Genomic DNA, 112093 nt, shown 5'->3' on the forward strand with positions numbered 1-112093 from the left:
CGAGCCCTTCGACCGCTCGGAGACCAAGCGGCTGCTGCAGCAGAGCAGCAAACTGCCGATCTACTGGCAGTTCGTCGGCTTCGGCAACCCCCGCGGCCTGCGCTTCCTGCGCCCTCGACACCCTCAAGGACCGCGCCCTGGACAACGCCGGGTTCTTCGCCGCGGGCAAGGACCCGCGCGAGCGCGGCGACGCCGACCTCTACGACTGCCTGATGGCCGGCTTCCCGGCCTGGCTGCGGGCCGCCCGCGCGGCAGGCGTCGTCCGCTGACGCCCGGTTGGGGCGTGATGTTCCACGTGGAACATCACCCGGACCATCCGCCCCCTCCGCAACCCGCACCGGATACGGCGGGCATAAACCCAACGGCAGCCATGTTGTTACCTGGTTCAGCAGGGGTCGGCACAGCTTCATCGGCCATACTGCTTGCCGTGGAGCAGCGCATAGGTTCGATCACCCCGTCCGTGCCCGCCGCCGGCGTCGACCCGGCGTACATCCCGGGCCTCACGCCCCCGCCCGCCGCGGCGGCGGACGAGGCCGCCCCGGAGGCCGCGGAGACCGCGCCGGAGCAGGAAGCGGCGCCGGAGCACCAGGAGGAGTCGGCCGAGCAGCCGACCGGGAGCGCCGTGGCGGCCGCGGAGGACGCAGCCACCGCGGACGACGCCGACGCCGAGAAGACCGGGAGCGGCGACGCCACCGACACCGCCGAGGAGGAGGAGCCGGAGCCTGACTTCGTGTGCTCGGACCGCCGCGCGTCCATCACCGTCGACAGCGAGGGCGTCCGCTTCCGCCTCGACGAGGAGGAGGCGGACTTCCGCTGGGACGAACTCGGCGCCGTCGAGATCGACACCCCGCGCTTCGGCCGCCGCTTCACCGTCACCGTCTACACCACCGAGCGCCGCTGGTACGAGGCCCAGGTCGACGCCCCCTCCCGCGGCACCCTGAAGCAGTGGGCCGCCGACCTGGACGCCGTCCTGGACCGGCACTTCGAGGACGAGTCCCCGAAGGACGAGGACGCCGAGGCCGCCGAGGGGTCCGAGGACACGGCGGCCGACGAGTCGGCGGAGACGGAATCCGCGCCGGACGCTGAGGCGACGGCCGAGGCGGAGAGCGCGCCGGAGGACGCGGCCCCGGAGCCGGTCGAGACCGCGGACGGCACCGCTGCCGAGGCGTCGGACAGCGCCGAGGAGAAGGCCGACGGGAAGGCCGAGGACGAGGCGGACGCTCCCGCGGCGGCCACGGCGGGCGCGGCCAAGGACGTCAAGAAGTCCCCGGCGAAGCCGGCCCGTTCGCGGGCGTCCCGCAAGGCGTGACCACCGGAAAGGGCCCGGCTCCCCGTGAGGGGGGCCGGGCCCTTTGACGTGAGCTGACGTGAGCTGACGTGAACAGCCGTGAGCTGGTGTGAGCAGCCGTACGCCCCCGCACCCGGCCCTACGCCGAGGCGCGGCGCCGTCCGTTCCGCCGGCCGGGGTCAGCTCCAGCCGTAGAGCTCCTTGAGGCGGTTCACCACCAGGTTGAAGCGGCCGCGGTCCAGCGCGCACGCCTCGCGGCGCATGCCCTGCTCGTGCAGGCGCATCACGCGGTCGAGGGCGACCCAGGAGTCGCGGCCCTCGCGGTCCCACGGGCCGGCGCCGATGGCGACCCACTCGCGGTCGTGGTCGTGCCGCTTGCTGGACAGCTGGACGGCGAGCAGCGTGCCGCGCGGCTCGCGGGCGACGACGAGGACCGGCCGGTCCTTGCCCCGCCCGTCGTTCTCCTCGAAGGGCACCCAGGTCCACACGATCTCGCCCGGGTCCGGGTCGCCGTCGTGGGCGGGCGCGTACTCGGTGCGCACCCGGCCCACCTCGCGCGGATCGGCCTCGGTGGTGGCGTGGGGGCCGCTCGCCCCGGGGAAGTCGGCGTGGTTCTCAGCGAAGGTCGTCACGCCCGTACCGTATGGCACCGGGCGCGACGGCCGGGGGCGGGGCACGGCCCGGCCCACCCCGCCCGGACCGTCACACCCCGGTGGCATACGGTACGGATCGCCGGGCCCCGGCAGGCACGTTCAACCGCGGCGCCGGCCGCCGGCGCCGGCCCCTGCTACCAGCGGTGGTGCACCTGGGCGCGGATGCGGCGGTCGTACAGGTCGCGCACCCCGTCGAGCACGGCCGGCGGCAGCGCGGGCAGGGCGGCCGCCTCGGCGTTGGCGCGGGCCTGGGCGACGGAGCGGGCGCCCGGGATCACCGAGGTGACGCCGGGCTGCTGGATGATCCAGCGCAGCGCGGTCTGCGCCGGGGTGGCGCCCTCGGGGGCGAGCGCGGCGAACTCGGCGGCGGCCTCCAGGCCGGTCTCGAAGTCCACCCCGGAGAAGGTCTCGCCCTGGTCGAACGCCTCACCGTGCCGGTTGTAGCTGCGGTGGTCGTCGGCCGGGAAGACGGTCTCGCGGGTGTACTTGCCGGTGAGCAGGCCGGAGGCGAGCGGCACGCGGGCGATGATGCCGACGCCGGCCTCGGCGGCGGCGGGCAGCACCTCCTCCAGCGGCTTGAGCCGGAAGGGGTTGAGGATGATCTGCACGCTGGCCACGCCCGGGCGGGCGATGGCGGTCAGCGCCTCCGCGCAGGTCTCGACGCTCACCGCGTAGGCGGCGACGCGCTGCTCGGCGACGAGAGTGTCCAGCGCGTCGTAGACCGCGTCGCTGGAGTAGACGGCCGTCGGCGGGCAGTGCAGCTGCACCAGGTCGAGGGTGTCGACACCGAGGTTGGCGCGCGAGCGGTCGTTCCAGGCGCGGAAGTTGTCCAGCACGTAGTTCTCGGGGACCTGGTCCATGCGGCGGCCCATCTTGGTGGCCACGAAGATGTCCGCGTCCGGCCGGGACTTCAGGTAGCGGCCGATCAGCTGCTCGCTGCGGCCGTCGCCGTAGACGTCGGCGGTGTCGAAGAAGGTGACCCCCGCCGCCACGGAGGCGTCCAGCACCGCGACGGCGTCCTCCTCCCGGACCTCGCCCCAGTCGGCGCCCAGCTGCCAGGTGCCCAGACCCACCACCGAGACGTCCCGCCCGGTGCGACCCAATACGCGCTTCTCCATGCCCCCGACCCTACGTCCCCGCCCGAGCGCTACGGCGCCGGGGGCCGCACCTGCGGCAGATGCGCGATGCGGTCGATCACCGCGACAAGTGCGACGCGCTGGCCTGCGGATATCTCACCGGCGAGATCGGACTCACGGATGTGCGCGTACCGCAGCAGGGAGTAGGTGTCGAGCGCGGTGAGCGGCCGCACGGCCCGCACGAGGGACGCGACGGGGAGCGCGGCGGCGTCCTCGTCGCCCGAGACGGCCCGGCGCAGCACCCGCTTCAGGCCGGTGGTGCCCTCGGCCGCGACTTCGCTGAGGACCAGGGCGCGGCGATGGACCGCGTCGGAGCCGTGGAGCGTCATGGCTCGCCTCGCCTTCCGCGTCTTTCGCACCTTTTGAGTGCTTCACTCCTGAGCGTACGCCCCTCCACCGGCGGCGCCGGGTTTCCGATCCGCGAAGCGGGCAACCCGCACGGACAGGGACCCCCTGTTGCGGAGGTGACGGACGTGGCGCATGCAAACGGGTCGGCCCGGTCGGTGGGCACCCTGGTCAAGGAGGGCACGGAGCAGCTCTCCGAGCTGGTCCGGCAGGAGATGAAGCTCGCGCAGGCGGAGCTGGCGCAGAAGGGGAAGAAGGCCGGTGTCGGCGGCGGGCTCTTCGGGGCCGCCGGGCTGCTCGCGTTCTTCGCCCTGGCGTCCATGATCACGGCGGCCATCGTGGCCGTGGCGATACCGCTGCCGCTGTGGGCGGCCGCGCTCATCATCGCCGGCGGGCTGCTGCTGGTCGCGGGCATCGCGGCGCTGCTCGGGCGGCGCCAGATGAAGCGGGCGGTGCCGCCGGTGCCCGGCGAGGCGGTGGACAGCGTGCACCAGGACCTGGTGATCCTGAAGGAGAGGGCCAAGCGATGAGCCGTACGGACCCGCAGCTCGCCGAGCTGGAGCAGCAGATCGCGCGGACGCGCGAGGCGCTGGGGCAGACCGTGGAGGAGCTGGCCGCGAAGGTGGACGTGCCCGCGCGGGCCAAGGCGAAGGCGCGGGAGACGGCGGCGCGCCTGCGCGAGGCCCAGGACCACACGCGCAGCCGTGTCACGCAGGCCGCGGCCGAGACGCGCTCGCGCGCGGAGGAGGCGGCCGCGCAGACGCGTACCCGTGCGACCCAGGCGGCCTCCCGTCTGCGCCCCGGGGGCGCCTCCGAGCCGACGCCGACCGTCCCGCTCTCCGTCGAGTCCGGCTCCCACCGGGCCCGCCTCGGACCCGCGGCCTCCTCCTCTTCCCGCCGGGTCCCCCCACCCGCGGTGGCGGGCGCCACCGCCGCGCTGATCGTCGCCGCGGCGATAGTGGCAGCGCGCCGGGCCCGCCGGGCCTGACCTACGGGGCGGCTCCCCGCCGCGGGGGTTCCCGTCTCGTCGCCGCCTGCCGCGGCGATCGGGCTACGGGGCGGCATCCCACCGCGGGGGTTCCCGTACGCCGCCGGGTGCCGCCCGGTGGCCGGTTGCGGGCGCAGTTCCTCCCCCAGAGCTTCGCCTGGGGGTACCCCCAGCGCCCCTTTCGGGTTCCCGTCTGCCCCACGGGGGTCCGATGCCGTCCTGAGGCCGGTGGCCTCTTCCCGCGCAGTTCCCCGCGCCCCTGAAAACCTCGCCCTTCGTGCGAAGGGCAAGCACCTCAGGGGCGCGGGGAACTGCGCGACCAGCCACTGACCGGCCTGAGGCCGGGAAGGGGAGAAGCTCCAGCGGCGGGTTGCCGTTCGTGGGGGCGCTGGGGGTACCCCTGGCGAAGAGCTCTGGGGGAGGAACTGCGCGGCCAGCCCAATCGCCGCGGCAGGCGGCGACGAGAGGGGAGCCCAACGGCGCATAGCCGCCCCGTAAAGCTCAAGGCGGCCCCGTAAGGCTCAAGGCTAGGGCTCAAGGTGAGGTGCGGGCGGAGGGGAGGACGATGCGGAAGGTGGAGCCGCGGTGGGGGGCCGTGTCGAGTTCGACCGTGCCGTGGTGGGCGGCGACGAGCGCCGAGGCGATGGAGAGACCGAGCCCCGCGCCACCCCCCTTGCCGCGGAAGCGCGACGCGTCGACCCGGTAGAACCGTTCGAAGACCCGCGCGGCTTGGTCGGGCGCGAGGCCGGGCCCCTGGTCGGCGACCTCGAGGACGCCGTGGCCCGCGCGCGTGCCGACACCGATCCGCACCGGACTGCCCGGCGGGGTGTGGGCGACCGCGTTGCCCACGAGGTTCGCCACCACCTGCCGCAGCCGCGCCTCGTCGCCGAGAACGGGCGCCGGGCCCGGCGCGGTGCCGGGGCCGCTGAGCCCGGTGAGGGTGACCGTGCGCGCGGGGTCGAGCGCGGTGGTGTCGTGCAGCGCGTCCACCGCGAGCGTGCGCAGGTCCATCGGGGCGAGCTGCAGCGGCCGCTGCTCGTCCATCCGCACCAGCGTCAGCAGGTCCTCCACCAGCCCGCCGAGCCGTACGGCCTCGCTCTCGATCCGCGCCATCGTCCGCTTCACGTCGGCCTCGTCGGGAAGCGCCCCCATCCGGTACAGCTCGGCGAAGCCGCGGATGCCCGCCAGCGGCGTACGCAGCTCGTGCCCGGCGTCGGCGACGAACCGCCGCATCCGCTCCTCGGAGGCCGCCCGCGCGGCGAACGCCGACTCGATCTGCGCGAGCATCCCGTTGAGCGCGGCCGACAGCCGCCCGACCTCGGTGTGCGGCGAGGCGTCGGGCATCCGGTGCGACAGCCGCTGCCCCGCGGATATCTCGGCCGCCGTGGCCTCGATCCGCCGCAGCGGCCGCAGCCCGGCCCGTACGGCGAACCACCCGGCCAGGCCGAGCAGGGCGGCGACCACCGCGCCGATGATCCAGAAGGCCCGGCTCAGCCGGCTGGTCGTGGTGGAGACGTCGTCGAGCGAGGTGGCGACCACGACGCCGGCCGGCAGGTCCGCCGCCGGGGTGCCGTCGCGGGTGACGGCGGCGCCCGGCTGGGGCGTGACGGGCACGATCAGCACCCGCCAGCGGCCCCCGCCGTGGTCGCTGCCGACGTCGAAGGGCTTGTCCATCCGGGCCCGCAGCTCGGCGGCGTCCATCCGCGGCCACAGCGGCCGCGGGTCGTCGGCGGCCACCGGCAGCCGGAACTGCTCGGCGAGGCGGCCGTCCGCGCCGGCGAAGGCCACGACGAACTGGCTCGGCAGCCACGGCCGGGCGCCGCCGGAGCGGTCGCCGCCGGGCGTCCCCGGTCCGGGTGGCAGGTAGCGCTGCGCGGGCACCCCGTCCGTGCCGAGCCGCCGCGCCAACGGGTCGCCGTACCGCTGCAGTTGCTGGTCCGCACGCTGCACCAGCTGCCCCCGTACGGACCCGAGCACCACCGTGTCACTGACCGCGAGCCCCAGCAGCACCAGTACGAGGCAGAGCAGCACCAGCCGCGTCCGCAAGGGCACCGCCGCCCACCGCACCCGGCGCAACCGCCGCCCCAACCCTTCGCCCCGCCCCCCGGCACCCGGCGCCGGATACGAAGGCGCCGCCGGCACCGCCGGCCCCACCTCGGCCCCGGTAGCTCCCGGGGCTCCCGAGCCCAAGGGCCCGCCCCCTCCCGGACCCGCCGACCCGTGCACCGCGCCCCCCACCGCCCGCGGAACACCCTCAGCCGACGCCCCCACCCCGCCCACGGGACCTTGCCCCACCGCCCCAGGTGCCGCGCCATCCACCCACCGCGAAGGCGCCGCGTCCACTGGCCCGGACCCTCCCTGCCCGACCGCCGGCCCTTCCACCGGCTCAGGCACCGCGCCCTCCACCCGCCGCGGAAGCTCCCCGGCCACTCCTCCCGACCCACCCACCGACTCGCCCGCCGCGCTCCCCACCCCTCACTCCCCGGCCACCGGCGCGGACGCTTGTCCTTGCCCGTCCGCCGAGCCGTGCACCGCGCCCTCCACCCGCCGCCGGAACTCCTCGGACCCGTCCGCTCCCGCGGCCACCGACCCGGTCCGCCTGTCCGCCGTCTCGTGCGGACGGCTCCGCTCGCTCTCCAGGGAAGGCTCGCCCGCAGCCGCCGGGACAGGCGGCATGCCGGCCGCAGGCAAACCCGGGGCCCCGTGCTCAGCGCGGCGCGCGCCGCTCGTTCCGACAGCCCCGCCGGCAGGCGTCGTCATCGGTCAGGCCTGGGCGGGGAGCGGGGGGCGGCGGAGGACGTAGCCGACTCCGCGGACCGTGTGGATGAGCTTCGCCGTGCCGTCCGCGCCCGAGTCGACCTTGCGGCGGACGTAGGAGATGTAGGACTCCACGATGCTGAGGTCGCCGCCGAAGTCGTACGCCCACACGTGGTCGAGGATCTGCAGCTTGGAGACGACCCGGTCGGCGTTGGCCATCAGGTAGGCGAGCAGCTTGAACTCGGTGGGGGACAGGGAGACCGGGCGGCCGGCGCGCAGCACCTGGTGGCCGACGGGGTCGAGTTCGAGGTCGCCGGCGACGAGCCGCCCGTCGCCGGTGGGGCCGCCGGTGCGGCGCAGGATCGCCCGGATCCGGGCGATCAGCTCCTCCAGGCTGAACGGCTTGGTGACGTAGTCGTCGCCGCCCGCGGTCAGCCCGCTGATCTTGTCCTCCACGCCGTCCTTGGCGGTGAGGAAGAGCACCGGCAGCCGGTCGGGGGCGCCCGGCAGCGGCCGCGGTCCCGACTCCTCGCGCAGCCGCTGCACCACGGCGAAGCCGGTCATGTCCGGCAGCATCACGTCGAGCACGACCAGGTCGGGCCGCTCGCGGGCGACGGCGGCGAGCGCGTCGGCGCCGGTGGCGGCCGAGGCCACCTTGAAGCCGACGAACCGCAGGGAGGCCGAGAGCAGCTCCCTGATGTTCGGTTCGTCATCGACGACCAGCAGGCTGGCCTCGGGTGCGTCCATGGACTCCTCCCGGCCCGGGTCGGATGCGGTGGGCCGCCCGCGCGGGGCGGGTGGCGGCACCGTACGTCGTGATGCTGTGAACCAGGTGTCAGCCGCCCGTGCCCGAACCGCCGCCGGCGCCACCGGCACCCCCGCCACCGCCGAAGCCGCGGAACCCGCCGAAGCCGCCGGTGCCGCTGCCCTCGGTGACGGTGGTGGCCGCCACGCTCCCGTCCGAGCCGGCGCTGCCGAGCACGGTGACGCTCTGCCCGGCCTTCAGGTCGGAGACCTTGCCGCTCTTGGACTCGGTCACCTTGGTGCCGGCGCCGGTGGTGACCTTGACGATGTTGCCCTGGGCGTCGGCGACGTAGATCGTCTTTCCGTCCACGAGCTTGACGGTGCCGATGGTCACGCCGGGGATCTGCCCGCCGCCGGTACCGGTGCCCGAACCCGCGCCCGCGGTGCCACCGGCGCCGCCGCCGAAGCCGAAGCCCCGGCCGCCGCCCGCGCGGCCCGCCGCGGCCGTGCCGCCCCCGGCCGCGGCCGCGAAGCCGCCGCGCCCGCCGGAGGACGTGCCGTTCAGGTGGTGCTTCTCCACCAGCGCCCCGCCGGAGAAGGCGGCCGCGGCCACCACGCAGGCGGAGAGCACCAGCGTCAGCCAGGGCAGCTTGCGCCGCGGCGGCGCCGCCAGCTCCGCGCTGATGTCCCGCGCGTCGGGCGGCTCGGCGAGCACGTCCTCGGGCCGCTCGGCGGGCGGGCCGCCGGGGCCGGTCATCAGCTCGGCCCCCTCCGGTACGGCCGCCTCGTGCCCGGCCGGCTCCAGGATCTCGATCCCGCCCACCGGCGGGGCCGCGGGGGCAGGCAGCCGGTTCTCGGCGTCTGCCTTGACAAGCTCGGTGCGGCGTCGCGCCATCTCGGCTTTCTCCCTCGTCCGTTGCGATGTCTCGTGCGGTGCCGCCGGGCGGCGCCGCGTCGGTGGCCTCACTCGTGCCGCAGGGCCTCGATGGGCCGCAGGCCCGCCGCGCGGTTGGCCGGGTAGCCACCGAAGAACAGGCCGATGGCGACCGCGATGGCGAAGGCGCCCCACACCGAGGCCGGGATGACCACGGGTTTGATGCCGACGATCGTGAACCGCGACCCGATCAGCCCGGCCACCACCCCGAGCCCGCCGCCGAGCAGCGACAGCAGGGTGGACTCGGCGAGGAACTGGCCGAGGATGACGCCCCGGGGCGCGCCGATCGCCTTGCGGATGCCGATCTCGCGGGTCCGCTCGGTCACGGTGACCAGCATGATGTTGGTGATGCCGATGCCGCCGACGAGCAGCGAGATCGCGGCCACCGCGCCGAGCAGCACCGTGAACGTCTTGTTGGTGTCGGACTGGGTGCTCAGCAGCGACTGCTGGCTGGAGACCCGGAAGTCCAGCGCGCTCGGGTCCTTGATGCCGTGCGTGCCCATCAGCACGGTGGTGATCTCGTTCTGCGCGCGGGTGGTGGCGCCGGCGGACTTCGCCTCGACCAGGATCTGGCTGACCGGGCCGAAGCCGGTGAAGGCGTTCTGCACTGTCGGCAGGGGCGCGATCACGGTGTCGTCCGGGTCCTGGAACCCGGTGCCGCCTTTGGTGGCCAGCTCGCCGACGACCGTGAACGGCGTGCCGCCGATGACGAGCTTCTTGCCGACCGGCGAGGCGGTGCCGAACAGGTCGGTGGCGGTGGTGGAGCCGATCACCGCCACCTTGCGGGAGTTGAGCACGTCGTCGGCGCTGAAGTAGTCGCCCTTGTCCACCTTGGAGTTGGACGTCTTGAAGTACGCCGGGTAGGTGCCGACGACCTGGCCGACGGTGTGCGAGGTGCCGTTGTAGACGGCGGTCTGCGAGGTGGTGACCTCGGGGGCGACCGTGGAGATGTCGGGGGCGCTCGCCGGGTCGGCCAGCGCGCGGGCGTCGTCCACCGTGAGGGGCTTGGTGTCGGAGCCGGAGGAGGCGCCGAAGCCGCCGCCGGAGCTGATCGTCAGCGCGTTCGTGCCGAGCTTCTCGATGGAGTCCTTGACCGACTGCGAGGAGCCGTTGCCGACCGCGAGCAGGATGATCACGGCGGCCACGCCGATCAGGACGCCCAGCATCGTCAGGCCCGAGCGCACCTTGTTGGCGGCCAGGCCGCCCACGGCGAAGCGCAGGATCTCGACGGGGTTCACCGCAGCGCACCCCCCGCGGTGCCCGACAGGGCGGTGGGCGCGTGGCCGGCGAAGGCCGCCGGGTCGCGCAGGGCGGGCGGCGGGCCGTCGGCGGCGGCCTGCCGGACGTCGGCGACGATCCGGCCGTCCACCAGCCGCAGCACCCGCTTGGCGTGCCGGGCCACCTCGTCCTCATGGGTGATGAGCACGACGGTCCGCCCGGAGGCGTTGAGCCGGTCGATGACGGCGAGCACGTCCTCGGTGCTGCGGCTGTCGAGGTTGCCGGTCGGCTCGTCGGCGAGCAGCATCGCGGGCGCGGTGACCAGGGCGCGGGCGACGGCGACGCGCTGCTGCTGGCCGCCGGACAGCTCGTTGGGCCGGTGGTCCACCCGGTCGGCCAGACCCACCAGGGCGAGCGCGGCCAGCGCCCGGCGGCGCCGCTCGGCGGCCTTCACCCCGGCGTAGGCCAAGGGGAGTTCGACCTGCGCCAGGGCGGGGGTGCGCGGCACCAGGTTGAAGGACTGGAAGACGAAGCCGATCTTGCGGTTGCGGACCAGGGAGAGCTGGTGCTCGTCCAGGCCGCCGACGTCGATGCCGTCCAGCAGGTAGCGGCCGGAGGTCGGCACGTCCAGGCAGCCGAGGATGTTCATCAGCGTGGACTTGCCGGATCCGGAACTGCCCATCACCGCGACGTAGTCGCCCTGCTCGACGACGAGGTCCACGCCCGCGGGCTCGCCGCCGGCCGGGTCGGGCGGGCCGCCCAGCGCGCGGACGACCGCGTCGCCGGTGCCGTAGGTCTTGCGCAGCGCGCGCACCTCGATGACCGGGGCCGGACCCCAGGGGCCCGCCTCCTCCGGCGCCTCGGGCGCGGGCGCGGTGCGGGCGCGCAGCCGGTGCAGCCCGGTGCCGGCCCGGCCCAGGCGGCTGCTCAGGGCCTGCCTCATCCGCGGCCACCCCCGCCGGCGAAGCCGCCGGTGCGGAAGCCACCGCCGCCGCCCGCGCCGCCGAACCGGTTGGCGCCGCCGCCGAGGCCGCCGGGGAAGGCGCCGCTGGGGAAGCCGCCGTTGCCCGCGGAGGCAACCTGCGGGATCTGCACCTGCTGGCCTGCCTTGAGCCCGCTGGTGATCTGGTCGGTGGTGTCGCCCTCGACGCCGACGGTGACCGCCGTGCGGGTGGTGGAACCGTCGGGGTTGACGACGAGCACGGTGCGGTTGCTGCCGGTGCCGGAGACCGCGGCGGTCGGCACCGTCAGCGCGTTGCTCGCCTGCCCGGTGGTGACCTGGATGCTCGCGGACAGCCCTGTCCGCAGGTCGGAGGTGTCGCCGGTGATGCTGAGCACGGCCGGGTACTGCACCGCACTGGAGCCCGAACTGCCGCCGCTGGAGCCGCTGCTGACGGGCAGTGAGCTGATGGAGAGCACCTTGGCCTGCAGCACCGTGCCGGACTCGGCGTTGAGCGTGACCGTGGCGGACTGGCCGGGCTTGATCTTCAGCGAGTCCGCCTCGGAGAAGTCGGCCTTGACCTGCATGCCCGAGGGGTTGGTGAGCACCACGAAGCCGGTCGGCGTGCTGCCGCCGGAGGCCGACGAGCTCGTGGACGAGGACGACGACGAACCGCCGCCCGAGGCGCCCGAGCCGGAGCCGCCGCCGCTGCCGGAGGTGCCCGCGACGGTGTCGCCCTTCTCGCCGGCCACCGAGGCGACCGTGCCGGCCACCGGGGCCTTGAGCACGCAGCCGTCGACCGCGCGCTGCGCGGAGTCCACGGAGTTCTGCGCCTCGGTCACCTGCTCCTGGGCGGAGGCGAGTTGGGCCGGGTCGACGGTCGGGGTGGCCGTCACGACCGGGGTGCCCGAGCCGCCGCGGCCGCTGGTGTCGGTGCTGCCGGTCGAGGCCGGGGTCTCGCCCTCCTCGACCTTCGTCAGGTTCGCGTCGGCCGCGGTGAGCGAGGCCTGCGCCTGGGCGAGCGTCTCCTTCGCCGCGGTCGGGTCGACCTTCGCGAGCACCTCGCCCTTGGTCACCTTGTCGCCCGGCTTGACGTCGACCTCGGTGAGGGTGCCGCCGGTGGTGAAGTCCACGCCCGCGTCGCTCGGGGAGGAGAGCGTCCCGGAGCCGGAGACCGTCGCGAGCACGGTGCCGGTGGTGACCGTGGCGGTACGGGCCGATCCCGCGCCCGACGCGTTGCTGCCGTCGTCGTGCACCGCCGCGTAGGCGCCGCCGGCGCCCGCGAGGACCACCACGCCGAGCACCGAGTTGATCAGGACGGCCCTGCGCCGCCGTGGGAGCACCTTCATGCCGCGCATCCTGGCCTCGTACGCCTTTGAACCCCTGGGAGAACCCTGGGAGTTCACTGGGAGCGGCGCCGCCCGTGCCGGGGCCCCGCCGCCCGGCAAAACGGTTCTTCCGTGGAGGAAGCGGGCCGCGTGTGCCGCGGTACGGGGCCGCTGCGTGGGGAGGCTCCCCGGGAACTCACAGCCGGGTCCCCGGCAGCGCCCACCTGCGGGGGGTTCACTTCGACGGTCGCCCGCTCGTCCCCGTGTCCCGCGCGTGCGCGCGGGCGACGCCCTTCACGAACCTTCCCGTACCCGGCGCGGCAATCCCGAGGAGACCCACGGACATGACCTGGACCACCAGCCGGCCGTCCGCGGGGCGCACCGCGGTCCGCGCGGGGGCGTTCGTCGCCGCGCTCGCCTCGGGCGCCTTCGCCCTGACCGCCTGCTCCTCGGGCTCGTCCTCCTCCGCGGACGCCAAGCCCTCCGGTACGGCGACGGGTTCGGCCGCGGCGACGGGGTCGGCAGCCGGCGGCGGGGCCCAGGCGATGGACGCCTACCGGCAGTGCCTCGCGCAGCACGGCCTCAACCTGCCGACCTTCCAGCGGCCCTCGGGCGGTGCGCGGCCCTCCGGTCGTCCCTCCGGGGGCGCCGGGCGCGGTTTCGGCGGCGGCGGTTTCCCGGGGTTCGGCGGGGCCTCGCCGGACCCGGCGACCCAGAAGGCGCTGCAGGCGTGCGCGTCGAAGCGGCCGCAGTTCGGCGGGCGGGGCGGCGGTCCCGGCGGGGGCGCCAACAGCAGCGCCTTCCAGGCGTTCACCAGCTGCCTGAAGGACCACGGCGTCACTCTCCCGACGGCGTCCCCCGGTGCGTCCAACGCCCCCGGCGCGGGCCGCGGCTTCGGCGCTTTCCGCGGCCTCAACACGGCGGACCCGAAGACGGCGAAGGCGTACGACACGTGCAAGGCGCTTCTTCCGCAGCGGCCCACCACTACCCCGAGCTGACCACGCCCCTCCTCCCGGGGCGGCCCCGGGCCCCCGCGGCCCAGCCGCCCCGTCGGGCTTCGCCACCGCCCCCGCACCCCTGAAAACCTCGCCGTACGCGCGAAGGGCGAGCCCTATAGGGGCGCGGGGAACGGCGCGCGCAATGGGTACGGTGTCGCGCTTCGCCACCGGCCGAAAGGGGCAGCCCGGTCCGCCCCGGGCCACCCGCCGGTGGAGGGCTGGTCGCGCAGTTCCGCCCCCAGAGCTTCACCCGGGAGGTAACCCCAACCCCCCTCGAAAACTCGCCCTTGGGCTACCAGGCGAAGGCTTCGGGGGCGGGGCCCGGGCCCGGGAAGATCGCGTCGAGGGCGGCGAGGAACTCGGCCGACAGCTCGAGCGAGGTGGCGCGCAGCGCCGAGGTGAGGTGGGCGGGGGTGCGGGGGCCGACGATGGGGGCTGTGACGCCAGGCCGGGTGAGGAGCCAGGCGAGAGCGACCTCGCCGGGCTCGAACCCGTGCTCGGCGCACAGCTCCTCGTACGCCTGCACGCGGGTGCGTACGGCCGGGTCGGCGAGGCCCCGCTGGGAGCGGCCCGCGGAGGTCCGCGCCCCACCTCCCTCGCGCTCCTTGCGCAGCGCGCCGCCCAGCAGCCCCTGGTGCAGCGGCGACCAGGGGATGACGCCGAGCCCGTACGCCTGCGCGGCCGGCAGGACGTCCAGCTCGGCCCGGCGCTCGAAGAGGTTGTACAGGCACTGCTCGCTGACCAGCCCGAGCGAACCCCGCCGCGCCGCCGCCTCGTTCGCCTGCACGAGGTGCCAGCCGGCGAAGTTGCTGGACGCCGCGTAGAGGATCTTCCCCTGGGCGACCAGTACGTCGATCGCCTGCCAGATCTCCTCCCACGGCGTGGCGCGGTCCACGTGGTGGAACTGGTAGACGTCGATGTGGTCGGTCCGCAGCCGCCGCAGGCTCGCCTCCACCTCGCGCCGGATGTTCAGCGCCGAGAGGTGGTCGTGGTTCGGCCAGGACTGCTCCTGCCAGGGCGTGCCGTCGTTGGTCATGTTGCCGTAGAGCTTCGTCGCGAGCACGACCTTGTCCCGGCGCCCGCCGCCCTTGGCGAACCACTCCCCGACGATCTCCTCGGTGAGCCCCTTGTGGGTGTCCCGCCCGTAGATGTTGGCCGTGTCGAAGAAGTTGACCCCGGCCTCCAGCGCGGTGTCCATCAGCGCGTGGCTCTCCTCGGCGGGCACGTAGGAGCCGAAGTTCATCGTCCCCAGCACCACGCGTGCGATCCTGACCCCGGTCCGCCCCAGCTCCGTGTACTTCATCGCTCCAGCCAACACCTTGGAGCGCGCTCCAGGGCAACCCCTGCCGCACTCCGGGCCCCACGGCGGGCGACCGCGCGGGGCCCGGAGCGGGGAGGAACTAGGGGAGGGTCAGGATCTCGTAGGAGTCGCCGTAGGTCTTCCAGTGCAGCGGCGGGTCGAGCTGCAGGTTCCCGGCGTTGAGGAAGACCCGCTGCTCGGTGTCCACCCGGCTGGTGTCGTCGTGGGCGTCCTCGGTCTTCATCGCGGCCTTGCGGGCGTCGAGGAAGGCGTTGAGGTACGTCGTCTCGTTGCCGCCCTGCGCGGGCGTCTTCGCCTTCTTCATCGCCGTCTTGCGGATGCCGCCGAAGCTGACCGGGTCGTCGCCGGGGCCGTGCATGACGATGGCGTCGTAGTAGATGAACTGGCCGAGGGTGCCCAGGCCGTCGGACTTGGCCTGGTTCACGGCCGGGTTGAAGTACACGTCGTCGCGCTCGTCGTTCTGCGCCTGCTGGAAGACGGTGTCCTTGGCGGCCGTCTTCCACGCGCTGACGAACGCCGAGCCGAGGCCGGCGTGCGAGTCGGAGCCGTTGTCCTGCTCCAGGGCGGGGAGGTACTTCGCCAGCGGGTTGCCCGGCTCCATGTCGGTGTAGTGCTGGACGAGTTCGAGCATGTCGCCGGTGCCGGAGCAGAAGCCGATGATGCCGGCGGTGTAGCCGCGGCCGTCGCCGATGTCCTCGATGTACTTGTACTGGGCCTTCCAGTCCAGGGAGGAGTTCTCGGCGGAGGAGACCAGCTCCATCGCGATCTCCTTCTTGTGCGGGTCGTCCAGCCCGGCCGGGGTGGACGCGCCCGCGGCGGCGTTCACCGCGAGGGAGGCTCCGCCGGCGAGGACGGCTGCCGCCAGGCCGAGGGCGAGACGGCGGGGGTGACGGGGGTGACGGGAGTGGTGGGGGGATGCGTGCACGTGCGTCTCCGTTTCCGCCTGTCGCTGCCCGCGAGGGGGTGCGAGCGACGGGCCAACGTCGGTTGCCGCATGGGCAGTCGGTTCAGTTAGGAAAGGTTCCTAACCAACGCGAGCATTGAAGCATCTCGCGTGCCGCGCGCCAAGGGGGTCGCACGGTGCGCTTCGGGCTCGACGCCCGCCCCGTCACGCTTCGCCCCCGCCCCGACGGGGCGCTCCCCGCCGCCTCCGGACCTCCTCCCGTCCCCGGGTTACTCGCGCAGTTCCCCGCGCCCCCAAGAACGGCAACCCGCCGTAGGGGTTTCCGCCCTTCCCGGCCCCAGGCCGGAGGATGGCTGGTCGCGCAGTTCCCCGCGCCCCTGAAAAACCTCGCCCTGCGCGCGAAGGGCGAGCACCTCAGGGGCGCGGGGAACGGCGCGGGAAGAGGCCACCGGCCTCTGGACGGCGTACGACCCCCGTGGGGCAGACGGGAACCCGAAAGGGGCGCGGGGAACGGCGCGACCAGCCACAGTGGCGCGGCACCCGGCGGCGTACGGGAACCCCCGCGGCGAGAAGCCGCCCCGTAAGCCCCCCGCGGCACACTGGACGTATGTGCCGAAGCATCAAGACTCTCCGTCCGCCGATGACGCCCGAGGTCCACGACGAGGACATCCGCGCGGCCGCCCTGCAGTACGTCCGCAAGGTCTCCGGCTTCCGCGCCCCGGCCGCCCACAACCGCGAGGCGTTCGACCGCGCGGTCGACGCGGTGACGGCCGCCACCGCGGACCTCCTCTCCACCCTTGAGGTCCGCGGCGGGGCCCCCGCGAAGTCCGCCTGACACCGGTCGGTCCCCGCCGGGCCCGCGCCCGCGGGCGAGCCGCCCCCGGCGGGGCGACAGCAGGCGGCGCTATCCGCGCCTGCGCTCCGGGAACCCTGCGCCGAAACGCCCCCACCCAGATGCCCGCCGAGCCCGGCGGCATGCCGAAGCGGCCCGCCGGGCTCAGCGGCCCTGCCGCGCCCGCGGGCGTACCGGTACCGCGCCGTACCGGGGGCGGACGCCGCCGCGTCCGCGGCCCTCCGGGGGGTGCCGGGCCCTAGCCTGGGGGCATGGCTGAGATGAGCGAGGAAGAGTGGCGGGCGTTTGCCGGGCGTGGGACGCGGACGGGGAAGGTGGCCGTCGTGCGCAAGGACGGGCGGCCGCATGTGACGCCGGTCTGGTTCCTGATCGACGACAGCGATCCCGAGGGCGCCCATGTGGTCTTCATGACCGGGGCGACCTCGCTGAAGGGACGGGCGTTGCGGCGGGACCCGCACTTCGCGCTGTGCGTCGATGACGAGGAGCCCCCGTTCTCCTTCGTCCTGCTGGAGTGCACCGCCGAGCTGAGCGAGGACCCGGTGGCGCTGCTGGACTGGGGCACCCGGATCGGCGCCCGCTACATGGGGGCCGAGCGCGGTGCGGAGTTCGGCGCCCGCAACGCGGTGCCCGGCGAGTACCTGGTGCGGGCCCGCGTGGACCGCGTCACGGCCCAGGCGAATCTTGCCGACTGACGCTCACCCGTAGGAGAGCTTGGCGCAGGGGTTCGTGTCGGCGCTGCGGGCCTGCGCGGTCAGCGACTTCGGCAGGGACTCGGGCGGGGCGGCGGCGCTCTTGGCGAAGTCGTCGCCCACCACCAGGTTGATGCCCTGGATCGCGAACTCCTCGAGTTGCGCGCCCGGGAAGAGCCTGGCGAGTGTCCGCGCCTGCGCCTCCTCGGCCGGGCCGTACTCGATCAGGGTCGTCGTGTGGTCCTGGGAGCGGGCGGTCGCGGTGCCGGTCACGGTGAAGTGCGAGGCGGTGAGCCGGGCGGCCGCCTTGCCGGCCAGGCCGTCGGTGGTGGTGCCGTTGAAGACGGCGACGGGAATGCCGGTGCCGTCCACGCTGGGCAGCGGCCGGGGCTTCCCGCCCTGGCCGGAGCCGCCCTTGCCAGAGGCGTTGCCGCCCTCCAGCGTGCGGTTGGCGGCGAGTTCGGCGAACAGCTCGTCGACGTCCGGGTGGACCAGGTCTATCCGCGAGCCGGCGTACTTCCAGGGCGCGGTGACGAACTGGATGTTCTTCAGGTCCACGTTCTTCAGCGACAGCCCGAAGGACACCAGCTTGGCCGCGCTGCCGAGCCCGGGGTCCACCGTGAGCGCCTTGGTGGCCGCGTCGGCGAGCGGCAGCAGCGTCCCCGGGTTCATGCCCTCGCCCTTGACCTTGGCGATCAGCGCGGACAGGAACGCCTGCTGGCGCATCATGCGGCCGACGTCCGAGCCGTCGCCGATGCCGTGCCGCATCCGCACGTAGTCCAGCGCCTGCTGCCCGGACAGGTTCTGCATGCCCTTGCGGAGCAGCAGCTTGCCGCGGGAGCGCAGTTCGGGGTTCATGTCCCAGGAGTAGATGTCGCTCGGCACGCACACCTCGACGCCGTGGACGGCCGAGGTCATGGCCGCGAAGCCCTCGAAGTCGACCACGATCGTGTGGTCCACCCGCATCCCGGTCAGCCGCTCCACGGTGTTCTGCGTGCAGGCCGGGTTGCCCTGGGCGGTGTCGCCCATGGAGAAGGCCGAGTTGAAGATCGCGGAGGGTTGGTTCGGCGACCAGGTGCCGTTCGGCAGCAGGCACGGCGGTATGTCCACCAGGGAGTCGCGCGGGATGGAGACGCCGACGGCGTGCCGGTGGTCGGGGTAGACGTGCAGCAGGATCGTGGTGTCCGAGCGGCCGATGCTGCCCGAGGTGCCCTTGCCGCCGAGCGCGGCATTTTCACCCGATCGAGTGTCGGAGCCGATCAACAGCACGTTGACGGCCCGGTGTCCCTCGGCGTCGGCCTGCGCGGCGTCCGGGCGGTCCTTGCTGAGCCCGGCGGAGTCGAACGTGGAGATGTTGGCGTTCAGCTTCAGGTAGACCGCGCCGGCGCCGCCGACGACGAGCAGGACGAAGGCCCCCGCGAGCGCGAGGACCCAGCGCTTGCGGCCGGGCCTGCGCTTCCGCCCACGAACGCCCATGCGCACATCTCCAGGTCCGTTCCGGGTCCCCCCGGGTCCACTTCGGGTCGGCGGCTGCCGCGTCGCAGCCCCGGCCCGCCGGCTCCCGCGGCCCGGCCGGCGTCCGCACGTCACAGAACACGCATTCCACCGGGAATCGGGCCGAGGTACGGCAAGCCACTGTACGGCGTCGCCATGTGCCCGGCGGCGAACCCGGCGCGGGCTCCCACCCGGGACACTCCGGGCAATTCGGGCCGCCGCCCCCTCACGGACGAGCCCACCGAGCGGCGCCGCGGAACCGTCACTGGGGCAACTCCTGTCCGCGGCCGGCGGCCCGCCGGAGAACCGTCGCCAACGGCCGCCGCGGCAACGTGCCGTGCGCCGCCGAACCGCCGCAGAACCCCAACTGCCGCGCGGAACAGCCGCCCGCGTCCCTACGGCGTGCCGGTGTCGCCCGCCGCTCCCGCCACCGCGTCGTCCAGGGTGGGTACGGGGCTGAAGAGGGGCTCCAGGCCGGTCAGCCGCAGCAGCCGGCGGGTCTGGGGGCGGTCGCAGACCATGGCGAGCCGCCCGCCCCGCTCGGCCACCCGGCGCCGGGTGCGCACCAGCAGCGACAGGCCGAAGCAGTCGATGAACTCCACCGGGCCGAGGTCGAGCACCACCCGCGGCGGCCGCGGCCACAGCGCGGCCGCCAGCAGGTGCGGGGTGACCTCGGCCTCGCTCGCCAGGTCGATCTCGCCGCTCAACTCCACGACGGTGACGTCCCGGAGCCGGTACGTGCGGGCCCAGCGGGTCGGCGCCGGGACCGCGTCACCCGGCCGTACCGCCTGCTCGGGCCGCTGCTCCCCCTGCTGCACCCCGCGTTCCCCTCGTCGACGGGCACCTGCGCGACCTGCAGCAAACGTAGCCGGGCGGCGCTGCCGCACGGGAGGGTGCCCGGGGTACTGTCCGCCGATATTCACCCCCAAGGGTGACAGCGCACCGGGGGTGAAGATCGCTAAGCTGTGCTCACAGCTCCCGCTGGTAGGCCCGCAGCCAGTCGAGGGACTGTGCGGGCGTGAGCGCGACCCGGTCCAGCGCGTCCATCGCCTTGGTGTACTCCACGACCTCGTCGTGCTTGTCCACGTAGAGCGCCCCGGTCAGCTGCTCCAGGTAGACCAGGTCGGGCAGGTCCGACTCGGGGAAGCTCAGCAGCGTGAAGGCACCGCCGCCGGCTCCGTGCCCGCCGGTGGCGAAGGGCAGGATGCGCACATCGACGTTGGGCGCCTCCGCCGTTTCGAGGATGTGCTGGATCTGGCCCCGCATGACCTGGCTGCCGCCGAACGCCCGGTGCAGAGCCCCCTCGTCCATCACCGAGACGAAATGGGGTGCCCGCTCGGAGACGAGGAGCTTCTGCCGCTCCAGGCGTAGGCCGACTCGTCTTTCCACCCAGGGGTCGGCCGCCTGCGGATGGCCGAGGCGGATCACCGCCCTGATGTAGTCCTCGGTCTGCAGCAGGCCGTGCACGAACTGCACCTCGAAGGTGCGGATGAGGGCGGCCGACTCCTCCAGGCCCACATAGGTCTGGAACCAGGTCGGCATCACCTCGCCGTACCCGTGCCACCAGCCGGCCGCGTTGGCCTCGCGGACGAGCCCGAGCATGGCGAGCCGCTCGGCGTCCTCGGTCACGCCGTAGAGCGTCAGCAGGTCCGCCACGTCCCGTTCCTTGAAGCTGACCCGGCCCAGCTCCATCCGGCTGATCTTCGACTCGGAGGCCCGGATCGAATACCCCGCGGTCTCACGGGTGATGCCCTGGGACTCCCGCAGCCGCCGCAGCTGCGCCCCGAGCAGCATTCGTCGCACGATGGACCCGCCTCCCGGCTGCCCTGCGCTCATGAGTCACGCTCCGCCCTTGGTTCATCAGCAGTCTGCCACTAATGGGCTGCGGGCAGTACCCATTCCGTCACTCTCCATCGTCACGTGCATAAATTCCTTGCAGATGCACGTGCAGACGCTCTTGCACACGGGGGTCCCGATCCATGAGCATGGTGCCCGTGCAGATACCTCCTCGGGGGCTCGTATGAGGACAGAGGCAGTGCTGGAACCGTTATGGCAGGGCGTCCTCGCGCCTGAGCGCCTTGCCGCCGCCAACGGGGCCACCTGCGAGCTGTCCGCCGCCCCCGAGTCGGTCCGCGAGGCACGCCGCTTCACCCGCGCCACGCTGCAGCGCTGGGACCTGCCGATGCTGCGCGAGTCGATGGAACTGGTCGCCTCGGAACTCGTCACCAACGCGCTGCGGTACGCGGTGCCGCTGGGCACCCCCGGCGTGCCGGTGCGGCTCAGCGTCGTGCGCTGGACCTCGCGCGTGGTGTGCGCCGTACGCGACCCCAGCGGGGTGGCGCCGGTCGCCAAGGACCCCGACTACGTGGCCGAGACCGGCCGCGGGCTGCACCTGGTGGAGTCCTTCAGTGAGAGCTGGGGCTGGCACCCGCTCGGCGCCGCCGGAAAGGTGGTCTGGGCGCTGTTCATGGCGCCCGGCACAGGGTACTGACAGCCCGCAGGGGCCCGGCCGCGTGTCCGGCCGTGCCCCGCCCCGTTGTCGCCGTTCCTCTGTGTTTCCCCGTTGTCGGCTGTCGTCGGCCACCGCCAGCCGTGGCCGATCACCGCCGATTACTGCCGTTCACTGTTCGTTTCCCCGCCGTCCACGGGGGTCCCCGTCGCGCCGTTCTTCGGTGCCGCCTCGAGTTCCCCGCTCCGGCTACAGCGCCGGCTCCTGCACAAGGTGGTCGAACTCCCCGGCCTTCACTCCGATGATCATCGATTCGATCTCGGCTCTGGTGTAAATCAGCGCCGGACCCTCCGGGAAGCGGGAATTGCGGACCGCCACCTCGCCGTCGGGCAGTGCGGCAAACTCCATGCACGTGCCATTGGCATTACTGTGACGGCTCTTCTGCCAGACCACTCCCGTAAGGTCCTGCGCGGCCATTCCGTTCTCCGTCCGGCGCATCGCTCGCTCCTACTTAAGTGCCTTGTCCGGTACCTGCGATGATAACTCGTACCGATGTCCCGTGCATCTGCACGTGCATGTGCACGTGCAGTCACCGGGAGTGATGTCCCCCGCCCCACTTCGCCGCTGTTGCCCAGGATGCGGAGCCGGAAAATCCGGTCCGTTAGCACCCGGCCGGTCCGATACGATATTCACGATCCGTCGACGAATTCCTCACTCCTCGCAACGAATTGGGAGCAGCCTGCAATGGCTCGTCACCTCATCACCTCTGCCTTGCCCTATATCAACGGGATCAAGCATCTGGGCAACATGGTGGGGTCCATGCTCCCGGCGGACGTCTACGCCCGGTACCTGCGCCAGCGGGGCCACGAGGTGCTCTACATCTGCGCCACCGACGAGCACGGCACCCCCGCCGAGCTGGCCGCCAAGGAGGCCGGGCTGCCGGTGGACGTCTTCTGCGCCCAGGCGCACGACGCCCAGAAGGCCGTCTACGACGGCTTCGCCCTCGCCTTCGACCACTTCGGCCGCAGCTCCTCGGCGCAGAACCGGGACATCACCCAGCACTTCGCCCGCAAGCTGCACGAGAACGGCTTCATCGAGGAGCGGGCGATCCGCCAGGTCTACTCGCTCGCCGACGAGCGCTTCCTGCCCGACCGCTACATCGTCGGCACCTGCCCGCACTGCGGCTACGACAAGGCCCGCGGCGACCAGTGCGAGAACTGCACCCGGGTGCTCGACCCCACCGACCTGATCGACGCCCGCTCGGCGATCAGCGGCAGCAGCGCCCTGGAGGTCCGCGAGACCAAGCACCTCTTCCTCCTCCAGTCCAAGCTGGCCGGCGAGGTCGAGGCGTGGATCGACGCGAACAGCGCCGAATGGCCGACCCTGGCCTCCTCGATCGCCCGCAAGTGGCTCACGGAGGGGCTGCAGGACCGGTCGATCACCCGGGACCTCGACTGGGGCGTGCCCGTGCCCGCCGACACCTGGCCCGAACTGGCCGCCGAGGGCAAGGTCTTCTACGTCTGGTTCGACGCGCCGATCGAGTACATCGGTTCCACCAGGGAGTGGGCCGACCAGGACCCCGCCCACCGCGACTGGAAGTCCTGGTGGTACGAGGCGGACGGCGGTGAACACCCCGTCCGCTACACCGAGTTCATGGCCAAGGACAACGTCCCCTTCCACACCGTGATGTTCCCCGCCACGCAGATCGGCACGCGTGAGCCGTGGAAGCGGGTGGACCACGTGAAGGCGTTCAACTGGCTGAACTACTACGGCGGCAAGTTCTCCACCTCCCAGCGGCGCGGCATCTTCACCGACGCGGCCCTGGAACTGCTGCCGGCCGACTACTGGCGCTACTTCCTGATGGCGAACGCGCCGGAGTCCGACGACACCTCCTTCACCTGGGAGCTGTTCGCCTCCTCGGTCAACAAGGACCTGGCCGACACCCTCGGGAACTTCGTCAACCGCGTGCTGTCCTTCTCCCGCAAGAGGTTCGGCGACCAGGTGCCCGACGGCGGCCCGGCCGGCGAGGCCGAGACCCGGCTCGGCGAGCAGATCGCCGGCCTGCTCGCCGAGTACGAGGGCCACCTGGAGACCCTGCAGTTCCGCAAGGCCGCGCAGGCGCTGCGCGCGCTGTGGAGCGCCGGCAACTCCTACCTGGAGGAGAAGGCGCCCTGGATGCAGATCAAGGCCGACCCGGAGGCGGCCGCGCTCACCCTGCGCACCGCGATGAACCTCATCCACCTGTACGCGGTGGTCTCCGAGCCCTTCATCCCCACGTCGGCCCGGGCCGTGCGCGCCGCGTTCGCGCTGCCGGCCGACGACGCGACCTGGGTCACCGCCGAGGAGGCCCGCGCGCTGGCCTTCGTACCGGCCGGCACCGCCTTCACCGTGCCGCCGGTGCTCTTCGCGAAGATCACCGACGAGGAACTGGCCGGGTACGTCGAGCGATTCGGCGGCGAGCCGGCCGCCGCGGGCGCGTAGGCACCGCCGGGCCCGTCCCCACCGGTCCGGCAAAAGCCGCCGGACTCCCCCGCACGGGGAGTCCGGCGGCTTCGTCATGAACCAGGCCGGCGACTCAGCGGCTCAACGGCTCAGGTCCGCCGCGTCCCCCATCACGACCACCGGGTGCTCGTCGGGGTCCAGGGTGGTCAGCAGGGTGCGCATCACCGACAGCGGCAGCGAGACGCACGCCTGGGTGGGGCCGCCGTGGTCCACGTGCAGCCAGATGCCGCCGCCGCGGGACTGGCCCAGCGGCCGGGTCCAGTCCAGCGGTGATGTCCCGGGCTTGCGGTTGTAGTTGATGGCGATCACGTAGTCGAAGGCGTCGCGCAGCGACTCGCCGTGGAAGCCCGTGCCGGGGGAGGAGAAGCCGATGGGCGCGTGGTCGTAGGTGAGCTTGGTGCCCGGGTCGGCGAACCGGCCGCCGGCGTCGGTGAGGGTGAACACGCCGATGGGGGAGCGCAGGTCGCCGGTGTGGTGGTCGGCGGTCCAGCCCTTGAGCGCGTTGTGCGCGGACCACACCGGGCCGGCCGGCGACCAGCCGGTCACCGGGTCGCGGACGAAGAGCTGCACCTTCGACGTCGAGGAGTCGCGGCCCTTGCCGGTGACGAGCACGGCCTGCCGGGCGTCGGCGGGGATCCGCGCCGCGGTGCGCGGCCCGACGCCGGGCAGTCCGGCCGGGGCGGGGGTGGTCGGGTCCGGTTCCGGGGCGGAGCGCCCGGCCCGGCCGGCGTCGGCCGCGTGCGAGGCGCCGCCGACGGGGGCCTGCTCGGACAGGTGCGAGGGGCGCGCGCCGGACGCGCTGGACATGCACCCGGCGAGGGCCAGGGACGCCACGAGCGCGGCGGCGGCGAGTACGGCGCGGTTGCGGCCGCGTGCGGTAGGCATTCGGGGTGGTGCCCTTCAGGAGAAGTCGGCGGAGGACAGGATCTGGCGGGCCAGCGCGTCCTGCTCCGGTGTGGGGTGCGACAGGCACGCCGTCGCGACGACCAGCACGTCGGAGCCGGAGCCGTCGGCGATCTCGGCGGCCAACTGGCTGGTGCCGCCCACCGTGCGGCAGGCCGTGAGCAGTGGGCGGGCGCCGGGCAGGTCGCCGCGCAGGCGGGCCTTGTCGGCCATGCCCTGGTTGTGCTCCAGGGCGAACTGGATGAGGGTGCCGCCCGGGGTAAGCTGGCGCACCAGCGGCGTGCAGAAGTCGTCGAGCGGGTGGAAGCAGCCGTCCCCCGGCAGGCCGAGCGCCTGCGAGGAGACGAAGGCGGTGGACTGCTTCGGGGCGGTCAGCGTGTGCCAGCCCTTGGGCAATTCCAGCCGCAGGCCGGTGAGTTCGCCGAAGACGCGGGCGTCGGCGGCGTACGAGGGAGGCTGGGTCGACGCACTCGGCCCGGTGGCGGGCCCGGCGACGGCCGTCGGTGTCCCGGCGGCCTGGGGAGAGGTGGGCGGGGTGGGCCCGAGCGAGCCGGGGCCGTCGCCGGCCCCCGGCAGCAGGACGGCCGCGGTGACCGCCGCCGCCACGACCGCCACGGCACCGGCCGCCCGGCGCCGCCTGCGGCGCCGCAGCCGCTCCCGCACCCGCGCCATCCGCTGCGGGGGCGGGGCGAGTTGAGGGACGACCCGGGCCAGCAGCACGCGCAGCTCGTCCTCCTCGCCTGCCTGCACGCCGTCGGCGCCGGTCCGGCCCGGCCCGCGGGCGGACTCATCGGCCATGCCGCTCAACGCCGCTCACCGCCGTCCACGGCCACGATGCCGGGCAGCCGGCCGCGCAGGTTGTGCAGGGCCTTGGACGCCTGGCTCTTGACGGTGCCCTCCGAGCAGCGCAGGACCGCCGCGGTCTCCGCGACGGTCAGGTCCTCGAAGTAGCGCAGCACGACGACCGCGCGCTGCCGCACCGGCAGCGCGCGGATCGCGTCCGCGAGGGCGTGCTCCAGGTCCACCGCCGAGAAGGGGTCGGCGTCCGCGGGCCGGTCGGGCACCTCGCCGTGCGGGAGTTCGCCCCGCCATCGTCGCCGCCACCACGAGGCGTGCGTGTGCACGAGCGCCGCGCGCGCGTACGCCTCCGGGTTCTCCCCCGCGATCTTGGACCACTTGGGCCAGATCCGGGCGAGCACGGTCTGCAGCAGGTCCTCCGCGAGATGGGCGTCGCCCGTGAGCAGCCAGGCGACGCGGAGCAGCCGCGGGCTCCGTGCCGCGACCCACTCCTCGAACCCGGGTTCGCTCACCGTGTGTCCTCTCCACACCCTTCCAACGCGGTGCGAAGTCCCTGCGGTTGCCTCACGGGGGCGCCGATCCGTACCCGGGTTTCCCTGTCGCCCCCGCGAGGTCCCGCTGCGCACTGCGGCACACCGTGACACTTCAGGGGCGCCGGGGTATCCCCGGCGCCCCCTTGGTACTTGCCCGCAGGGCGTGAGGCGGGGTTACTTCGGTTGCTGCTTGCGGAGCTGGATGTGGAGTTCGCGCAGGCGGGTGTCCTCGACGGAGGACGGCGCCCCCATGAGGAGATCCTGCGCGTTCTGGTTGAGCGGAAACGCGATCGTCTCGCGGATGTTGGGCTCGTCGGCGAGCAGCATGACCATGCGGTCGACGCCCGGCGCGATGCCGCCGTGCGGGGGCGCCCCGAAGTGGAACGCCCGCAGCATGCCCCCGAACTCCGCCTCCACCGTCTCGCGGGAGTACCCGGCGATCTCGAACGCCTTGTACATCACGTCCGGTTCGTGGTTCCGGATCGCCCCGGACGACAGCTCGATGCCGTTGCACACGATGTCGTACTGCCAGGCGAGGATGTCCAGCGGGTCCTTCGTCTCCAGCGCCTCCAGGCCGCCCTGCGGCATGGAGAACGGGTTGTGCGAGAACTCGATCGCGCCGGTGTCCTCGTTCCGCTCGAACATCGGGAAGTCCACGATCCAGCAGAAGCGGAAGACGTCCTCCTCGAACTGCCCGGCCCGCCGGGCCGCTTCGACCCGCACCGGCCCCATGATCTTCGAGACCTCGTCGAACTCGCCGGCGCCGAAGAAGATCGCGGTGCCGGGCTTGGCGCCCACCGCGGACAGCAGCGCGGCGGTGTCCGCCTCGGTGAGGAACTTCGCGATCGGGCCGGTGAGCGCGTTGCCGTCGCCGACCCGCACCCAGGCCAGGCCCTTGGCGCCGAGCGAGACCGCGTACTCGCCGAGCGAGTCGAAGAACTTGCGCGGCTGGTCCGCGGTGTCGTGCACGGCCAGCGCCCGCACGTGCTTGCCGGCGAACGCCTTGAAGTCGGAGTCGGCGAACACCGCGGAGACGTCGACGAGTTCGAGCGAGGTGCGCAGGTCCGGCTTGTCGTTGCCGTACTTGAGCATCGACTCGCGGAAGGGGATGCGCGGGAAGGGCGAGGTGACCCGGCGGCCGCCGCCCAGCTCGGTGAACAGGTCGGTCATCACCTTCTCGATGACGCCGAAGACGTCCTCCTGCTCCACGAAGCTCATCTCGACGTCGAGCTGGTAGAACTCGCCGGGCGAGCGGTCGGCGCGCGAGTCCTCGTCGCGGAAGCAGGGCGCGATCTGGAAGTATCGGTCGAAGCCGGAGATCATCAGCAGCTGCTTGAACTGCTGCGGTGCCTGCGGCAGTGCGTAGAACTTGCCGGGGTGCACCCGGGAGGGCACCAGGAAGTCGCGGGCGCCCTCGGGGGAGGTCGCCGACAGGATCGGCGTGGCCATCTCGTTGAAGCCGAGCGCGGTCATCTCGCGGCGCAGGAAGGAGATCACCTGGGTGCGCAGCATGATGTTGCGGTGCATGCGCTGGCGGCGCAGGTCGAGGAAGCGGTTGGTGAGCCGCATCTCCTCGTTGGCGTTGTCCTCGGGGAAGACGGGGAAGGGCAGCGGGTCGGCGGCGCCGAGCACCTCGACCGAGGTCACCTCGACCTCGACCTCGCCGGTGGGCAGCTCCGGGTTGACGTTCTCCGCCGAGCGGGCCACGACGCGGCCGTCGACCCGCAGCACCGACTCCTTGGACTGGCTGCTCAGCTGCTCGTAGACCGGCGACCCGGGGTGGACGACGAGCTGCGTGAAGCCGTAGTGGTCGCGCAGGTCGACAAACAGGATGCCGCCCAGATCGCGGCGATTGTGCAGCCAGCCGGACAGGCGGACGTCGGTGCCGACGTCGGTGGCGCGCAGCTCTCCGCAGGTGTGGGACCGGTACCGGTGCATCAGGTTCGTCCTCGGCGTGGGTGGGTCGTGGGTGGTCACAGCGTACCGGCGCGGCCTCGTGCGGCCCTCGGGGGATACGGCGCCCAGGTTCGCCCATAACACGCTGAACGCCATAAACTGGCGGAATGCGCACAGAGGACGTACTCGCCGCTGTGGGCTGCGGCCTGTGGCAGTGGGACGAGTCCACCGGCACGGTGACGGTCGACGGGCGGGCGGCGCGGCTGCTGGGGCTCTCCGGCGGCGCGGCCACCCACCGGTCGGCGGCCGTGCGTGCCCGGCTGCACCCGAGCGACTACGTGGAGTTGGCCGGTGCGGTCTCCCTGGCGATCGCCGAGGGCACCGTTGCCGAATCGGTCCTGCGGGTGGTCGGCGACGAGGGCACGGTGGAGCGGGCGGTCCGGGTCAGGCTGCGGCCGCAGGGCCCCCTGCTCACCGGCACCGTCCACGAAGTGCGCGAGGCACACGACGTGGGCGGCGGTATGGAGGAGGACATGGCGGCAGGGATCGCGGGCAGTGCGGACGCAGTCGGCGGGGTGCGCCTGCCCGAGGGCGTGCACCTGGCCGGCGGGCACGAGAGCGTGCCCGACAGCGCCCACCGCGGCCTGCCGCACCCGCAGGGGGCGGACGAGGCCCGCGGCGGCCGGCTGCGCAGGGGCGACTGGCGGCGGGCCCGCGAGGCGTTCCTGCTGGACGCCGGGCGGGCGCTCGCCGAGGCGGACTCCACCGCCGAGGTGCTGCGGGTCGCGGCCACCTTGTCGATGCCCGGCTTCTCCCCCGACGGCCTGGCGGTCTTCGGCGTGGAGGGCGACCGGCTCTCCCTGATCGGCCACCACGGCCAGGACCTCGCCGACTCCTTCGCCGTCGACATGCCGCTCAGCACGGACTACCCGGCGGCGGCCGCCGTGCGCACCGGCCGGGCGATCTACCTGACCAGCCCCGAGTCCTACCGGGCGCAGTACCCGGAGAGCTGGCCCATGGTGAAGCCGTACGGCCGCTCCTCGTGGGCGTACCTGCCGCTCGTCGTGGCCGGCACCACGATCGGCTCGTGGATGGCGGCCTTCCGCGACCAGGTGGACTTCAGCCCCGAGGAGCGCTCGGTGCTCACCACCGTGGCGCGGATGCTCGCCCAGGCGCTGTCCCGGGCCCACCTGCACGAGTCGGAGCGGGCCCTGTCCGACGGGCTGCAGCGCACCATGCTGCCCGCGCGCGAGCCCGAGATCGACGGCATGGCGCTCGCCGCGCGCTACGTGCCGACCGGCGGCGGTCTGCAGGTCGGCGGCGACTGGTACGACGTGATCGACCTGCCCTCGGGCCGTACCGCGCTGGTCGTCGGCGACGTGCAGGGCCACGACGTGCGGGCGGCCGGGATCATGGGCCAGCTGCGGATCGCGCTGCGGGCGTACGCGGCCGAGGGCCACAGCCCCGACGCGGTGCTCTCCCGCACCTCCCGCTTCCTGGCCGGCCTCGCCGACCAGGCGGCCCGGGACGGTGGCCCGGACGACGCCCGCTTCGCCACCTGCCTCTACATGGAGGTCGACCCGGCCGACGGCACCTTGGAGGTGGCCCGGGCCGGGCACCCCGAGCCGGCGATCCGGCTCAGTGACGGGACGACGATCCTGCGCCGCACCGCCGGCGGCCTGCCGCTGGGCGTGCGGCCCGACACCGACTACCCGACGACCCGGCTGGTGCTGGAGCCCGGCGAGGTGCTGCTGATGTGCACCGACGGGCTGATCGAGACCGGTGGGCACGACCTGGACACCGGGTGGCGGCGGCTGTGCGACGTCTTCGAGGCGGGCCCGGCGGAGAAGCTGGAGGAGCTGGCCGACGCGATGGTGCGGGCGGTGCACGGCCCGGCCTCGCACCACACCACGGGCCCGCTCGCCGACCGCCGCGAGGACGACATCGCGCTGCTGCTCCTGCGCCGGGACCCGGACGGGCCCACCTGCGCGATGCCGGAGCGGCGGGCCGTGCTCACCATCCCGCAGTCCGCCCCGAGCCAGATCCGCTCGGCCCGCGACGACGTGCGCGCGCTGCTGCACGACTGGGCCTCGCCGGACCAGTTCGAGTCCGCGGTGCTGCTGGTCTCCGAGCTGATCACGAACGTGCTGGTGCACACCGACGACGACGCGGTGCTGAGCATCACGGCCACCGGCATGCCGGGCACCCGGCGGCTGCACGTGGAGGTCGCCGACACCTCCGACGACATGCCGCACCGCCGCACCCCGGGCGAGCTGGCCTCCTCCGGCCGCGGCCTGTTCCTGATCGAGGAGCTGGCCGACTCCTGGGGCGTGGACCCGCGGGGCGACGGAAAGGCGATCTGGTTCGAGCTGTTCGAGAAGCGGCAGGCCGCCTGACGGCGGACGCGGCCGGCGGGCCGAGTCGGCTCGCGTGCTCAGTGGCTGAGGATGTTGGCCGCCACGATGAACAGGCCGAGCAGGACGTCCATGGCGCCGACCCGGCACGCCGTGGCCCAGCTCTGGCGGGCGACCCGGGCGGTCCACAGCCCCCAGCCGAACAGGGCCGCGGTGTTGATCGCCATGGCGGTGTTGACGGCGTGGTCCTCGGTCCACCAGTGCAAGGCGGCGCCTAGCAACGCGGCCACGGTGGGCAGCACCGCGGCGACCAGCGGCCACTCGTGGAGCACGGACCGTACGGTCTGCGCGGTGACCCGGCGGGTGTGCGGGGCCCAGTGCGCGATGGCGTGGGCGTAGCCGTGGGCGGCGGCGGCCGCGACGGCCGACAAAAAGATCCACAGGGCGTCGTAGCTCGCGTTGGGAGTGCCGTTCTCGTCCAGCGCGGCGGCCAGGGCGCTGGCGAGCACGGTGCCGTACACCCCGCCGAACAGCAGTTGCTGGCGTGAGATCCGGCGGGGTTCGTAGGTGCCGCCGGCCGCAGTGCTCCCGCTCACGGATGCCGCCTCTCTCGCGCGGGCGCCTTCGTCCCGTAAGGCACCTTTCGCCCCGATCAAACCGCATCCCGGGGCCCACGCGGCGGAGCGCGGCCGCACCCGCCCGTCACCCGGTCCCCGCCGCGCTCCTTGGCGAGGGCGGAGAGGTGGTCGGCGAAGTCGCGCAGCCCCCGCGGACGGCGGCGACCTGTTCCGGCCCTGCCCGCGTATCACCGAGCCGTCAGCGAGGTGACAGCAGCCGGGATCCCCGGCCGCGCCTCGGCGGACCGATGGGTCACCGAGACGCCTTCACGTGGTGGCCAGCGTGCGGGCCGTGGTGGTGGCGCGGGATTCGGTGGCGGGGAGGGCTTCGGCGGGGAGGCCGAAGAGGCCCTGGCGGAGGAACTCGGCGAGGCCGTGGGCGGCGGAGGCGACGCGCAGGAGGAGTTCGAAGGCGGCCTCGTCGGAGGCGGTGAGGCGGCGGGCCACGGGGAGCAGGAGCGCCGAGACCTCGTCGCCGGCCGAAGCGAGGCCGGGGAAGCGGGACTTGTCGATGCCCGCGTGGAAGGTGACGTCGAACAGCGCGGGCTCCTCGGCGGCGAAGCGCACGTACGCGGCGGCGAACCGGCCCAGCTGCTCCACCGGGTCGTCGTCGCCCGCCAGCGCCGCGGCGAAGCGCTCCCGCTGGGTGCGGTAGCCCTGCACGGCCAGCTCGGCGAGCAGCGACTCGCGGTCGGCGAAGTGCTTGTACGGGGCCGCGACGCTCACCCCGGCCCGGCGGCTCGCCTCGGCGAGAGTGAAGCCGTGCGGGCCGCGCTCCCCGACGAGTTCGAGGGCGGCCCGCAGCAGGTCGTTGCGCAGGTTCCCGTGATGCCGGCCACTCGGACGGCGCTTGACGGGCGGATTCATGCGGCTAAGGTTAACATCGCTTACCAGGTAAACACCATTAACCTCACAGCGGCCGCAGACCCGCGCCCTCACGACGCCCGCGAGCCCGCGCCCTCACCGCGCCCCCAAGCCCGGTCCACCACGGCACGAGCCCGCGCCGCCGCAGCAAGGAGAACCCCATGAGCACCGCGCCCACCGTCCGCTTCCACCACATCAGCCTGTCCGTCGCCGACCTGCCCGCTCTGGAGGCCTGGTACGGCCGCGCCTTCGGCCTCGACCGCGTCGAGGAGCGGCTCGAACTGCCCGACGCCGGCGTACGCACGGTCGTGCTCAGCAACCCCGGCGACCCCGACGGGCTCCGGGTGGAGTTGGTGCAGCGCCCCGGGTCGGAACCGGCCGCCCCCGCCGATGCCTTCGCCGCCACCGCCGTGCAGACGTACACCCACCTCGCCCTGCACGTGGCGGACCTCGACGCCGCATTCGCCCGCCTGACCGGGGAATGCGGCGCCGCCCCCGTGTCCTCCCCCGCGCCCGGCGTGACCGACGGCATGCGCTACGCGTATGTCGCCGATCCGGAGGGCAACCTCCTCGAACTCATCGGAACCACCGCCCCGTCCGGGGCCGGCCCGACGGCCGAGGCGTCGTAGGGACCACTCGGCGGACCGCGGCGGGAGCCGCCGGACGAACCGCCGGCGGGCCCCCTGTCGCGACCCCCGGAGGGATCAGCGCCCGTACGGGGAGTCGGCCGGGATCGTGCCCAGCCGGCCGGCCTGGAAGTCCTCGAAGGCCTGGGCCAGTTCGGCGTGGGTGTTCATCACGAAGGGGCCGTACTGCATCATCGGCTCGCGGATCGGCAGGCCGCCCAGGAGGACGACCTCGAAGTTGGCCGACCGGGAGTCCTGGTCCTCGGCCGCGCGGACGGTCAGCGAGTCGCCCTGGCCGAAGACGACCGCCTGGCCCATCCGGAACGGGCGGGCCTCGGGACCCGCGAAGCCGTGGCCGGCCATCCCGTAGGCAAGCGCGTTGAAGTCCGCCCGCCAGGGCAGCGTGACCGTGGCGCCGGGGTTCACCGACAGGTGGATCATCGTGATCGGCGTGTGGGTGGCACCGGGGCCGACGTGCCCGTCGAGGTCGCCGGCGATCAGCCGGATCAGGGCGCCGCCGTCGCCGGAGGTGAGCAGCTTCAGCCCGCCGGCCCGCAGGTCCTGGTACTTCGGCGGCATCATCTTGTCCGCCTTCGGCAGGTTCACCCACAGCTGCAGGCCGTGGAAGAGGCCGCCGCTGAGCACCAGCGACTCCGGCGGGGTCTCGATGTGCAGCAGGCCGGACCCGGCGGTCATCCACTGGGTGTCGCCGTTGGTGATGGTCCCGCCGCCGCCGTGCGAGTCCTGGTGGATGAAGGTGCCGTCCATGATGTACGTCACCGTCTCGAAGCCGCGGTGCGGGTGCCAGGGCGTGCCCTTGGGCTCACCGGCGGCGTAGTCGACCTCACCCATCTGGTCCATCAGGATGAAGGGGTCCAGGTGGCGGTAGTCGATCCCGGCGAAGGCGCGGCGGACGGGGAAGCCCTCGCCCTCCAGGCCGGTCGGCGCGGTGCTCACCGACAGCGCGGGGCGCGGCCGGGCATCGGCGGGGGCGGTCACCCGGGGCAGGGCCAGCGGGTTCTCGACGGTCACGGCGGGCATGGCGAGGCCTCCTTCTGGACGCTCGACGTCCAAGTTAGTTGAACTCTGAACATCTAGCAAGCCGTGACTGTTCCCTCACGGAACCGGAAGGGAGCCTCAGCCGTACATCCGCCGCATCGTGAAGTCCACCATCTGCTCGACCGCCTTCGCGTCGAACACCATCCGGTGCTGACCCTCGATGTCGAGCACGAAGCCGTAGCCGGTGGGCAGCAGGTCGAGCACCTCGGCGCCGGTGATGACGAAGTACTTGGACTCCTTGCCCGCGTACCGCCGCAGCTCCTTCAGCGAGGTGAACATCGGGATCACCGGCTGCTGGGTGTCGTGGAGCGCGAGGAACCCGGGGTTCTCACCGCGCGGGCAGTACACCTTGGAGGTGGCGAAGACCGCCTGGAAGTCCTCGGCCATCATCGCCCCGGTGGTGAACGCCCGTACCGCGTCGGCGAGCGACGGCGGGGACGGTTCGGGGTAGGCAGGCGACGGCTCCGGGTAGCCCCCGCCCATCGGGGCGCCGCCCATGGGCTGCCCCATCCCCGTATTCACGCTCTGCTCGTAGCCGTACACGCGCCCAAGGGTATCGACTCCGCGCGCCCCCGCGGGCGGCGAGGCGGCCGTCACATCGGACCGGTGGGGGTTGCCTCTTATTACCGGCGGGTAGCATCATGTGGGGACAGCCGCCTCTTCTTGCGCGTTCACCTAACGACCTGTCGTCACCAGCAGCAGCGATACGGAGCCGTCGTCATGGGCCACTACAAGTCCAACCTCCGCGACATCGAGTTCAACCTCTTCGAGGTCCTGGGCCGCGACGCGGTCTACGGCACGGGTCCCTTCGCCGACATGGACGTGGACACCGCCAAGGACATCCTCGCCGAGATCGCCCGGCTGTCGGAGGGCGAACTGGCGGCCTCCTTCGCCGACTCCGACCGCACCCCGCCGGTCTTCGACCCCAAGACGCACACCGCGCCGCTCCCGGAGACGTTCAAGAAGAGCTACCGCGCCTTCATGGACGCCGAGTACTGGCGGCTGGGCCTGCCCGAGGAGATCGGCGGCACCACCGCCCCCCGCTCCCTGATCTGGTCCTACGCCGAGCTGGTGCTGGGCGCCAACCCGGCGGTGTGGATGTACACCTCGGGCCCGGCGTTCGCCGGCATCCTCTTCGAGGAGGGCACCGAGGAGCAGAAGAAGATCGCCGCGCTGGCCGTGGAGAAGCAGTGGGGCTCCACCATGGTGCTCACCGAGCCCGACGCCGGCTCCGACGTCGGCGCCGGCCGCACCCGGGCGCTGCCCCAGGAGGACGGCAGCTGGCACATCGAGGGCGTCAAGCGCTTCATCACCTCGGGCGAGCACGACCTGTCGGACAACATCCTCCACTACGTGCTGGCCCGCCCCGAGGGCGCCGGGCCCGGCACCAAGGGCCTGTCCCTCTTCCTGGTGCCGAAGTACGAGTTCGACCCCGAGACCGGCGAACTCGGCGAGCGCAACGGCGTGTACGCCACCAATGTCGAGCACAAGATGGGCCTGAAGGTCTCCAACACCTGCGAGCTGACCTTCGGTGACTCCCACCCGGCCAAGGGCTGGCTGGTCGGCGGCAAGCACGACGGCATCCGGCAGATGTTCCGGATCATCGAGTTCGCCCGCATGATGGTCGGCACCAAGGCGATCGCCACCCTGTCCACCGGCTACCTCAACGCGCTGGAGTACGCCAAGGAGCGCGTGCAGGGCCCGGACCTGGCGCAGTTCACCGACAAGGCCGCGCCGAAGGTGACGATCACCCACCACCCCGACGTCCGCCGCTCCCTGATGACGCAGAAGGCGTACGCCGAGGGCATGCGCGCCCTGGTGCTCTACACCGCGAGCGTGCAGGACGCCATCCAGGCCGCCGAGGCCCGCGGCGAGGACGCCCGCCAGCTGCACGGCCTCAACGACCTGCTGCTGCCCATCGTCAAGGGCTACGGCTCCGAGCGCTCCTACGAGCAGCTCGCCCAGTCGCTGCAGACCTTCGGCGGCTCCGGCTACCTGCAGGAGTACCCGGTCGAGCAGTACATCCGGGACGCCAAGATCGACACCCTCTACGAGGGCACCACCGCGATCCAGGGCCAGGACTTCTTCTTCCGCAAGATCGTCCGCGACCGCGGCGAGGCGCTGACCACGCTCAGCGAGGAGATCAAGAAGTTCCTCGCCGAGGAGACCGGCGGCCAGGAGCTGTCGGCGGCCCGCGAGCAGCTCGCCCGGGCGGCCGCGGACCTGGAGGCGATTGTCGGCGGCATGCTCAACGACCTGGCGGCCACCGAGAAGGACGTCCGCTCGATCTACAAGGTCGGCCTGAACACCACCCGGCTGCTGCTCGCCTCCGGCGACGTCGTCACCGGCTACCTGCTGCTGCGCGGCGCCTCGGTGGCCGCCGAGAAGCTGCCCTCGGCCACGGGGAAGGACCGGGCGTTCTACGCGGGCAAGATCGCGGCGGCGAAGTTCTTCGCGGCCACCGTCCTGCCGGGCGTCGGCACCCAGCGGTCGATAGCCGAGGCCGTCACGCTCGACGTCATGGACCTGCCGGAGGAGTCCTTCTGACCCTCCTCGCCCCCGCCGCCTGACCCGGCCGGCCCGGGCCGCGCGGCAACGGCGCCCCGGGACCCGCTCCCGCCGGCGCCGCACCGGGGCCCCGCAGACCGCCTCCCCCCACGCCGAGTGCGGCGGGCCGCCACCCGTGCGGCCTGCCGCACCGGTGGCCGAAATAAGCTGTCGGGCATGACCACAGAGCCGACCACCGCGCCCTTCGAAAGCGCCCACACCGACGACCTGGCCGCGTTCGTCCAGGCCGCGCCCACGCCGTACCACGCCGTCGCGGCCGTCGCCGAGCGGCTGGAGCGGGCCGGTTTCCGGCAGGTCGCCGAGAGCGAGCGGTGGGCGGGCGGACCCGGCGGGCGGTACGTGCTGCGCGGCGGCGCCGTTGTCGCCTGGTACGTGCCCGAGGGCGCCGGGCCCGAGACGCCGTTCCGGATCGTCGGCGCGCACACCGACTCGCCGAACCTGCGGGTCAAACCGCGCCCGGACCTCGGCTCGAACGGCTGGCGTCAGGTCGCGGTGGAGATCTACGGCGGGCCGCTGCTCAACAGCTGGCTCGACCGCGACCTCGGCATCGCCGGGCGGCTCGCGCTGCGCGACGGCAGCACACGCCTGGTGGACGTCGACCGGCCGCTGCTGCGGGTGGCCCAACTCGCCATCCACCTCGACCGGCAGGCCAACGACGGGCTCAAGCTCGACCGCCAGCAGCACATGCAGCCGCTGTGGGGGCTGGGCGACGCCGCGGACGGCGACCTGATCGGCTTCCTCGCCGAGCAGGCCGGCCTGCCCGAGGCCGACGTGCTCGGCTGGGACCTGATGGCGTACGACCTGCAGCCGCCCGCCCGCCTCGGCCGGGACCGCGAACTGCTCGCCGCCCCACGGCTGGACAACCTGCTCTCGGTGCACGCCGGCACGGCGGCCCTGGTCGCGGCCGCCGCTCGGGGCGAGGCGCTGCCGTACATCCCGGTGCTGGCCGCCTTCGACCACGAGGAGAACGGCAGCGAGGCCGACACCGGTGCCCAGGGGCCGCTGCTCGGGCGGGTGCTGGAGCGCTCGGTGCTGGCCCGCGGCGGCGGCGCCGAGGACACGCTGCGCGCGCTGGCCGGCTCGGTGTGCGTCTCCTCCGACGTCAGCCACGCCGTGCACCCCAACTACGCGGAGCGGCACGACCCGACGCACCGGCCGCGGGCCGGCGGCGGCCCGCTGCTGAAGACGAACGTCAACCAGCGCTACGCCACCGACGGCGTCGGGCGGGCGCTCTTCGCCGCCGCGTGCGAGCGCGCCGGGGTGCCGATGCAGCACTTCGTCTCCAACAACGCGATGCCGTGCGGCACCACGATCGGCCCGATCACCGCCGCCCGGCACGGCATCACCACCGTGGACGTCGGCGTGCCGATCCTGTCGATGCACTCCGCCCGCGAACTGTGCGCCGTGGACGACCCCTTCCTCCTCGCCAACTCCCTGTACGCCTTCCTGGCCGGGTAGTTGGGGAGGCGTTCGGGCCGGACCTGCGGGGACGTGCTGCATGTGCCCGCGTCGCGGGGGTAGGCGACAGCCGAAGCCACACCGTGAAGTCGAGCCATGGAGGCGGACATTGTGGGCATCGGAGGCTGCATCATCCTGATCGGCGTGGGTGCGATCATCACCTTCGCCACCGACTGGCACGCCAAGGGCGTCAACATGGACCTGCTCGGGCTCATCATGATGGCCGTCGGCGTCATCGGACTCGCCGCCTACGTCAGCATCTTCAAGCGGCGCCGCGTCCCGCCGACCTCGGAGGGCGACATCCCGCCGGTCGTCGAGGAGCGCTACTACCCGAGCGACCGGCGGTACTGAACCGCCGGATGCCGGACGCTATTTCTGGTCGAGTCCCGCCAGCACCAGTGCCAGGCGGGACTCGCCGCTGTCCACCAGCCGCACCGGCACGCCCCAGTCCTGCTGGTGGACGTGGCAGGCCGGATAGGGGTTCGTCGGGTCGTCGTCGCAGGAGGCGGCCATCGCCGAGACGTGCAGCACGCCCTCGGGCACCGAGGGGTCGAGCTCCAGGTCGCGGAAGAGGTCCGTGCCCTTGCCCGCGCCCTGCCGGAGCAGCTCCGGCGGGGTGGCGCTGACCAGCAGCCGGGTGGAGGGGCCGTAGCGCTCGTCCAGCTTCTGGCCGATCGGGGCGCTGAAGACGACGTCCAGCCGGAAGGGGCCGGGCGCCACGTCGGTGGCCGCACGCTGGGTGCGGTGGGCGACGGCCTCGACCCGTACCGCCTCTTCCGGCAGGTGCATCCGGGTGAGCCGGTGGCGGGCGGACTCCACCACCACGATGTCGCCGTCCACCACGGCCGCGTCCGAGGGCTCGCGCAGGTCGGTGGCCAGCGTGGAGACCTCGCCGGTCGCCGGGTCGTAGCGGCGCAGCGCGTTGTTGTAGGTGTCGCTGACGGCGACCGATCCGTCGGGCAGGCCGGTGACGCCGAGCGGGTGCTGGAGCAGCGCCTGCCGGGCCGGGCCGTCGCGGTGCCCGAAGTCGAACAGGCCGGTGCCGACCGCGGTGCGCACCACGTAGCCGCCGTCACCGTCGGGGGCCCGCTCCACCCAGCGCAGCGCGGAGGTCTCGGAGTCCGCGACCCACAGCCGGCCGCCGACCGCCGACAGGCCCGAGGGCTGGGCGAACCAGGCGTCGGCCGCGTGGCCGTCGACCAGGCCCTCGTTGGTGGTGCCGGCGGCCACCTCGACCCGCTCGGTGGCCGGGTCGTACGTCCACAGCTGGTGCACGCCGGCCATCGCGATCCACACCCGGTCCTCGAACCAGGCCACGTCCCACGGCGAGGACAGGTCCACCTCGCGGGCCGGGCCGGAGCTGGGCGAGCCCTGCCACCACTGGCGGCCGGTGCCGGCCACGGTGGTGACCCGGCCGGTGTCGGGGTCCAGCCGGCGCAGCGCGTGGTTGACGGTGTCGGCGACGATGATGCTGCCGTCCGGGAGCAGCGCCAGGCCCTGCGGCTCGCTGAAGCGGGCGGTGCCGGCGTCGCCGTCGGCCAGGCCGCGCTCCCCGGTGCCGATCCGGCGCACGACGGTCTCGCCGTCGGCGGCCAGCTCGACCAGGGCGTGCCGGGTGGAGTCCGAGACGAGGAAGTGGCCGCTGACCGGCAGCGCGACGACCTTGCCGGGGAACCGCAGGTCGGTGGCGACGGGCTCCGGCGGCACGTAGGGGCCGTCCCCGCGGCGCAGCGTGCCCTTGGCGGCGTGCTCCTGCTCCAAGCGGGTGACCAGGCGCTCCAGCGCGTGCGCGTGGCCCTCGCCGGCGTGCTGGGCCACCACGTAGCCCTCCGGGTCGATCACCACGAGGGTGGGCCAGGCGCGGACGGCGTACTGCCGCCAGGTGGTGAGTTCGGGGTCGTCCAGCACCGGGTGGTGCACCTCGTAGCGCTCCACGGCGTCGGCGACGGCCTGGTGCTCGGCCTCGTGCACGAACTTCGGCGAGTGCACGCCCACGATCACCACGGTGTCGCGGTGCCGCTCCTCCAGCTCGCGCAGCTCGTCCAGGACGTGCAGGCAGTTCACACAGCAGAACGTCCAGAAGTCGAGGATCACGATCGATCCGCGCAGGTCGGCGAGGGTGGGTTGCTTGTCGCCTGTGTTCAGCCAGCCGCCCTTGCCGACCAGCTCGGGCGCCCGGACGCGTGCACGTGCAGTCATGACCCCATCCAACCGCATTCCCGGGGGTAGACATTCCCCCATGAAATACGTGGTGCGAGAGAAGATGTTCGCGGTCGGCGACGACTACTGGGTCGAGGACGAGAACGGGCGGCGCGCGTTCTACGTGGACGGCAAGGTGCTGCGGGTCCGCGAGACCCTGGAGCTCCAGGACCCCTCGGGGCAGGTGCTGGCCACGGTGCACAAGAAGCTGCTGAGCCTGCGGGACGCGATGACGATCGAGCGGGACGGCGAGGTCCTGGTGACCGTCCGCAAGAAGCGGCTCGCCCTGCTGCGGGACGTCTACCGCGCGGAGCTGGCCTCGGGCGAGGAGCTGGAGATCAGGGGCGACCTGATCGACAAGGAGTACGACATCGAGTACGAGGGCGAGCGCCTCGCCCGGATCTCCCGGCGCTGGTTCTCGCTGCGCGACGCCTACGCGATCGACATCGAGCGCGAGGACGCCGACGCCGCGATGCTCATCGCGGTGGCGGTGTGCGTGGACCGGCTGGTGGAGAAGGAGCACGAGGACCACGACGACTGACCCTTGGGGGTGACGGCCGGCCGGCTGTTGCCCGCGGGGCGGGTGACAGCGGGCCCGCACGGTTGCCGGGCCGCAGGGGGCGGCACCGCACGGTTGCCGGGCCGCGGGGACGACGGGCCGGTGCGGTCTCCCCCGCCGCGGCCCGTCGGCTCCTGCGGCTGCTCCGGCTGTTCCGGCTACCGCACCTGCGGGAGCGGCAGGCCAAGGACCCGGTCGCGCAGGACCGGGAAGTCGCGGCGGGTGGCGGCCACGCGGGCGGGGTCGAGGTCGAGCGTGACCGCCTCCTCGCCGGTGCCGCCCTCGGCGAGCACCTCGCCCCAGGGGTCCACGGCCATGCTGTGCCCCGACTGCTCGACGCCCGCGTGGGTGCCCGCCGTCCCGCAGGCCAGCACGTACGCCTGGGACTCCACGGCCCGTGCCTGGACCAGCAGCCGCCAGTGGGCGAGCCGGCGGGCGGGCCAGCCGGCCGGGACCACCAGGATCTCGGCCCCGCCGTCCACCAGCAGGCGGAACAGCTCCGGGAAGCGCAGGTCGTAGCACGTGGCGAGGCCGAGCACCGCGGAGGGATGACGCACGGTCACCGGAGTGGCGCCGGCGGACATCAAGGTCGCCTCGCCCCGGTCGAAGCCGAAGCGGTGGATCTTGCGGTAGGTCGCCTGCAGGGCGCCGTCGGGGGAGAAGACGAGCGAGGTGTTGTAGAGCGCGTCCTTGCCGTCCGGGCCCGGGGCGCGTTCGACGACCGAGCCGGCGTGCAGCCAGACCCCGGCGTCGCGCGCGGCCGCGGCCATCGCCTCGGCGGTCGGGCCGGCCTCGGCGGACTCGGCCTGCGCCCCGAACTCCTCGGCGGCGAAGGCCCCGACGGGCCACAGCTCGGGCAGCACGACCAGATCGGCCCCCCGCTGGGCGCGCACCAGACCCGCCACGCGCTCCCGCCGACGGGTGATCTTCTCGTCCGGGTCCACGTCGATCTGGAGAAGCGTTGCGCGCATCTGGACACCGCCCATACGTTGTGTCGTCAAGTCGGGCCTACCATCGTCACTCGAAAGCACTGCGTGGGCGCCCGCGCGAAGACTAACTTAGGCGCCAAACCACCACGACCGCGCTCCGACCGTCGAGGGGTCCCGTGACCGTCCACAGCAAGATCCAGCCGTACATCGACGCCTGGACCCACTCCATCGAATCCATCAACGACCTGGTCGCGCCGCTCTCCGAGGGGGAGTGGAACCGCCCCACGGAATGCCCCTACTGGTCCGTGCGCGATGTCGTCTCGCACATCATCGGTTTCGAGTGCGAACTGCTGGGCGACCCCCGGCCCATCCACAGCCTGCCCAGCGACCTGCGGCACATCACCAGCGAGCTGGCCCGCTACACCGAGGTGCCGGTGGACATCCGCCGCCACCACACCGCGCCCGAGATGACCGCGGAGCTGGACTACACGATCCTGCGCCGGGCCCGGCAGTTGCGCAACGAGTCGCGCCAGCCGGACGCCAAGGTGCGCGCGATCGGCGGCGGCGAGATCACTCTCGAAGAGCAGCTGTGGTCACGGGTGTTCGATGTGTGGGTGCACGAGCAGGATCTGCGGCGGGCCCTGGACAAGCCGGCCAACCTCGCCTCGGCCGCAGGAGTGCTCGCCCGCGACTGGCTGCTGCGCCCGCTGCCGAAGACCGTCGCGCAGGACGCCGGCGCCAAGCCGGGCTCCGCGGTCGTCTTCGACGTGCACGGGCCGCTGGAGTTCATGCGGACGGTCCGGGTGGACGCCGAGGGCCGCGGCACCATCGACTCGGCGGTCTCGCTCGGCCCCGCGGTGACCTTCGTCGTGGACTGGGAGACCTTCCTGCGGCTGTTCACCGGGCGGGTGAAGCCGACCGCGGTGCGTGACGACAAGCTCAAGATCGAGGGCGACCAGGACCTGGCGGACGCCATCCTGTCCACCATCACCTTCACCACCTGAACACGGGCTGTCACAGGGCGAGTCGGGTCATCGGGGTGCCACGGGCGGCGCAGGGCACGGGCGGTGATGATCCAGTGACGTTCCGATGAGCAATCCCTCGCGTTCCGGGCGTTAAAGACGAGTTTGGCGAGTAGGGTGTGGCGGACCCACCTTTGCTCACGTGTGCACGTCAACGTTCCCGGAACGGCGGTCGGGCTGCGGCCCGGCCGCGATGAGGTACGAAGTGATGTCATCGCAAGGCACGTCACCAGCGCACGAGTTACCGCCCGAGGCACCGCACCACCGCTCCGCCGTCGTCCGCACCGCCGCGGCCGCCTGCGCCGCCGTGCTGGCGGCGGGCGCGGCCTGCGCCTGGGCGGCCGGCCGCGCCACGGCCGCCGACCGCCCGCTGGTCACCGCGGTGGGAGCCGCGGCCGCCGCCCTGCTCGGCGCCACCGTGGCGCTGGGCCTGTCCCGCCGCCGGCTCGCCCGCGAACTGCGCGACGGCGTCGCGGAGTTGCGCGAGGAGACCGCCCGCACCCTGAACCTGCATGCCGAGGCGACCCGGCGCGCGGCCGCCGAACTGGAGGCGGCCAGGCGGGGGGTGCGCCAGGCCGACGCCCGGCGCAGGGCCGCGGCCGCCGCCGAGACCACCGTGCGCACCGCGCTGCGCGAGCAGACCGCGCGCACCGCGGAGTTGGAGGCCGAGGCGGTGCGGCTCGCCGAGCAGGCGGTGCCGCTGGCCGCGGCCCGGCTGCGGGCCGGCGACTCGGCCGAGGCGGTGCTGCCGCACCTGCCCCAACCCGCCACCGAGGCCCACCGGTTGCTGCTCGCGGCCGTGGTCCGCGAACTGGCCGCGGCCGAGCGGGCGCGGGCCGCGGGGCTCGCCGCCGTCGCGGGCGCGGCGGCCCGCGTCCAGGCGCTCACCACCACGATGCTCGCCGATCTGCGGGAGATGGAGGAGCGGCACGACGAGCACGTCCTGGACGACCTGCTGCGCCTGGACCACTCCACCGCGCAGGCCGGACGGCTCGCCGACAGCGTCGCCGTGCTCAGCGGCGCCCGCTCCGGGCGGCGCTGGACCCGGCCGATCGTCATGGAGAGCGTGCTGCGCGGCGCGATGGGCCGCATCCCCGCCTACCAGCGGGTGCGGCTGCACTCCAGCAGCACCGCGGCCGTCGCGGGGCACGCGGCCGAGGGCGTGATGCACGCGCTGGCCGAACTCATGGACAACGCCTGCAACTTCTCGCCGCCCAGCGAGGAGGTGCACGTCTACGTGCAGGAGACGCACGCCGGCGTCGTCGTCACCGTCGAGGACGCCGGCCTGGTGATGCCGGACGCGACACTGGCCCGCGCGGAGCAGCTCGTCGCGGGCGGGGGCGGGGCGCCGACCGGCACCCGGCTCGGCCTGGCCGTCGTCGGCCGGCTGGCCCGCAAGCACGGCCTGCGGGTCTCCTTCCGGCCCTCCTCGCGCGGCGGCACCGGCGTCGTCGTCCTCATACCGGCGAGCCTGATCACCCGCCGGCCCCCGCAGCCCGGAACCGGGTTCGAGGACGCCTACCCACAGGCCCCGGCGGCACGGCCGTACGGGGTGCCGGGCGCCGAGGAGGCCGCGCACTACGGGGAGTTCGCCGGCACCGCGGCCCCGGAGGAGACCCGGCACAGCGGCCGCGAGGAGCGGCCCTTCACCGTGCCGCCCACCGGCATCGGGCCCGAGGCGTCCCCGGGCACCCCGCTGCCGAAGCGGACGCGGGGACGGGGGCTGGCCGCGGCGATGGACGCGGCGCTGGAGGCCGGGGAGCCCGCCGACGCCTCCGGCACCTGGACCATCCCGGTCCTCGACGAGCACGAGCACACCACCCGGGCGCGGGCCGAGGCGGAGCCGTCCGCGGGGGAGCGGTTCGGCGCCTTCCGCGACGCCGCCTCCGGCGGGCAGCGCGTCGCGGCGCCCGGGGAGGCCGGCGGCGACGCGGCCGGCCGGACAGCGCCGGGGGAACCCGGCACCGCCAGCACGGGAGGGGAGAACGGCCGATGACCACCAGCGGGTCCGAAGTCGACGCACTGCTCGGGGAGTTCGTGGCGGCAACGCCGGGCGCCCGGCACGCCCTGGTCCTGTCGGCGGAGGGCCTGAGACTGGGCCGCTCCCCCGAGCTGTCCGCCGACCGCGCCGACCGGCTCGCCGCGGTCGCCTCCGGCATGCAGAGCCTGGCGCACGGCGCCTCCGCGGAGTTCGGCGACGGCAGCGGCGGGGTGCGCCAGTCCATGACGGAGTTCCACGGCGGCGCCCTGTTCATCGTGGCCGCCGGCTCCGGCGCCCATCTCGCGGTGATCGGCGAGGAGTTCGCCGATGCGGGGGCGATCGGCCGCGGCATGGGCCGCCTGGTGGAGACGGTCGCCGACCTCGTGCGCGCCGACCCGCGCGCGGGCGCCCGCCACTTCGCCAGGGACGGGGTGGACGACCTGGGGCCGCTGCAATCGCTGGGCCCGCTCCGTGAGGACGCCGGGAACGGTCCGTACGGCACGGTGGGCCCCGCCGGGACGGCCGGCCCTGTCGGCCCGTACGGGAAGTCCCCGGCATGAGCCGCGGGCCGGTCGACAGCGGCGTACCGGACCGGCTCTACACCCTCACCGGTGGCCGCAGCAGCGCGTCCGCGCCGCGTCTGGACCTGCTCACGCGGGTGGTGCGGGAGAGCGGGCCGGTGCCGGGGATGCCCTCGGAACACGTGCGCATCCTGCAGCTGTGCGGGCGCCCGGTCGCCGTGGCGGAGCTGGCCGGGCGGGTCGGGCTGCCCGTGGGGGTGGTCAAGATACTGCTGGGCGACCTCATCGCGGCCGGCCGCGTCACCGTGCGCCGCCCGGCCCCGGTCCCGGCGGGTACGGCGGCCCTCCCCCCGCCGGACACGCTCAAGAAGGTGCTCCGTGCGCTGCAGAACCTCTAGGGCCCGCATGCGAGCGACCTGCCCCGCGGCGCACCGGCGGGCGCACGAGGGCGGCCACCACCCGGCGGAGAACCGGCAGTTGGGGCCACCGGGGAAGGCGCACATTTCGCGCACACCGCCCTCACATCCGAGCGGCATCATCGGGCGGCCCGCTGGGTACGCCCCTCTGTGCGGCGGGCGGCGGAATGTGCGCCTCCGCGCCGCCCGCGCTGTCACGGCGCACGCCGGACCCCGCGCGCAACCCCCCACCGAGCAGCGGATCTTCGGGCCGTGCGCCGGCGCGGGCGGGATCGGTCGGGCGCTGCGGCAGGGGAGGGTGGCGGTGTGAGCCGGATGCACGGGGGAGAGCGGCCCGAGGACGTGGTGCCGCCGCAGGGCACGCGGGCCGAGGGGCGGGCACTGGAGCTGCCCGGCCCGCCGCAACCGGTACCGCCCTGGGGGCCGGTGCCGCCGTACGGGACCGCGGGCCCCGAGCCGCAGCCGGACTTCGACCACGCCGACCCCGCCGCGTACTACCGGGCGCTGCGGGCGAAGTACGGCCCGGTCGCGCCCGTGCTGCTGCATCGCGAGGTGCCCGCCTGGCTCGTGCTCGGCTACCGCGAGGTGCACTACGTCGCCGGGAACCCCGAGCTGTTCGGGCGCGACCCGCGCCGCTGGCACGCCTGGGACCGGCTGCCGCCCAACTGGCCGCTGCTCGCCGACATCGCGCACACCCCGTCGGTCCGCTTCACCGAGGGCGCCGAGCACCGGCGCCGGGCCGGGGCGATCGCCGACGTGCTGGCCGAGGTGGACCAGTTCGAGCTGCGGCAGCGCAGCGAGCAGGCCGCCGACGCGGCCGTCGACCGCTTCGCCGGGGCCGGCCGCGCCGACCTGATGGCCGACTACGCCGAGGTCGTCCCGCTCCAGGTGATGGCGGGCCTGCTGGGCCTGCGCGGCCACGAGACGGCCGACCTGGTCCGTGACACGGCCGCCCCGCACGCCCCCTACCCCGGCCGGCCGCCGGCCGCGGACCCCGGCCCGGGGGACCCCGACACCGGTGGCCACCGCACCTCCGCGACCGGCCCGTACGGCTCCTACCGCCCCGCCGAACCCGCACCCGGCAGCCGCCCGCCCGGCGCGGGCCCGTTCGCGCCCGACCCGGATACCGGCGGGCACCGCACCGGCGGTGGCCCGTCCGCGGGCGGGCGGCCCTACGAGACGGACGCGGCGGCGGCCCGGGTGCGCGCGCTGGTGCAGACCCTGGTGGACCGGGCCCGCCGGGAGCCCGCCCGCGGCGGCCCCGACCTGCCCGCCCTGCTGCTCGCCCACCCCGCCGAGCTCACGGACGAGGAGATCGTCCACGACCTGCTGACGATCTTCGCGGCCGGGCGGCGGCCCACCGCGGACTGGATCGGCAACACCCTGCGGCTGATGCTCACCGACGAGCGGTTCGCGCTCACCCTGTCCGGCGGCCGGCACAGCGTGGGCCAGGCGCTCAACGAGGTGCTGTGGAACGAGCCGCCCACCCAGAACATCATCGGCCGCTGGGCCACCAGGGACACCGAGTTGGGCGGGCGGCGGATCGCCCGCGGCGACTGCCTGGTGCTGAGCCTGGCGGCGGCCAACGCCGACCCGCACATCTCCCACGGCACCGGGCCCGGCGCGCTCGTCCACAACCAGGCGCACCTGGCCTTCAGCCACGGGCCGCACCGCTGCCCCGCGCCCGCCCCGGCGCTCGCCGAGACCATCGCCACCGCCGCGCTCGAAGTGCTCCTCGACCGGCTGCCGGACCTCGCCCTGCCCACGCCGGCCCCGCCGCTCCCCTGGCGCCAGTCCCTGTGGCAGCGCGCCCCCACGACGCTGCCCGCCGTCTTCACTGCTCCCTGAGACGCCGCCCCCGGGCTGCGGGCCCGGCCCGCAGCCGAGCGGCGGGTGTCTCAGTGCGGGTCAGCCCGGGTCGGTCCGGGTCAGTCCGGGACCGCCGCCCGGCAGCGGTGGACGCTCTCGATCCGGCTGACGGCGATCCGCTCCCGCTCCAGCCGCTCGGCCCTGCGGCGCAGCCGCAGGATCTGCACGGTGCCCAGGAGCTGGAGGACGAAGATGCTGCTCCAGGCCACCCGGTAGTCGTCCCCCGTGGCGTCCAGCAGCACCCCGATGGCCAGCAGCGTCACCATCGAGGCCGTGAAGCCGCCGATGTTGACGATTCCGGAGGCGGTGCCGAAGCGCTCGGGCGGATTCGCCGGCCGGGCGAAGTCGAAGCCGATCATGGACGCGGGGCCGCAGGCGCCCAGGACGACGCACAGGACGACAAGCAGCCACATCGGGTCCTGCCCGCCGGGCCAGGTCAGCGTCAGCGCCCAGGAGGCGGCCGTCGCGGCGACGACGCCGAGCGTGAGCGGCATGCGGGCGCCGTGGTGCCGGGCGATCACCTGCCCGAAGACCAGGCCGAAGACCATGTTGGCGACCACGACGAGGGTGAGCATCGCACCCGCCGCCCCCCGCGAGAGCCCCTGGTCCTCGACGAGGAAGGGCAGCCCCCACAGCAGCAGGAACACCATCCCGGGGAACTGCGTGCTGAAGTGCGTCCACATGCCCAGCCGGGTGCCCGGCTCGCGCCAGGCGTCGGCGATCTGCCGCCGTACGTAGGCGGCCCCGGCGTGCTGCCGGGGCGCGGGCTCGTGGCCCTCGGGGTGGTCCTTGAGGAAGAGGGCGACCAGCACCAGCACGCCGGCGCCGCCCACCGCGGTGCCGAGGAAGGTGGGCGTCCAGCCGGCCGAGTGCAGCAGGCGGGAGAGCACCACGGTGGAGACGAGGTTGCCGGCGACGCCGAACAGCGCCGCGCCCTGGGCGACCATCGGCCCGCGCCGGGCGGGGAACCAGCGCGAGCCCAGGCGCAGCACGCTGACGAAGGTCATCGCGTCGCCGCAGCCGAGCACGGCCCGCGCGCCCAGCGCCATGCCGTAGGAGTGGGACAGCGCGAACGCCGCCTGGCCCGCGGTGAAGAGCACCGCGCCGAGCATCAGCACCTTCTTGGTGCCGAGGGAGTCCACCAGGAGGCCGACGGGTATCTGCATGCCGGCGTAGACCAGCACCTGCAGGATGGAGAAGGTCGACAGCGCCGAGGCGCCGATGTGGAAGCGGTGGGCGGCGTCGATGCCGGCCACGCCCAGGCTGGTGCGGTGGACGACGGCGACGAGGTAGACCAGCGTGCCGACGCCCCACACGACACCGGCCTGCACACCGCCGGGCGGGTCGCCGGGCAGGGCGCGGCCGGCGCGGGCGCCGACCGGTTCCGTTCCGGCGGTCACGACTCGCCCCGGGCAAGGGTGTTCACCCAGGAGACGTGCCGCTCCACGAGGTCGGCGGCGGACTGCGCCGCGCCCGCGCGCAGCGCGTCCAGGATCTCGGTGTGCTCGGTGATGTTCTTGGCGACCCGGCTCGGCTCGGCGTTCATGGTGGCCACGCCCATCCGCAGCTGGCGGTCGCGCAGCTGGTCGTAGAGGTGGGCGAGGATGCGGTTGCCGGCGGCGCGGACGATCTCGGCGTGGAAGGTGCGGTCGGCGGCGGCGAAGGCGGCGAGGTCGCCGGTGGCCGCGTGCGCGCGCTGCTCGGCCAGCGACGCCTCCAGCCGCTCGATCAGCCGGGCCGGCACATCGCCCACCACCTTGGCCACCGCGTGCCGCTCCACCAGCAGCCGGGTCTCCACGACGTCGGCGATCTCCTGGGCGGAGACGGGCAGCACCAGGGCGCCCTTCTTGGGGTAGAGCTTGAGCAGCCCCTCGGCCTCCAGCCTCAGCAGCGCCTCGCGCACGGGGGTCCGCGAGACCCCGACCGCCTCGGCGAGGTCCCCTTCGGTGAGCAGGGTGCCGCCTTCGTAACTGCGGTCCAGCACCCCGCTCTTGACGTGCAGATAGACCCGCTCCGCCGCGGGTGCCGCCTTGTGCGCGGCCCGGTCCTCGACATTCTTGGTGCCTACAACGGTGTCCATGATGCGCACATCATAGATACATCACGTATGCACCCGAAAGCCCGTCCCGCATCGCGGACATGTCATACGGCACCGCTACGCTCCGCGGCAGGAGGGGACATGACGCATGAGATACCCGGGATACCCGGGACACCGCCGCCCGGGAGCGGTCCCGCCGGCCGGCCGCCGCTGCGCCGCGGGCGGTTGGCGCTCTGGCTGGCCGTGACCGTCGCCGGCGCGGCCGTCGCTATCGGGGCGCTCACCCAGAGCCGGGGCCACTGGACCCGGGTGACGGTGCCGAGCGAGAACATGCTGCCGACCTACCGGGTGGGCGCGCAGGTCACGTTCGAGAAGGCGGCCGGCTCCGACGTCCACCGCGGTGACGTCGTGATGCTCGCCGAGCCCGAGTGGCAGCGGCCCGACCTGCACATCATGCGGGTGATCGGCGTCGGCGGCGACCACGTGGAGCTCCCGGCCGGCGGCCCCTTGCGGGTCAACGGGCAGCAGGTGGCCGAACCGTACCTGTACCAGGGCGAGTCCAACCTGCTGGCGCCGGTGGACATCACGGTGCCGCCCGGCCGGCTGTTCCTGCTGGGCGACCACCGCGCGGACTCCATCGACTCGCGCATGCACCTGGAGGCGCAGTCGGGCACGCTCGCGGCCTCCGACGTGCGGGGCAAGGCGTCGAAGAGGAGCAGCGTGGCGGCGTACGGCGTCGCGGCGCTCGCCGGGATCGTGGTCGCCTTGGTGGGCGCGGCCCTGGCGCTGACCACGTTCCTGTCGTCCCGCCGCAAGAACCGCCCACCGGCCTGGGGACCGGCCGCCCCGCTCCCCGGGCCACCGGCGGGCTGAGGCCGGCTACGGGTGGATGGTGCTGACCAGGGACGCCGTCGAGGTGAGGGTGGACTGGATGGTCGGCGCCAGGGAGGACGACGCCAGGCAGAAACCGAGCAGACCGCAGGTGATGGCGTGGCTCGGCTTGAGGGTGCGGTTGCGCATCTGCATGCCGGCGAGCACGGCCAGCAGCAGGATCACGGAGATGGACACGGCCATAAGGCCGATGGCAGCACAAACCCGGACGGAAGTGCGGGAGAACACGCAGGGCGGAGGTTCCGGGCGTCCACGCGCCGCGGCACCTCCGCCCTCACGGGTGAAGCGCACCCTCGGGACCCGGTGGCGGGTCCCCACAACAAGGCCCAGCGGCAGGCCCCGTCGCCGGGGCCCGCGACCGGACCCGGGGCCCTGCCGTCAGGTCCAGGTGAGCAGCCGCTTCGGCGTCTCCAGGATCGCCGCCACGTCCGCGAGCACCTTCGAGCCGAGTTCGCCGTCGACCAGCCGGTGGTCGAAGGAGAGCGCCAGGGTGGTGACATGGCGCGGCTTGACCTTGCCCTTGTGCACCCACGGCTGGAGCTTGACGGCGCCGAAGGCGAGGATCGCGGACTCGCCGGGGTTGAGGATCGGCGTGCCGGTGTCCACCCCGAAGACGCCCACGTTCGTGATCGTCACGGTGCCGCCCTGCATGGCCGCGGGCGAGGTCTTCCCCTCGCGCGCGGTGGCGACCAGCTCGCCGAGGGCCGCCGCCAGCTCCGGCAGCGTCTTGGCCTGCGCGTCCTTGATGTTGGGCACGATCAGGCCGCGCGGGGTGGCGGCCGCGATGCCCAGGTTCACATAGGACTTGTGGACGATCTCCTGAGTCGCCTCGTCCCAGGCCGCGTTGACCTCCGGGTGCCGCCGGATCGCGACCAGCAGCGCCTTGGCGACCAGCAGCAGCGGGCTGACCTTGAGCCCGGCGAACGCCGGGTCGGCCTTCAGCTCCTGCACCAGCTTCATCGTCCGCGTGATGTCGAAGGTCACGAACTCCGTGACGTGCGGCGCGGTGAAGGCGCTGGCCACCATCGCCTGCGCGGTGGCCTTGCGGACGCCCTTGATCGGCACCCGGGTCTCCCGCTCGCCGGGCGCGAACGCCGGCTGCACTGCGGCGGACGCAGGAGCGGCCTCCTCCGGCGCGGAGGGCAGCCGGGCCGGGGGCGCGGCGGCCGCGCGGATGTCGTCGCGGGTGACGACGCCGCCCGGTCCGGTGGGCACCACGGTCGCCAGGTCGATGCCCAGCTCCTTGGCGAGCTTGCGCACCGGCGGCTTGGCGAGCGGCCGTTCGAAGGCCACCGCCGGCTGCGACCGCCCGTTCACCTCGGCGGGCGCGGCGGGTGCGGCGGGCTCAGCGGGCTGAGCGGACTCGGCAGGTACGGAAGGCGCGGCGGGCGCTGCCTGGTTCGGCACCCCGGCCTGCGGCTTGCGCGGCCGCCGGGTGGTCGAGGACGGCGCGACCCCGTAACCGACCAGCACCGCCTGCCGCTTGCCCTCCGGCTGCTCGGGCTCGGCGGACGCAACGGGGTCGGCGGCCGCGGCCGGTTCGGGAGCGGCGGGTGCGCCGCCCGCGCCCTCCCCGGCATCCACCACGATGATGGGCGTGCCGACGTCCACCGTCGTGCCCTCGTCGAAGCGGATCTCGCTGACCACCCCGTCGTAGGGGATCGGCAGCTCGACGGCCGCCTTGGCCGTCTCCACCTCGCACACCACCTGGCCGTCGGCCACGGTGTCGCCCACGCCCACGTACCACTTGAGGATCTCCGCCTCGGTCAGGCCCTCGCCGACGTCCGGCATCCTGAACTCGCGGAAGCGCTGACCAGCTGCGGTCATGACAGTCACGGCCCTCTCCTCAGAACGCCAGCGAGCGGTCGACGGCGTCGAGCACCCGGTCGAGTCCCGGCAGGTACTCCTCCTCCAGGCGGGCCGGCGGGTAGGGCGAGTGGAAGCCGCCCACCCGCAGCACCGGCGCCTCCAGGTGGTAGAAGCTGCGCTCGGTGATCCGGGCGGCGATCTCCGCGCCGGCGCCGTAGAAGACGGGCGCCTCGTGCACGACGACCAGCCGGCCGGTCTTCTCCACCGACGCCTGCACCGTGTCGAAGTCGATCGGCGAGAGCGAGCGCAGATCCACGACCTCCAGGCTGCGGCCCTCGTTCGCGGCCGCGGCCGCCGCCTCCAGGCACACCTTCACCATCGGGCCGTAGGCGACCAGCGTCAGATCGGTGCCCGGCTGCGCCACCACGGCCTGGTGCAGGCCGGTCGGCACCGCGTCCACGGCCACCTCGCCCTTGTCCCAGTAGCGGCGCTTGGGCTCGAAGAAGATCACCGGGTCGTCGCACTCGATGGCCTGCTGGAGCATCCAGTAGGCGTCGTTGGCGTTCGAGGGGCTGACCACCTTCAGGCCGGCCACGTGCGCGAACAGCGCCTCGGGCGACTCGCTGTGGTGCTCCACCGCGCCGATGCCGCCGCCGTAGGGGATGCGCACCACGACCGGCATCCGCACCTTGCCCAGCGCGCGGGCGTGCATCTTGGCCAGCTGGGTGACGATCTGGTCGTAGGCGGGGAAGACGAAGCCGTCGAACTGGATCTCCACCACCGGGCGGTAGCCGCGCAGCGCCAGGCCGACCGCGGTGCCGACGATGCCGGACTCCGCGAGCGGGGTGTCGATCACCCGGTCCTCGCCGAAGTCCTTGTAGAGCCCGTCGGTGATGCGGAAGACGCCGCCGAGCCGGCCCACGTCCTCGCCCATGATGAGGACCTTGGGGTCGTTCTCCAGCGCCTTGCGCAGCGACTCGTTGAGCGCCTTGGCGATCGGCATCGAGGTGGTGGCCCCGGACGACCGGGCCGCCTGCGTTGCCTGGGTTGCCGTCTGCGTCATGTCAGTGCCCCTTCCCGTGGGCGGCGGCAGGGGTCCGGGAGGCGCCGGAACCTTCGGCGCTGTCGGCGCTGTCGGCGAACGACGCCTGGTACGCGGCGAACTGCGCCCGCTCCTCGTCGACGAGCGCGTGCCCGTCGGCGTAGACGTGGTCGAACATCGCCATCGGGCCCGGGTCGGGCATGGCACGCACGCCGTCGCGCACCCGTTTGGCCAGGGCGTCGGACTCCGCGGCCAGCTCGGCGTGGAAGTCCTCGTCGGCCAGGCCCTCCTTGTCCAGGTAGGTCCGCAGCCGGGCGATCGGGTCCTTGGACGCCCACTCCTCGCGCTCCTCGTCCGAGCGGTAGCGGGTGGGGTCGTCGGTGGTGGTGTGCGCGCCCATCCGGTAGGTGAACGCCTCCACCAGCATCGGGCCCTGGCCGCTGCGGGCGTGCTCCAGGGCGGCGCGGGTGACCGCGAGGACCGCCAGCACGTCGTTGCCGTCCACCCGCACGCCGGGGAAGCCGAAGCCCGCGGCCCGCTGGTAGATCGGCACCCGGGACTGCTTCTCGGTCGGCTCGGAGATCGCCCACTGGTTGTTCTGGCAGAAGAACACCACCGGCGCGTTGTAGACCGCGGCGAAGGTGAACGCCTCGGCCACGTCGCCCTGGCTGGAGGCGCCGTCGCCGAAGTAGGCGATCACGGCGGCGTCCGCGCCGTCCTTGGCCAGGCCCATTGCGTACCCGGTGCCGTGCAGGGTCTGCGAGCCGATGACGATGGTGTAGAGGTGGAAGTGGTTCTCCGCCGGGTCCCAGCCGCCGTTGTTGACCCCGCGGAACATGCCCAGCAGGTTCAGCGGGTCGACGTCGCGGGTCCAGGCCACACCGTGCTCGCGGTAGGTCGGGAAGATGTAGTCGGCCGGGCGGGTGGCCCGCCCCGAGCCGATCTGGGCGGCCTCCTGGCCCAGCAGGGACGCCCACAGGCCGAGTTCGCCCTGCCGCTGCAGGGTGATCGCCTCGGCGTCGAACCGGCGGGTCAGCACCATGTCGCGGTACAGGCCCCGGAGCTCGTCCGGCGTCGGGTCGAGGGAGTACCCGCTGTGCTCGACGCGCTCGCCCTGCGGCGTCAGCAGCTGTACGAGCTCGGGCTCTTCGCCACGGCGCTTCGCGCCTGCCGCGCGGGTGGTCCTCCCCCTGCCCTTCGCGGGGGGACCCCCAGCGGCAGTGCTCTTCACGCTCACGTTCGCTCCTCCGTCTGTCCGGCCCCCGGGATCCGCCGGGCAGCCAGTGCGGCTCACCTGCTCCGGCGTGACGCACGGGGTGTGTGCGGCAGAACCGACCCAGGTGTGACATCGCCCGGCGAATGGCCTGCTGCAGAAGACGTTACCTACAACGGAACGCCCTCGCGTACGCGGAGGGGACACTTTCTGACCTGCGGTTTTGTTGGATTTCCTAGTACCGTTGCGTTCTCGCAGGCCATGGCCGGGACACCAGGCACCGTATCCCGATTACGAAAACTCCGTAAGGGGTGAACCCATGGGTGCGGCCGTTCGGAGGTCACTGTCCGCCACCCGTGCCCCAACGCGGTCGTACAGGCACATAGCAGACGTACCGGGTGGCGCGCCACCCGCGCCGGGACGGGCCGCCAAATGATCTACGCTGAGCCGCGTGACGGGCACGGCACCGCGGCCGCCTGCGCTGACCGCCCTGCTGCGCCGCTACGACTTCGGCACCCCGCAGACCTGCGAGCGCGTCCCGCGCGGGCTGCTCAACCGGGGCTGGATGATCAGCACGGGCAAGGGCCGCTTCTTCCTCAAGGAGTACCTGGCCGCCGACACCGCGGACCCGGGCGTGATCCTGCGCCAGCACCGCGCCACCCGGCGCCTCGCCCGGCTCGGGCTGCCGGCCGAGGCCCCGCTGCCCACCACGGACGGCGAGACCGTCGTCGTCGCCGGCGGCCGCGGCCACGCGCTGTTCCGCTGGGTCGAGGGCCGGCACCGGGAGGGCACCGAGCTGTCGGTCGGCCAGTCGCGGCGGCTGGGGGCGTTACTGGGCCGGGTGCACACCGCACTCGCCGACGTCCAGCCGCCGCCTCCGGCGAGCGACCACCCCAGCGCCGACCCCGAGCGCACCCACACCCACATCGACCGGCTGCTCACCCTGGTCCGCGGCCACCGCCCGCGCGACGCCTTCGACGCCCTGGCCGAGCAGCGCCTCCTGGAGCGCCGCACCCTGCTGCGCCAGTACGCCCACCGCCGCCCGCCGGCCGCGGCCGGGCAGGTCAGCGGCTGGGTGCACGGCGACTTCCACCCGCTCAACCTGCTCTACCGCGGCGAGGAGCCGGCCGCGATCGTCGACTGGGACCGGCTCGGCGTGCGGCCGCGGGCCGAGGAGGCGGTACGGGCCGCGGTGATCTTCTTCGTGCACCCGGTGGACGGCAGCCTCGACCTGCGCAAGGTCCGCGCCTACGCCCGCGCCTACCGGGAGGCGGCGGGCATCGCGGCCGGGGAGATGGCCGGCGCGGTGCACCGGGTGTGGTGGGAGCGGCTGAACGACTTCTGGATGCTCGACTGGCGCTACCGGCACCGCGACCGGCGCTCCGACCCGCTCTTCCCCGCCGCCGCCGCGCTCGCGGTGTGGTGGACGCACGAGTACGGGCGGGTGCGCGAGGCGTTCACGGGCTGAGCGGCTCCTTCAACGGCGCTGCGCGTCTCAGCACGCCCCCTGAAGGCCCTTGCACACCCCGTGCTCGTGCTCCGGCCAGCGCCGGTCAGCGCCGGCCGGTACCGGTAAGCGCCGGTCAGCGGTGGCTGAGGTCGCCGCCGCCCACCGGGCCGCCGGCGCCACCGCCGGGACCGCCGTCGGTGCCGCCGCTCGTGGTCGGGTCCGCCGGGGGCGTCGTCGTCTCGGTCGGCGTGGTGGGCGTCGACGTGGGCTTGGTCGGCTTGGTGGTCGGCGTCCTGGTCGCGGTGGTCGGCGGCGTGGTCGGCTTGGTGGCCGTGGTGCTCGGCGTGCCGGTCGGGGAGTCCGTGGCGGTGCTCGTGGCGGACTCGGACGGCGCCGTGCTGATCTCGCCCGTCTCGGGCTGCTGGTCGGTGGGCTCGTCCGACGGCTGCGACTGACCGCCCTGCGTCACCGCGGTGGTGGGCGAGGTGTCGGCCGGGGTGTGGCCGCCGCCCCCGCCACCGCCGCTGTGGGTGGCCAGGAAGACGCCCAGCACGACGGCGAGCACCGCGGCCACCGCGAACAGCGCCGGCCTGACCCACCGGTTGCCGCGGCCACCCGGCGGCCGCTCGTCGTAGCCGTGCACGTCGTCGGGGCCGCCGGTGGACAGGCCGCCGAGCAGCGGCGGGCCGAGTTCGGCGGTGGAGCCCGAGTTGCCGCCGGCGTAGCCGCCGGCCGGGGCGACCATGGTGGGGCCGGTGGCCGGGCGCGGGGCGACCGCGGTGACGGCGCCGGTGTCCCAGGCCCCGTTGGTCCAGCCGCCGCGCTGGGTGAGCGACTGGTGGGCGTAGGCGACGACGCCGCGCATCTCCTCGGCGGTCTGGAAGCGGTCCTCGGGCTGCTTGGCCAGCGCGTGCAGCACCAAGCCGTCCAGCTCCGGCGGCACTCGCTTGTTGGCCTGCGAGGGCGGCAGCGGGTCGTCCTGGACGTGCTGGTAGACCACCGACAGCGGGGTCTCGCCGACGAACGGCGGGCGCATCGCGAGCAGTTCGTAGAGCAGGCAGCCGGTCGCGTACAGGTCGCTGCGGTGGTCGACGGTCTTGCCGAGCGCCTGCTCGGGCGACAGGTACTGCGGGGTGCCCATGACCATGCCGGTCTGGGTCATGGTGCTGGCGGCGCCGTGCAGCGCGCGGGCGATGCCGAAGTCCATCACCTTGACCGCGCCCGTCGTGGTGATGATCACATTCGCGGGCTTGATGTCGCGGTGCACGATGCCGTGCTGGTGGCTGTAGGCGAGCGCGTCCAGCACGCCGGAGACGATCAGCAGCGCCTGGTCCGGCGGCGGCGGGGTGGGCCCGGTCAGCAGGTCCTTGATCGTGTGGCCCTCGACCAGCTCCATCACCATGTAGGGGACGGGCCCGGTCGGCGTGATGTCCTCGCCGGAGTCGTAGACCGCGACCACCGCGTGGTGGTTCAGGCCGGCCACCGACTGCGCCTCGCGGGCGAAGCGGGCCTTGGCGACGGCGTCCTCGGCCAGGTCGGTGCGCAGCAGCTTGACGGCGACGGTGCGGCCCAGCCGCACGTCCTCCGCGGCGAACACCTCGGCCATGCCGCCGCGGCCGAGCCGCCGGGTCAGCCGGTAGCGGCCGTCGCCGACCAGTGCGCCGGTCCCCAGGGGGCCCGGTGCCTGCGAGGCTCCGGCGCCGGCGGCCGTCTCGTTCGGGTCGACCATCAGTCCTCGCCGTCGTCTGTCACGTCTCGTGCGGGGTGCTTCGGGATACTGCGGGGTGTTCCGGGGTCCTTCGGGGTCCTCAGGGGTCCTCCGGCGTCCGTCGAGGTGCCGCAGGCCGCGGGTGCACGTCCGCGCAATCCTTCCCGGTGCGCCACCGTACCGCTTTTCGGCTACCCCGGACGTCGCGTGTCAGTGCCGTGGGACGGTCACGGGTGTGTGCGTGGGCGATGCGTATCAGGTGACGAGATGGTCAACGAACTTGACGTGCCCGCGCGATGAGCCAGACTTGGCCGGGCAAGCCCGGGGGCGGGTCGGCCCCGGGGTGGCCTTCATGGGGGTAGCGGTACTGATGAGCGGGGACGCCACACAGGGCGGCGACTACACGGGGCGCTCGGTCGGCGGCGGGCGGTACGTGCTGCGCGCGCTGCTCGGCCAGGGCGGGATGGCCTCCGTCCACCTGGCGCACGACACCGTTCTGGACCGGCCGGTCGCCGTCAAGACCCTGCACACCAACCTGGGCAACGAGCAGTCGTTCCGCGAGCGGTTCCGCCGCGAGGCCCAGTCGGTGGCCAAACTCAACCACACCAACATCGTCTCCGTCTTCGATTCCGGCGAGGACGTCATCGACGGCCAGCTGGTGCCGTTCATCGTCATGGAGTACGTCGAGGGCAAGCCGCTCGGCGACGTCCTGGCCGCGGACATCGCGCAGTTCGGCGCCATGCCGGCCGACAAGGCGCTGAAGATCACCGGGGACGTGCTGGCCGCGCTCGCCGTCAGCCACGAGATGGGCCTGGTGCACCGGGACATCAAGCCGGGCAATGTGATGATCACCCGGCGCGGTGTGGTCAAGGTGATGGACTTCGGCATCGCCCGCGCGATGCAGTCCGGTGTCACGTCGATGACGCAGACCGGCATGGTGGTCGGCACCCCGCAGTACCTCTCGCCCGAGCAGGCCCTCGGCCGCGGTGTGGACGAGCGCTCCGACCTGTACTCGGTCGGCTGCATGCTCTTCGAACTGCTCACCGGGCGGCTGCCCTTCGACGCGGACTCGCCGCTGGCGATGGCCTACCAGCATGTGCAGGAGACCCCGCCGGCCCCGTCCTCGGTCAACCAGGCGCTCGGCCCCGCGATCGACGCCCTGGTGGCCCGCGCACTGCGCAAGAACCCCGCCGAGCGATTTCCGACCGCCGACACCATGCACGACGAGCTCGACCGCGTGCTGGCCGCCACGCAGAGCGGCGCCATGCCGGTGATCTCCGGCAACCCGGCCACGGGCAGCCGCGGCGAGGGCGTCGCCGCCTCGGTCTTCCCCTCCCAGCCGGCCCCGCCCGCGCCGGCCCCGCAGCTCCAGACCCCGTACGCGCCCACTCCGCCGCCGCAGGGCTACGGCCCCGCGACCCCGCCGGCCTACGGCTACCCGCAGCAGGCCCCGCAGACCCCGCCGCCCGCCTACGCGATGCAGCCGACGATGCCGCACCAGCAGGGCCTCGGCGGTCCCGGGGCGGGCGGGCCCGGCTCCGGCGGACCCGGCCGGGGCGGCCGCAGGTCCAACACCCCGCTGATCGCCGGCGCGGTCGTGGCGGTGGCGGCCATCGCGGTGATCGTGGTGGTCATCGCCGCGATGTCCTCCGGCGGGGGCGGCAACTCGGCCGACGACGGCCCGAGCACGCCCCCGGTCACCCACACCACCGGCGCGCCGGCCACGACCACGGCGGCCTCCGGCTCCGGCGACATCGTGCAGGGCGACCAGACCCGCACCATCGAGACCAGCGAGTGCACGAACGCGCACAACGACCTGATCAACCCGGACAAGCCCGATGTCATGACGATGCCGAACTTCCAGACCGACTACGTCGACTCCGTGGTCGCCTGCATCAAGGCCGCGCACTGGAAGTACACGATCAAGTACACCGACGAGCAGCTGTGGGGCAAGGGCGCGGTGACCGCGCAGTCGCCCTCCTATGACGACGACTACAACCCGCACACGGACCCGCCGATCACGATCTGGGTCTCCACGGGCAAGAGCGCGGGCTGAGACCGCGTCCGTCAGGGCGAAGGGGCCCGGAGCCGTGATCGGCTCCGGGCCCCTCGCGCTTGCTTGCGGTCGCTGACGAACAGGTCCGTCTACAGGTACGGTCCGCCGGTGCGGCCCTGGGGTCCCTGCTGGTCGTCCTCGTGGCCGAGCGCGCCGGGCGGCAGCGCCCGCCGCATCTGCTCCAGCTGGGCCCGCGCGGCCATCTGCTGGGCGAACAGCGCGGTCTGGATGCCATGGAAGAGGCCCTCCAGCCAGCCCACCAACTGCGCCTGCGCGATGCGGAGTTCGGCCTCGCTGGGCACGGTGTCGTTGGTGAAGGGCAGCGACAGCCGCTCCAGCTCCTCCACCAGCTCGGGCGCCAGGCCCGCCTCCAGCTCCTTCACCGAGCTGGCGTGGATCTCCTTCAGCCGCACCCGGCTCGCCTCGTCCAGAGGAGCCGCCCGCACCTCTTCGAGCAGCTGCTTGATCATGCTGCCGATGCGCATGACCTTCGCCGGCTGCTCGACCATCTCCGTCACGGGGATCTCGCGGGGCTCGTCGCCCTCGCCGCCGGTGCCGCCGCCGAGCGCCATGCCATCGGCCCCGACGACCAGGACCTGCGGATTCTGCGCGTTCTCCGGTGACCGTTCGTTCCTCGGCATCTCCATCCCTCCATTGTCCCGCACGCCGCCCCGCCCGGTCGCGCCCGGCCCCGTCCCCCGGGCCGCACGACCGTGAGCCGCCCTCACGCCGAGGTGGTCAGCAGGACCTTCCCGATGTGCCCGCTCTCCTCCACCACGCGGTGGCCCTCGGCCGCCCGGGTCAGCGGCAGCGTCCGGTCCACGATCGGGCGCACGGTCCCCGCCTCGATCAACGGCCACACGTGCTCGCGTACCGCGGCCACGATCGCCGCCTTTTCGGCCGGCGGCCGCGGCCGCAGCGAGGTGGCGGCGATGGCGGCCCGCTTGGACAGCAGCTTCCCCAGGTTCAGCTCGGCCTTGACGCCGCCCTGCATGCCGATGACGACCAGCCGCCCGCTGACCGCGAGCGCGTCCACGTTCCGCTCCAGATACTTCGCGCCGATGATGTCGAGGATGACGTCGGCGACGACCTCCTGCGCGAAGTCCTGCTCGCGGTAGTTGATCAGCACGTCCGCGCCCAGCTCGGCACAGGCAGCCAGCTTCTGTGCGCTGCCGGCCGTCACCGCGACCTTCGCCCCGACCGCCTTGCCGAGCTGCACGGCCATCGTGCCGATCCCGCTGGACCCGCCGTGCACCAGCAGCGTCTCGCCGGGCAGCAGGTGGGCCACCATGAAGACGTTCGACCAGACCGTGGCCGTCACCTCGGGCAGCGCGGCCGCGGCCGTCAGGTCCACACCCGCCGGCACCGGCAGCAGCTGCCCCGCGGGCACCGCGACCTTCTCGGCGTAGCCACCGCCGGCGAGCAGCGCGCACACCTCGTCGCCGACCTGCCACCCGCTCACCCCGGGGCCGACCTCCGCGATCCGCCCCGAGCCCTCCAGCCCCGGGTACGGCGAGGCGCCCGGCGGCACCGGGTAGTGCCCCTGACGCTGGAGGATGTCGGCGCGGTTGACGGCCGTCGCCGCGACCTGGACGACGACCTCGCCGTCGCCCGGCACCGGATCGGGAACTTCCGCCCAGGTCAGCACGTCCGGGCCGCCGGGCTGGGGAATCGTGATCGCGTACATGCCCCCGGAGGCTACTCCGGCCGCGCCCTGCCTCCGGCGGGGACCGGCCGGCCCGGTCACGCGCGCGTCGTGCCCGCCTGCCCGCCCGGTCCGCTCGGCACGCTCACCGCGGTCATCGTGCCACCGCGCTCACTGGGCCGCGGGGGTGTCCTGCGGGCCGGTGCGGTGGATGGCGATCACCCGGTCGGTGGGCTGCAGCGGGGCCGCCTCGGGGTCGTCGTGGTCGAGCAGCCGGTGGCCGCGCTTGACCGAGACGACCAGGTCGGCGAGGTCGCGCGGGGCCCGGCCCGCCTCCGCCTTGGTGATCGGCCGCTCGATCAGGTCGAGCCCGCTGCCGTAGGTGATCAGATCGTCCATCACCCGGCCCGCGCTCGGGCTGAGCATGGACAGGCCGAGCAGCCGGCCGGCCGCGCTGGAGCTGGTGATCACCGCGTCGGCGCCGGACTGCCGCAGCAGCGGCGCGTTCTCCTCCTCGCGGACCGAGGCCACGATGTGCGCGCCCTTGTTCAGCTGCCGCGCGGTGAGCGTGACCAGCACCGCGGTGTCGTCGCGCTGGGCGGCGATGACGACCTGCCGGGCCCGCCCGACCTCCGCCCGCAGCAGCACCTCGTTGCGCGTCCCGTCGCCGACCACGCCCACGAACCCGGCGTCCGCCGCGCCCTGCACCACCTTCGGATCGGGATCGACCACGACGATACGGTCCTGCGGGACCCCGCGCCCCATCAGCGTCTTCGCCGCCGCCCGGCCCTTGGTGCCGAAGCCGACGACCACCACGTGCTCGTACAAGGCGCTCCTCCAGCGGTTGAGCCGGAACTGCTCGCGGGTGCGCTCGGTCAGCACCTCCAGCGTGGTGCCGACCAGGATGATCAGGAAGATCACCCGCAGCGGGGTGATGAGGAAGATGTTCATCAGCCGGGCGCCGGTGCTGTACGGGACGATGTCGCCGTAGCCCGTCGTCGACAGCGTGACTGTGGAGTAGTAGAGCGCGTCCACGAAGGACACCGTGCCGTTGGCGTTGTCGTGGTAGCCGCCGCGGTCGGCGTAGACGATCACCACGGTGACCGCGAGCACCAGCAGGGCCAGCAGCAGGCGGCGGGCGACCTGGCGGAGCGGCCCCGCGGCCGGCCGCGGGAACCGCACGTCGTGCGGGGCGGCGGGGCCGGCCTCGCCGGCGTCGCGCAGGGCTCCGCGCAGCCGCCTGCCCGCAGGGCGCGGGAACCGTACGTCGCGGTGGCCCCCTTCGGGTGCGGCAGCTCCGCGCGGCGCCGAGCGCCCGGACCCTTCGTGCGGCGCGCCCGCAGCAGGCCCGGACGCCCTGCGCGGTCGCCTCACCAGCCGTTCCCGCCGGCCGGCTGCATCCCGGTGTCGAGCACCACGACCTCCTGCCCGGCCCGCGCCCCGCCCGGCGGCACCACGGCCAGCCCGTCGGCGGCCGCCAGCCCGCGCAGCATCGCCGGGCCCACGAAGTGCAGCGGCCGCGCGGCGGACTCCTCGTCGAAGACCACCGGCACGAGCCGGGTGTCCACCGGATGCCCGTGCACCTGCGCGGTGAACAGCGCGGTGTACGGGGCGGCGGCCGGCCGTCCGGCCAGGGTGCGCAGCAGTGGCGCCACGAGGGTGAGTACGCCGGAGACTGCGGCCAGCGGGTTGCCGGGCAGGCCGATCAGGTGGCTGCGGCGGCCCGGCCGGGGCCCGAAGGGGAGTTCGGCGAGCAGCATCGGGTGGCCGGGGCGGACGGCGACACCGTCCACCAGCCGTTGCGCGCCGAGCGCGGCCAGCACCGGGTGCACGTGGTCCACCGGGCCGCCCGCGGTGCCACCCGTGGTGATGACGAGGTCGGCCCCGCGCTCGCGCACGGCCTCGCCGATGGCGGCCTCCAGCGCGGCCGCGTCGTCCACCAGCCGCCGTACCGCGGTGACTTCGGCGCCGAGCGCCCGCAGCCAGGGCGGCAGCATCGGGCCGAGCGCATCCCGTACCCGGCCGTCCCCGGGCACCCCGTGATCCAGCAACTCGTCGCCCAGGACCAGCACTTCCGTCGCCGGCCGGGCGGTCACCGCGAGTTCGTCGTAGCCGGCCGCGGCCGCGAGCCCCAGCACGGCGGGCGTCACCACCGTGCCGGCGGGCAGCAACTCCTCGCCCCTGCGGCACTCCTGGCCCTTCCGGCGGGTCTCCTGGCCGGGCCCGGGCGCCGGGTGCGGTGCCCGCATGTCCAACCACTCGCCCTCCGGGCGGTGTTCGAGCTGCCCGTGCTCTCTGCGCACCACCGCGAGGGCGCCCGGCGGGAGCGCGGCGCCCGTGGCGATCCCGACCGCCTCGCCGTCCCGCAGCCGGGCCCGCGCCGCCTGCCCGGCGAGCACGTCGCCCACCACCCGCCAGGGCCCCTTCCCGGCCACCGCCCAGCCGTCCATGGCGGAGGCGTCGAAGGCGGGCAGGTCGCTGAGGGCGAGGAGTTCTCCGGCGAGGGCGGAGCCGAGGGCTTGGTGGAGGGGGAGGACACGGGCGTCCAGGGCCCGCCCGGCACTGCGGGCGAGGCGGCGGGCTTCACTCCAGGGCATGGCGTGCGGGTGATGGCCCCTTCGGGCGGGTGGGGCGGGGGCGCCGTTGGGTTCGGAGGGTGCGGCGGAGCCGCCCGCAGCGGTGCCCTTGAGCCGGGAGGGCTCGCCGGAATCGCTCGAAGCGGGGGTGCCGTTGGGCCGGAAGGGGTCGCCGGAGTCCGCCGACGCGGCGGCGCCGTTGGGCGCGGAGGATGCGGAGGGGCCGCCCGCAGCGGTGCCCCTGAGCCGGGAGGGCTCGCCGGAATCGCTCGACGCGGAGGCACCGTACGGCTGGAAGGGCGCGCCGGAACCCCTCGCAGCCGGGGCGCCCGTGGGCAGGAAGGGCTCGCCGGAGTCCGCCGACGCGGGGGCACCCTTGGACCGGAAGGGCTCGGCTCCGGGATGCGGCTCGCGTGCGGAGCCGTCCTCACTACGGTGCCCCGAGCCGCCGGACGCACCCGCGCCCTTCCGTACACCCCCGGTGGAACGGCCGCCGCTCGCAGCGGAGTCGACGCCTTCGGCAGGCGCGGCCGTACCGCGTACGCCGGCAGGTCCCGACGACCGGTCGCTCGCTCGGCCCCCGTCCGTACGGGAGCCGGTCCGCCGGGCGCCGCCTGCCGCTGCGGGTCCCGCGGTCCCCTCGTCGGCGTCGAGGCCGAGCGCGACGTCGAGGGGGTCGTTGCCGGGGCGGCGCGGGGCATCCCGCGTACGCCGGTGGCTGTTGGCGAGCGCGAGGGCGTCGTCCAGCGCGCGGTCGGCGGGCTCGGGACCGGCTCCGGGCACGGTCATCCCGCCGGCTCCGCGTCTGCGGAGGCGGCGCCGCGCTCCTCCCAACCGCGCGCCAGGGCCGCGGCCTTCTCGGCGGCCTCCCGTACGGCCTCGGCACCGCCCCCCGCGCGGGCCGCGGCATAGCCGACCAGGAACGTCGTCAGCGGAGCCGCCGGCCGCGCCACCCCGTGGGCCGCGTCCCGCGCGACATCGAGCAGGGCGGCGGTGTCGACATCCAGGTCGATCCCGAGTTCCTTCTTCGCTGCTGCAATCCATTCGTCCAACACACGCCCATCGTCCCCGATCCACCCCCAGCCGACACGCCGACGCACCCCGTTTTCCCCACGCCCCCAACCTCCCTTGCCGCGCCCCGGGACCGTACGGCCTCGCTTTGCGCCCCGCCCGTCCGCACGACCCCCGTCCGGGCACGGGCCCAAACCAGCACACGCGGGCCCCCTGAGGGGCTTCGCCCTGCGCGCGCACGGCGAGGTGCGCAACTGCCCGCCGGCGGCCCGGCTAGCTTTCCGGGTCGTCCGGGAAACGGGCGCGGGCGCGGGTGAGGTCGGGCCAGGTGTCGCAGTCGAAGGAGGCGTCGCCGGTGGGGTCGGGGAGGCGGTGGAGGGTGAGGTCGGCGGTGAGGAAACGCAGGGGGAGGTTGGCGAGCGAACCGTGCTCCGTGGCGAGGAGGGCGAGTTCGCGGCGGAGGGATTCGGCCTGGTAGGCGGCCGCCAAGGGCTGGTCGCGGCCGGTGGGGTCGGTGAGCAGGACGCCGTCCACGGTGATCGCGAGCAACTCGCGGACCAGGGCGGTGACCGTCTCGGCCGTCAGGAACGGCAGGTCGGCGGCGAGCAGCACCACCGGCCCCGACGGGCGCAGCGCCGAGGCCAGCACGGAGAGCCCGGCGGCGAGGGCCGGCAGGGGTCCGCCCCCGGGCGGTTCCTCACGTGCCCACAGCACCGGCCGCACGGTCACCCGCCGCGGCCCGACAACCACCGTGGCCCCGGCACCCGCACACGCACCCAGCACCCGGTCCAGCAACGACCGCCCACCGACCGCCAGCCCCGGCTTGTCCGCCCCGCCCAACCGCCGCGCGGCACCCCCCGCCAGAACCACCGCGTCAAAACTCACCATCCCGCGAGTATCCGCCCCCTCCCCACCACCAGCACCCCCCACCCGCCCAAGCCTCCCGCTGAGCGCCGGCGCCCGGCCAGGACACCACCCGACCGCCGACGCGAGGACCCGCCCCCCACCCCGGGCGACACCACCCACCGCCCCCACAACCACCCACACCGAGCCGCCGAGCGGTACCGCCCGCCCCCGCGGCGCGAGCGGCACCCACCCGCCCCCGCGGCGCGAGCGGCACCCACCCGCCCGCACTGCCTGAGCGGGAGCGGGTGGTCAGACGGAGGCCAACAGGGTCGCGGGGGATTCGACGCAGTCGGCTACGAAGCGCAGGAAGCCGCCTGCTGTGCCTCCGTCGCAGACGCGGTGGTCGAAGGTGAGGGAGAGCTGGACGACCTGGCGGGCTGCCAGTTCGCCTTGGTGGACCCAGGGTTTGGGGGTGATGCGGCCGACCCCGAGCATGCCCGCCTCCGGGTGGTTGAGGATCGGCGTGGAGCCGTCCACTCCGAAGACGCCGTAGTTGTTGAGGGTGAAGGTGCTGCCGGTCAGGTCGGCCGGCGTCAGGGAGCCGTTGCGGCCCGCCTCGGTCAACCGCCGCAGTTCCGCGGACAGTTCCGAGGTCGTACGGCTGTGGGCGTCCCTTACGACGGGCACCACGAGGCCCCGGTCGGTCTGCGCCGCGAACCCCAGGTGCACCGCGGGCAGCCGGACGATCTCGCCGCGCTCCACGTCCACCCGCGCGTTCAGCTCGGGGAATCGTGCGAGCGCCGCCGTCACGATCCGCGCGAACAGCGCCGGCACCGAGATCCGCTCGCCCGCACCCGCCCGGTCCACCGCCGCGTTCATCGCGGCCCGCGCCGCCAGCAACTCGGTGGCGTCGGCGTCGACCCAGCACGTGGCGTCCGGGATCTCCCGCCGGCTGCGGGACAGCTTCTCCGCCACCGCACCCCGTATCCCGCGCAACGGGACCCGCACCTCGCCGTCCGCGGCAGCCGCCTGCTCCGCCGCGCCGCCCGCACCGGGCAGCACCGCGGGCTCGGCCCGCTCCACATCCGCCCGCAGGATCAGCCCTTCCGGGCCCGAGCCCTTCAACTGCCGCAGGTCCAGCCCCTTCTCCCGCGCCAGCCTCCGCACCAGCGGCGAGATCACGGCCACCGGCCCGCCGTCCGCACCCTCCGCAACGGAGCCACCCGCGCCCTCCGTACGCAAGCCCCCGGCATCCCCGGCACCGGCGGCGGCACCGCCCGAACCGGCACCGCCGGCAAGTGCCCCGCGTACGGCGCCCGCGGCCGCCGCACCGTCCCGCACGTGCCCGTTGGGCGCCGCCTCGGCCACACCCGAACCCGCCGCTCCCGCCGCCCCGTGCCCCACCGCCGCGCTCACCGCCCGTACCCGGCGGCGCCTCCTGCTGCTCGCGGCGCCCGTGCCGTACCCGACCAGCACGTTCCCCGAGCCCTCGTCGCCATCGCCCGGCCCGGACCCCGCGGAACCGCCGCCGGGGCCCGGCGAGCCGCCCTGCTCGGCGGCGCCGTCGCCCGAGCCCACCGCGACCGTCACCAGTGGGCGCCCGACCTGCAGGACATCGCCCTCCGCGCCGAAGCGGGCCGTCACCACCCCGCCGTAGGGGCACGGGACCTCGACCACCGCCTTGGCCGTCTCGACCTCGACCACGGGCTGGTCGACCTCGACCACCTCGCCGACCGCCACCAGCCAGCGGACGACCTCCGCCTCGGTGAGGCCCTCGCCGAGGTCCGGCAGCAGGAACTCCTTGACCTCGGCCATCACGCCTCCTCCCACTGCAGGCGGCCCACGGCGTCCAGGATGCGGTCGACCCCGGGCAGGTGGTGCCGCTCCAGCATCGGCGGCGGGTAGGGGATGTCGAAGCCCGCCACCCGCAGCACCGGGGCCGACAGGTGGTGGAAGCAGCGCTCGGTGATCCGCGCGGCGATCTCCGCGCCGGCGCCGCCGAACCCGGACGACTCGTGGACGACGACCGCCCGCCCGGTAGCCCGCACCGCGGCCGCGACCGTCTCCTCGTCGAAGGGCACCAGGCTGCGCAGGTCCACCACGCCCAGGTCCCAGCCTTCCTCCTTGGCGGCCTCGGCGGCCTCCAGGCAGACCGGCACCGAGGGCCCGTAGGTGACCAGGGTGGCCGAGCGCCCGGTGCGCCGGACGACCGCGCGGCCGATGGGCGGCACCTGCGCCGGCTCCTGCGCCGACCAGTCCGCCTTCGACCAGTACAGCCGCTTGGGCTCCATGAAGACGACCGGGTCGTCGGAGGCGATGGCCGCCCGCAGCAGCCCGTAGGCGTCCTCGACGGTCGCGGGGGTGACGACGTGGAGGCCGGGGGTGTGCAGGTAGTACGCCTCGGAGGAGTCGCTGTGGTGCTCGACGCCGCCGATGCCGCCGCCGAAGGGGATGCGGATGGTCAGCGGCAGCGGCAGCGCGCCCCTGGTGCGGTTGCGCATCCGGGCCACGTGGCTGACCAGTTGCTCGAAGGCCGGGTACGCGAAGGCGTCGAACTGCATCTCGACCACCGGCCGCAGCCCGTACATCGCCATGCCGACCGCCGTGCCGAGGATGCCGGCCTCGGCGAGCGGGGTGTCGGTGCAGCGGTCCTCGCCGAACTCCGCGGCCAGCCCGTCGGTGATCCGGAAGACACCGCCCAGGGTCCCGACGTCCTCGCCCATCACGTGCACGGACCGGTCGGCCGCCATGGCGTCGCGCAGCGCCTGGTTGAGCGCCTGCGCCATGGTGGTGGGCTTGGGAGGGGCGGGGGCCGGGGCCGGGCGCGCCGCCACACCGGGGGTTGCCGCGCTCATGACTGCTGCTCCGCTTCCAGTTCGGCCCGCAGCATGGCCTCCTGCTCGCGCAGCTGCTGGGTGGGCTCGGCGTAGACGTGGGCGAACAGCTCCGCCGGGTCGAGCCGCGGCTCCTCCTGCATCCGGGTGCGCAGGTCGGCCGCCAATGCCTCGGCCTCGTCGGCGGCGCGCTGCCGCAGCGCGTCGTCGAGCAGGCCGCGTCCGGCCAGTTCGCGCTCCAGGAGCGCGATCGGGTCGTGCGCCTGCCAGGCGGCGACCTCGTCGTCGGTGCGGTAGCGGGTCGCGTCGTCGGCGTTGGTGTGGGCCTCGACGCGGTAGGTGATCGCCTCCACGAGGGTGGGGCCGCCACCGGCGCGGGCGCGCGCGACCGCTTCGGTGAGCACCTGGTGGACGGCCGCCACGTCGTTTCCGTCCACCAGCCGGCCCGGCATGCCGTAGCCGACCGCCTTGTGGGCGAGGCTGGGGGCGGCGGTCTGCTTGGCGAGGGGGACGGAGATGGCGAAGCCGTTGTTCTGCACGAGGAAGACCACCGGGGCGTGCCAGACGGCCGCGAAGTTCAGCGCCTCGTGGAAGTCGCCCTCGCTGGTGCCGCCGTCGCCGACCATGGCGAGGGCCACCACGTCGTCCCCGCTGACGCGCGCGGCGTGGGCGAGGCCGACCGCGTGCGGGAGCTGGGTGGAAAGAGGGGTGCTCAGCGGGGCCACCCGGGTGGCGCGCGGGTCGTACCCGGTGTGCCAGTCGCCCCGCAGGAGGGTCAGGGCCTCGACCGGGTCCACCCCGCGGGCGACCACGGCGAGGGTGTCGCGGTAGCTGGGGAAGAGCCAGTCCTGCGCGCCGAGCGCGAGCGCTGCGGCGACCTCGCACGCCTCCTGGCCGGTGCTGGACGGGTAGACCGCGAGGCGGCCCTGCCGGGTGAGGGCGGTGGCCTGCCGGTTGTACCTGCGGCCGCGGACCAGCTGCCCGTACAGCTCGCCGAGCAGCGCGGGGTCGAGCCGGGCGGCCTCGGGGGTGCCGAGCAGCCGGAACGGCTCCGGATCGGGCATCAGCGGCGCGGCGTCGGTGCGCGGGCGCCACGCGGGGGTGTCCAGCACGGTCATCGCAGAGCACCTCCTCGTGAATCGGTGACCGGGGTCGGTCGGACGGCGAGCGGGTCCCGCTCTCCCAACCGATTGTTCGGTCGCCGGAGGCATTTTGGCTACGGGGTCGTCCGGCCTGTGGACAAACGGTTCTGCACAGCCTGAGATGGAGCCAGTACGTCCATGCTATGGAGCCCCCGGGGGATGGCGAGCGAACAGATGGCCACAGACGGCGCCGACGAAGCAGAGGCCCGACCTCTCGACCCGATCGACCGGACGATCCTGCGCCTGCTCCAGGAGGACGGCAGGGCCTCGATACGCTCCGTGGCCGAGCGGGTGCACGTGTCACGGGCGAACGCGTACGCGCGGATCAACCGGCTGCTCGAGGACGGGATCATCCGAGGATTCACCGCCCGGGTGGACCACGAGCGGGCGGGCCACGGCGCCTCCGCCTACATCACGCTCAAGATCGTCCAGAACTCGTGGCGGACCGTCCGGGAGAAACTTGTCACCCTTCCGGGTGTCGTCCACATCGCCCTCGTCAGCGGCGACTTCGATGTGCTGCTGCTGGTGCACACCGTCGACAACCGCAGCCTGCGCGAACTGGTCCTGACCCGGCTGCAGGCGATCGAGGAAGTGCTCAGCAGCCGCACGCTGCTGGTCTTCGAGGAGACCGACCTCGTCCTCGGCGACTGAGCCGGCCCGCCGGACGGGGCCGGACGCAGGCAGACGGGAGCCGGACGGGGGCGGACGCGGCCGCCCGCTACGTGCGCAGCCCGTCGAACGCCAGCCGCACCACCGCCGCGGCCACCTCCTCGTCCGCGCGGGCCCCGGCACCCGGCCGGTACCACTCCACCAGGGAGTTGATCATGCCGAACAGCAGCCGGGTGGCGAGCTTGACGTCCATGTCCGCGCGCAGGTCGCCCTCGGCCACCGCGGCCGTCAGCAGGCCCGCCATCCGCTGGTCGAACTCGCGGCGGCGGGCGAGCGCCAGCCGCTCGGTGCGGGTGTTGCCGCGCACCCGCAGCAGCAGCGTGACGTAGGGCAGCTCGGCCATCAGCACCTGCGTGGTGCGCCGGGTGACGAACTCCAACCGCTCGATCGCGCGGCCCCGCACGGCGCCGGGCTCGTCGAGGATGGCGAACAGGCCCTCCAGGGCGCGGCCCACCGCCCGCTCCAGCAGCTCCTCCTTGCCCCGGACGTGGTGGTAGATCGAGGACTTGGAGATGCCCGCTGCCTGGGACAGGTGCTCCATGGAGGTGCCGTCGTAGCCGCGCTCGTTGAAGACCTCGACGGCCACCGCGAGCAGCGAGTCGGGCGTGTAGGTGTCGCGCTTCGCCATGGTCATGAGGAGATCACATCTTCGGACCGCGCGGCACGCCGTCTCAGCTCGGGGCAGGGGGCGTAGCGGCCGGAGGGGTACCAGACGTGCAGGGCGTCCAGCAGGTCGCGCACGTACGTCAGGGAGACGCGCTCGCCCCACTCCAGGGGCCCCAAGGGGTAGTTGACGCCCAGCCGCATCGCGGTGTCCACGTCCTGCGGGGTGGCCACCTCCCTGGCGACGGTGTCGAGGGCGAAGTCCACCAGCATCGCCGCCGTGCGCGCCACCACCATGCCGGGCACGTCCCGCACGACGCTGACCTCCTTGCCGAGCGCCTGGAAGAGCCCGGTGGCCTCGGCGACCGCGTCGGCGTGCACCCCGGCGGAGGGCGCGATGGCGATCCGGCCGGCCGCCCGGTAGTCCAGCGCGAGGTCGAACTGGATCGCCGGCGCCCCGGGCAGCCGCCCGTCGGCCAGGTGCAGGGGCGTGCCGCCGGGCAGCACGATCGCGCCGGTCCGCTCGCCGGGGGCGGCCGGCTCCTCGCGCACCTCGATCCGCGCCTCGCGCAGCAGACCGGGCAGGGCGCCCGCGGGCCCCAGGGTGCCGCGCACGGTGACGTACCCGGGTGCCATGGCCGGCTCCGCGGTGTGCGGCTGGACGGCGTCGCCATGGGCGCGCTCGTCGCCGTAGGGGTACCAGCCGCGGCCGCTCTTGCGGCCGAGCCGCCCGGACTCCACCAGGCGCCGCTGCGCCAGTGAGGGCGCGAACTTGGGGTCGCGGCCGAACGCCTCCCACACCGAGCGGGTGACCGCCTCGTTGACGTCCTGGCCGATCAGGTCGGTCAGCTCGAAGGCGCCCATGGCGAAGCCGCCGCTCTCGCGCAGCAGCGCGTCCACGGTGGCGGGGTCGGCGGCCCGCTCCTCGTAGACGCGCAGCGCCTCGGCGTAGAAGGGGCGGGCCACGCGGTTGACGAGGAAGCCGGGGGTGTCGGTGCAGCGCACGGGCACCTTGTCCCAGGCGGCCGCGGTGTCGCAGGCGGTGGTGACCGCCTGGGCGTCACCGGCCGCCCCGGCGACGACCTCGACGAGCGGCAGCAGGGGCGCGGGGTTGAAGAAGTGCATGCCCACCAGGCGCCCTGGGCGGCGCAGGGCGGCCGCCACCGCGGTGACCGACAGGGAGGAGGTGTTGGTCGCCAGGAGGCAGTCGGCGGCGACGATGTCCTCCAGTTCGGCGAAGAGCCGCTGCTTGACGGCCAGGTCCTCGACCACGGCCTCCACGACCAGGGCGGCGGGCGCGAGATCCGCGAGCCGGTCGGCGGCTGCCAGGCGGGCGAGCGCCGCCTTGTGCTCGGAGGCGCCGATCCGCCCCTTGGCGGCGAGCCGGTCCAGCCGCCCCGCGACGGCGTCGACGGCCGCCTCCGCCCGGCCCGGGACGGCGTCGAAGAGCAGCACCGGATGCCCGGCGACCAGCGCGACCTGTGCGATGCCCTGTCCCATGGTGCCGGCGCCGACGACTGCCACGGCGCTGCTGCGGTCCACTGCGGTCACGGTTGACTCCTCGTTGTCCACAGGGCCGGGTCCGCCCCTCGTGTCCCGACCGAACATTCGGTTAATCTAGCGGTGTCCCGGCGCCCGGGCACCGCGGGACGTCCATCGGGGTCCCCAAGTCCGCCCGGCTCAGGCCGATCCACCACGGTCCTCCCCGGTCCACCCCTCAAGCGCCCCCGCGGGACCCGCCGGACCGGCCCCCGGGTCCACCGGGTACCCGCGGGGAGCGCGAGGTCGCGGCCCAGTGGTAGAGCGCCATGCCCACGCTGGTGGCGAGGTTGTAGCTCGACACCTGGGCGCGCATGGGCAGCGCCACCAGGGCGTCGGCCCGCTCGCGCAGCGCGGCCGAGACGCCGTGCCGTTCGGAGCCGAAGACGACGAGCGCGTCGTCGGGCAGCGCGGTGCCGCGGATGTCCGCGCCCTCGGGGTCCAGGACGACGAGCGGGCCGGGCGGCAGTGCGCCGGGCTCGGCCCGCTCGACGGCTGTCGCGTAGTGCAGCCCGGCGCCGGAGCGCACGGCGTTGGGGTGCCAGGGGTCCAGCGGGCCGGTGGTCACCACCCCGGTGACGCCGAAGCCCGCCGCCAGGCGCACGACCGCGCCCACGTTGCCGAGGTTGCGCGGCTCGTCCAGGACGACGAGGGGCGCCTGCCGGGGGAGCCGGTCGAGTACGGCGAGTTGGGCGGTGCGGTCGGGGCGGGGCGCCAGGGCGGCCACCCCGGTGGGATGGGGACGCGGCACCAGGTCGCGCAGCCGGGGCGCGGGCAGCTCGGTGACCTGTGCGGCGAGTTCGGCCGCCAGGTCGGGCGCCAGTTCCTCGGCGAGCCGCAGCACCGCCGCCCGGTCGTCGGTGACGGCGACCAGGACGTCGGCCCCGAAGCGCAGGGCGTGCTTGAGCGCGTGGAAGCCGTCGAGCAGCACCGCCCGGGGTGCGGCGGCCTGCCACCGGCGCACGGCCGCCTCGGCGTCGTCGGCCGGTCCGGTCCGCAGGCCGGCGCCCTGGTGCTCGGTCATGCCGCCAGCCTAGGCGCAGGCCCTGTCCGGCGGGTCCCGCCGCCCCTGCGCTCGCAAGGGGGGCCGGGACCATGGGCCGGACAGGGCCTCTTGGGTTGGACCTCGCACGGTGCCTACGGGCCGGCGGCCCCTCAGGCGAGCGCCGTGGGCGGGTGCGGGCCCGCCGCGGGCTCCGCCTCCGATGCGGAGCCGTCCCCTGGCGCCGAACCGTTTCCGGAACCGCTGGCCGAATCGTGGGCCCCCTGCGGCGGTCCGGCCGCCGGCTCCGGCTCCCCCGCCCGCTGCGCGGGCACGACCGCCGTGCGTCCCCGGCCCCGGGTGACCGCGCCGACCACCAGCCGCTCCAGCCAGAGCAGGAAGCTCGTCGGCAGGAAGACGGCGTCGGCGGTGATCATGGCGAGCGAGAAGAACGGCAGGCCCAGGACGACCGCGATCGAGGCGTGCTCCAGCATCATTCCGCCGAGCAGCACGTTCTTGACCCGGCGGTTGAAGAGCGTGAAGGGGAAGGCGACCTGGACGATGACGGTGCCGTAGCTGATCAGCATCACCATCACGTCGCTGCTGCCGAGCGCGTGCGAGAGCGCGGGCCAGGGCGTGAAGTCGTCCAGGTGCAGCGGGTAGTAGAGCGCGGTGCCGTCCTGCCAGCGGCTGCCCTGGATCTTGTACCAGCCAGCGGTCGAGTAGATCAGGCAGACCTCGACGGCGATCACCAGCATGGCGCCGTTGTGGATGACGTTGCCCATGATGTCCATGACGGTGCGCGGCTCGCCCGGCGCCCAGCGCCGCACCGCCCACCAGACGGCCTGGCCAACCCAGCAGGCCCAGAAGATCAGCGCCCAGCCGGTGGAGAGCTTGCCCGCGGCGCCCGCGCCCACCAGCACGGCGCCGAACACCACCCACAGCGCGATCCCGACCGGGTCCAGCCCGGCCCGCCCACGGCCGCGCGCGGCCGCAGGAGCGGCTGTGGCGGGTGCGGAGCCCTCAGCCGAAGCAGTCCGGGCCAGGACCCCACCGGCGGCGCCGGAGTCCGCCGCAAGGCCCTTCCCGGCACCCTCCGACGGCACTTCGCCCGCTTCGGCCGCTTCAGCCGGTCGGCCCGCTTCCGGGGCCGTTTCGGGGGCCCCTTCCGCACCTGCTTCCGCAGCCGCCTTCTCCGCCGCCCGCCGGGCCCGCCTGCTGTCCAGCGACCAGACCTGCCCGCAGCGGGTGAAGGCCAGGTAGATCGCCATGATGTGGACGACGTTGTCGCCGCCGTCGCCGAGGAAGACGCTGCGGTTCTGCAGCGACAGCACGCCGACCATGAACATCAGCGCCGAGGTGCGGGTGCGCCAGCCCAGCAGCAGCGAGGCGCTGGCGAGCACGGCGAAGGCGTAGCCCAGCTCGAACCAGGCCCGGCTGTCGCTCCACAGCAGCACCGTGAAGGCGTGGTTGCCGGCGACCAGTTGCTTGGCGAGGTCGAAGCCCCAGGGGCTGTCGGGGCCGTAGAGCCGGCCGCGGTTGGGGTACTCGCGCAGCAGGAAGAGCAGCCAGGTCAGCGAGATGCCGATGCGCAGGACGGCGCTCTGGTAGCGGCCGATGGCGCCGGCGGTGACGGCGGTCAGGCCGCGTGTGACGGCGCGGTCGAGCCGGGCGCTGAGGTCGGCCAGCGTGGGCGTCTCGGGCGCGGCGGGCTTGACCGGCACGGCGGGCTCGGCGGGCACAGCCGCCGCGTGCGTACGGGGTGCGCTCACGAGGCGTTCTCCTGCCCGGACGGCGCGGCGCTGACGTTCCACCACGGGAGCATGCGGTACGAGGTCGTGGTGCCGGTGGTCCCGGCGACCCACTTGGGCTGCGGCACCGGCGTGGTGGCCACGCGGGCCTGGATGCGGATAACTGTGCCGCCGTTGAGCGTGGGGCCGAAACGGTCCTGCAGGATGCGCTGGAGGTAGGTGCGGCTCAGGTCACTGCCAGAGCCGGCGGTCGGCTGGTCCTGCGCGTCATGGGTGTCGCTGTAGTACGACCAGGCGCGCCGCAGCTGGTTCTGGTTGGCGTGGCTGGGCAGCGGGTTGTGGCGGATGTCGGCGATGTCCATGGCGGTCATGTCCACCCAGCCGGTGGTCTCCTGGGCGCCGCCCGGCTTGACCACCTCGGCGCGCGCCTGCACATGGATGTTCTGCTGCAGGGGGTCGGGGGCGAACAGCTTCCAGTTCTGCTCGAACTCCGGGTAGATGTAGTCGTTGACCGCGGTGGCGTGCTCCTTGCTGAGCGTGTTCGAGGGCGCCACGTGCAGGAAGACCATCCCCAGGTGGAACAGGGCGCCGACGGTCACCGCGCCCACCGTCAGGGCCACGACTATGCGGGCCGGCAGTGACAGCCCCGCCGCACCGGGCGGCGGCCCCTCCCTTGGCTCCATCGTCTCTCCGCTCTCCGGCGTGCCCGGCTGCCGCCCGGCACGCTCCCGCCACACGCTCCGGCGGCGACCTTACCGAGTCGTCCACAGCCTCAGGAATGGCTTGGCGTTATCCACAGGCGCGGGCGGGACGCGGGTTTGCGGGCGCGGCGGGGCCGTCGCCTGGGCCGTAGTGCGGAAAGGGAGGAGAAGGGGGTTTCGGAAACTGTCCGGAAGTTCCCCTGCGGGAGGTGGCCTCGGGCTACAGGACGTGGCCCTGGGCGCCGCCGTCCATGACGACGGGACGGCCCGAGGCGGCCCAGTCGAGCATGCCGCCGTCCACGTTGACCGCGTCCACGCCCTGGGCGATCAGGTACTGGGTGACCTGGGCGGAGCGGCCGCCGGCCTTGCAGACCACGTGCACGCGACCCTCGGGCACCTCGCCGATCCGCTCGACGACCTCGCCCATCGGGATGTGCAGCGCGCCTTCGGCGTGCCCGGCCGCCCACTCGTCGTCCTCGCGGACGTCCAGGAGGGTCGCGTCGGCCGGGACAGAAGCGGCATCCACCGAGGGCAGTTGGGAGCGGAACATCGGGCGGGGCCTCCTGGGACACGGGAACACGGGGCGGGCGCCACTGCGGCGGTTCGCCCGCGGGGAACGCTGAGGAACGCTGAGGAACGCGGAGCAATACGGAACACGGAGAACACAGCGAACGCCGAGAACGCCGAGAACACAGCCAAGCTACCCCAGGCGCGCGGGCGCCCGGGCGGTCAGTCCCCCTCGGGCTCGGGCGGGGCGTCGCGGACGAGCTCGGCCAGCCGCGCCTCGCGCTGGGAGACCTGGGTGAGCAGTTGCTCGGCGATCTCGTTGAGCAGGGCGTCCGGGTCGTCGGGGGCGAGCTTCATCATCTGGCCGATGGCGCTCTCGTCCAGCTCCGCCGCCATGGCGGCGAGCTTCTCCTTGCGCTCGGCCAGCCACTCCAGGCGCGCGTAGAGGACCTCGGCCTCGCTGGGCAGCTCCTCCTCTGCGGGCGGGCCCGCCTCCCACTCCGCCGCAAGGGCGCGCAGGGCCTCCTCGTCGGCGTAGGCGTACGCCTCGTTGACCCGGGCGATGAAGGCGCTGCGGCGCTCCTTCTCGGCGTCGTCCTGGGCGAGGTCCGGGTGCGCCTTGCGGGCAAGCTCGCGGTAGAGGCGCTGGGCCTCCTTGCCGGGGCGGACCCGGCGCGGCGGGTCGGTGTCCTCCACGGGCCGCACCCCGTCGGAGCCGAGCAGGCCGCCGAAGAGCTCCTCGACGCCGGGCATCGGCATCACCAGGGCGCGGGCCTCCCAGGCGCGCTCGATGTCGGCGCGATCGCCGCTGTGGGCGGCCACGGCCTCGGCGATCAGGGCGTCCAGCTCGTCGAGCCGGGCGTACATCGGGCCGAGCCGCTGGTGGTGCAGCCGGGAGAAGTTCTCCACCTCCACGCGGAAGGTCTCCACGGCGATCTCGAACTCGATGAGCGCCTGCTCGGCGGCGCGCACCGCCTTCGCCAGCCGTTCCTCGCCGTCGGCGAACAGGTTGCCGGGCTCGGCACCCGGGTCGGCGGCGGAAGGGGTGGCGGGACCGGTTCCGGAGCTGTTGGTCACCCGGACAGCGTAGTGGCGCCTCCGCGGGGGCGTAGTGCCGCCGGGCGCCGGGCGCCGGGGCGAACACGGTGACGTACAGTGTGTCGTACAAGGTGTTCGACCTTTGCCGGGAGCCGGCGGCGGCGCGGTGACCTGCGCGGCCACCGGTCCGCGGCCGGGAGCGGAGCAGGGGCAGGGCAGGGACATGGAGTACAGGCAGCTGGGCGGCACGGGTGTGTTCGTCTCGTCCATCGCACTGGGCGCGATGACCTTCGGAGGCGCGGATTCGCCCATCTGGGGGACTGTAGGCGGCCTCGGCGCCCAGGAGGCGGACGCCATCGTGGGCGCCGCCCTGGACGCGGGGGTGAACCTCGTGGACACCGCCGACGTCTACGGCGACGGCGAGAGCGAGTCGATCCTCGGCAAGGTGCTCGGCTCGCGCCGCGACGACGTGGTGCTGGCGACGAAGGCGAGCGCGCGGACGGGCCCGGGCCCCAACGACGCGGGCGCCACCCGCTACCACCTGCTGCGCTCGATCGAGGCGAGCCTTTCGCGCCTGGGCACCGACCGCATCGACCTCTTCCAGATCCACGGCTTCGACCCGCTGACGCCCCTGGAGGAGACCCTGGGCGCGCTGGACGACGCGGTGCGCCAGGGCAAGGTGCGCTACATCGGCGCCTCCAACTTCGCCGCCCGGCAGCTCGTCAAGGCCCTCGGCGTCTCCGCCCGCGAGGGCCTGGCCCGTTTCGTGTCGCACCAGTGCTATTACTCGCTGGTCGGCCGCGACGTCGAGCACGAGATCCTGCCCGCCTCCAGGGAGGAGAACGTCGCCTTCCTGTCCTACGCACCCCTGGCGTCGGGTCTGCTGTCGGGCAAGTTCGACCGCTCCGGCGCCACGGAGGAAGGCGCCCGCCGCAACACCACCGACTGGCCGCCGACCGACCGCGAGAAGGCATATGACGCCGTGGACGTGCTGCGGGTGGTGGCCGGGCGGCACGGGACCACGGTGGCGCGGGCCGCCCTCGCCTGGAACATCGCGCAGCCGGGCGTGACCAGCGCGATCGTCGGCGCGCGGCGGGTGCCGCAGCTGCTGGACAGCCTCGGCGCCGTGGAGGTCGCGCTCACCGCGCAGGACCTCGCCGAGCTGGACGCGGCCACCGCGCCGCCGACCGCCTACCCGGCGTGGATCCAGCAGCAGGTCGCCCCCTCCCGGCTCCCGCAGGCGTGAACCGCCAGGTCGCAGAGGTGCGGGCGCTGGCGGCGCCCGCACCGCATCTAGACTGATCGCCATGGCGTCCGTCACCCGCAGGCCCGCGAAGAGCGCAGAGCGGCGCGAGGCGGTCGAGGCGCGGGTCTTCGCGGCGGTGGAGAAGCTGCTCGGCGAGGGCCTGAGTTACACCGAGATCAGCGTCCAGCGGATCATCACCGAGGCGGGCGTGGCCCGCTCCACCTTCTACGGCTACTTCCACGACAAGTCCGACCTGCTGCAGCGGCTCGCGACGACGCTCCGGGAGAGCTTCTTCCTGTCCGCCGCGAGCTGGGACCCGGCTGAGGGCCTACCCGGGCTCGTCCGCGTCTTCGAGGAGATCCTGCGGCGGCACCGCGAGCACCTGCCCCTGCTGGCCGCGATCACCGAGACCGCCGCCTACGACCCGGCCGTGCGCAGCTTCTACAACGCCGACCTGGACGCCTTCGAGGCCCGCGTGACCCAGGACCTGCGGGAGCTGCAGGCACAAGGGAGCACCGACCCGGCGATCGACCCGGTGGCCACCGGCCGGGTGGTCGTGTGGGGCGGCGAGCAGGCCATCGCGCACCACATGTCCACCGACGACGGCAGCGGGGACGCCGCCTTCGCGGCACAGATGGCCGCCTTGTGGTGGTACGGCGCCTACCACCGGCTGCCAGGCGGCGAGTGAAGCCGCCGAACGGGTGACTCCCGGTCCGCCCGCACAAGCTGTCGGAGAAACCGCCGCGCAAGCCGCCACAGCCCTGCTGCGGACCGACCGCCCGACCGCCCGCCGTACCCCTGCCGTACCTCAGCCGACCGTCCGGCGTACCTAAGCCGTACCTCAGCCGACCGTCCCCTGACCGTCCGCCGGCCGCGCCCTCCCCCGACAGCCCGTCACGGTCCCACGACGGAGGGGCAATCCGGCTATTCGGTCGACCCCGCCGCCCGATTCGTGCTTGCCTTGAGGGCCAGGACACTACTCAGCGCCGAACCGCAGGTGCACGACGTTGGATGAGACCACCCGGCACTCCGCTGCCACCGACCAGGACCCTCGCCCCGACCGTCCCACCGACCGTCCCACCGACCACGAACCGCGCGACGAGCGACCGCCCGCGAGCCGCCCGGACGGACTCCTGCCCGCACCCGGCAGGCGCCTGACCGGCATGGGCGCGCCAAGTCCCGCGCCGCGGCCGGAGGTCCGGCTCGCCCCGGCCCGAGGCGCGGCGGTCGCAGCCGCACCGGGGACACCCACGGCAGCCGCGGCACCGGCGCCGCACCCGGCGGCCGCCCCCCTCCCCGGCCTCGCCGCCCTCCTGCGCCTCGCCGTGCTCTGCGTGGACCCCGAGGGCCGGATCGCCTACTGGAACCGGGGCGCCGAGGAGCTGTTCGGCCACCGCTGGGAGCACGTCTTCGGGCAGCGCGCCTCCGGGCTGCTCAGCCCGGCCGGGTCGGCTGCCCGCTCCGCCGTCCGCCACGACACCCTCGACGTGCTGGACGAGCTGACGCAGCCCTCCTGGGCGGGCGCCCTGGCCGCCACCGACCGCGACGGCACCCTGCGGGACGTCCTGTGGTGGACGTACCGGCTGGTCGAGCCCGGCGGCCGCAGCCTGCTGGCCATCGCCACGCACGCCAAGCCGCTGCGCACCGGCAGCCTGCGGATCGCGCTGGGCGGGCGGCTGCTCCCGTACACCGCGGAGGGGCCGCAGCGCCAGGACATCGCGGTGGCCGCGGTGCTGTCCGCCGAGCCCGCCACGGACCCCGCCACCGGTCAGACGTTCACCGCACGGCTCGGAAGCGTGCTGCCGGGGGTCAGCCCCGGGCGGCAGGACCGCGTGGTGCGCCAGATCGCCGCTCTGGGCCACCCGGCGCTCGAGGTCGAGGGCGGGGTGCGGCTGCCCGTCGTCCCCCACGACCAGGGCGGCCGGCCCGCTCGCCCGCCGGCCCCCGTGCAGCGCGAACTGCTCCCCGGCCCGCGTCCCTTGGGGCCCGGAGGAGTGCCGGCCACCGCCGGCGCCGACCTCTCCAGCGCCTCGGCCCTCACCGCCGTGCCGCCGCCACTGCCCGCGTCGCCTCCGTCCGGCCTCCAGGGCGCGGGGCCCGGCCTCCATGGCGGCCGGAGCCGGCCGGACACCATGGCGGCGTACTCGCCGCCCCCCGCCGCCGAAACCCGGCCCGCGGGGAGCGCCCTGGACGAGCACCTGGCGCTGCTGCGGGCCGCCGGCTCCGTCGTGGGCTCCACGCTCGATCTGGACACCACCGCGCGCGAGCTGTGCGCCGTCACCGTGCCGCGGTTCGCCGACTTCGCCTCCGTCCTCGTCGTCGACCAGCTGTTCTCGGACGCCGAGCCGGTCAAGGACGACCCCCGCCACGGCACCGTGCTGGTGCGGCGGGTGGCCACCGCGCAGCACGACCGGCCGCCGGGCTGGGAGACGGCGCTGCCGGAGGGCGAGCTGCTCGCCCTGTCCGCCGACGGGATAGTGCCCCGGATCGGCGACCCCCTGCTGGTGCCCGTGGTGGACCCGTCGATCGCGCAGGACATCGCCGTCGACCTCGGGGTGCCCGCGCTCGGCCACCTGCTCGCCGGGCACTCGATGATCGTGGCGCCGCTCACCGCGCGCGGCACCGTGCTCGGCCGGGTCTGCTTCCTGCGCCGCCCCGGCCGGCGCCCCTTCGACGCCAGGGACGCGGCCATCGCCGCGGAGGTGGCGGCCCGCGGGGCGGTCCACGTGGACAACGCGCGGCTGCACCGCCAGGAGTCCAGGGCCGCGGCCACCTTGCAGCGCTCCATGATGCCGACCCGCCCGCCGCGCATCCCCGGTGTGCGCATCGCCCACCACTACATGCCGGGCGACCGGCAGGCCCAGGTCGGCGGCGACTGGTTCGACGCGATCCAGCTGCCGGGCGGCCGGGTGGCGCTCATCGTGGGCGACGTCATGGGCCACGGGCTCCAGGCGGCCGCCGTGATGGGCCAGTTCCGCACCGCGGTGATCACCATGGCCGGGCTCGACCTGCCGCCCGCCCAGCTGCTGCGCCACCTGGACAACCTCGCCCACCGACTGGGCACCGAGCACCTGGCGACCTGCGTGTACGCCGTCTACGACCCGATCCTGCGCACCCTGACGCTCGCCAACGCCGGCCACATCCCGCCGGTGCTGGCGGGCTCGGACGGCCGCGGCGAGCTGCTGGCGATCCCCGGCGGCGCCCCGATCGGCGTGGGCGGGGTGCCCTTCGAGACGGTGGAGGTGCCCGCGCCGGACGGCAGTTGGCTGGTGCTGTGCACGGACGGCCTGGTGGAGGTCCGCGGCCAGGGGATAGACGCCGGGCTGGCCGCCCTGTGCGCGCACGTGATCGAGCCGCAGCAGTCGCCCGAGGACGTCTGCGCGCAGATCCTCGCCCGGGTGCACACCGAGGACCGCGGGGACGACGTGGCTCTGCTCGTCGCCCGCTTCGAGGGGGTGGCACCTCAGGACGTCATCCGCTGGACGCTGCTCATCGACTACGCGGAGGTCGCCAGGGCGCGCGAGCTGACCCGGCGCCAGCTGGCCGCCTGGGGCCTGGAACGGCTCAGCGAGACGGCCGAGCTGCTGGTCAGCGAGCTGGTCACCAATGCGATCAAGGCCGCGAACTACGAGGTGGAGCTGCGCCTGATGCGGGTCGGCAAGCTGCTGGTCGAGGTGAGCGACGACAACCACAACCTGCCGCAGCTCCAGCGGGCCGACGCCGATGACGTCCAGGGCCGCGGCCTCGCCCTCGTCTCCCACCTGTCGCACCGCTGGGGTACGAGCCGCAAGGCGGTCGGCAAAGTGGTGTGGTTCGAGCTGCCGCTGCCGCAGTGAGGGGAGCGGTACGGCCGTAGGCAGGCGCTGCACGGGCTGCTGCGGCCGCGCTGCGACGGTCTGGCGGCGGCGCGGGTCGCCCCGGTACGGCGTCGCGATACGGCTCAAGTGCCGGGATACGGCCCTGGCCCCGGGATACGGCTCGGGGCCGCGGCCGCCGGCTGTACTGCCGGAGGTGGCCGCGGCCCCGTTGCCCGATCGGCGCCGCTCAGCTGCTGCGGGGCCGGGAACGCCCTGACATCACTCGGACATCGCCGACATCAGGCCGCCGTCACGTCAGAGGTTGACGCCGAAGTCCTGGGCGATACCGCGCAGGCCGGAGGCGTAGCCCTGGCCGACGGCGCGGAACTTCCACTCCGCCCCGTTGCGGTACAGCTCGCCGAAGACCATGGCGGTCTCGGTGGAGGCGTCCTCGGTGAGGTCATAACGGGCGATCTCGGCGCCCCCCGCCTGGTTCACCACGCGGATGAACGCGTTGCGGACCTGGCCGAAGCTCTGCTGGCGGGTCTCGCCCTCGTAGATCGAGACCGGGAAGACGATCTTGTCCACCTCGGCGGGGACACCCGCGAGGTTCACCTTGATCGCCTCGTCGTCACCCTCGCCCTCACCGGTGAGGTTGTCGCCGGTGTGCTCCACGGAGCCGTCGGGGCTCTTGAGGTTGTTGAAGAAGACGAAGTGCTTGTCCGACACGACCTTGCCCGTGGCGTCGAGCAGCAGCGCGCTCGCGTCGAGGTCGAAGTCCGCGCCGGTGGTCGTGCGCACATCCCAGCCCAGACCGACGGTGACCGCCGTGAGTCCGGGGGCCTCCTTCGTCAGCGAGACGTTGCCGCCCTTGGAGAGGCTGACACCCATGGTGGATCTCCCTGCTCGGTTCGGCGCGGGCCGCGCCGCTTGACGATTCCTTTGCCCAATGGGACCAACGCTCACCACCCTGCCCCGGTTCCCGCCACCGCGCCATCGATACGGCCATCCATACGCCGTCGATCCGGGGAACGGTCCCTCACGTCCGCCGGGACGGGGCGGCGGCCTCCCAGGCGGCTTCGATCATCGAGAAGACCTCGTCCACGGTGGCCTCGGGCGCGTCCGATTCGCGGGCCAGCGCGTAGGCGTCGATGACGAAGCGCGCGATCGTCCGGCTCGCCGTTTCGGTCCGCGACAGCGCCGGGTCGGCGGCGATGGCGGCCGCGAGGGTGCGCGCGCAGCGCTGCCGCATCGACTCCTCGTACGCCCGCAGGGCGGGGGTCGCGTCGATCATGCGCCAGACCGGGGCGGTGCTGTCCGCCGTGCAGTGGCGCACCAGGGCCTGGATCTCACCGCGCAGCGCGGGGATGAGCGGCTCGTCGGGCGCCCGGTCGGTGACCGCCGCGGCGAGGCGCTGCTCGAAGTCCTCGCCCTGCTCGAAGACCAGGGCCTCCTTGCAGGCGAAGTGGGAGAAGAGCGTGGTGACGGCGACGTCGGCCTCGGCGGCCACCTCGCGGATGCCCACGGCGTCGTACCCGCGGTCCAGGAAGAGACGCAGGGCGGTGTCGGCGATCTTCTGGCGGGTCGCGGCCTTCTTGCGCTCACGGCGGCCGGTCGGCACGGTCATGCGGCTCACACTACCAAGTGCGAACCTGTATCGGTTCTAAAAAGCTAACCGTTAGTGTTACGGTCGCCGGCATGAAGAAAGTCAGCTTCGCCGAGTTCGGCGGTCCGGAGGTCCTGCGCCTCATCGATGCCGAGGAGCCGCACGCCGGCCCCGGGCGGATACGCATTGCCGTGCGGGCGGCGGGCGTGAACCCCGTCGACTGGAGGCTCCGCGAGGGCCAGGTGCTGGGCGCCCATCCCGTCGTGCTGCCCGCCGGGGTCGGGCAGGATGCCGCCGGGGTGGTGGACGAGGTCGGGGAGGGGGTCGACGGGGTGGCGGTCGGCGACCGCGTGTTCGGCGAAGGGACCGCCACCTATGCGGAGTTCGCCGTGCTGTCGGCCTGGGCGCTGATGCCCGGGGGGCTGACGTTCGAGGAGGCCGCCGGGTATCCGTCCGTGGTGGAGACCGCGCTGCGGATCATCCGCGAGGTCGGAGTACGGCCCGGGGAGACGCTGCTGGTCGGCGGCGCGGCCGGAGGAGTCGGGTCGGCGGTGCTGCAGATCGCCCGCGACCGGGGCATCGCCGTGATCGGCACGGCAAGCGCGGCGAACCAGGATTACCTGCGGGGTCTGGGCGCCCTTGCCACCACGTACGGCGAGGGCTGGGTGGAACGGGTGCGGCGGCTCGGCCGTGTCGACGCCGCCCTCGACCTCGCCGGGTCCGGGGTGATCCGCGAGCTCGTCGAACTGACCGGGGACCCGCGGCGGGTGGTCTCCATCGCCGACCTCGACGCGCCCGCGCTCGGCGTCCGGTTCTCCGGCGTGGCCGGCAGCGTCCCGGACGCCCTCGCCGAGGCAGCCGCGCTCATCACGCGAGGACGGCTCCACATCCCGGTCGAGAAGTCCTACCCCCTCGCGGAGGCGGCAGCCGCCCACACCGACAGCCAAAGCGGCCACACAAGGGGCCGCCGCGTAATGATCCCCTGAGCCGCGCCCCTCTTACGGTGCGGCTTCCCGCCGTCCGGGTTCGCCGCCGTCGCCGCCTGCCGCGGCAATGGGGCTACGGGGCGGCTTCCCGCCCTTGGGGTTCGCCGCCGTCGCCGACAGCCGCGCCATCGTGGCTTGTCGCGCAGTTCCTCCCCCAGAGCTTCGCCTGGGAGGTACCCCCAGCGCCGCTGGGTTATACGGCCTCGCCGTTCGCACGAAGGGCAAGGTTTTCAGGGGCGCGGGGAACTGCGCGGGACGAGGCCACCGGCCTCTGGACGGCAGACAACCCCCGTGGGGCAGACGGGAACCCGAAAGGGGCGCTGGGGGTACCCCCAGGCGAAGCTCTGGGGGAGGAACTGCGCGCGCAACCGGTCACCGGGCGGCAGGCGGCGACGAGACAGGAACCCCAACGGCGAGAAGCCGCACCCGCCCGCTCAAGCGGCCGCCCCCGCTCAAGCGGAACGCACTTCCGGGGAGAGGAGCGCCGCACAGGTCGCGAGCGTGACGACGAGGGCGCAGCCCGCCAGGGCCGCGCGGGTGCCGACGGCCGCGGCGATCGGTCCCGCGACCAGGAGGCCGAGCGGGGCAAGCGACAGGGAACCGAAGGCGTCGTAGGAGCTGACCCGGGAAAGCACCTCGTCCGGGATCTCGCGCTGCAGCGTGGTGGACCACAGCACCCCGAAGACGTCCGTGGCGAGCCCGGAGCAGAACATCGCCACGCAGATCGTCCACACAGGGGCCGGCAGCGCGAGCAGCGCCATCGGCACCGCCATGGGAAAAGTCGCGAGCACCGCCACCAGGACGGGCCGCCCCACCCTGATCCGCACCGCGAGCCCCGCCCCCGCGATCATCCCGAACGCCTGCGCGGCAACGATCGCCGACCACGCCCGCGCCCCACCCAAGTGCTGCTCCGCGGTGAGCGGCCCCAGCACCCCGGCGTTCGCGTTGAGCGCGGCCACCACGAAGGAGAACTGCGCGACGACCGCCCACAGCCACTGCCGCGAGGCGAACTCCTTCCAGCCGACCCGCAGATCGTGCAGCCCCGAGGTGGCCCCGCGGGGCCGGGCCGGCAACCGCAGCCCGCGCAGCAGCAACGCGCTCAGCCCGAAGGAGGCCGCGTTGAGCGCCAGCGCCCAACCCGCGCCCAGGAAAGCGACGGTGACGCCGGAGAGGGCGAGCCCCAGCAGCATCGCCCCATTGGTGCCCAGCCGCAGCAGGCCGTTGGCCTCCTGGAGCCGTTCCGCGGGGACGATCTGCGGGACGACGCCGGCTGCCGCGGGGGCGAAGAGGGCGGTGCCCGTCCCGGCGAGGACGGCGAGCAGGCACATCGCCGCTAGGGGCGCGTGGGAGGTGAGCACCATGGCGGCGAGGCAGCCGTAAGCGGTGAGGCCGACGAGGTCGGAACCCACCATCAGCCGCGAGCGGGAGACGCGGTCGGCGATCACCCCGCCGACCAGGACGAAGGCGAGTTGCGGCAGCGCCTGGCAGGCCAGCACGAGCGAGAGCCGTCCCGGCCCGGCCCCCGGAAGCGCCAGCACCGCGAAGGCGAGGGCCACTTGGGCGAAGGCGTTACCGAGGACCGAGACGGTACGGGCCGAGGCGAGCAGCAGGAACCGACGCTCGCGCCACACCGTCGCCGTCACCGAAGTGGCCGTCATGCGGCCTCACCCTAAGTCCAGGGGCAGGCACTCGGCGAGGAGGTCGAGGACGTCCCGCCAGGCGCGCTGGGCGTGCTGGGGGTGGTAGCCGACGCCGGGCAGTACGACGTGGCCGACCGTCGGGTGGTGGAAGGCGTGCAGGGCGCCGCCGTAGACCACGAGACGCCAGTCGACGCCCGCGGACTGCATCTCGGCGGTGAACGCGTCCCGTTGCGCGGGGGCCATGATCGGGTCCTCCGACCCGACCCCGGACCACACCGGGCAGCGAATGCGCGCCGCCTCGCCCGGCCGGCCCGTGATCAGTCCGTTGACGGTGGCGATCGCGCGCAGGTCGACGCCGTCGCGCCCGAGTTCCAGGGCGATCGCGCCTCCGGTGCCGTAGCCGATGGCGGCGACCCGGTCCGGGTCGGTGCGCGGCTCGGCGCGGAGTACGTCGAGTGCCGCGTGGCCGATGTCCCGCATCCGCTCGGGGTCGGCGAGCAGCGGCATGCAGCGGGCCAGCATCTCCTCGGGGTCGCCCAGGTAGCGCCCGCCGTGGAGGTCGAACGCCAGCGCCACGTATCCCAACTCGGCGAGCGCGTCGGCCCGGCCTCGCTCGACGTCGCTGAGCCCCACGCCCTCGGGCCCGACCAGGACCGCGGGCCGCCGTCCGGCACCGCCCGGGACCGCGAGGTGCCCGACCATCGTCAGCCCATCGGCCGCGTACTCGACCGTGCGCGTGGTGACTGTCGTCATGAACCCGGACTGTAGTGATCGCCGCCCCACCCCAACGGATGTTCCGCCCCCGGCAGAACCCAGCCCCCTCAGCCCGCCCAGCCGGCCCGCACCAGGGAACGCGGAGGCCGGGGCAGACGGGCTGCCGCAGGGGCGCTGGGGGTACCGCCCAGGCGAAGCTCTGGGGGAGGAACTGCACGCGCACCGGCTGGCCTACGGCCGGAGACGGACAGGCAGGGGCAACCCCCGTACCCGAGGGGCGCTGGGGGCACCCCCCAGGCGAAGTTCTGGGGGAGGAACCGCGCGCCCAGCCCACGACGGGCCGCGGTCGGGAACGCCGAGGTCGGGGCAAACGCATCGCCGAAGGGGCGCGGGGAACTGCGCGAGAAGAGGCCACAGACCCGGCGACGGCATCGCACCCCGTGGGGCACACGGGAGCCCGAAAGGGGCGCTGGGGGTACCTCCCAGGCGAAGCCCTGGGGGAGGAACTGCGCGCCCAGCCAGGACGGCCCGGCAGTCGGCAACGGCGGCCCACCCCAACGGCGAGTAGCCACCGCTTAGTGGCGGAGCCCCCCGGCAGTGGTCTCGCCCACCGCCGGAAGGCAACCGGCACCGCCCTCCCTCGACCCGCCGACCCGCCACCACGCATTCCGCTGGCCGGACGGGCACGATCTTCAAACGGAGGGGAATTCGCCCGCCTTCACGCCGGCCACGAAATCGGCCCACGCGGCAGGCGCGAAGGCCAGCGCGGGACCGCTCGGGTCCTTGGAATCGCGGACGGGAACCACACCGCGCGAAGCGGCGAGGTTGGCGGCGACCTCGACGCAGGTGCCGCCGTTGTCGCTGTACGAGGACGTGAACCAACGCGGAGTCTCAGTGGTCACGGAGTGCCCCGTTCGCAGCTCGCCGATCGTGGCAAACGGTGCCCGTCCGAAATGGCCGAGGGCCCTCAGACGGTCGGGAAGTCGCCCGCCTTCACGCCCGCCACGAACGCCGCCCACGCAGCGGTCGGGAAGGCGAGGGCGGGGCCGCTCGGGTCCTTGGAGTCACGGACGGGGACCACACCGCGCGAAGCGATGAGGTTTGCGGCAACCTCGACGCAGGTGCCGCCGTTGTTGCTGTACGAGGACTTGAACCAACGCGGGGTTTCGGTCGTCACGGGGTGCCCTTTCGCAACTTGCTGATCATGGCCACGGTGGCTGCCTGCGACAGCGATTCGGCCTGTAGCTGATGGTAGGCCGTCAACATGGGCTGTACCGACGTCGTTTCCCGGTCGAGGTGCCCTTGGGCATGGGACTCCGCGTAGCAGACCACGGACCTGTCCGGCAGCATCAGAAGGTTGACAGCCCGGTCAAACGTCCTGCGCTCACCGATCTCGTACGGGGCCACCTGCAGCTGCGTGTTCGGCAGCTCGGCGAACTCGATCAGCCGCGCCAACTGGCCGTCCATCACGGCAGGTCCGCCGATGGGCCGACGGATGCAGCTCTCGTCCATGATCACGAACACCATCGGTGGTCGCGGCCGTACGAGTGCCTTCTGCCGGTCCGCCACAAGCGCCACGCGCTCCTCAGCCTGCTTGGGCGTGATGGCTCCGCGCCTGACCGCGCTGTTCGCCAGCACCTGTGCGTACTCCGGCGTCTGCAGCAGCCCCGGAATGATGCCGACTTCGAACACCCGGATCTCGGTGGCTCGCCCTTCACGATCCACGTACTCGGGGAACCCTTCGAGCAGGGAGCCCCGGCGCATTTCGTAGAACTCCCGCTCGAAGGACTCGGGGCCGCCGCCGGTCCCGAGGACGGTGTCCAGCCGCCGGGCGAACGTAAGAGTTGGCGGCTTCCGGCCGGTTTCGATCGCCGAAATGTGCTGGCCGGAATACTCCGTCTCCTCGGCAAGCTCCTCCTGGCTCCATCCGCGAGCCTCGCGCAAGCTGCGCACACGGTAGCCGAAGGCCGCTCGCGGGCTGCTCTCCGGGTGAAGTTCCTTGCGGTTGACCATGTCGTCCCCAACTCTTCCTTCGCTGTTGACCAGTTGAAGGATCGCCTGATCCTCCGTCACCCTGGCCGGGTTCCGTAGTGGAAACGCTACAGAGAGGTGCGGACATGAGTATGACGATTGCCGTATATCGGATCGACGCAACGTCCGGAGAACGCATTACCGTTCGGGACCGCTATGACGTCCGCCCCGCGACCACGCCGCCGCCCCTGACCACCGCGTTGCCGCCGTGCGACTGCGAGCGGTGCCGGAAGGGGGCGCGGAGCGGGGCGCCGCGGGACAAGTGGGGGACGGTGCGTTCCCGTGCCTAGTCCGTTACCGAACCAGAGCATCCACCCGCGAAAAGGCCCGCACAAGGGCTCTCAAAGCAGCACCGCCGGGCGGCTGCGGCCGAACGGCGCGGCGATGCGGGCGCTGCGGGTGGCGCTGAAGGTGAGTCTGCGTCAGGTGCAGCAGCTCACCGGCCTCGACCGGGGCCACCTGTCCCGTCTGGAGCGCGGGCTCGCGGGCGCCGGCCCGGAGACGATCCGCCGGTACGCGGCCGCCCTCGACGTACCGACCGCGGCCATCACGCACGCACCGCACCCCACGTACGCAACGCACGACATCACCAGCGACATCACCAGCGGCGTCGCCGGCGACGTCCCGCACGACGGAAAGGTGTGAGGAACGTGATCACGGCGGACGGCCTGCTCCCCGACTGCTCCTGGCTGCGGTTCTTCGGCGAGGAACTGCGCACCGTGCGCGAGGCGCTGGGCCTGACCCTGCGGGAGGTGGCACGCGGGACGACGTACAGCTTCCAGCAGATCTCCAATGTGGAGGCGGCCCGCAGGACGCCCTCCGAGGACCTCGCCCGCGAACTGGACCGCACGCTGAACACCGGCGACCGCTTCCAGCGCATCCTGCGCCGGGTGCTGGCCGACACCTATCCGAACTGGTTCAGGGGCGTCTCCGTGGAGGAGGGCCGGGCCACGCAGATCCGGATCTACCAGCCCTGCGTCCTGCCCGGCCTGTTCCAGACCGAGGAGTACACCCGCGCGCGGCTGCGCTGGGCCCGGCCGGGCATCACCCGCCAGGAGCTGGACGCCGCCGTGGCCGCCCGCGCCGCCCGCCAGGAGGTGCTGAACCGCGCGGACCGGCCGTACATCTGGCTGATCCTGGACGAGGCGGTGCTCCACCGCCCCATCGGCGGTCCCGCCGTCATGGCCCGCCAGCTCCGCCGGCTCACCGAGGCGGCCGAGCAGCCGGGCGTCACCCTCCAGGTCGTCCCCCTGAGCGCCCCCGACCACCCGGGCCTGGACGGCCCCTTCACCGTCTGGAGCTACGCCGGCCACCCCGACGTCGTCCACGCGGGCCCCGCCCACGCCCCCCGCCTGATCGAATCCCCCCACGAGGTCGCCGCCACCGCCCTCACCCACAGCCTCCTGGCAGCGGCCGCCCTGAACCCCACCGCCTCCCTGACCCACATCCAGTCCCTCACCCCATCCCCGGCCACCTCCTGACCCCCGCCCCCGCCTTCCTCCTCTGCCGAGGCAACCCGCAGCCAGACAAACACCCTGGGTGATAATCTCGTCACGCTCAGGGCTGGGCCAACCGCAGTTGCCGGCACAGGGAGAAACCCATGGCCACGAAGTGGGAGGCCGATCCCTCGGCCTCCTTCGCACGACGGCTGGGCAAGTCGTCGCATGAGCTGGGGCAGACATCGGGCGACGCGAGCTGCCCGGACGTCTGGGAGTTGGACAACGGTGACGTCGCCGTCATCGGAACGGACCTGACCGCCGCGTACGAGGGGCGGTTGCCCGACGGGGTGAGCGTCGATCCCGGGGAACGGCTGGTCGTCATCCCGAGGGCGACGATCACGGCGGCCAAGGCGGACATCCCCGATGCCTAGCCCGCTGGACGGTGCCACGGGTGAGCGCCTGGAACTGGACGCCTACTACCCCGACTTCGACAAGCACTTCTGGGCGAGCGGCGACCTCGGGTTCTGGAAGCTGGAGCGGCAGCAGGACTTCAAGGAACCCGGCTACGACAGCTGGGAGGCGTTCGCGCGCGGCGACTGGGAGGAATCGCTGCGCCTGTTGGAGGCGGGCCGCGCGGGCCTGGAGGAGTACCACCGCAGAATCAGCCGGCACGGGTTCGTGGCCCGCCGGATCCGCGTGGTCGAGGAGCCGCTGAGCGCCTACATGCAGTGGGAGTTGCACGCCCTGCACGTGCGGCAGCAGAGCGGCGGCTCGATCCGCGTCATCGGCGCGGACAAGGTCGCGCGGTACGAGGACGACGGCCCCCTGCCGGAGATCTACACGCTCGGCTCGCAGGTGATGTACGAAGCGGTTTACGACGAACAGGGCGTCCTGGAAGCGGCGCGGAAGTTCACCGACCCCGACCTCGTCCTGCGCTGCCGGCGGTTCATCGCCGATCTCTACGACGACGGCGAGCCGCTGGAAGGGTGGTTCGACCAGCACGTGGCGCCCCCGCCCCCGCCACCGCGCCGGGCCTAGGGATGGACGGCGGCGCTGGGCACACGAACCGGTTCGAGGGTTCGGCTTCGGCGCACACCGTCGTACAGGCCGGGCAGGTCCACGGCGGAGTGCACTTCCACCAGGAGCCCATGCCCACCGTGGTGCCCCGGCAACTGCGCGGCGACGTGCGCCACTTCGTCAACCGGGGCCGGGAGCTGAGCCGTCTCGGCACTCTCCTGGCGGAAGACCGCCAGGACGCGCAGGCCGTACCCGTCGCGGTCATCACCGGGACCGCCGGCGTCGGCAAGACCTCGCTGGCCCTGCACTGGGCCCACGCCGTGCGATCCCGATTCCCCGACGGCCAGCTCTACGCGAACCTGCGCGGCCACTCCGCTGCCTCACCCGCGTCGCCGGAAGCGGTACTGAGCGGTTTCCTCCAGGACCTCGGCGTTCCCTCCGCACACGTGCCGGCCGAACCGGAGCGACGGGAGACGATGTTCCGGTCGCTGCTGGCGGATCGGCGCATGCTCGTGGTCCTCGACAACGCGGCCGACAGCGCGCAGGTCCGGCCACTACTGCCCGCCGCCCCCGGCTGCCTCGTCGTCGTGACCAGCCGCGACGACCTGTCCGGCCTGGTCTCCCGGCTGGGCGCGCTGCGGCTGGAGGTGACGACGTTGCAGACAGCGGACGCCGTCGCGCTGCTGCGGGCGGCCACCGCCGACTACCGGGCCCGCGACCGGCGCGCCGATCTGGCGGAACTGGCCCGGCTGTGCGCGGGACTGCCGCTCGCGCTGCGCATCGCCGCGGAGCGGGCGGCGACTTGGGCGACGATGCCGATGGGCGAGTTGATCGACGACCTGCGCGAGGAGTCGGCACGGTGGAACCTGCTCACCGTCGACGCGGAGGAGGGAGCCGACGCGATGCGCAGCGTGTTCGAGTGGTCCTACCAGGCCCTGCCCGCCCCTGCGGCCCGGCTGTTCCGGCTCCTCGGCCTTCATCCCGGGAACGAGTTCGGTCTCCCGGCCGTCGCGAGCCTGACCGGAAGCACGCCACCGCAGGCACGCGCCCTGCTGGACACCCTGGTCCGTGCGCATCTGCTGGAGCGGCGCCCCGCCGGGCGCTACGAGTTCCACGACCTGCTGCGGGACTTCGCCGCCGAGCTGGTCCGGCGGGAGGAGAGCGAGGCCGAGCGCACCAAAGCCCTCGGGCGCTGCCTCGCCTGGTACCTCCACACCGCGGACGCGGCCCAGAGCACCCTCGCGCCCTTCGACCGCTACCGCCTCGACGACCGGATCCCGGCACCGGCCGCGACCTTGGCCTTCGACGGCCACGACGCCGCGTTCCGCTGGTACCGGACGGAGTCGGCCAACCTCGTCACCGCGGTCCGCACCGCCGCCGACACCGGATTCCCCGCGATCGCCTGGCGCCTGGCCGTGGTGCTGCGCGCCGTCTACATGCACCACAACGCCTTCGACGACTGGGTGGCGACCGCCAGGATCGCCGTCGACGCCGCCGGGCGCGCCCGAGAGCCGGCGGGCCGGGCGGAAGCGCTCGAGAACCTGGGCAAGGCCGCATTCCAGGCACTGCGGCTGGACGAGGCCGAGGAGTCCCACCGCGCGGCGCTCGCCATCCGCCGGCACATCGGCGACCGGCGCGGCACCGCGAGGTCCATCAACGCCCTCGGCCTGCTCGGGCTGCGCCGCCGTCGCCTGGACGAGGCCGCATCCCACTTCGCCGAGAGCGCCGAGATCTTCCGCGAGCTGGGCGACAGCCGGTGGACGGCGTTGATGCGGTGCAACCTCGCGGAGGCGCTGTGCGAACTGGGCCGCCACGAAGAGGCAGTGGAGATCGTCGAGCGGGCGCTGACCGATTTCCGCCGGCTCGGCGATCACTTCGGCGAGGGCAACGCCCTGTGGCTGCTGAGCTGGGCGCGACGGCAGGCGGGGGATCCGGATGCCGCCGATCGCGCGATCAGCAATGCCCTGGCGATCGCCGGGAGAGAGGACAACCAGGTCTGGCGCGGTCACTGGCTGGCAGAGGCGGCGAAGGTCAAGCAGGCACAGGGAGATCCGGCGGAGGCATTGCGGCTGTTCCAGGAATCGGCCGCCGTACAGAGACGGCTCGGCGATGCCGCCCGGGAGGCCGCGGCACTGGACGGCGCCGGCGAGGCGTACCAGGCGCTCGGCCGTCACGACGAAGCGGCGGAACTGCACAGCCGCGCGGTCGCCGCTCTCCGCGCCCTCGACGCCCCCTGGCGCCTCGCCGGAGCCCTGGAGCATCTCGCAGCCGCGTTCGGGCCTCTCGGTCGGGCCGAGGCCGCGCGTGCCGCCCGCACGGAGGCGCTGCGCCTCCTGGGCACCTTCGACGACCCGCAGGCGGTCGAGTCGGCCCGGCGCGTGGCCCGGCACCTGGACGACGGTGCCTAGACGGTGCCCTGGTCCGTGCCTGGTTCCGTTGCCTCGACGGGCTCCGACGCCGTGATCCACAGGGGTCCGTCCGCGCAGTCGAGACGGAGCCCGTCAGCGGGCGTGAGGCTGGTGCGCAGCACTTTCAGCCCGCGGCCCCCGATCGTGACGACAGGGCCGCGCCCCGGGCCGATGAACCGGAACGTCCGCACCTGGTTGTGCACCTCGCGGGCCGTCCTCGCCGTGTCGACCACGGAGAACTCCGGTTCCATCAGGCCGGCGTAGCTGACGCCCTCGGCGGACTGGGGCTCACCGGCCGACGGGTCGGGAGCACGGTCCAGGGCGACGGCCAACTGGGCGCGCAGCACCGGCGACAGGCCCGTCCACAGGCTCTCGGGGGTCACGTCGTCCGGAATCGGGACGCCGTCCTGCTGCGCGAGGACCGGCCCGGTGTCGAACAGCTCGTCCATGCGGTGGACCGTCACGCCCAGATGCGAATCGCCGTTGCGGATCGCCCACAGCACCGGGGCGGGCCCCCGGTACTTGGGCAGCATCGAGCAGTGGATGTTGAGCACGCCGTGGCGCGGGATGCGCAGCACGGAACGGGGCAACCGCCACGAGAACCCGTAGCAGACGAGGAGATCGAGCCCGTACCCGCGCAGCGCCGCGCCCAGCCCCTCGGAACTGCCCGGCAGCAACAGGTCCATGCCCGCGGGCAGCGCCGCGGTGATCGCCGCGACGGCACGTGCCGCGCCACTGTCGGTGGGCGTCCGCGGCCGCATGGAGCGGGAGTAGGCGTAGACGACCGGCGAATGCCCGGCACGGACGCACGTCTCGTGCAGAGCGGTGAACTCCGACACACCGAAGGAGATCAAGCCGATACGCATACCGTCCGCCATGGAGGTCAGCGTAGTGAGCGCCCGGCGACCGGGAGCAACCGCGGCGGGGGGCGGGCACAACGAGAAGCGGGCTCCCGGTGGGCGACTTTCGTCACCACCGGGGGCCCGCTTGCTCGGTACTGCCTTGTGCGCGAGGGGGGAGTTGAACCCCCACGCCCTTTCGGGCACTGGAACCTGAATCCAGCGCGTCTGCCTATTCCGCCACCCGCGCATGGGTGCTGCCGTTGTGAATCTCACACACCCCCTGGACCAGCTGGTCCGTGTAGTGCAGGAGCTCCGTCCGACATGCAGAAGATTAGCACGGCGCCCGGAGTGGAATCACATCCGTTTCGAGGCGCCCGCCGGAGGCACACGCCCAAGGGGAGCGGCGCGGCGGATGCGCCCCGCCGGTGCGGGACACTGGGGACACTGGACGCGGCCCCCCGAACCGGGGACCGCGGACAGGCGCCCCCTCTACCATCGCAGGGGGGCGGGAAGGCATCAGGCAGGCAGCGGGCACGTCGCGGACGATTCGCGGACGCGGCCGCGCGCAGGCCACCGGCAGGGCAGGGGACAAGGCAGCGGAGACCAGGGGACGCCCCGGGGAACAGCCGGCGCACGAGCAGGTCGTGCCGGCGCACACGGCCGGATGTGAGTGATGACACCGGCTCCTGGAGCAAGATCGGGGAACCGCCTGTTTTTCCCGCGCGTGGATACGATCAGTAAGCAGTATCGGAAATGACAGCCAGGACGGTCCGTAGGAGGGAGGTGCCCGATGGGTGTACTGAAGCGCTTTGAACAGCGGTTGGAGGGCATGGTGAACGGCACCTTCGCCAAGGTCTTCAAGAGCGAGGTGCAGCCCGTCGAGATCGCGGGCGCGCTGCAGCGCGAGTGCGACAACAACGCCACCATCTGGAACCGCGAGCGGACCGTCGTGCCCAACGACTTCGTGGTCGAGCTCAGCGCCCCCGACTACGAGCGGCTCAGCCCGTACGCGGTCCAGCTCGGCGACGAGCTGGCCGGCATGGTCCGCGACTACGCCAAACAGCAGCGGTACACCTTCATGGGCACCATCAAGGTCCACCTGGAGCGCGCCGACGACCTGGACACCGGCCTGTACCGGGTGCGCAGCCGCACCCTGGCCTCCAGCGAGTCGCAGTACCAGCAGCCGGGCGGCCAGCCCTACGGTGCCCCGCCCGGCCCGCAGGCGTACCAGCCCCCGGCCCCCGCGCCGCACCCGCCGGCCCGCCCCGCCCGCCCGGACCGCTCCGGCGCCCCCCCGCGCCCGGCCGGCGTCCCGCCGATGCCCGCCGCACCGCCCCCCGGCGGCGCCGGCGTGACCCGCCTGCCGGGCACCGGCTTCGCGCCCGGCACCGCCGACGTCCGCCGCTGGATCGAGATCAACGGCACCCGGCACCAACTCACCCGGCCAACACTCGTTCTCGGCCGTTCCACCGAGGCCGACGTGCGGGTGGACGACCCGGGTGTCTCCCGCCGGCACTGCGAGATCCGGGTCGGCAGCCCCTCGGTCGTCCAGGATCTCGGGTCGACAAACGGCATCGTGGTGGACGGGCAGCACACCCAGCGCGCTACGCTCCGCGACGGCTCCCGCATCGTCGTGGGGAGCACCACCATCGTCTACCGGCAAGCCGAAGGGTGAAGCGGGGCCAATGTCAGAGCTGACCCTGACGGTCATGCGGTTGGGTTTCCTCGCCGTGCTGTGGCTGTTCGTCATCGTGGCCGTCCAGGTCATCCGCAGCGACCTGTTCGGCACGCGGGTGACCCAGCGCGGTGCCCGCCGCGCCGACGGCGGCTCCCGCCCGCCCCAGCAGCGGCAGCAGCAGGTGCAGCAGCAGCCCCGGCACCAGCAGCCGCAGGGCGGCGGCCGCCAGCGCCGCAACGCCCCCACCAAACTGGTGGTCGCCGAGGGCTCGCTGGCCGGCACCACGGTCGCGCTCCAGGGCCAGACGATCACCCTGGGCCGGGCGCACGACTCGACAATCGTGCTCGATGACGACTACGCGTCCAGCAGGCATGCCAGGATCTACCCGGACGTCGACGGCCAGTGGATCGTCGAGGACCTCGGCTCCACCAACGGCACCTATCTGGACCGCAACCGGTTGACCACACCCACGCCGGTCCCGCTGGGTGCGCCGATCCGCATCGGCAAGACCGTCATCGAGCTGCGGAAGTAGTCGCACAATGGGGCAGCAGCGAAGCCACGACGCGCGAGCGAGAGGGTGGGCAGCGTGCGGATGTACCCGGAACCGACGGGGGAGGTACGCATGTCACTGAGCCTGCGTTTCGCCGCCGGTTCGCACAAGGGCATGATCCGCGAGGGGAACGAGGACTCCGGCTACGCCGGCCCCCGTCTGCTCGCGATCGCCGACGGCATGGGCGGCCAGGCCGCCGGCGAGGTCGCCTCCTCCGAGGTGATCTCCACCATCGTCACGCTCGACGACGACATCCCCGGCTCGGACATCCTGACCTCGCTCGGCACCGCCGTGCAGCGGGCCAACGACCAGCTGCTGCAGATGGTCCAGGAGGACCCGCAGCTGGAAGGCATGGGCACCACGCTCACCGCCCTGCTGTGGACCGGCCAGCGGCTCGGCCTGGTGCACGTCGGCGACTCCCGGGCCTACCTGCTGCGCGACGGCGTCCTCACCCAGATCACCCAGGACCACACGTGGGTGCAGCGGCTGGTGGACGAGGGCCGGATCACCGAGGAGGAGGCCACCACCCACCCCCAGCGCTCGCTGCTGATGCGCGCGCTCGGCAGCGGCGAGCGGGTCGAGCCCGACCTGTCGATCCGCGAGGTGCGGGTCGGCGACCGCTACCTGATCTGCTCCGACGGCCTGTCCGGCGTGGTCAGCCACCAGACGCTGGAGGACACCCTCGCCGGCTACCAGGCGCCGCACGAGACCGTCCAGGAGCTGATCCAGCTCGCGCTGCGCGGCGGCGGCCCGGACAACATCACCTGCATCGTCGCCGACGTCCTGGACACCGACGACAACGACACGCCGGCCGCCCAGTTCAACGACACCCCCGTCGTGGTCGGCGCGGTCGCCGAGCACCAGTCGCCGCTGAACGACCAGCGGCACCTGCAGACCCCGGCCGGCCGCGCCTCCGAACTCGGCCGCGCCCCGCACCAGGCGGGCCCCGGCGGCACGTTCGGCCCGCCCGGCAGCGGCGAGCCGCGGGGCGGCCCGCTCGGCTCCTTCGGCGCCTACGACGACTCCGACTTCGACAAGCCCGGCAAGCAGCGCAAGTGGGTCAAGCGCAGCGTGATCACCCTGGTGGTGCTCGCGGTCGTGGCCGGCGGCCTGTACGGCGCCTACGCCTGGACGCAGACGCAGTACTACGTCGGCGCCAAGGACGACCACGTCGCCGTCTACCAGGGCATCGACCAGAAGCTGGTGGGGCTGAGCCTGTCGAAGGTGCACAACGACCGCACGGACATCCCCCTGAAGTACCTGCCCGCCTACCAGCGCAAGCAGGTCCAGGACACCATCGCCGTCAGCAGCCTCGGCCAGGCCAAGGACAAGGCCGACGAGCTGGCGCAGCAGGCCGACGTCTGCAAGAAGGTCGCCACCGCCAAGAGCGTCACCGACCAGGCCAAGAGCGCCGCCAAGAACGCCGAGAACTCGGTCGGCTCCGGCGGCGCGGCGGGCAAGGCCACGGGCACTCCTGGCGCGAAGAAGACCACCACGGGCACGACCCCCACGGCCGACCCCGGTCCGTCCCTGACACCCGAAGAGAAGAAGCTCGCCGGCCAGTGCGGCTCGGGCCAGCAGTAGCAGCGGGAGCAGCAGGAGGAACCGGCTCGCCATGAGCGCCAGCAACACCACCACCATCACGTCGATCGGTGCGCCCAACCGGCGCAACACCGAGCTCGCCCTGCTGCTCTTCGCCGTCGCGATCCCCACCTACGCATTCGCCGACGCGGGGCTGGCCAAGCACGGCTCGGTGCCGGCCGGACTCGCCGAGTACGGGCTGGGGCTGGGCTTCCTGGCGGGCATAGCGCACCTGCTGGTACGGAAGTTCGCGCCGTACTCCGATCCGCTGATGCTGCCGATCGCGACCCTGCTCAACGGCCTCGGCCTGGTGCTGATCTGGCGGCTGGACCAGGAGCCGTCCATCACCACCCCGCAGCTCGGCGGGGCGATGGCGCCCAAGCAGCTGATCTGGTCGGCGCTGGGGCTGGCGCTCTTCGCCGGCGTGCTGGTCTTCCTCAAGGACCACCGCATCCTGCAGCGCTACACCTACATCTCGATGTTCCTGGCGCTGCTGCTGCTGGTCTCCCCGATCTTCTTCCCGGCCCGCTACGGCGCCCGCATCTGGATCACCCTGCCGGGCATCGGCTCGCTGCAGCCCGGCGAGTTCGCCAAGATCATCATCACCGTCTTCTTCTCCGGCTACCTCATGGTCAAGCGGGACGCCCTGGCGCTGGCCAGCCGCCGCTTCATGGGCCTGTACCTGCCGCGCGGCCGCGACCTCGGCCCGATCCTGGTGATCTGGGCGATGAGCATGCTGATCCTGGTCTTCGAGACCGACCTCGGCACCTCGCTGCTCTTCTTCGGCCTCTTCGTGATCATGCTCTACGTGGCCACCGAGCGGACCAGCTGGATCGTCTTCGGCCTGGTGCTCAGCGGCGCCGGCGCCTTCGTGGTCGGCTCCACCGAGCCGCACGTGAAGGTCCGCGTCCAGGACTGGCTGCACCCGCTGGCGCTGCAGAACGGCGGCGTCACCGAGACCGCCCAGTCGATGTACGCCTTCGGCTCCGGCGGCCTGTTCGGCTCCGGCCTGGGCCAGGGCTACTCGCGGCTGATCGGCGGCATCGCCCCCAAGAGCGACTACATCCTGGCCACGGTGGGCGAGGAGCTGGGCCTGGCCGGGCTGATGGCCATCCTGCTGCTGTACGCGCTGCTGATCGAGCGCGGCATCCGCACGGCGCTGGCCGCGCGCGACCCGTTCGGCAAGCTGCTCGCGATCGGCCTGTCCGGCGGTTTCGCGCTCCAGGTGTTCGTGGTGGCAGGCGGTGTGACCGGGCTCATCCCGCTCACCGGTATGACGATGCCCTTCCTCGCGCAGGGCGGCTCCTCGGTGATCGCCAACTGGGCGCTGGTCGCGATCCTGCTGCGGATCAGCGACACCGCCCGCCGGCCGGCCCCCGCGCCCGCCCCCTCTCCCGACGCCGAAGCGACCCAGGTGGTGCGTACCCAGTGAACAAGCCCCTGCGACGGGTCGCGGTCTTCTGCGGCCTGCTCGTCCTCGCCCTGCTGCTGCGCGTGAACTACGTGCAGTACGTCAAGGCCGACCAGCTCTCCAACGACCCGCACAACCGCCGGGTGGCGATCAACCAGTACAAGCAGCCGCGCGGCGACATCATCGTCGACGGCAAGGCGATCACCGGGCACACCACCACCACCGGCAGCGACTTCAAGTACAAGCGCACCTACACCGACGGCCCGATGTGGGCGCCGGTGACGGGGTACGCCTCGCAGGCGTACAGCACCACGATGCTGGAGGGCGTGGAGGACAAGTTCCTCACCGGCGACGACGACCGGCTCTTCTTCAACCGCACCATCGACCTGCTCACCGGCAAGGAGAAGCAGGGCGGCAACGTGGTGACCACGCTCAACGCCAAGGCCCAGGCGGCCGCGTACCACGGCCTGGGCAAGAAGAAGGGCGCGGTGGTCGCCCTCGACCCGCGCACCGGCGCGATCCTGGCGATGGCCAGCACCCCCTCGTACGACCCCGGCTCCTTCGCCGGGAACTCGGCGACGGACGAGAAGAACTGGCTGGCGCTGGACAAGAAGAACGACCCGGACGACCCGACGCTCAACCGGGCGCTGCGCCAGACCTACCCGCCGGGCTCGACGTTCAAGCTGGTCACCGCGGCGGCCGCGCTGCAGAGCGGCAAGGTCACCGACATCAAGCAGGCCACGAACTCGCCCGACCCGTACACGCTGCCCAACACCGCCACCAAGCTGGTCAACGAGGGCAGCATCCCCTGCCGCAACGCCAGCCTGGAGAACGCGCTGAAGTACTCCTGCAACACGGTCTTCGGCAAGCTCGGCGCCGACCTGGGGCTGGACACGATGGTGAAGGAAGCCGAGCAGTTCGGCTTCAACAAGCAGCAGTTCGTCCCGGTCCGCGCGGACGCCAGCAACTTCGACACCAAGATGTCCCCGGACCAGGTCGCCCTCTCCTCGATCGGCCAGTTCGACACCGCGGCCACCCCGCTGCAGATGGCGATGGTCGCCTCCGCGATCGCCAACAACGGCACCCTGATGCAGCCCTACGAGGTGGACAAGCTGGTGGCGCCCAACCTCAGCACCATCTCGCAGACCAGCCCGAAGGTGATGAGCAAGCCGCTCTCCCCGGACAATGCCCAAAAGCTCCAGCAGATGATGGAGACCGTGGTCAACTCCGGTACCGGCACCAACGCCCGGATCCCCGGCGTGACGGTCGGCGGCAAGACCGGCACCGCGCAGCACGGCATCGGGAACAAGGGCCTGCCCTACGCCTGGTTCGTCTCGTACGCCAAGACCGACCAGGGCTCCCCCGTGGCGGTGGCCGTCGTGGTCGAGGACGCCTCGGCCAACCGCGACGACATCTCCGGCGGCGGCTTCGCGGCCCCGATCGCCAAGAGCGTGATGGAGGCGGTCCTCAACAAGTGAGGACGATGAGACAAGCATCACGTCGGGTTTTCGGCCCGGCCAGGTACCGGTCAGGTATCAGGGGCCGGCGGGGACCGAGTTGCGCAGGACGCGCCCGGTAGCGTATGCCCGTGCAGGCGCAGGGCAAGGGTTGACGCGATCCGGGACGATCCGGTCGGGTGTGGACACGAGAACGGGATTGAGGAGAGGGCAGAGCTATGGAAGAGCCGCGTCGCCTCGGCGGCCGGTACGAGCTGGGCTCGGTGCTCGGCCGCGGTGGCATGGCCGAGGTGTACCTCGCCCACGACACCCGGCTCGGCCGCACCGTCGCCGTGAAGACGCTGCGGGTGGACCTCGCCCGCGACCCGTCCTTCCAGGCCCGGTTCCGCCGTGAGGCCCAGTCGGCCGCCTCCCTCAACCACCCGTCGATCGTCGCCGTCTACGACACCGGCGAGGACTACGTCGACGGGGTCTCGATCCCGTACATCGTCATGGAGTACGTGGACGGCTCCACCCTGCGCGAGCTGCTGCACTCCGGACGCAAGCTGCTGCCGGAACGCTCGCTGGAGATGACCGTCGGCATCCTGCAGGCCCTGGAGTACAGCCACCGGGCCGGCATCGTGCACCGCGACATCAAGCCCGCCAACGTCATGCTCACCCGGACCGGCCAGGTCAAGGTCATGGACTTCGGCATCGCCCGCGCGATGGGCGACTCCGGCATGACGATGACGCAGACCGCCGCGGTGATCGGCACCGCCCAGTACCTCTCGCCCGAGCAGGCCAAGGGCGAGCAGGTGGACGCGCGCTCCGACCTGTACTCCACCGGCTGCCTGCTCTACGAGCTGCTGACGGTCCGGCCGCCCTTCGTCGGCGACTCGCCGGTCGCGGTGGCCTACCAGCACGTGCGCGAGGAGCCGCAGCCGCCGTCGGTGTACGACCCCGAGGTCACGCCGGCGATGGACGCCATCGTACTGAAGGCGCTCACCAAGGACCCGGACTACCGCTACCAGTCGGCCGACGAGATGCGGGCCGACGTGGAGGCGGCGCTGGACGGCCAGCCGGTCGGCGCCACCGCCGTGATGGGCGCGGCCGGCTACGGCTACCCGCACGGCTACGGCGACGGCGGCGCCACCACCGCCATGCCGCAGCAGCAGGAGGCCGCGCACACCTCGATGCTGCCGCCGATGCGCGACGACGACGGCGGCTACGGCTACGACGAGCGCCCGGACCGCCGGCGGCAGAAGAAGAAGGGCGGCAGCACCTCCACGGTGCTGCTCGTCGTGGCCGCGATCCTGGTGCTGATCGGCGCGATCTTCCTCGGCAAGGCGCTCTTCGGCGGCCACGGCCCGTCCGGCAACGACTCCGTGCCGAACTTCGTGAACTCCTCCTTCACCGACGCCGAGCGCACGGCGGGCAACGTCGACCTGAAGCTGGTCAAGGGCCCCGACGTGTTCTGCGACAACGTGGACAAGGGCCTGGTCTGCAAGCAGAACCCGGCCGCGAACTCCGCGGTGCCCTCGGACAAGACGATCACCGTCAACCTCTCCAAGGGCGCGGCCCCGGTCGCGGTGCCCGACGTGAAGAACGACAAGGTCGCCGATGCCCAGGCCGAGCTGACCGCCAAGGGCTTCGAGTACGACGTCAAGTACTCCTCGACCACCACGCAGGACCCGGGCATCGTCCTGGACCAGAACCCGGCGGGCGGCACCAAGAAGCCCAAGGGCTCCAAGGTCGTGCTGACCGTCTCGCAGGCGCCCCAGCAGGTCGAGGTGCCCAACGTCCAGAACCTGCCGAAGGCGGACGCCGAGAGCCAGCTCAAGGACAAGGGCTTCACCAACATCCAGGAGCAGAGCCAGGCGTCGGACTCCGTGCCGGCCGGCAGCGTGATCAGCCAGACCCCGGCGCCGCTGAGCAAGCAGACCCTGGACACGCAGATCGTGCTGACCATCTCCACCGGCCAGCAGACCACGGCCCCGCCGCAGACGATGCCCGATCTTCGAGGTCAGACAGTCGGCCAGGCCAAGGCCCAGCTCCAGGCGATGGGGCTCAACCTGCAGATCAACGCGACGCTGATGAACGGCCAGCCGGCACCTGACAACGCCCAGGTGATCAACACCAACCCGGGCCAGGGCCAGCAGCTGTCCGAGGGCGAGCCGGTGAACCTCACCGCCTTCCAGGCCGGAGGCGGCGGGGGCAACGGCGGACCCGGCGGTGGGCTGGGCGGCTAGCCGCCCGGGATCGGATGTCGGTGAGGGGGGTCGGCCCGCGGGCCGGCCCCCCTCTTCCGTGTCCGCGGCCTGCCAGGCCCGCAGGCCAGGCGGGATTGTCGGGCACGCCCTAGCGGAGCTCGGGCGGCGGGGTGCGCAGCGCGTCGACCTTCTGGGTGCGCACCAGCTGGCCCCACACCACGTAGCGGTAGCGCGAGGTGTAGACCGGCGTGCAGGTCGTCAGCGTGATGTAGCGGCCCGGCTTGGTCTTGCCGGACTCCTTGGGGACCTGGTCGGTGACGGCGACGTTGTACTTCGAGGTCTGGTCGAGCACGTTGTAGACCTTGTAGACGTACCAGGTGTCCTTGGACTCGAAGACGATCGGGTCCCCGACGTGGATCTTGTCGATGTTGTGGAACTTGGCGCCGTGGCCGTCCCGGTGGGCGGCCAGCGTGAAGTTGCCGTTGGCGTCCCAGGGCATCGCGGCCGGCGTCGGGTCGGTGTAGTAGCCGGCGACGCCCTCGTTGAGCACCTTGGTGGACGTGCCCTTCTTCACCAGCACCTCGTAGTGCTTGCCCATCGCCGGGACGTGCAGGAAGCCGATGCCGTCCTTGGTGTCCAGGCCGCGGGGGGCCACCCCCTTCGCGGGAGTCTGCGCCCACTCCTTGCGGACCTTGCGGCTCGCCGCCTGCTCGTGCCGGTCCGCCACCACGTTCGTCCACCACAGCGAGTAGACGACGAACAGCGCCAGGATCAGCCCGGCGGTGATCAGCACCTCGCCGATGACGCTGACGGTGGCCGCGATCGGGCCGCGTCTGCGGGGTCCTTCGCCCTGCGGGGCCCCCGTGCCGTCCTGCAACTCCTGCGTTGTGTCAGCCATGACCCCGCCGTTTCAGCTTTCAGCCGTTGACCAGCGCGTCCGGCTTCCCCTTGCTGCGCGGGCGCTCCTCGATCATCTTGCCCCAGACGATCAGCCGATTGGTGCTGGTGAACTCCGGCGTGCAGGTGGTCAGCGTCAGATAGCGGCCGGGACCGGTGAACCCGGAGCCGACCGGCACCGGCTGGAGCACGCTGATGTTCGTCGGCGGGGTGGAGGCCAGCGAGCTGGTGATCTCGTAGGTGTAGTACGTGGTGGCCGTCTCGACCACCACCTTGTCGCCCGGGACCAGCTTGTTGATGTAGCGGAACGGCTCACCGTGGGTGTTGCGGTGGGCGGCGACCGCGAAGTTGCCGGTCTTGTCCCAGGGCATCGCGGTGTTCAGGGCGCCGTCGTAGTGGCCGATCATGCCGTGGTCGAGCACCTTGGTCTTGCTCACGCCCTGCGCGATGGGCGCCTTGACGTCCAGCTTCGGGATGTACATGATCGCGAAGCCCTGGCCGGGCGAGAAGGTACCGGGCGCCCGGTTCGGGTCGGACTCGTCGGTCTTCCACTGCTGCTCGAGCTTGTTGGAGGCGCTGTTGGCCTGGGCGTGGGCGCGGACGTTGGTCCACCACAGCTGGTAGGCGACGAACAGCAGCATCAGCACGCCGGCGGTGATGAACAGCTCGCCGACCACCCGGCTGGCCACGACCGCGGGGCTGTCCTTGGCCGCCTTCGCCGCACGGCGGGCCTCGACCCGGCTCAACGGCTGCGCGGGCGCGGTGCCTTCCCCCGTGGCCGCGGCCGCGCTCGCGTTCGCCGCCGGGACACCGCGGTTCCTGGCCCGGTGGCCGCCCTTGGCCGCCTTGCGCCGGGCGGCGCGCCCGCCCTCGACGGAGGGCGGCCCGAGCACGGGCGGCGCGGGGTCGGCGGGGGTGTCGGCGACAGCGGCCGCGGGCGGCTCCTCGGGCAGGGAGATCTGCGGGAGCTGCGCGGTGGCGTCGGTCTCGGCGAGCGGTGTGGGCCCAGCGGACGCGGCCGGTGCGGGGGGCTCGGGCCGTACGGCACTGTGACGGCCCAGGGAGACCTGCGGGAGCTGCGCGGTGGCGTCGGTCTCGGCGAGCGGTGTCGACGCGGCGGGCGCGGGCGGCTCCGGACGTACGGCGCTGTGGCGGCCCTGCGGCCGCGGCGGTTCGGGCTGCTGCGGCTGCGGGGCCAGCGGCGGTGACACCTGCTGCTGCGGCGCAATCTGCTGGACGGGCTGCTGCGGTGCCGCAGGTTGCTGCGGGACGACCGGCTGCGACGGAGCCGTCGGCTGCGGCACTGTCTGCTGGATCGGCTGCGCCTGGACGGGCTGCGGCGGCACCGGGGGCTGCGCGGGTCTCGCGTGCTGGCGCGGCGGGCGGGCCTGCTGCGGCGGCTCCGGCTGCCGGGGCGGTGCCTGGGGGGCGGGCCCCGCGAACCACGGGGAGGCCGGCTGCGGCGGCTGCGGCGCCGCCTGCTGGAGGGGCTGCGGCTGGACGGGCTGCGGCCGGGGGGGTTCCTCGACCGCCGGGGGGCGGCCGGGAAGGGGGTCGTTGAGCGGGTCGTTCAGCTGACCCACGACGACCTCGAACTGCCCGGTGTCCTCGTAGGACATCGGGCCGTCGGCGGGACGCTCCGGTCGGAGCGTGGTCACGCCCCGGCCCTCCCGCCGGAACCGCCCGCCCCCACGACCGGGGCCAGCCCCTGCGAGCGCTCGACCGCGCCCGGATCGCCGCACTCGGCCAGCCAGTTGGCGAGCATCCGGTGCCCCCACTCGGTGAGCACCGACTCGGGGTGGAACTGCACCCCCTCGACCGCTGCGTCGCGGTGCCGAAGCCCCATGATGATCCCGTTCTCGGTCCAGGCGGTGACCCGCAGTTCGTCGGGGAGGCTGTCCCGCTCGACCGCGAGCGAGTGGTAGCGGGTCGCGGTGAAGGGCGTCGGCAGCCCGGCGAAGACCCCGCCGCCCTCGTGCGTGACGAGCGACGTCTTGCCGTGCAGCAGTTCCGGCGCGCGGCCGACGACCCCGCCGTACGCCACCGCCATCGACTGCACACCCAGGCAGACGCCGAAGACGGGCACCGCGGTTTCCGCGCAGTGCCGCACCATGTCCACGCACACCCCGGCCTCTTCGGGGGTGCCGGGGCCGGGGGAGAGCAGCACCCCGTCGAAGCCGTCGTCGGCGTGCGCCGGCGAGACCTCGTCGTTGCGCAGCACTTCGCACTCGGCGCCGAGCTGGTAGAGGTACTGGACCAGGTTGAAGACGAAGGAGTCGTAGTTGTCGACCACGAGGATGCGTGTGCTCATCGGACGGCGGCCACTCCGTACAGGACACCGAGGCCGTCGTTGTTGTTGTCGACGGTCACGTCGTTGAAGGGCAGCAGCGGTTCCGCCCAGGGGAAGACGTACTGGAAGAGTATGTAGACGATCAGGACGACCAGGGCGAGTGAGATCAACGCCCTCACCCACGCGTTCCCCGGCAGGTGTCGCCAGATCCAGCCGTACATGCGGTGTGCCTTCCTTAGGTGTCCCCGCAACAGGGTAAGGGGAGATGGGCGACCTGGGGGCGTCCACCGGACAAAGGTTGGGCATGGGGCCCGCCGCCGGCCGGCCCGCGATCGGCCTGTGCGCAAGGGCTGTTCAGGGCGGCTTCAGGGTCACCCCATGGCGGCTTCACGGCTGCTGCACAGGCTGCGCATAGGACAGGCCGACCGACCCGTCATAGCCGGGCAGTGTGGTGCGGTGCTGGGTGGCGACCTTCCAGCCGAGGCCGTACGCCCGCACGTACTGCAGGTAGTTGGTGATCGCGGGGCTGGTGTCCAGGGCGTGGCGCAGTTTGTCCTGGTCGCCGACGGCGGTGATGCGGTAGGGCGGGGAGTAGACGCGGCCCTGCAGGATCAGGGTGTTGCCGACGCAGCGGACCGCGCTGGTGGAGATCAGCCGCTGGTCCATGACCCGGATGCCCTGGGCGCCGCCCTGCCACAGGGCGTTGACCACGGCCTGCAGGTCCTGCTGGTGGATGACGAGGTCGTTGGGCTGCGGGTCGGGGACGCCGGGGACGAGCGCGGTGGCGTCCGGTGGCGCGTCGTTCAGCGTGACCTGCAGGCCCGGGCCGGTGAGCGGCGCGGTGCCGGCGGCCTTCTCCAGGTCCTCGATGTGCCGGCGCTCGGCGGGGCTCAGGCCGCTGCCCTGCCGGGTGAGCCGGTCGACGTCGGCCCGTACGCCGGCGACCTGCTTCTCCAGCTTCTCGTTCTGCGCGTTTTTGCTGCGCACGTTGTCCGACAGCTTGGGCAGCGGGTCGTCGCTGCGGATGTCGACGCCCTTGGCGGTGTCGAAGCTGGTCCAGAAGATGAGGCCGGCCAGGGCGAAGACGGCGCCGCTGAGCACGCGCAGCCCTGCCGCCCGCCGCCCGCGCGAAGGCGTACGGGCGGGGGAGGTGCCACCGGCTCCGGTCACCAAATACCCTGCTCCTTACAACCTGGGGAAGCACTACGCTAACGGACGCCCGGAAGCGGCAGCGCCTCCACTTGGCCCCTCAACCGCCAAGCTGACCCCGCAGAACCGTGCGGTGACGCAGCGCATCGACAGGAGAGTCCCTCGTGCCGAAGTCACGTATCCGCAAGAAGGCGGACTTCACCCCGCCGCCCACGAAGTCGGGCACCGCGATAAAGCTGGGCAACCGGGCCTGGGTGGCGCCCCTGATGCTCGCGTTCTTCGTGGTCGGCCTCGCCTGGATCGTGCTCTTCTACGTGACGCAGGGCGATCTGCCGGTGGACGCGCTCGGCAACTGGAACATCGTGGTCGGCTTCGGCTTCATCGCGGGCGGGTTCGTCGTCTCCACGCAGTGGAAGTAGCGACCGCGCTCCCCACACTTATCCACAGCCGTATCCACAGTGGGGAAAAGGTCAGACGATCTGTGGATAACCTCTACGAGGTTGACGCCGGTACGACCGGTGGCCGAGACCGCGGCCACCGGTCTTTCCTTGATCGTGCAGGGATCTTGCGGGAAAACCCTGACAGGTCACCCTGCGCACAACGCCTCGCACAGGTTGTGCACATGACGCACAGGCGCGCCGTCCCACTGTGGATAACGTGTGATCAACGCCAGGGGACACGGGCGGACCGCACCCCTATGACGTGACCTGCGCCACAGCGACAGCGGTGAGGGCGAGCGAGACCACCAGCACGGCCGCGGTGGTCCCCCACTGCACCAGGACCCGGCGCCGCTGGGGCGCGTAGAGCATGCCGATCGCCACCAGGGTGCCGGCCACCAGGCCGCCGAGGTGCGCCTGCCAACTGACGTTCGCCCACGTGAAGCTGAAGATGATGTTGAGCACGAGCAGGATCATGATCGGCCGCATGTCGTAGCGCAGGCGCCGCATGTAGACCGCGGTGGCGCCGAAGAGGCCGAAGATCGCGCCCGAGGCGCCGATGGTGAGCGAGTCCGGGGCGAGCAGCAGCACCGCCGCGCTGCCGCCGAGCGCCGCCACCAGGTACAGCGCCGAGTAGTGCCACCGGCCTATCCGCTGCTCCAGCGGGGCGCCGATCCACCACAGCGAGAGCATGTTGAAGCCGATGTGCGCGGGGTTGGTGCGGTCGTGCAGGAAGGCGGAGGTGATCACCCGGTACCACTCGCCGTTCGCCACGCCGCCGCACACGTTGTTGTACGGCGGGCTGTCGCAGTACGCGTAGAGGCCGAGGTCGGTCAGCAGCTTGTTGCCGACGGCGAGTTCGAGCAGCCACACCGCGACATTGAGGCCGATGAGGATCTTCGTGACCAGGAACGGGTCGCCGTGCCCGACCCGGCCGCCGGCCACCGTGCGCGGCTGGGAGGCGTGGTGGGAGGAGTTGCTCTCGCTGACGCACGAGGGGCACTGGAAGCCGACCGACGCGCTGACCATGCAGGACGGGCAGATCGGCCGCTCGCACCGGGTGCAGCGGATGCCGGTCTCCCGGTCCGGATGCCGATAGCAGCACAGAGTCTGCTCCATGACGCCCACTCCCCTGACGACGGGCCTCGCACTCACGCGCCCCGTCCGTTCGTACCGGAAGTACGAGCGGGCGGGGCGCGGTGTTCCCGTACCGTACGGGAGGCTCCCGACGAAGGGTACGGGATCGTGCGGCGGGGGGGTCAGCCCTCGCGCTTCTCGATCGTCACCGTCTCGATGACGACCTCCTCCAGCGGGCGGTCGGTGCGCGGATTGGTCGGGGTGCCGACGATGGCGTCCACGACCTTCCGGCTGGCGTCGTCGGCGACCTCGCCGAAGATGGTGTGCTTGCGGGTCAGCCAGGTGGTGGGGGCGACCGTGACGAAGAACTGCGAGCCGTTGGTGTGGGGGCCCGCGTTGGCCATCGCCAGCAGGTAGGGCCGGTCGAAGGACAGGTCGGGGTGGAACTCGTCCGGGAACTCGTAGCCCGGACCTCCGGTGCCGTTCCCCAGCGGGTCCCCGCCCTGGATCATGAAGCCGGAGATCACCCGGTGGAACACCGTGCCGTCGTAGAGCCTGCCGGTGGACGGCTCGCCGGTGCGCGGGTCGGTCCACTCCTTGGTGCCCTCCGCGAGCCCGACGAAGTTCGCCACCGTCTTGGGCGCGTGGTTCGGCAGCAGCCGGATCACGATGTCGCCGTGGTTGGTCCTCAAGGTGGCGTAGAGCTGCTCGGCCACGATCTACCTTCCGTGGAGTCTTCGTTGACAGTCTTCGCTGTCAGTTGCCGACAGGCCGACAGGCGTCGACAGTCGTTGACAGGGGACAAATCCTTGCACGCCGCGACCGCTCCGGGCGGCCCTCCGGCGGCACCGGTGGCCGGCACCGACGGAAATAGGGGTCGCCCGCCCCTGCGGAGCCGGCTCCGGCCGCGGCTGACGGGGGGCGGGTCCGGCTCCGGTCCGGACATGACCCCGGCTGACCCGCCTCTCACCCGGCCCTGACCCGGATGGCTTGCCGCACATGCCGGGCCGGAGGGGGCCGGGCATGATTTCAAACCGGGTGGATAGGCGAAAACCGTACGCCACCGAGCCACCGAGGAGGAGGTTCCTGTGACCCGCATCGACAGCGTGCGCCACGCGGCCGACGTGACGAAGGACAGCGTGCGGCACGCCGCGGAGGTGGCGGCACCGTACGCGAGCGCGGCCAAGGAGAACGCCGTGGTCTACGGCCGGCAGGCCGGGACCTACGCCGGGACGTACGGGCGCCAGGCCGGCGTCCTCGCCCGGCAGCAGTACGACGCGAAGCTCGCCGCCCGCGTCGAGCAGGCCCGCGACCAGGCGCGTGCGGCCGTGCCCCCGAAGGCCGCCGCGGCGGTCGAGACCGCGGCCCGCCGCACCCGCAAGGGCGCGCGGGCGGCCGCGGAGTTCGCGGTGCCGAAGGCCGCCGCCGCGGTCGCGGTCACGCGGCTGGCCGCGGGCCCGGCCCGCGAGGAGGTCGTGCTGCGCGGTTCGGCCGCCCTGCACGCCCTGCGCGGCCAGGTCTCCGCGGAGGACATCGACCGCCTGGTCCGGCGCCGGCTGCGCCGCCAGAAGGCCGGCCGGATCGCCCGGGACGCGGTCTTCGCGGCCGCGGTCGCCGCGGCGGGCATCGCCGTGTGGAAGTGGTGGGCCCGGCAGAGCAGCCCGGAGTGGGTGGTCGAGCCGAGCGAGGCCACCGAGGTCGGCGACCGTGCCGCCATGAACGGCAGCGCGACCCTCACGGTCGTGGACCCGCTGGACACGGGCGGGCAGTCGGTCAACGGCTCGTCGGCGAAGATCGACAAGGTCGACGGGACAGCGGGGGCGGGCGATCTCGACCCCGAGGTCGAGGCCAAGCAGGCGGAGGCCGACCGCAAGCGCGAGAAGGGCGACGAGTGAGGCGGTGCCCTTGAGCGGGGCCCTCTCTTGTGCGGGCGGGGTCCTTCCCGCGCAGGCGGGGCTCCTTTCCTGCGGGTAGGGCGCTCCGCTCCTGCACGAGGGGTGGCGCGGCCGCTCGGGGAGGGGCGCCGCTTCCGCGTGGAGGGTGCCGCCGCTCGGCAAGGAGCAGCGCCGCCGGCTCGTGAACGGTGCCGGCGCATCGAGCGCCCTGGGTTGCCGGACCTGTCGGTACGGCGGGACGGCAGCCCAGGGCGCTCGGTCTTTTCGTGCCCGGGTGGACCCGGGTGGGCGCTCTTTCCGTACCCGGGCGGGCGGGGCCTCGGGCGGAAGGTCCCGCCCGCGGTGGCCCGAGTGGCGCGGAGGTCAGTGCAGCGGCAGGCTCGCGAGCGTGAACGCCGGGCTGGTCAGCGGGGTGCCGTACAAGTAGGTGTCCATCTGCGAGTTGGTCACCAGCAGCCGGTTCCCGCTCACGGCGACGCCGGTGGTCGTATCGGCTCCCGGGTAGGTGCGCTCGGAGACAACGGTGGCCCGGCTGCCGTGCTCCTGGAGACGGACCGTGGCGACCTCGTTGTTCACGGAGCGGTCGATGTAGAGGGTGTCCCCCCACCGTGTGATGCCGTCGGCGCTGGTGAGCGCCGGGGCGGCGATTTCGCGGATCTCGCCGGTGGCGAGGGTGAGCCGGTAGAGCGCGCCGCTGTACCAGTAGCCGATGATCAGGGACCTGCCGTCCGGGCTCGTGGTGATGCCGTTGCCGTTGGACTGGCCGGCCACGTAGTCCGGCAGGTGGTAGGCCACTTGCAGGGTCCGGTGGGCTCCGGTGGCGGGGGCGTTCACCTCGGCGGCGGGGATCCGGTAGACCACGGGGCGGAAGGAATCGGTGATGTACACATCCCCGTCGGGCGCGACGACCTCGTCGTTGACCAGGGTCTTCTCCCCCGTGTCGGGGACGGTGTAGGAGGAGACGAGCCTCCCGGTGCCGGTGTAGACGAAGA

At 73.3% G+C, this 112093-nt stretch carries 102 protein-coding genes, 1 tRNA gene and 3 pseudogenes (2 of these 106 only partly in view); 41 read left to right on the plus strand and 65 right to left on the minus strand.

Annotated features, from left to right (window positions below; translation table 11 throughout):
* Both BLR33_RS35575 and BLR33_RS03505 read left to right on the plus strand, forming a co-directional pair.
* Positions 1-269: pseudogene (locus tag BLR33_RS35575) on the plus strand (VWA domain-containing protein) (it extends 446 nt beyond the left edge of the window).
* Between the two features lie 158 nt (positions 270-427).
* Complete coding sequence (locus BLR33_RS03505; protein ID WP_176930108.1) at positions 428-1309, plus strand: hypothetical protein; 882 nt, start codon at positions 428-430, stop codon at positions 1307-1309.
* 158 nt (positions 1310-1467) lie between these two features.
* Here BLR33_RS03505 and BLR33_RS03510 read toward each other — a convergent pair whose 3' ends face one another.
* The 3 genes from BLR33_RS03510 to BLR33_RS03520 form a co-directional block, all read right to left on the minus strand.
* Positions 1468-1920 (minus strand): type II toxin-antitoxin system PemK/MazF family toxin, encoded by a 453-nt coding sequence (locus tag BLR33_RS03510; RefSeq protein ID WP_245771135.1) that lies wholly within the window; start codon positions 1918-1920, stop codon positions 1468-1470.
* Positions 1921-2075: 155 nt separating this feature from the next.
* Positions 2076-3059: an aldo/keto reductase gene (locus tag BLR33_RS03515; protein ID WP_093782785.1), complete on the minus strand. Its 984-nt coding sequence runs from the start codon at positions 3057-3059 to the stop codon at positions 2076-2078.
* Positions 3060-3088: 29 nt separating this feature from the next.
* Positions 3089-3406 (minus strand): hypothetical protein, encoded by a 318-nt coding sequence (locus tag BLR33_RS03520; RefSeq protein WP_143031617.1) that lies wholly within the window; start codon positions 3404-3406, stop codon positions 3089-3091.
* A gap of 144 nt (positions 3407-3550) precedes the next feature.
* Here BLR33_RS03520 and BLR33_RS03525 point away from each other — a divergent pair, with 144 nt between their 5' ends.
* Together BLR33_RS03525 and BLR33_RS35830 are read left to right on the plus strand one after the other, a co-directional pair.
* Positions 3551-3952, plus strand: a complete 402-nt coding sequence (locus BLR33_RS03525; RefSeq protein WP_245771136.1) for a phage holin family protein — start codon at positions 3551-3553, stop codon at positions 3950-3952.
* Complete coding sequence (locus BLR33_RS35830; protein WP_093782788.1) at positions 3949-4410, plus strand: DUF3618 domain-containing protein; 462 nt, start codon at positions 3949-3951, stop codon at positions 4408-4410. Before BLR33_RS03525 ends, BLR33_RS35830 begins: the two co-directional genes overlap by 4 nt.
* Positions 4411-4944: 534 nt before the next feature.
* Here BLR33_RS35830 and BLR33_RS03535 read toward each other — a convergent pair.
* From BLR33_RS03535 to BLR33_RS03565, 6 genes are all read right to left on the minus strand, one after another.
* Entirely contained in the window at positions 4945-6462 is a 1518-nt protein-coding gene (locus BLR33_RS03535; RefSeq protein ID WP_093782789.1) for a sensor histidine kinase, read from the minus strand.
* A gap of 711 nt (positions 6463-7173) precedes the next feature.
* Positions 7174-7914, minus strand: a complete 741-nt coding sequence (locus BLR33_RS03545) for a response regulator transcription factor (RefSeq protein WP_093782791.1) — start codon at positions 7912-7914, stop codon at positions 7174-7176.
* An 88-nt stretch (positions 7915-8002) separates the two neighbouring features.
* Complete coding sequence (locus BLR33_RS03550) at positions 8003-8806, minus strand: hypothetical protein (protein ID WP_176930109.1); 804 nt, start codon at positions 8804-8806, stop codon at positions 8003-8005.
* 68 nt (positions 8807-8874) lie between these two features.
* Positions 8875-10083, minus strand: coding sequence for an ABC transporter permease (locus BLR33_RS03555; RefSeq protein WP_093782792.1), 1209 nt, complete (start codon positions 10081-10083; stop codon positions 8875-8877).
* Positions 10080-11006 carry an ABC transporter ATP-binding protein gene (locus BLR33_RS03560; RefSeq protein WP_093782793.1) on the minus strand — a complete coding sequence of 309 codons (927 nt, stop codon included), beginning with the start codon at positions 11004-11006 and terminating at the stop codon, positions 10080-10082. The genes BLR33_RS03555 and BLR33_RS03560 overlap by 4 nt, the downstream gene beginning before the upstream one ends.
* On the minus strand, positions 11003-12352 hold the full coding sequence (locus BLR33_RS03565) for an efflux RND transporter periplasmic adaptor subunit (RefSeq protein ID WP_176930110.1): 1350 nt from the start codon (positions 12350-12352) through the stop codon (positions 11003-11005). The genes BLR33_RS03560 and BLR33_RS03565 overlap by 4 nt, the downstream gene beginning before the upstream one ends.
* Before the next feature lie 323 nt (positions 12353-12675).
* Between BLR33_RS03565 and BLR33_RS03570 the strand changes: the two genes are divergently transcribed.
* Positions 12676-13329, plus strand: a complete 654-nt coding sequence (locus tag BLR33_RS03570) for a hypothetical protein (protein WP_176930111.1) — start codon at positions 12676-12678, stop codon at positions 13327-13329.
* A 292-nt stretch (positions 13330-13621) separates the two neighbouring features.
* On the opposite strand, the gene BLR33_RS03575 is transcribed toward BLR33_RS03570, so the two are convergent.
* Complete coding sequence (locus tag BLR33_RS03575) at positions 13622-14632, minus strand: aldo/keto reductase (protein ID WP_093782795.1); 1011 nt, start codon at positions 14630-14632, stop codon at positions 13622-13624.
* Positions 14633-14729: 97 nt separating this feature from the next.
* The gene (locus tag BLR33_RS03580; RefSeq protein WP_093782796.1) at positions 14730-15575 is read right to left on the minus strand and encodes a chitosanase; all 846 of its coding nucleotides are present in this window, start codon (positions 15573-15575) and stop codon (positions 14730-14732) included.
* A 586-nt stretch (positions 15576-16161) separates the two neighbouring features.
* Between BLR33_RS03580 and BLR33_RS03585 the strand changes: the two genes are divergently transcribed.
* Both BLR33_RS03585 and BLR33_RS03590 read left to right on the plus strand, forming a co-directional pair.
* Entirely contained in the window at positions 16162-16389 is a 228-nt protein-coding gene (locus tag BLR33_RS03585; RefSeq protein WP_093782797.1) for a DUF2277 domain-containing protein, read from the plus strand.
* A 269-nt stretch (positions 16390-16658) separates the two neighbouring features.
* Complete coding sequence (locus tag BLR33_RS03590) at positions 16659-17099, plus strand: PPOX class F420-dependent oxidoreductase (RefSeq protein ID WP_093782798.1); 441 nt, start codon at positions 16659-16661, stop codon at positions 17097-17099.
* 3 nt (positions 17100-17102) lie between these two features.
* Here BLR33_RS03590 and BLR33_RS03595 read toward each other — a convergent pair whose 3' ends face one another.
* The 3 genes from BLR33_RS03595 to BLR33_RS03605 form a co-directional block, all read right to left on the minus strand.
* Complete coding sequence (locus tag BLR33_RS03595; protein ID WP_093782799.1) at positions 17103-18572, minus strand: LCP family protein; 1470 nt, start codon at positions 18570-18572, stop codon at positions 17103-17105.
* Positions 18573-18985: 413 nt separating this feature from the next.
* Complete coding sequence (locus tag BLR33_RS03600; protein WP_093782800.1) at positions 18986-19408, minus strand: anti-sigma factor antagonist; 423 nt, start codon at positions 19406-19408, stop codon at positions 18986-18988.
* Positions 19409-19559: 151 nt separating this feature from the next.
* Positions 19560-20426, minus strand: a complete 867-nt coding sequence (locus tag BLR33_RS03605; RefSeq protein WP_093782801.1) for a helix-turn-helix domain-containing protein — start codon at positions 20424-20426, stop codon at positions 19560-19562.
* A gap of 199 nt (positions 20427-20625) precedes the next feature.
* Here BLR33_RS03605 and BLR33_RS03610 point away from each other — a divergent pair, with 199 nt between their 5' ends.
* Complete coding sequence (locus tag BLR33_RS03610) at positions 20626-21081, plus strand: ATP-binding protein (RefSeq protein WP_245771137.1); 456 nt, start codon at positions 20626-20628, stop codon at positions 21079-21081.
* A gap of 207 nt (positions 21082-21288) precedes the next feature.
* Here BLR33_RS03610 and BLR33_RS03615 read toward each other — a convergent pair whose 3' ends face one another.
* Positions 21289-21537 carry a DUF397 domain-containing protein gene (locus BLR33_RS03615; RefSeq protein ID WP_093782803.1) on the minus strand — a complete coding sequence of 83 codons (249 nt, stop codon included), beginning with the start codon at positions 21535-21537 and terminating at the stop codon, positions 21289-21291.
* Positions 21538-21783: 246 nt separating this feature from the next.
* Between BLR33_RS03615 and metG the strand changes: the two genes are divergently transcribed.
* Positions 21784-23520, plus strand: a complete 1737-nt coding sequence (metG, locus tag BLR33_RS03620; RefSeq protein WP_093782804.1) for a methionine--tRNA ligase — start codon at positions 21784-21786, stop codon at positions 23518-23520.
* Positions 23521-23622: 102 nt separating this feature from the next.
* Here metG and BLR33_RS03625 read toward each other — a convergent pair whose 3' ends face one another.
* The 4 genes from BLR33_RS03625 to aspS form a co-directional block, all read right to left on the minus strand.
* Positions 23623-24426: a hypothetical protein gene (locus BLR33_RS03625; RefSeq protein ID WP_093782805.1), complete on the minus strand. Its 804-nt coding sequence runs from the start codon at positions 24424-24426 to the stop codon at positions 23623-23625.
* Between the two features lie 15 nt (positions 24427-24441).
* Positions 24442-25242, minus strand: coding sequence for a hypothetical protein (locus tag BLR33_RS03630; RefSeq protein ID WP_093782806.1), 801 nt, complete (start codon positions 25240-25242; stop codon positions 24442-24444).
* Positions 25243-25247: 5 nt separating this feature from the next.
* Positions 25248-25754: a SigE family RNA polymerase sigma factor gene (locus BLR33_RS03635; RefSeq protein WP_245771138.1), complete on the minus strand. Its 507-nt coding sequence runs from the start codon at positions 25752-25754 to the stop codon at positions 25248-25250.
* A 195-nt stretch (positions 25755-25949) separates the two neighbouring features.
* Entirely contained in the window at positions 25950-27713 is a 1764-nt protein-coding gene (aspS, locus tag BLR33_RS03640; protein WP_093782808.1) for an aspartate--tRNA ligase, read from the minus strand.
* 125 nt (positions 27714-27838) lie between these two features.
* On the opposite strand from aspS, the gene BLR33_RS03645 reads away from it, so the two are divergent.
* Positions 27839-30067, plus strand: coding sequence for an ATP-binding SpoIIE family protein phosphatase (locus BLR33_RS03645; RefSeq protein WP_093782809.1), 2229 nt, complete (start codon positions 27839-27841; stop codon positions 30065-30067).
* Positions 30068-30105: 38 nt separating this feature from the next.
* Here the strand turns inward: BLR33_RS03645 and BLR33_RS03650 are convergent, their stop codons facing one another.
* Together BLR33_RS03650 and BLR33_RS03655 are read right to left on the minus strand one after the other, a co-directional pair.
* Entirely contained in the window at positions 30106-30621 is a 516-nt protein-coding gene (locus BLR33_RS03650) for a hypothetical protein (RefSeq protein ID WP_245771139.1), read from the minus strand.
* Between the two features lie 288 nt (positions 30622-30909).
* On the minus strand, positions 30910-31509 hold the full coding sequence (locus BLR33_RS03655) for a TetR/AcrR family transcriptional regulator (RefSeq protein WP_093782810.1): 600 nt from the start codon (positions 31507-31509) through the stop codon (positions 30910-30912).
* A 158-nt stretch (positions 31510-31667) separates the two neighbouring features.
* On the opposite strand from BLR33_RS03655, the gene BLR33_RS03660 reads away from it, so the two are divergent.
* Positions 31668-32135, plus strand: a complete 468-nt coding sequence (locus BLR33_RS03660; RefSeq protein ID WP_093782811.1) for a VOC family protein — start codon at positions 31668-31670, stop codon at positions 32133-32135.
* Between the two features lie 75 nt (positions 32136-32210).
* Here BLR33_RS03660 and BLR33_RS03665 read toward each other — a convergent pair whose 3' ends face one another.
* Together BLR33_RS03665 and BLR33_RS03670 are read right to left on the minus strand one after the other, a co-directional pair.
* Positions 32211-33173, minus strand: a complete 963-nt coding sequence (locus tag BLR33_RS03665; protein WP_093782812.1) for a pirin family protein — start codon at positions 33171-33173, stop codon at positions 32211-32213.
* A gap of 96 nt (positions 33174-33269) precedes the next feature.
* Positions 33270-33734, minus strand: a complete 465-nt coding sequence (locus BLR33_RS03670) for an SseB family protein (RefSeq protein WP_407639628.1) — start codon at positions 33732-33734, stop codon at positions 33270-33272.
* A 177-nt stretch (positions 33735-33911) separates the two neighbouring features.
* Between BLR33_RS03670 and BLR33_RS03675 the strand changes: the two genes are divergently transcribed.
* From BLR33_RS03675 to BLR33_RS03685, 3 genes are all read left to right on the plus strand, one after another.
* Positions 33912-35738: an acyl-CoA dehydrogenase gene (locus tag BLR33_RS03675; RefSeq protein ID WP_093782814.1), complete on the plus strand. Its 1827-nt coding sequence runs from the start codon at positions 33912-33914 to the stop codon at positions 35736-35738.
* A gap of 177 nt (positions 35739-35915) precedes the next feature.
* On the plus strand, positions 35916-37217 hold the full coding sequence (locus tag BLR33_RS03680) for a M18 family aminopeptidase (RefSeq protein WP_093782815.1): 1302 nt from the start codon (positions 35916-35918) through the stop codon (positions 37215-37217).
* A 111-nt stretch (positions 37218-37328) separates the two neighbouring features.
* Positions 37329-37568, plus strand: coding sequence for a hypothetical protein (locus BLR33_RS03685; RefSeq protein WP_093783237.1), 240 nt, complete (start codon positions 37329-37331; stop codon positions 37566-37568).
* Positions 37569-37586: 18 nt separating this feature from the next.
* Here BLR33_RS03685 and BLR33_RS03690 read toward each other — a convergent pair whose 3' ends face one another.
* Positions 37587-39416 (minus strand): NHL domain-containing thioredoxin family protein, encoded by a 1830-nt coding sequence (locus tag BLR33_RS03690; protein ID WP_093782816.1) that lies wholly within the window; start codon positions 39414-39416, stop codon positions 37587-37589.
* A gap of 40 nt (positions 39417-39456) precedes the next feature.
* Between BLR33_RS03690 and BLR33_RS03695 the strand changes: the two genes are divergently transcribed.
* Positions 39457-39957 carry an LURP-one-related/scramblase family protein gene (locus tag BLR33_RS03695; RefSeq protein ID WP_093782817.1) on the plus strand — a complete coding sequence of 167 codons (501 nt, stop codon included), beginning with the start codon at positions 39457-39459 and terminating at the stop codon, positions 39955-39957.
* A gap of 176 nt (positions 39958-40133) precedes the next feature.
* Here the strand turns inward: BLR33_RS03695 and BLR33_RS03700 are convergent, their stop codons facing one another.
* Positions 40134-40946, minus strand: a complete 813-nt coding sequence (locus tag BLR33_RS03700) for a carbon-nitrogen family hydrolase (protein WP_093783238.1) — start codon at positions 40944-40946, stop codon at positions 40134-40136.
* Positions 40947-41080: 134 nt separating this feature from the next.
* On the opposite strand from BLR33_RS03700, the gene BLR33_RS03705 reads away from it, so the two are divergent.
* The 5 genes from BLR33_RS03705 to BLR33_RS03725 all read left to right on the plus strand — a co-directional run bounded on the left by BLR33_RS03705 (position 41081) and on the right by BLR33_RS03725 (position 46692).
* Complete coding sequence (locus tag BLR33_RS03705; protein ID WP_093782818.1) at positions 41081-41908, plus strand: maleylpyruvate isomerase family mycothiol-dependent enzyme; 828 nt, start codon at positions 41081-41083, stop codon at positions 41906-41908.
* 226 nt (positions 41909-42134) lie between these two features.
* On the plus strand, positions 42135-43922 hold the full coding sequence (locus BLR33_RS03710; RefSeq protein WP_143031618.1) for a sensor histidine kinase: 1788 nt from the start codon (positions 42135-42137) through the stop codon (positions 43920-43922).
* Positions 43919-44467 (plus strand): roadblock/LC7 domain-containing protein, encoded by a 549-nt coding sequence (locus BLR33_RS03715; protein ID WP_093782819.1) that lies wholly within the window; start codon positions 43919-43921, stop codon positions 44465-44467. The genes BLR33_RS03710 and BLR33_RS03715 overlap by 4 nt, the downstream gene beginning before the upstream one ends.
* Positions 44464-44826, plus strand: coding sequence for a DUF742 domain-containing protein (locus BLR33_RS03720; protein ID WP_093782820.1), 363 nt, complete (start codon positions 44464-44466; stop codon positions 44824-44826). Before BLR33_RS03715 ends, BLR33_RS03720 begins: the two co-directional genes overlap by 4 nt.
* 333 nt (positions 44827-45159) lie before the next feature.
* Complete coding sequence (locus BLR33_RS03725) at positions 45160-46692, plus strand: cytochrome P450 (protein WP_245771194.1); 1533 nt, start codon at positions 45160-45162, stop codon at positions 46690-46692.
* Positions 46693-46772: 80 nt separating this feature from the next.
* On the opposite strand, the gene BLR33_RS03730 is transcribed toward BLR33_RS03725, so the two are convergent.
* Together BLR33_RS03730 and BLR33_RS03735 are read right to left on the minus strand one after the other, a co-directional pair.
* Positions 46773-48113, minus strand: coding sequence for an MFS transporter (locus BLR33_RS03730; RefSeq protein WP_176930112.1), 1341 nt, complete (start codon positions 48111-48113; stop codon positions 46773-46775).
* Positions 48110-48793: a GntR family transcriptional regulator gene (locus BLR33_RS03735; RefSeq protein WP_093783240.1), complete on the minus strand. Its 684-nt coding sequence runs from the start codon at positions 48791-48793 to the stop codon at positions 48110-48112. Before BLR33_RS03735 ends, BLR33_RS03730 begins: the two co-directional genes overlap by 4 nt.
* A 99-nt stretch (positions 48794-48892) precedes the next feature.
* Between BLR33_RS03735 and lepB the strand changes: the two genes are divergently transcribed.
* Positions 48893-49624: a signal peptidase I gene (gene lepB / locus BLR33_RS03740; protein ID WP_176930113.1), complete on the plus strand. Its 732-nt coding sequence runs from the start codon at positions 48893-48895 to the stop codon at positions 49622-49624.
* A gap of 6 nt (positions 49625-49630) precedes the next feature.
* Here lepB and BLR33_RS03745 read toward each other — a convergent pair whose 3' ends face one another.
* The 4 genes from BLR33_RS03745 to pdhA (BLR33_RS03760) form a co-directional block, all read right to left on the minus strand.
* A complete protein-coding gene (locus tag BLR33_RS03745; RefSeq protein ID WP_093782823.1) occupies positions 49631-49825 on the minus strand; it encodes a hypothetical protein in 195 nt (64 codons plus the stop codon).
* Between the two features lie 195 nt (positions 49826-50020).
* A complete protein-coding gene (locus BLR33_RS03750; protein ID WP_093782824.1) occupies positions 50021-51469 on the minus strand; it encodes a dihydrolipoamide acetyltransferase family protein in 1449 nt (482 codons plus the stop codon).
* A 19-nt stretch (positions 51470-51488) separates the two neighbouring features.
* Positions 51489-52514, minus strand: a complete 1026-nt coding sequence (locus BLR33_RS03755; protein ID WP_407639629.1) for an alpha-ketoacid dehydrogenase subunit beta — start codon at positions 52512-52514, stop codon at positions 51489-51491.
* Between the two features lies 1 nt (position 52515).
* Positions 52516-53730, minus strand: a complete 1215-nt coding sequence (pdhA, locus tag BLR33_RS03760; RefSeq protein WP_093782825.1) for a pyruvate dehydrogenase (acetyl-transferring) E1 component subunit alpha — start codon at positions 53728-53730, stop codon at positions 52516-52518.
* A gap of 418 nt (positions 53731-54148) precedes the next feature.
* Here pdhA (BLR33_RS03760) and BLR33_RS03765 point away from each other — a divergent pair, with 418 nt between their 5' ends.
* Positions 54149-55174 (plus strand): phosphotransferase enzyme family protein, encoded by a 1026-nt coding sequence (locus tag BLR33_RS03765; protein WP_093782826.1) that lies wholly within the window; start codon positions 54149-54151, stop codon positions 55172-55174.
* 115 nt (positions 55175-55289) lie between these two features.
* On the opposite strand, the gene BLR33_RS03770 is transcribed toward BLR33_RS03765, so the two are convergent.
* Positions 55290-56885, minus strand: coding sequence for a protein kinase domain-containing protein (locus tag BLR33_RS03770; protein WP_093782827.1), 1596 nt, complete (start codon positions 56883-56885; stop codon positions 55290-55292).
* Positions 56886-57234: 349 nt separating this feature from the next.
* On the opposite strand from BLR33_RS03770, the gene BLR33_RS03775 reads away from it, so the two are divergent.
* Positions 57235-58920 carry a protein kinase domain-containing protein gene (locus tag BLR33_RS03775; protein WP_093782828.1) on the plus strand — a complete coding sequence of 562 codons (1686 nt, stop codon included), beginning with the start codon at positions 57235-57237 and terminating at the stop codon, positions 58918-58920.
* Positions 58921-59009: 89 nt separating this feature from the next.
* On the opposite strand, the gene BLR33_RS03780 is transcribed toward BLR33_RS03775, so the two are convergent.
* The 9 genes and pseudogenes from BLR33_RS03780 to pdhA (BLR33_RS03820) form a co-directional block, all read right to left on the minus strand.
* Complete coding sequence (locus tag BLR33_RS03780; protein ID WP_093782829.1) at positions 59010-59567, minus strand: bacterial proteasome activator family protein; 558 nt, start codon at positions 59565-59567, stop codon at positions 59010-59012.
* A 77-nt stretch (positions 59568-59644) separates the two neighbouring features.
* The gene (locus tag BLR33_RS03785) at positions 59645-60607 is read right to left on the minus strand and encodes an NAD(P)H-quinone oxidoreductase (protein WP_093782830.1); all 963 of its coding nucleotides are present in this window, start codon (positions 60605-60607) and stop codon (positions 59645-59647) included.
* A gap of 129 nt (positions 60608-60736) precedes the next feature.
* On the minus strand, positions 60737-61789 hold the full coding sequence (locus tag BLR33_RS03790) for a potassium channel family protein (protein ID WP_407639640.1): 1053 nt from the start codon (positions 61787-61789) through the stop codon (positions 60737-60739).
* Positions 61790-61935: 146 nt separating this feature from the next.
* Positions 61936-63930 carry a molybdopterin molybdotransferase MoeA gene (locus tag BLR33_RS03795; protein ID WP_093782831.1) on the minus strand — a complete coding sequence of 665 codons (1995 nt, stop codon included), beginning with the start codon at positions 63928-63930 and terminating at the stop codon, positions 61936-61938.
* Positions 63927-64208, minus strand: a pseudogene (locus BLR33_RS03800) (DUF6457 domain-containing protein); the annotation flags it as partial. The pseudogene BLR33_RS03800 and the gene BLR33_RS03795, both read right to left, overlap by 4 nt.
* A gap of 241 nt (positions 64209-64449) precedes the next feature.
* Positions 64450-65040, minus strand: a pseudogene (mobA, locus tag BLR33_RS03805) (molybdenum cofactor guanylyltransferase); the annotation flags it as partial.
* Between the two features lie 267 nt (positions 65041-65307).
* The gene (locus tag BLR33_RS03810; RefSeq protein WP_093782833.1) at positions 65308-66813 is read right to left on the minus strand and encodes a dihydrolipoamide acetyltransferase family protein; all 1506 of its coding nucleotides are present in this window, start codon (positions 66811-66813) and stop codon (positions 65308-65310) included.
* On the minus strand, positions 66813-67853 hold the full coding sequence (locus BLR33_RS03815; RefSeq protein ID WP_093782834.1) for an alpha-ketoacid dehydrogenase subunit beta: 1041 nt from the start codon (positions 67851-67853) through the stop codon (positions 66813-66815). Before BLR33_RS03815 ends, BLR33_RS03810 begins: the two co-directional genes overlap by 1 nt.
* Positions 67850-68950: a pyruvate dehydrogenase (acetyl-transferring) E1 component subunit alpha gene (gene pdhA / locus BLR33_RS03820; RefSeq protein ID WP_093782835.1), complete on the minus strand. Its 1101-nt coding sequence runs from the start codon at positions 68948-68950 to the stop codon at positions 67850-67852. The genes BLR33_RS03815 and pdhA (BLR33_RS03820) overlap by 4 nt, the downstream gene beginning before the upstream one ends.
* Positions 68951-69133: 183 nt before the next feature.
* Between pdhA (BLR33_RS03820) and BLR33_RS03825 the strand changes: the two genes are divergently transcribed.
* Positions 69134-69625 carry an Lrp/AsnC family transcriptional regulator gene (locus BLR33_RS03825; RefSeq protein WP_176930114.1) on the plus strand — a complete coding sequence of 164 codons (492 nt, stop codon included), beginning with the start codon at positions 69134-69136 and terminating at the stop codon, positions 69623-69625.
* Positions 69626-69692: 67 nt separating this feature from the next.
* Here the strand turns inward: BLR33_RS03825 and BLR33_RS03830 are convergent, their stop codons facing one another.
* From BLR33_RS03830 to BLR33_RS03865, 7 genes are all read right to left on the minus strand, one after another.
* Complete coding sequence (locus BLR33_RS03830; protein WP_093782836.1) at positions 69693-70277, minus strand: TetR/AcrR family transcriptional regulator; 585 nt, start codon at positions 70275-70277, stop codon at positions 69693-69695.
* Entirely contained in the window at positions 70274-71797 is a 1524-nt protein-coding gene (locus tag BLR33_RS03835; RefSeq protein WP_093782837.1) for a 3-hydroxyacyl-CoA dehydrogenase, read from the minus strand. Before BLR33_RS03835 ends, BLR33_RS03830 begins: the two co-directional genes overlap by 4 nt.
* 166 nt (positions 71798-71963) lie before the next feature.
* Positions 71964-72809 (minus strand): TrmH family RNA methyltransferase, encoded by an 846-nt coding sequence (locus BLR33_RS03840; protein WP_093782838.1) that lies wholly within the window; start codon positions 72807-72809, stop codon positions 71964-71966.
* A gap of 131 nt (positions 72810-72940) precedes the next feature.
* Complete coding sequence (locus tag BLR33_RS35835; protein ID WP_245771196.1) at positions 72941-74455, minus strand: HTTM domain-containing protein; 1515 nt, start codon at positions 74453-74455, stop codon at positions 72941-72943.
* Between the two features lie 80 nt (positions 74456-74535).
* Positions 74536-75201 carry a DUF5819 family protein gene (locus BLR33_RS03855; RefSeq protein WP_093782839.1) on the minus strand — a complete coding sequence of 222 codons (666 nt, stop codon included), beginning with the start codon at positions 75199-75201 and terminating at the stop codon, positions 74536-74538.
* Positions 75202-75439: 238 nt separating this feature from the next.
* Positions 75440-75769, minus strand: a complete 330-nt coding sequence (locus BLR33_RS03860; protein ID WP_093782840.1) for a rhodanese-like domain-containing protein — start codon at positions 75767-75769, stop codon at positions 75440-75442.
* Between the two features lie 179 nt (positions 75770-75948).
* Positions 75949-76803 carry a hypothetical protein gene (locus BLR33_RS03865; RefSeq protein WP_093782841.1) on the minus strand — a complete coding sequence of 285 codons (855 nt, stop codon included), beginning with the start codon at positions 76801-76803 and terminating at the stop codon, positions 75949-75951.
* A gap of 184 nt (positions 76804-76987) precedes the next feature.
* On the opposite strand from BLR33_RS03865, the gene BLR33_RS03870 reads away from it, so the two are divergent.
* The 3 genes from BLR33_RS03870 to BLR33_RS03880 all read left to right on the plus strand — a co-directional run bounded on the left by BLR33_RS03870 (position 76988) and on the right by BLR33_RS03880 (position 81846).
* On the plus strand, positions 76988-78010 hold the full coding sequence (locus tag BLR33_RS03870; RefSeq protein ID WP_093782842.1) for an aldo/keto reductase: 1023 nt from the start codon (positions 76988-76990) through the stop codon (positions 78008-78010).
* A gap of 61 nt (positions 78011-78071) precedes the next feature.
* On the plus strand, positions 78072-78698 hold the full coding sequence (locus tag BLR33_RS03875) for a TetR/AcrR family transcriptional regulator (RefSeq protein WP_093782843.1): 627 nt from the start codon (positions 78072-78074) through the stop codon (positions 78696-78698).
* A 319-nt stretch (positions 78699-79017) separates the two neighbouring features.
* Positions 79018-81846: an ATP-binding SpoIIE family protein phosphatase gene (locus BLR33_RS03880; RefSeq protein WP_245771142.1), complete on the plus strand. Its 2829-nt coding sequence runs from the start codon at positions 79018-79020 to the stop codon at positions 81844-81846.
* A gap of 276 nt (positions 81847-82122) precedes the next feature.
* Here the strand turns inward: BLR33_RS03880 and BLR33_RS03885 are convergent, their stop codons facing one another.
* Both BLR33_RS03885 and BLR33_RS03890 read right to left on the minus strand, forming a co-directional pair.
* Entirely contained in the window at positions 82123-82698 is a 576-nt protein-coding gene (locus tag BLR33_RS03885; RefSeq protein WP_093782844.1) for a TerD family protein, read from the minus strand.
* A gap of 148 nt (positions 82699-82846) precedes the next feature.
* Positions 82847-83434 (minus strand): TetR/AcrR family transcriptional regulator, encoded by a 588-nt coding sequence (locus BLR33_RS03890; protein WP_093782845.1) that lies wholly within the window; start codon positions 83432-83434, stop codon positions 82847-82849.
* A 71-nt stretch (positions 83435-83505) separates the two neighbouring features.
* Between BLR33_RS03890 and BLR33_RS03895 the strand changes: the two genes are divergently transcribed.
* Positions 83506-84399: an NADP-dependent oxidoreductase gene (locus BLR33_RS03895; protein WP_093782846.1), complete on the plus strand. Its 894-nt coding sequence runs from the start codon at positions 83506-83508 to the stop codon at positions 84397-84399.
* Between the two features lie 452 nt (positions 84400-84851).
* Here BLR33_RS03895 and BLR33_RS03900 read toward each other — a convergent pair whose 3' ends face one another.
* From BLR33_RS03900 to BLR33_RS03920, 5 genes are all read right to left on the minus strand, one after another.
* Positions 84852-86057 (minus strand): MFS transporter, encoded by a 1206-nt coding sequence (locus BLR33_RS03900; RefSeq protein WP_093782847.1) that lies wholly within the window; start codon positions 86055-86057, stop codon positions 84852-84854.
* Between the two features lie 6 nt (positions 86058-86063).
* The gene (locus BLR33_RS03905; RefSeq protein ID WP_093782848.1) at positions 86064-86792 is read right to left on the minus strand and encodes a dienelactone hydrolase family protein; all 729 of its coding nucleotides are present in this window, start codon (positions 86790-86792) and stop codon (positions 86064-86066) included.
* A gap of 653 nt (positions 86793-87445) precedes the next feature.
* Complete coding sequence (locus BLR33_RS03910) at positions 87446-87655, minus strand: DUF397 domain-containing protein (protein ID WP_093782849.1); 210 nt, start codon at positions 87653-87655, stop codon at positions 87446-87448.
* 65 nt (positions 87656-87720) lie between these two features.
* Positions 87721-87930: a DUF397 domain-containing protein gene (locus BLR33_RS03915; RefSeq protein WP_093782850.1), complete on the minus strand. Its 210-nt coding sequence runs from the start codon at positions 87928-87930 to the stop codon at positions 87721-87723.
* Positions 87927-88766, minus strand: coding sequence for a helix-turn-helix domain-containing protein (locus BLR33_RS03920; RefSeq protein WP_093783245.1), 840 nt, complete (start codon positions 88764-88766; stop codon positions 87927-87929). The genes BLR33_RS03915 and BLR33_RS03920 overlap by 4 nt, the downstream gene beginning before the upstream one ends.
* A gap of 300 nt (positions 88767-89066) precedes the next feature.
* Between BLR33_RS03920 and BLR33_RS03925 the strand changes: the two genes are divergently transcribed.
* The 5 genes from BLR33_RS03925 to BLR33_RS03945 all read left to right on the plus strand — a co-directional run bounded on the left by BLR33_RS03925 (position 89067) and on the right by BLR33_RS03945 (position 93648).
* Positions 89067-89429 carry a helix-turn-helix domain-containing protein gene (locus tag BLR33_RS03925; protein ID WP_143031619.1) on the plus strand — a complete coding sequence of 121 codons (363 nt, stop codon included), beginning with the start codon at positions 89067-89069 and terminating at the stop codon, positions 89427-89429.
* Positions 89430-89434: 5 nt separating this feature from the next.
* Positions 89435-90265, plus strand: coding sequence for a helix-turn-helix domain-containing protein (locus BLR33_RS03930; protein ID WP_176930115.1), 831 nt, complete (start codon positions 89435-89437; stop codon positions 90263-90265).
* 119 nt (positions 90266-90384) lie between these two features.
* The gene (locus BLR33_RS03935) at positions 90385-90654 is read left to right on the plus strand and encodes a hypothetical protein (protein ID WP_093782853.1); all 270 of its coding nucleotides are present in this window, start codon (positions 90385-90387) and stop codon (positions 90652-90654) included.
* A complete protein-coding gene (locus tag BLR33_RS03940) occupies positions 90647-91261 on the plus strand; it encodes a DUF6879 family protein (RefSeq protein WP_093782854.1) in 615 nt (204 codons plus the stop codon). Before BLR33_RS03935 ends, BLR33_RS03940 begins: the two co-directional genes overlap by 8 nt.
* Positions 91262-91371: 110 nt before the next feature.
* The gene (locus BLR33_RS03945) at positions 91372-93648 is read left to right on the plus strand and encodes an ATP-binding protein (RefSeq protein ID WP_218136610.1); all 2277 of its coding nucleotides are present in this window, start codon (positions 91372-91374) and stop codon (positions 93646-93648) included.
* On the opposite strand, the gene BLR33_RS03950 is transcribed toward BLR33_RS03945, so the two are convergent.
* Together BLR33_RS03950 and BLR33_RS03955 are read right to left on the minus strand one after the other, a co-directional pair.
* Entirely contained in the window at positions 93645-94526 is an 882-nt protein-coding gene (locus BLR33_RS03950; RefSeq protein WP_245771143.1) for a methionyl-tRNA formyltransferase, read from the minus strand. The two genes, BLR33_RS03945 and BLR33_RS03950, sit on opposite strands and share 4 nt — an antisense overlap.
* A gap of 127 nt (positions 94527-94653) precedes the next feature.
* Positions 94654-94737: transfer RNA gene (locus tag BLR33_RS03955), tRNA-Leu, on the minus strand.
* A 543-nt stretch (positions 94738-95280) separates the two neighbouring features.
* On the opposite strand from BLR33_RS03955, the gene BLR33_RS03960 reads away from it, so the two are divergent.
* From BLR33_RS03960 to pknB, 6 genes are all read left to right on the plus strand, one after another.
* The gene (locus BLR33_RS03960; RefSeq protein WP_093782857.1) at positions 95281-96165 is read left to right on the plus strand and encodes an FhaA domain-containing protein; all 885 of its coding nucleotides are present in this window, start codon (positions 95281-95283) and stop codon (positions 96163-96165) included.
* Between the two features lie 10 nt (positions 96166-96175).
* On the plus strand, positions 96176-96700 hold the full coding sequence (locus BLR33_RS03965; protein ID WP_093782858.1) for an FHA domain-containing protein FhaB/FipA: 525 nt from the start codon (positions 96176-96178) through the stop codon (positions 96698-96700).
* Between the two features lie 90 nt (positions 96701-96790).
* On the plus strand, positions 96791-98302 hold the full coding sequence (locus tag BLR33_RS03970; protein WP_245771144.1) for a Stp1/IreP family PP2C-type Ser/Thr phosphatase: 1512 nt from the start codon (positions 96791-96793) through the stop codon (positions 98300-98302).
* Between the two features lie 31 nt (positions 98303-98333).
* Positions 98334-99731, plus strand: a complete 1398-nt coding sequence (locus BLR33_RS03975; protein WP_093782860.1) for an FtsW/RodA/SpoVE family cell cycle protein — start codon at positions 98334-98336, stop codon at positions 99729-99731.
* Positions 99728-101188 (plus strand): peptidoglycan D,D-transpeptidase FtsI family protein, encoded by a 1461-nt coding sequence (locus BLR33_RS03980; RefSeq protein ID WP_093782861.1) that lies wholly within the window; start codon positions 99728-99730, stop codon positions 101186-101188. Before BLR33_RS03975 ends, BLR33_RS03980 begins: the two co-directional genes overlap by 4 nt.
* A 197-nt stretch (positions 101189-101385) precedes the next feature.
* Complete coding sequence (gene pknB, locus BLR33_RS03985) at positions 101386-103395, plus strand: Stk1 family PASTA domain-containing Ser/Thr kinase (RefSeq protein ID WP_093782862.1); 2010 nt, start codon at positions 101386-101388, stop codon at positions 103393-103395.
* A 109-nt stretch (positions 103396-103504) separates the two neighbouring features.
* On the opposite strand, the gene BLR33_RS03990 is transcribed toward pknB, so the two are convergent.
* From BLR33_RS03990 to BLR33_RS04010, 5 genes are all read right to left on the minus strand, one after another.
* Positions 103505-104254, minus strand: a complete 750-nt coding sequence (locus BLR33_RS03990; protein ID WP_093782863.1) for a class E sortase — start codon at positions 104252-104254, stop codon at positions 103505-103507.
* 19 nt (positions 104255-104273) lie between these two features.
* On the minus strand, positions 104274-105872 hold the full coding sequence (locus tag BLR33_RS03995) for a class E sortase (protein WP_093783246.1): 1599 nt from the start codon (positions 105870-105872) through the stop codon (positions 104274-104276).
* Between the two features lie 35 nt (positions 105873-105907).
* Entirely contained in the window at positions 105908-106564 is a 657-nt protein-coding gene (locus BLR33_RS04000) for an aminodeoxychorismate/anthranilate synthase component II (RefSeq protein WP_093782864.1), read from the minus strand.
* Positions 106561-106764, minus strand: coding sequence for a hypothetical protein (locus BLR33_RS04005; protein ID WP_093782865.1), 204 nt, complete (start codon positions 106762-106764; stop codon positions 106561-106563). Before BLR33_RS04005 ends, BLR33_RS04000 begins: the two co-directional genes overlap by 4 nt.
* A 166-nt stretch (positions 106765-106930) precedes the next feature.
* Positions 106931-107713, minus strand: coding sequence for a DUF881 domain-containing protein (locus tag BLR33_RS04010; RefSeq protein ID WP_407639630.1), 783 nt, complete (start codon positions 107711-107713; stop codon positions 106931-106933).
* A gap of 143 nt (positions 107714-107856) precedes the next feature.
* Between BLR33_RS04010 and crgA the strand changes: the two genes are divergently transcribed.
* Complete coding sequence (gene crgA, locus BLR33_RS04015; protein ID WP_093782866.1) at positions 107857-108111, plus strand: cell division protein CrgA; 255 nt, start codon at positions 107857-107859, stop codon at positions 108109-108111.
* A 276-nt stretch (positions 108112-108387) separates the two neighbouring features.
* On the opposite strand, the gene BLR33_RS04020 is transcribed toward crgA, so the two are convergent.
* Both BLR33_RS04020 and BLR33_RS04025 read right to left on the minus strand, forming a co-directional pair.
* The gene (locus tag BLR33_RS04020; protein ID WP_093782867.1) at positions 108388-109248 is read right to left on the minus strand and encodes a rhomboid family intramembrane serine protease; all 861 of its coding nucleotides are present in this window, start codon (positions 109246-109248) and stop codon (positions 108388-108390) included.
* A gap of 140 nt (positions 109249-109388) precedes the next feature.
* Positions 109389-109922: a peptidylprolyl isomerase gene (locus BLR33_RS04025; protein WP_093782868.1), complete on the minus strand. Its 534-nt coding sequence runs from the start codon at positions 109920-109922 to the stop codon at positions 109389-109391.
* A 372-nt stretch (positions 109923-110294) separates the two neighbouring features.
* Between BLR33_RS04025 and BLR33_RS04030 the strand changes: the two genes are divergently transcribed.
* Complete coding sequence (locus BLR33_RS04030) at positions 110295-111101, plus strand: DUF5324 family protein (protein WP_093782869.1); 807 nt, start codon at positions 110295-110297, stop codon at positions 111099-111101.
* Between the two features lie 363 nt (positions 111102-111464).
* On the opposite strand, the gene BLR33_RS04035 is transcribed toward BLR33_RS04030, so the two are convergent.
* Positions 111465-112093: the 3' portion of an SMP-30/gluconolactonase/LRE family protein gene (locus tag BLR33_RS04035; protein ID WP_093782870.1), read on the minus strand. The gene runs 361 nt beyond the window's last position; 629 of the gene's 990 nt are visible here — the last part of the coding sequence; the start codon falls outside the window, past its right edge; the stop codon is at positions 111465-111467.

The organism is Actinacidiphila guanduensis, assembly GCF_900103985.1.
Taxonomy (GTDB): Bacteria; Actinomycetota; Actinomycetes; order Streptomycetales; family Streptomycetaceae; genus Actinacidiphila; species Actinacidiphila guanduensis.

What these genes read in the sequence shown, in the direction of transcription:
- BLR33_RS03515 (WP_093782785.1), bottom strand. Translation starts at nt 3,059, where the DNA reads ATGGAGAAGCGCGTATTGGGTCGCACCGGGCGGGACGTCTCGGTGGTG.
- BLR33_RS03520 (WP_143031617.1), bottom strand. Translation starts at nt 3,406, where the DNA reads ATGACGCTCCACGGCTCCGACGCGGTCCATCGCCGCGCCCTGGTCCTC.
- BLR33_RS35830 (WP_093782788.1), top strand. Translation starts at nt 3,949, where the DNA reads ATGAGCCGTACGGACCCGCAGCTCGCCGAGCTGGAGCAGCAGATCGCG.
- BLR33_RS03545 (WP_093782791.1), bottom strand. Translation starts at nt 7,914, where the DNA reads ATGGACGCACCCGAGGCCAGCCTGCTGGTCGTCGATGACGAACCGAAC.
- BLR33_RS03550 (WP_176930109.1), bottom strand. Translation starts at nt 8,806, where the DNA reads ATGGCGCGACGCCGCACCGAGCTTGTCAAGGCAGACGCCGAGAACCGG.
- BLR33_RS03560 (WP_093782793.1), bottom strand. Translation starts at nt 11,006, where the DNA reads ATGAGGCAGGCCCTGAGCAGCCGCCTGGGCCGGGCCGGCACCGGGCTG.
- BLR33_RS03565 (WP_176930110.1), bottom strand. Translation starts at nt 12,352, where the DNA reads ATGAAGGTGCTCCCACGGCGGCGCAGGGCCGTCCTGATCAACTCGGTG.
- BLR33_RS03570 (WP_176930111.1), top strand. Translation starts at nt 12,676, where the DNA reads ATGACCTGGACCACCAGCCGGCCGTCCGCGGGGCGCACCGCGGTCCGC.
- BLR33_RS03575 (WP_093782795.1), bottom strand. Translation starts at nt 14,632, where the DNA reads ATGAAGTACACGGAGCTGGGGCGGACCGGGGTCAGGATCGCACGCGTG.
- BLR33_RS03585 (WP_093782797.1), top strand. Translation starts at nt 16,162, where the DNA reads ATGTGCCGAAGCATCAAGACTCTCCGTCCGCCGATGACGCCCGAGGTC.
- BLR33_RS03590 (WP_093782798.1), top strand. Translation starts at nt 16,659, where the DNA reads ATGGCTGAGATGAGCGAGGAAGAGTGGCGGGCGTTTGCCGGGCGTGGG.
- BLR33_RS03595 (WP_093782799.1), bottom strand. Translation starts at nt 18,572, where the DNA reads ATGGGCGTTCGTGGGCGGAAGCGCAGGCCCGGCCGCAAGCGCTGGGTC.
- BLR33_RS03605 (WP_093782801.1), bottom strand. Translation starts at nt 20,426, where the DNA reads ATGAGCGCAGGGCAGCCGGGAGGCGGGTCCATCGTGCGACGAATGCTG.
- BLR33_RS03615 (WP_093782803.1), bottom strand. Translation starts at nt 21,537, where the DNA reads ATGCGCCGGACGGAGAACGGAATGGCCGCGCAGGACCTTACGGGAGTG.
- metG (WP_093782804.1), top strand. Translation starts at nt 21,784, where the DNA reads ATGGCTCGTCACCTCATCACCTCTGCCTTGCCCTATATCAACGGGATC.
- BLR33_RS03625 (WP_093782805.1), bottom strand. Translation starts at nt 24,426, where the DNA reads ATGCCTACCGCACGCGGCCGCAACCGCGCCGTACTCGCCGCCGCCGCG.
- BLR33_RS03630 (WP_093782806.1), bottom strand. Translation starts at nt 25,242, where the DNA reads ATGGCCGATGAGTCCGCCCGCGGGCCGGGCCGGACCGGCGCCGACGGC.
- aspS (WP_093782808.1), bottom strand. Translation starts at nt 27,713, where the DNA reads ATGCACCGGTACCGGTCCCACACCTGCGGAGAGCTGCGCGCCACCGAC.
- BLR33_RS03645 (WP_093782809.1), top strand. Translation starts at nt 27,839, where the DNA reads ATGCGCACAGAGGACGTACTCGCCGCTGTGGGCTGCGGCCTGTGGCAG.
- BLR33_RS03655 (WP_093782810.1), bottom strand. Translation starts at nt 31,509, where the DNA reads ATGAATCCGCCCGTCAAGCGCCGTCCGAGTGGCCGGCATCACGGGAAC.
- BLR33_RS03660 (WP_093782811.1), top strand. Translation starts at nt 31,668, where the DNA reads ATGAGCACCGCGCCCACCGTCCGCTTCCACCACATCAGCCTGTCCGTC.
- BLR33_RS03665 (WP_093782812.1), bottom strand. Translation starts at nt 33,173, where the DNA reads ATGCCCGCCGTGACCGTCGAGAACCCGCTGGCCCTGCCCCGGGTGACC.
- BLR33_RS03675 (WP_093782814.1), top strand. Translation starts at nt 33,912, where the DNA reads ATGGGCCACTACAAGTCCAACCTCCGCGACATCGAGTTCAACCTCTTC.
- BLR33_RS03680 (WP_093782815.1), top strand. Translation starts at nt 35,916, where the DNA reads ATGACCACAGAGCCGACCACCGCGCCCTTCGAAAGCGCCCACACCGAC.
- BLR33_RS03690 (WP_093782816.1), bottom strand. Translation starts at nt 39,416, where the DNA reads ATGACTGCACGTGCACGCGTCCGGGCGCCCGAGCTGGTCGGCAAGGGC.
- BLR33_RS03695 (WP_093782817.1), top strand. Translation starts at nt 39,457, where the DNA reads ATGAAATACGTGGTGCGAGAGAAGATGTTCGCGGTCGGCGACGACTAC.
- BLR33_RS03700 (WP_093783238.1), bottom strand. Translation starts at nt 40,946, where the DNA reads ATGCGCGCAACGCTTCTCCAGATCGACGTGGACCCGGACGAGAAGATC.
- BLR33_RS03710 (WP_143031618.1), top strand. Translation starts at nt 42,135, where the DNA reads ATGTCATCGCAAGGCACGTCACCAGCGCACGAGTTACCGCCCGAGGCA.
- BLR33_RS03715 (WP_093782819.1), top strand. Translation starts at nt 43,919, where the DNA reads ATGACCACCAGCGGGTCCGAAGTCGACGCACTGCTCGGGGAGTTCGTG.
- BLR33_RS03720 (WP_093782820.1), top strand. Translation starts at nt 44,464, where the DNA reads ATGAGCCGCGGGCCGGTCGACAGCGGCGTACCGGACCGGCTCTACACC.
- BLR33_RS03725 (WP_245771194.1), top strand. Translation starts at nt 45,160, where the DNA reads ATGCACGGGGGAGAGCGGCCCGAGGACGTGGTGCCGCCGCAGGGCACG.
- BLR33_RS03735 (WP_093783240.1), bottom strand. Translation starts at nt 48,793, where the DNA reads ATGGACACCGTTGTAGGCACCAAGAATGTCGAGGACCGGGCCGCGCAC.
- lepB (WP_176930113.1), top strand. Translation starts at nt 48,893, where the DNA reads ATGACGCATGAGATACCCGGGATACCCGGGACACCGCCGCCCGGGAGC.
- BLR33_RS03745 (WP_093782823.1), bottom strand. Translation starts at nt 49,825, where the DNA reads ATGGCCGTGTCCATCTCCGTGATCCTGCTGCTGGCCGTGCTCGCCGGC.
- BLR33_RS03750 (WP_093782824.1), bottom strand. Translation starts at nt 51,469, where the DNA reads ATGACCGCAGCTGGTCAGCGCTTCCGCGAGTTCAGGATGCCGGACGTC.
- BLR33_RS03755 (WP_407639629.1), bottom strand. Translation starts at nt 52,514, where the DNA reads ATGACGCAGACGGCAACCCAGGCAACGCAGGCGGCCCGGTCGTCCGGG.
- BLR33_RS03770 (WP_093782827.1), bottom strand. Translation starts at nt 56,885, where the DNA reads ATGGTCGACCCGAACGAGACGGCCGCCGGCGCCGGAGCCTCGCAGGCA.
- BLR33_RS03775 (WP_093782828.1), top strand. Translation starts at nt 57,235, where the DNA reads ATGAGCGGGGACGCCACACAGGGCGGCGACTACACGGGGCGCTCGGTC.
- BLR33_RS03780 (WP_093782829.1), bottom strand. Translation starts at nt 59,567, where the DNA reads ATGGAGATGCCGAGGAACGAACGGTCACCGGAGAACGCGCAGAATCCG.
- BLR33_RS03785 (WP_093782830.1), bottom strand. Translation starts at nt 60,607, where the DNA reads ATGTACGCGATCACGATTCCCCAGCCCGGCGGCCCGGACGTGCTGACC.
- BLR33_RS03795 (WP_093782831.1), bottom strand. Translation starts at nt 63,930, where the DNA reads ATGACCGTGCCCGGAGCCGGTCCCGAGCCCGCCGACCGCGCGCTGGAC.
- BLR33_RS03810 (WP_093782833.1), bottom strand. Translation starts at nt 66,813, where the DNA reads ATGGCCGAGGTCAAGGAGTTCCTGCTGCCGGACCTCGGCGAGGGCCTC.
- BLR33_RS03815 (WP_093782834.1), bottom strand. Translation starts at nt 67,853, where the DNA reads ATGAGCGCGGCAACCCCCGGTGTGGCGGCGCGCCCGGCCCCGGCCCCC.
- pdhA (WP_093782835.1), bottom strand. Translation starts at nt 68,950, where the DNA reads ATGACCGTGCTGGACACCCCCGCGTGGCGCCCGCGCACCGACGCCGCG.
- BLR33_RS03825 (WP_176930114.1), top strand. Translation starts at nt 69,134, where the DNA reads ATGGCGAGCGAACAGATGGCCACAGACGGCGCCGACGAAGCAGAGGCC.
- BLR33_RS03830 (WP_093782836.1), bottom strand. Translation starts at nt 70,277, where the DNA reads ATGACCATGGCGAAGCGCGACACCTACACGCCCGACTCGCTGCTCGCG.
- BLR33_RS03840 (WP_093782838.1), bottom strand. Translation starts at nt 72,809, where the DNA reads ATGACCGAGCACCAGGGCGCCGGCCTGCGGACCGGACCGGCCGACGAC.
- BLR33_RS03855 (WP_093782839.1), bottom strand. Translation starts at nt 75,201, where the DNA reads ATGGAGCCAAGGGAGGGGCCGCCGCCCGGTGCGGCGGGGCTGTCACTG.
- BLR33_RS03860 (WP_093782840.1), bottom strand. Translation starts at nt 75,769, where the DNA reads ATGTTCCGCTCCCAACTGCCCTCGGTGGATGCCGCTTCTGTCCCGGCC.
- BLR33_RS03870 (WP_093782842.1), top strand. Translation starts at nt 76,988, where the DNA reads ATGGAGTACAGGCAGCTGGGCGGCACGGGTGTGTTCGTCTCGTCCATC.
- BLR33_RS03875 (WP_093782843.1), top strand. Translation starts at nt 78,072, where the DNA reads ATGGCGTCCGTCACCCGCAGGCCCGCGAAGAGCGCAGAGCGGCGCGAG.
- BLR33_RS03885 (WP_093782844.1), bottom strand. Translation starts at nt 82,698, where the DNA reads ATGGGTGTCAGCCTCTCCAAGGGCGGCAACGTCTCGCTGACGAAGGAG.
- BLR33_RS03890 (WP_093782845.1), bottom strand. Translation starts at nt 83,434, where the DNA reads ATGACCGTGCCGACCGGCCGCCGTGAGCGCAAGAAGGCCGCGACCCGC.
- BLR33_RS03895 (WP_093782846.1), top strand. Translation starts at nt 83,506, where the DNA reads ATGAAGAAAGTCAGCTTCGCCGAGTTCGGCGGTCCGGAGGTCCTGCGC.
- BLR33_RS03900 (WP_093782847.1), bottom strand. Translation starts at nt 86,057, where the DNA reads ATGACGGCCACTTCGGTGACGGCGACGGTGTGGCGCGAGCGTCGGTTC.
- BLR33_RS03905 (WP_093782848.1), bottom strand. Translation starts at nt 86,792, where the DNA reads ATGACGACAGTCACCACGCGCACGGTCGAGTACGCGGCCGATGGGCTG.
- BLR33_RS03920 (WP_093783245.1), bottom strand. Translation starts at nt 88,766, where the DNA reads ATGGTCAACCGCAAGGAACTTCACCCGGAGAGCAGCCCGCGAGCGGCC.
- BLR33_RS03935 (WP_093782853.1), top strand. Translation starts at nt 90,385, where the DNA reads ATGGCCACGAAGTGGGAGGCCGATCCCTCGGCCTCCTTCGCACGACGG.
- BLR33_RS03940 (WP_093782854.1), top strand. Translation starts at nt 90,647, where the DNA reads ATGCCTAGCCCGCTGGACGGTGCCACGGGTGAGCGCCTGGAACTGGAC.
- BLR33_RS03945 (WP_218136610.1), top strand. Translation starts at nt 91,372, where the DNA reads ATGCCCACCGTGGTGCCCCGGCAACTGCGCGGCGACGTGCGCCACTTC.
- BLR33_RS03950 (WP_245771143.1), bottom strand. Translation starts at nt 94,526, where the DNA reads ATGGCGGACGGTATGCGTATCGGCTTGATCTCCTTCGGTGTGTCGGAG.
- BLR33_RS03960 (WP_093782857.1), top strand. Translation starts at nt 95,281, where the DNA reads ATGGGTGTACTGAAGCGCTTTGAACAGCGGTTGGAGGGCATGGTGAAC.
- BLR33_RS03965 (WP_093782858.1), top strand. Translation starts at nt 96,176, where the DNA reads ATGTCAGAGCTGACCCTGACGGTCATGCGGTTGGGTTTCCTCGCCGTG.
- BLR33_RS03970 (WP_245771144.1), top strand. Translation starts at nt 96,791, where the DNA reads ATGTCACTGAGCCTGCGTTTCGCCGCCGGTTCGCACAAGGGCATGATC.
- BLR33_RS03975 (WP_093782860.1), top strand. Translation starts at nt 98,334, where the DNA reads ATGAGCGCCAGCAACACCACCACCATCACGTCGATCGGTGCGCCCAAC.
- pknB (WP_093782862.1), top strand. Translation starts at nt 101,386, where the DNA reads ATGGAAGAGCCGCGTCGCCTCGGCGGCCGGTACGAGCTGGGCTCGGTG.
- BLR33_RS03990 (WP_093782863.1), bottom strand. Translation starts at nt 104,254, where the DNA reads ATGGCTGACACAACGCAGGAGTTGCAGGACGGCACGGGGGCCCCGCAG.
- BLR33_RS03995 (WP_093783246.1), bottom strand. Translation starts at nt 105,872, where the DNA reads ATGTCCTACGAGGACACCGGGCAGTTCGAGGTCGTCGTGGGTCAGCTG.
- BLR33_RS04000 (WP_093782864.1), bottom strand. Translation starts at nt 106,564, where the DNA reads ATGAGCACACGCATCCTCGTGGTCGACAACTACGACTCCTTCGTCTTC.
- BLR33_RS04005 (WP_093782865.1), bottom strand. Translation starts at nt 106,764, where the DNA reads ATGTACGGCTGGATCTGGCGACACCTGCCGGGGAACGCGTGGGTGAGG.
- BLR33_RS04020 (WP_093782867.1), bottom strand. Translation starts at nt 109,248, where the DNA reads ATGGAGCAGACTCTGTGCTGCTATCGGCATCCGGACCGGGAGACCGGC.